This is a genomic window from Micromonospora yongxingensis, from assembly GCF_052601155.1.
In genome coordinates, this window is record NZ_JBQXEO010000002.1 from 336,203 (window position 1) to 449,498 (window position 113,296).

The window sequence follows — 113,296 nt, forward strand, 5'->3', positions numbered from 1 at the left end:
CGACGCCGGCACGATGACCGCGGTGATCTACCGTCCGGCGGACGGGAGCGCGCCGGTGGTCTCGCCGGCCGACCGGGCCACCCCGTTGCAGACGTACCAGCTGCCGGTGCCCGGCCAGCCGCTGGTGGTGCTCAGTTGGCGGGCCACCCGGGACAGCTCGCTCTCCGTCCCGCCGGGCACCCCGCTGCTGGTCGAACGCCCCGGCCTGGTGGTCGTCCCCGAACCATCCCGCACCCAGACCTTCAGCCTCGCCGCCACCGACAAGACCCACTACCGCTCGGTGACCCCCCGCTGACCTCTCCCCCGACACGACAGCGGGCGGCCCCCGCAGGAGCCGCCCGCCGTGTGCGGTGCGTGGCGTTCTAGTTCTGGGCTGGGGTTCTGGTGGGGGTCAGGCGGTCCGGGGTGGCGTCCAGGCCGGAGATCCAGCCGGTGACGTTGCGGGCCACGTCCTGGGCGGTCAGGCCCAGGTCGGCGAGGATCTGCGCGCGGGTGCCGTGCGGGTGCCAGTCGGCCGGCACGCCCAGGTCCTTGAGTGGCACCCGGACGTCGGCGTCGCGCATCGCCTGGCCCAGCGCGTCGCCCACGCCACCGACCCGGACGCCGTCCTCGACGCTGACCACGAGCCGGTGGCCGGCGGCCAGCTCGACCAGCTCCGCCGGGACCGGGCGGACCCAACGAGGGTCGACCACGGTGACGCCGTAACCCTGCTCGGCGACCCGGGCGGCCACCTCCATGCCCAGTTGGCCGAAGGAGCCGACGGCGACCAGCAGCACGTCGGTACGGGCCGACTCGGCCAGCACGTCGACCGGGCCGACGCGGCGCAGCGCCGGCAGGTCGGCGGCGACCGCGCCGGTCGGGAAGCGCACCACGGTCGGGCCGTCGTCGACGGCCAGCGCCTCGCGCAGCTCCTCCCGCAGCGTGGCGGCGTCGCGGGGAGCGGCGATCCGCAGCCCGGGCACCACCCCGAAGACCGACATGTCCCAGATGCCGTAGTGGCTGGGGCCGTCCGGGCCGGTGATGCCGGCCCGGTCCAGCACGAAGGTCACCGGCAGCTTGTGCATCGCCACGTCCAGCAGGACCTGGTCGAAGGCGCGGTTGAGGAAGGTGGCGTAGACGGCGACCACCGGGTGCAGGCCACCCAGCGCCAGGCCGGCCGCCGAGGTGGCGGCGTGCTGCTCGGCGATGCCGACGTCGTACACCCGCTCGGGGTACTTGCGGGCCAGCTTGGCGATGCCGGTCGGCTCGGCCATGGCGGCGGTGATGCCGACCACGTCCGGGCGCTCGTCGGCGACGGCCAGCAGCTCGTCGGCGAAGACGTGGGTCCACTTCACCGAGGGCGCGGCCAGCAGGGCGCCGGTCTCCACGTCGAAGGCGCTGCCGGGGCCGTGCAGGCAGTCCGCCTCGTCCTCCTCGGCCGGGCGGTAGCCGTAGCCCTTGCGGGTGACCGCGTGCACGATCACCGGGCCGCCGAAGTTCTTGGCCGCCCGCAACGCCGACTCGACCGCCGCCACGTCGTGCCCGTCGACCGGGCCGACGTACTTGATGCCGAGGTCCTCGAACATGGCCTGCGGGGCGACCGCGTCCTTGATGCCCTTCTTGACCGCGTGCAGCACCTCGTACATCGGTCGGCCGACCAGCGGCGTGGAGCCGAGGGCGTCCTTGACCGTGTCGAGGACCTTCTCGTAGCCCGGGTTGAGCCGCAGCGACGAGAGGTGGTCGGCCAGGCCGCCGATGGTCGGGGCGTACGAGCGGCCGTTGTCGTTGACCACGATGACGAGGGGGTTGCCGGCGGTGGCGATGTTGTTCAGCGCCTCCCAGCACATGCCGCCGGTGAGCGCGCCGTCGCCGACCACGGCCACGACGCTGCGCGCCTCGCCCCGCAGGGCGTACGCCTTGGCCAGGCCGTCGGCGTAGGAGAGCGCGGTGGAGGCGTGCGAGTTCTCGATGAGGTCGTGCTCGCTCTCGGCCTGACTGGGGTAGCCGGAGAGGCCACCGCGCTGGCGGAGCTTGTCGAAGCCGGCCTGGCGCCCGGTGACGATCTTGTGCACGTACGCCTGGTGGCCCGTGTCGAACAGGAGCCGGTCGCGGGGGGAGTCGAAGACGCGGTGCATGGCCAGCGTCAGCTCGACCACACCGAGGTTGGGCCCGACGTGCCCGCCGGTGCGGGAGACCTTGGCGATCAGGAAGTCCCGGATCTCGGCGGCGAGGACGTCCAGTTCCTCGCCGGACATCCGCTTGACGTCCTGCGGACCGCGGACCGTCCCCAGCAGCCGGCCGTGGTTGGCCGTGTCCTCTTCAACGCTCATGACCGCAGAGTCTATCGGCCCTCCGGTACTCCGCAGCCCGGCACCGAACCAGGCGCACCCGCGCCCGCCCGCTGAGCGCCCGCTCAGACCCCGGTCGGCCCGTCTCCGGGCGACGCGGCCGAGCGCCTGCTCAGGGCCGGATCCGCAGCCGGCGCGGCGGGTGGGCCGGTCTGCCGGGGTGCGCCGGACCCGCCGGCGTCCAGGAGCCGAGCACCGCGCCCCGGGTGGCGCCGGTCACCGACGGGATCGACCCGGGCAGCCCGTGCCAGGACAGCCAGCCGAGCAACGCGAAGGCGTACGCCTCCTTGGCCTGAGCGGGCACACCCAGCTCGTCGGTGCCGCGCAGCCGCCACCGGCCGGCGCCCAGCGCGGCGAGCCGGCCCAGCAGGGTGGGGTTCCGCACACCGCCGCCCGCGGCGACCACCTCGGTGACGTGGTGCCGGTCGCACTCGGCGGCCACCACCCGCGCCGTCAGCTCGGTCAGCGTGGCCAACAGGTCGTCCACCGGCACCGGCTCACCGAGCGCGGCCAGCCGCCGGTCCAGGTAGCCGGCGTGGAACAACTCCTTGCCGGTGGACTTCGGCGGCGACGCCGCGTAGTAGGGCTCCGCCAGCAGTTCGGCGAGCAGGCCCGGGTGCACCCGGCCGGCCGCCGCCCGGGCACCGTCGAGGTCACACGGCAGGTCCAGGAAGCGCCGGGCCGCCGCGTCGAGCAGGGCGTTGGCCGGGCCCACGTCGTACCCGAGCACCGGCGCCCCGGGCGCGACCACGGTGAGGTTGGCGATGCCGCCGAGGTTCAGCGCCGCGCGCGGCGCGGCGGCGCCGTCGGCCGGCTCCAGCAGCAACGCGTCGAAGGCCGGCACCAGCGGCGCGCCCTGCCCGCCGGCGGCGATGTCCGCCGAGCGCAGGTCGCTGAGCACCGGTACGCCGACCCGGGCGGCGACCCGGGCGACCGCGCCCAGTTGCAGGGTGCCCCGGGCCACCCCGTCGGCGACCCAGTGGAAGACCGTCTGCCCGGGCGAGACCACCACGTCGGCCCGCCCACCGGCGAGTTCCAGGCCGACCGCCGCCGCGTCGGCGAAGACCTCGCCGAGGCGGTTGTCGAGCCGGCAGACCGCTTCGATGGTGGTGGCCGCCGGTGGCAGCAGCGCGGCGATCTCGGCGCGCAGGCGCTCGTCGTAGTCCAGGCCGCGGTGCCCCAGCGGACGCAGCCACAGGGTGTCCCCCTCGGCGGTGAACTCCGCCGCCACCACGTCGACCCCGTCGTACGACGTGCCCGACATCAGCCCGACGACCGTCATCGGGTCGAGGTGGCCGGGCCCCCGCGTCGGGTCGCTCATGCCGGCGGAAGCAGCAGGCCGACCAGCTCGACGTGCTGGGTCATCGGGAACAGGTCGAATCCGCGCAGCGCGGTCAACCGCCAACCGAGCCCCGTGAAGGTGCGCACGTCGCGGGCGAAGGCGGCCGGGTCGCAGGCCACGTACGCGATCGCCCGGGGGCCGGCGGCGGCCAGTGCCCGGACCACCGGCGCGCCCGCCCCGGCGCGCGGCGGGTCGAGCACCACCACGTCGACCGGGCCGGTGATCCGTCGGCGGGCCAGCGCGGTCTCCACGCGGGCCGACACGACCTCGACCCGGGGCAGGTCGGCGAGGTTCTCCCGGGCGGCGGCGACGCCCTGCGGCGCGGCCTCCACCAGGGTCACCCGGCCGGTCTCGCCGACCCGGGCGGCCAGCCCGGCGGCGAACAGCCCGGCACCGCCGTAGAGGTCCCACGCCACCTCACCCGGTCGCGGGTCGAGCAGCTCCAGCACGGCCGCGGACAGGGTGTCCGCCGCCGCCGGATGCACCTGCCAGAAGGCGGACGCGGGCAGCGTCCAGTCCCGTCCGGCGGCCACCTCGCGGACCACGGCCGGTCCGCTCACCGGGGTGGTCGCCCCGTCGCGGACCTCCGCGACGGTCACGTCCCCGCCGGTGCTGGCGACGGTCTCCACCGCCTCGGCCGCCGGCCAGCGCGCGCCGCTGGGCGTGAGCACCGGCAGTTGCTGGATGGCGGGGTGGGCGATGCGGCAGTGGTCGATCGGCACCACCTCGTGCGAGCGGTGCTTGAGCAGGCCCGCCCGGTCCGCGGCGTCCACCGCGTAACGGACCCGGGAACGCCAGCCCAGCGGCCCGCCGGGCAGCGCCTCGACCCCGACACCGAGCCGGTCCAGCTCGTCGTCGGTCAGCCCGCCGAGGCGGACCAGTTGCTCGCGCACCACGGCGGTCTTCCAGGCGAGCTGCGCGTCGGAAGCGACGTGTTGCAGGTCGCAGCCGCCGCAGGCGCCCGGCTTCGCGAACGGGCAGGGTGGCTCGACCCGGTCCGGGGAGGCTTCCAGGACGGTCACCGCGTCGGCCCGGACGAACCCCCGGTGCACCTCGGTGACCTCGGCGATCACCCGTTCACCGGGCAGCGCGTGCCGGACGAAGACCACCTGCCCGTCGACCCGCGCCACGCAGTGCCCGCCGGGGGCGACCGCGTCGACGGTCAACTCGACCTGCTCCGCCTCGGCCAGCCCCCGCTCCGGCAGGGGTGTCACGGCCCGTGCGCCCGGCTCAGTCACGGCCGGTCCCCACCGGGCCGCCGTCGACCGGCCCACCGTCGCCCGGTGGCGTGGAGACCACCGGTGGCAGGGTGCCGCGCGGGGCCACCCGTGGTCCGCGCGCCGGGGTACGGGACAGCGTGGCGTCCAACCGGTCCAGGTTCTTGCTCGCGGTCGAGGCGAGCTGCCACGGAACGCTGACCACCATCACCCCCGGCTCGAAGAGCAGGCGACCCTTGAGGCGCAGGGCGCTCTGGTTGTGCAGCAGGTTCTCCCACCAGCGCCCGACCACGTACTCGGGGATGAAGACGGTGACCACGTCCCGGGGGGACTTGCGGCGGGTGGAGGCGACGAAGTCCAGGATCGGCCGGGTGATCTCCCGGTACGGCGAGTCGATCACGGTGAGCGGGATGGCCATCTCCCGCCGCTCCCACTCGACCTGCAAATCCCGGGTGTCCTTGTCGTCGACGTTGACGGTCACCGCGGTCAGCGTGTCCGGGCGGGTGGCCCGGGCGTACGCGATGGCCCGCAGGGTCGGCTGGTGCAGCTTGCTGACCAGCACGATCGCGTGGTTACGGGCGGGCAGCACGGCGCGGCCCTCGTCCGGCGGGGTCAACTCCCGCGCGACCCGGTCGTAGTGCCCACGGATGGCCAGCATCAACAGGTAGATCACCGCCATCGCGGCGATCGCGATCCAGGCGCCGAGCAGGAACTTGGTGACCAGCACGATCACCAGCACCGTGCCGGTCAGGCCCATGCCGAAGGTGTTGATGGCCCGGGAACGGTGCATCCGGCGGCGCGCCTCCGGGTCCCGCTCGGTCCGCAGGTGCCGGTTCCAGTGCCGGATCATGCCGGCCTGGGACACGGTGAACGAGACGAAGACCCCGACGATGTAGAGCTGGATGAGCCGGGTCACCTCCGCCTGGAAGCCGACGATCAGCACGATCGCGAAGAGCGCCAGGAAGACGATGCCGTTGGAGAACGCCAGCCGGTCGCCCCGGGTGTGGAACTGCCGGGGCAGGTAACGGTCCTGCGCGAGGATCGAGCCGAGCACCGGGAAGCCGTTGAACGCGGTGTTCGCGGCCAGGAACAGGATCAGGGCGGTCACCCCGGCCACCACGTAGAGCAGGATCGACCCGGAGCCGAAGACCGTCTCGCCGAGCTGCGTGGTGACGGTCTTCTGCACGTACCCCTCGGGGCCCGAGACGATCTGGAGGGCCGGGTCCTCGACGAACTGCAGGTGGGTCAGCCGGGCCAGCCAGATGATCCCGACCAGCATGCTCACCGAGATCGCACCCAGGAGCAGCAGCGTGGTGGCGGCGTTGCGGCTCTTCGGCGCCTTGAACGCCGGCACCCCGTTGGAGATCGCCTCGACGCCGGTGAGCGCGGCGGCGCCCGAGCTGAACGTCCGCAGCAGCAGGAAGACCAGCGCGAAGCCGGTCACGCTGTGCTCGGCCTGGATCACCAGATCGGCGCTCGGCGCGCGGAGGTCGTCGCCCAGCACGAAGACCCGGACCAGCCCGGTGAGCAGCATCCCGCCCATCACGATCACGAAGCCGTAGGTCGGGATGGCGAACGCGGTGCCCGACTCGCGCAGCCCGCGCAGGTTGACCGCGGTCAGCAGAACCACCGCGATCACCGCGATCATGACCTTGTGGGTGGCCACGAACGGCACCACGGAGCCGAGGTTGGCCACCCCGGAGGACACCGACACCGCCACCGTGAGCACGTAGTCGACCAGCAGGGCGCTGGCCACGCCGACGCCGAACTTCGGGCCCAGGTTGACCGTGGCCACCTCGTAGTCGCCACCACCGGACGGGTAGGCGTGCACGTTCTGCCGGTAGCTGGCGACCACGGTCAGCATGACCACGACCACCGCCAGCGCGATCCACGGCGAGAAGACGTACGCCGAGGCGCCCGCGATGGAGAGGGTCAGCAGGATCTCGTCGGGCGCGTACGCGACGCTGGACAGCGCGTCGGAGGCGAACACGGGCAGCGCGATGCGCTTCGGGAGGAGGGTGTGCTGCAGCCGGTCGGACCGGAACGGTCGACCGAGGAGCAACCGCTTCAACAGCGAGGTGGAACTGGCCACGAACGCCAAGAGTACGACCACCACGGCGGGAACGCGGGGGTGGGCGATCATCGGTCGCCAGCGCGACGGGGTACGGTCGGTCCCCGCTCCCGTCCCGGACGTGGCAGGCTCGCACTCGGAGGGCCACCGGCAGCGGGAGCGGTACGCACCTTGGGAGGGACAGCGTGCACGTCGTGATCATGGGATGTGGCCGGGTCGGGTCGACTCTCGCCCACAGCCTGGAGTCCCGGGGGCACTCGGTGGCGGTGATCGACCAGGACGCCGACGCCTTCCGGCGGCTCGGCCCCGACTTCGCCGGCATCACGGTGACCGGGGCGGGCTTCGACGGCGACGTGCTGCGGCAGGCCGGCATCGAGCGGGCGGACGCCTTCGCGGCCGTCTCCAGCGGCGACAACTCCAACATCATTTCCGCCCGGCTGGCCCGGGAGACGTTCGGTGTGTCCCGGGTCGCGGCCCGCATCTACGACCAGCGCCGGGCGCAGGTCTACGAGCGGCTGGGCATCCCCACCGTGGCCACCGTGCGCTGGACGGCCGACCGGATGCTGCGGCACCTGGTGCCCGAGGGCAACGTGGAGATCTTCCGCGACCCCACGAGCACGGTGTCGATCGTCGAGGTCCCCGTGCACAAGGACTGGATCGGCCGGTCGGTGCGGGCGCTGGAGGACAGGACCGGAGCGCGGGTGGCCTACCTCATCCGCTTCGGCATCGGCACGCTGCCCACCGCCTCGACCGTCGTGCAGGAGGGTGACCAGGTCTTCATGCTGGTCAGCGACGACATCGTGGCGGCGGTCACGTCGGTGGCGGCGACGCCGCCGGAAGGGGGGCACTGAGCCATGCGGATCGCCATCGCGGGCGCCGGCAACGTGGGTCGCTCGATCGCGCAGGAGCTGATCGAGAACGGCCACCAGGTGATGCTGATCGAGCGCCAGCCCAAGATGCTGCGCCCGGAGCGGGTGCCGTCCGCCGAGTGGGTGCTGGCCGACGCCTGCGAGCTGACCAGCCTGGAGGAGGCCAACGTCGCGGGCTGCGACGTCGTGGTCGCGGCGACCGGCGACGACAAGGTCAACCTGGTGGTGTCGCTGCTGGCCAAGACCGAGTTCGCGGTGCCCCGCGTGGTCGCCCGGGTCAACCGGGCCGAGAACGAGTGGCTGTTCACCGAGCAGTGGGGCGTGGACGTCGCGGTGAGCAAGCCGCGGGTGATGGCCGCTCTGGTCGAGGAGGCGGTCACCGTCGGCGACCTGGTCCGGCTGATGACCTTCCGGCAGGGCGAGGCGAACCTGGTCGAGATCACTCTGCCGCCGACCGCGCCGTACGTCGGCCAACCGATCCACGCCGTGCCGCTGCCCCGGGACTCCGCGCTGGTGGCGATCCTGCGCGGCAAGCGGGTCCTGGTGCCCAGCCCGGACGACCCGATCGAGGCCGGCGACGAGCTGGTCTTCGTCTGCACCGCCGAGGTGGAGGACCAGGTCCGCGCGGTGATCCTCGGCGCGGACAGCGTGGAGCGGACCCGCGGCTCACGGTGAGCCGCGCGGGGCGCTCAGGCGCCGGGCAGCGGGGTGGGTTGCGGCTCCCGGGTGACCCGGCGCACCGTCCAGACCGTGATCAACAGCAGCAGCGCGTACGGCGGGTAGCCCAGCGCCAGCCGGGCAACGCCCAGCGCGGTGTCCTGGTGTGCCAGGTAGAGCCCGGCCTGCACGCCCACCTTGGCCAGCCAGACGACGCCCCAGAGCACGGTCAGCTGGGTGAAGGTACGCACCAGCTTCGGGTCGTCACGCCACTCCGAGCGGCCCTTGGCCACCAGCACCGACCAGATCCAGCCGACCAGCGGCTGCCGGATGGCCGCCGAGATCAGCAGGGCGATGCCGTAGCCGATGCCGTAGAGGATGCCGGGGAGATAGAAATCCCGCTCGTCACCGGTACGCCAGGCGATGGCGGCACCGATGCCGACGCCGAAGAGCCCGTTGACGGCGTGCCGGATGGGCCGGCGCTGGGCCAGCCGCAGCCCGGCGATCACCAGCGCCACGGCCACCGAGGCGATCACCGCGGGCCGCAACTCACCGATGATGTTGGCGATCACGAAGACCACGACCGGGATGCTGGACTCGACGAGCCCTCGCCACCCGCCGAGCTGGTCGGCCATCTGCTCGGCGATCGACGGTAGCTGCTCGTCGTCCTGGGAGCCGGTCTCCGGCTGTGCCGCCCGGTCCTGTCCCGTCGTCATCGCCGGCCTTCCGTCCGCAGCGCCGTCACTTCGGCGAGTCCAGCTCGTAGTACGGGTTGTAGATGACCTTGCGGTCGTCGCGCACCGCCACCCGGCCGCGCGCGGTCAGGTGGCGGCCCGGCTCGATGCCGGCGATGTGCCGCCGGCCCAGCCAGACCAGGGTGACCACGTCGCTGCCGTCGTACAGGTCGGCCTCGAGGGTCGGCAGGTTGGTACGGGGCGTGTAGACAACCGTCCGCAACCGGCCCGCCACCGAGACCAGTTGGCCCCGGGAGCACTGCTGGGCCGGGACACCGCCGCACTCGGCGCTCTCCCTCCGCAGCTCCCGCGCGTCGATTTCGGCCTCGCTGGCGGTGAACCGCTCCAGGATCCGCCGCAGCGACACCCGGCTCTCGTCGGTCATCATGACCTCCGCGTCACCCTCTCCACGCTCACCGGCCTCGGCCAGCATCGGCCGGCCCCGGCGACGCCGGAACCGTGCCGCCAGCGTACGCCGACAGGGCCGGTCCCGGCGGGCCGGTGCGTGCGGGTCAGACCTGGCGCGGCTCGGCGGGGGCGGACGCGTCCCCCGCCTCGGCACCGGCCTGGTCGGCGATCTCCTTGGGCAGCCGCAGCGGCAGCGGCTCACGGACCGGCTTCGCCTCCTGGCCCCGGTCGACCACCAGGCCGTCCAGGCACTCGGCGAGCGGCCCGGCGGTGGCCGGGTCGGTGGCGACCGGGCCCTGGAACACGCCACGGACCATCCAGCGCGGCCCGTCGACGCCCACGAACCGCAGGTTGGTCGGGCCGTCCTGGGTGTTCACCTGGGCGTGCAGCTCGGGGCCGTACTCCCCGTCGACCTCCTGCGCGGTGGCGCCGTCGCGCAACAGCGACTGGCGGATCTCCTCGCGCACCTCGTCCCAGATCCCCTCGGAGCGGGGGGCGGCGAAGACGCCGAGCTGCAGGGCGTTCTCCCCGTGCACCAGCACCACCTGCTGGACCACGCCCTGCGGGTCGGCCTGCACCCGCACCTCGACCTCGGGGACCGCCGGGATGTGCAGGCTGCCCAGGTCGAGCCGTTGCACCTCGTCGTCGACCTCGGAGATGTCGTACGGGCCGCGTTCCAACGCCGGCGTCGACTCCTCGGCGCTGTGGTTGCCGACCTCGGTGGTCCGCTCGTCACGGGCCTGCCGCCCGGCACCGGCCCGCTTTCGGGAGAAGATCACTGCGCCCACCCTCCGCTGTTCACACTCACCCTGCCACCTCTTCCGTCCGGCCTCGGCCCGACTCGTCCCGCCGCTGCTCGACCCGGTCCTGACCCGCCGGCGACGGCACCAGCCCTGCGTGCCCGCCGGTGGAGCCGTGCCCGCCGGTCCCGCGTCGGGACCCGGGCAGCTCGGCCACCGGCTCGAACCGCGCCCGCGCGACCCGCTGGACCACGAGCTGCGCGATCCGGTCGCCGCGGGAGATCTTCGCCGGAGTATCCCGATCATGGTTGATCAGGTTGACCAGGATCTCACCCCGGTAGCCGGCGTCGACCGTACCGGGCGCGTTGAGCACCGTCACGCCGAGCCTGGCCGCCAGGCCGGAGCGGGGATGGACCAGGCCCACGTACCCCTCCGGCAGCGCGATGGCCACGCCGGTGGGCACCAGCGCCCGGCCCCCGGGCGGCAGCTCCACGTCCGCGGCCGCCACCAGGTCGGCCCCGGCGTCGCCGGGATGGGAGTACGCGGGCAGCGGCAGCTCGGCATCGAGCTGGCGTACGGGCACGGGTACGACGTCCGTCACAGGTCTCCTCTTCCGTCCGGTTTCATCGGGGTGACCCTGCCATCCTGCCGGTTACCCGGGCCGCCGTGCGCCGTACCCTCGCAGGAGTGAGCATGTCGCCTTCTCCGTCCGCCGGTCAGCCGCCGGTCGCGGCCCGCGCGGCGTACGCCGAACGGCTGGATCTGCCCTGGTGGCTGTGGCTGGCCGGGTTGGTGGCGGCCGCGCTGCTGGCCGTCGAGATCTGGATGGGCGCCGCCGGCGTCCGCGCCTGGCTGCCGTTCGCGGTGCTGCTGCCGGCCACCGCGGCCGGGCTGTGGTGGCTGGGCCGGATCCGGGTCGCCGTCGTCGACTCCGAGCTGCGGGTGGACGACGCCCGGCTGCCGGTGCGCTTCGTGGCCGACGTGGTGCCGCTGGACACGGCCGGCCGGCGTGAGGTGCTCGGGGTGGGCGCGGACCCGCTCGCCTTCGTGGTGCAGCGGCCGTGGATCGGCGGCGCCGTGCAGGTGGTGCTCGACGACCCGGCCGACCCGACCCCGTTCTGGGTGGTGAGCACCCGGCGTCCGGTCGAGCTGGCCGAGGCGCTGCTGAGCGCCCGGGATGCCCGGCCGCGCGTCGACCACCCGGCCGGCGAGGCCGGCTGACCGCACCGGCCTCAGGTGCCGGTGGGCGGGCCGGGCAGGGCCTGCGGTGGTGCCGGACGGGCGATGCCCCGGCGGTGCAGGTCGACCCGGAGCTGGTCGGCCATCTGGCGGGTGGCCCGGCGGTTGAGGAAGCTGGCCACCGCCGCGCCGGTGAGGAACGGCCCGAGCGTGGTGAGGTTGCGCCCGAAGCGCCGGAGCAGCGTGTCCCGCAGCTCCTTGCGTGCGGCGGTGCCGAGCACGGCGCCGACCCCCACGCCGGGCACCATCGGGTTGACCCCGCGCTGGGTGGCCCAGGAGTGAATGAGGGCGACCGCCCGTTGGCTGCCACTGCTCGGCAGTGTCACGCGGTGCACCTCGTGCAGCTCACCGACCAGCTTCAGCTCCACCGCCACCACGGCGACCGTCTCGGCGGCGAGCAGCACCGGCGCGGAGAGCAGGGTCGGGGCGACCGTCCACTCGACCGCGGCGACTCCCCCACCGGCGGCGCCGATCCCGGCGGTGGTCCGGGCGGCGTTGCGGATCAGCCGCTCGGACAGGGCGTCGTCGTCCAGGCCGGGAAAGTGCTGACGCAGGGTCGCCAGGTCCCGCACCGGTAGGTGCGGGGCGATCTCGGCGACGGTGTCGACCATCCAGCGCACGGCGGCGCGCGGCTTGAACAGGTCGGAGATCCCGCGGGCGCGGGCCTGCCCGACCATCCGGGTCAGCAGTTGACGGCGCCGGGCCGGTTCGATGTCGTCGGCGGTCAACGCCGCGACGGTGGCGCCGAGATCCTCCGCGCCGCCGCCGGTGGTGTCGCCTCGATCGCTCATGGCTCGAACCTCCCGGTGCTCTGAACTACCCGCTACGAGTCAAGCAGGTACCCAGCGGTGCCGCACGGCTACACCGGCTGCCGCACGGCTACACCGGCAGCGGCGGCCCCGTTCAGGAGGCCGCCGCTGGTGTCGTGAGTGTCAGACGCACTCGCGGCAGATCAACTCGCCGTTACGCTCGACGGCCAGCTGGCTGCGGTGGTGTACCAGGAAGCAGCGGGCACACCGGAACTCGTCCTGCTGCATCGGTAGAACCTTGACCGTGAGCTCCTCGTCGGCCAGATCGGCACCGGGCAGCTCGAAGCTCTCGGCTACCTCGGCCTCGTCGACGTCCACCGCGCCGGACTGTGAGTCGACGCGCCGGGCCTTGAGCTCTTCCAGGCTGTCCTCGCCGAGGTCGACCTCGTCGCGACGCGGGGCGTCGTAGTCGGTGGCCATCGGTTTCACTCTCCCATATCGATGTTGTCGCTTCCGGTTGTAACGCCGGACGACGCTGTTTCGGTTCCGCTGGCCGGCCACCAGTTGTGTCGGGCACCCGACCCGGGGACCGAACGGGTCGGGGACCGCTGGGGCGACTCCCCTGCGAGCGCGGAACCTTACCCCCCCTTTGGGCGAGGCATGTATACCGCCCTTGCGGCTGAGATGTACGCCCCCGCACGCGAAGTTGTTCCCAATGTGATTCAGGCGACACGAAGATAGGGGTAGTAGTACCCGGTTCGCGGTCGGCGCGCCGGCATGTCGGACTGTTTCCACGCGACGGCCGGACAACCGTTAACCTCAGCGGCGTATTCGACGGCCCTCGGTCAGTGCGATCGTTGGCGGCCGCCGCCACCCACCTGAGGTCCCGGGAGCGCCCAGATGAGTTTTGCGCGAGTGCGAGCACTCGTCGTCGTCGGTCTGCTCGGGGTGCTGGCCCTGGCCTTCGTGGTCACGGCGATCGTCCGCGACAGTCAGGGCAACGCGGGCACGGCCCAGGGTTGCCCGGACGGCTGGCCACTGGCCGACCTCGCCCTGCGCGAAACCAAGGACGTCAAGATCAACGTGTTCAACGCCACGGACGAGCCGGGCCGGGCCGGCGCCGTCGCGGACGACTTCCGCAACCGCAAGTTCCAGGTGCAGAAGGTCGGCAACGCGCCCAAGGGGATCGACGACGTGGCCGTGCTGCGGTACGGCCCCAAGGGCGTCGGCTCGGCCCACCTGCTGCAGGCGTACTTCCTCAACAACGCCGAGCCGGACTACGACGAGAAGCGCACCGACGACACCGTGGACGTGGTGCTGGGCAACAGCTTCCAGCAGCTCGCCACCACCACCGAGGTCAACCAGTCCCTCGGCGACCTGGGCGCCCCGGAGGCGCCCAAGGGCTCCTGCCCGTCTCCCCCCGCCGACAAGTGACCCCGTAGCCGGGCCGATCACCGCACGGGGTGCGGTCAGGGCCCGCCGGTGGCGTCGAGGGCGGCCAGCCGGTCGTGCAGCGGCGTGAAGAGCGCCGGCGGGGCCGCGATCACCAGGTCCGGGCCGGGCGCGCCACCGTCCAGGCCGGCGACCCGCACGCCCGCCTCGGCGGCCACCAGGCCGCCGGCCGCGAGGTCCCAGGCGGCCAGACCCTTCTCGAAGTACGCGTCGAGCCGCCCCTCCGCGACCAGGCAGAGATCCAGCGCGGCGGCACCGAGCCGGCGGATGTCCCGCACGTGCGCGATCAGCCCTGCCACCACCCGTGCCTGGTGCGCCCGGCGGCCGGCGTCGTAGCCGAAGCCGGTGCCCACCAGCGCCTGCCCCAGGTCGGCCTCACCGGAACAGCGCAACCGGACGCCGTCGCGCCAGGCGCCCCCGCCGGCCGTGGCGGTCCACTCCTCGCCGGTGCTCACGTTGCGCACCACGCCGGCGACCACCACCCCGTCCACCTCGGCGGCGAGCGACACCGCGCTGTACGGCAGCCCGTAGAGGTAGTTGACCGTGCCGTCGATCGGGTCGATGATCCATCGCACGCCGCCCGGCCCCACCGGCCCGGTGTCCCCCGTGCCGTACTCCTCCCCGAGCACGGCGTCGCCCGGCCGCAACCGGTGCAACGCGTCGAGCACCTGCCGCTCGACCGCCCGGTCCGCCGCGGTGACGACGTCGGTTACCGTGCTCTTGGTCGCCGCGACCGAGACACCCTCGACCCGCATCCGGTACGCGGTGGCCGCGGCGTCCCGCGCCACGTCCAGCGCGATCGCCAACAGTTCGTGCGGTGACGGCACCGAACGGTCCATCCCAGGTCCCCTTCCCGCACGACCGGGGCTTTCCGGCTCACGCGCGAGTATCATCCTTACAAAGTCCACATCTGCGCCGATTTGGCGGTCCCCAACCGTCGTTACGCCGTGCGGCGCAGGATGATCGCCGCAGACGGCGTTACAATTCACCCCTGCGCCCACGCGCCCCGGACCGCCGACCACCGGCCGGCCCGGGACACGGGGGTCCCTCAACCACATCGCCCGGCCTGTTGCCCCACGCTGCGCCGGACGACCCGGCCGTACCCGCTCTTCGCCTCCGGAAGGTCATTCGTGACAGAACCCCGCCAGACCGGCGCCGACGTTCGCTCGCTCACCGACACCCTGATCGCCCACGCGCAGAGCGCCGGTGGTCAGCTCACGTCGGCCCAGCTCGCGCGCACCGTCGAGTCCGCCGAGGTGACTCCGGCCCAGGCCAAGAAGATTCTGCGGGCGCTCTCCGAGGCGGGAGTGACCGTGGTGGTGGACGGCTCGGCGAGCACCCGCCGCCGCGTCGCCGCGGCCCGCTCGACCACGCCGGCGTCCCGGGCCACCACCGCAAAGACCACCAAGAAGGCCGCCGCGCCGGCGCCGAAGCAGGCGCCCGCCTCCGACGAGGCGCCGTCGACGCCCGCTCCGCGGAAGGTGGCCGCGGCCAAGGCCGCCGGCAGCACCGCCGCGGCGGCGACGCCCGCGAAGGCGACCCGGTCGACCCGGGCCACCAAGGCGACGGTCGCCGCGGCTGCCGGCGCCAAGCCGGTCAAGGCCGGCGGCAAGGCCAAGGGCGAGGGCGCCGAGGGTGAGATCGACCCGGAGGAGCTCGCCGCCACGATCGAGGACGTGGTTGTCGAGGAGCCGGCCGAGCTGGCCCAGGCCGCCGAGACCGACGCCGCCGCCTCGGCCACCGACAACGACTTCGAGTGGGACGACGAGGAGTCCGAGGCGCTCAAGCAGGCCCGGCGCGACGCCGAGCTGACCGCCTCCGCCGACTCGGTCCGGGCATACCTGAAGCAGATCGGCAAGGTCCCGCTGCTCAACGCCGAGCAGGAGGTGGAGCTGGCCAAGCGGATCGAGGCCGGGCTCTACGCCGCCGAGCGGCTGCGCGCGGCCGACGAGGGCGAGGAGAAGCTCACCCGGGAGATGGTCCGCGACCTGGGCTGGATCTCCCGCGACGGCGAACGCGCCAAGAACCACCTGCTGGAGGCCAACCTCCGCCTGGTGGTGTCGCTGGCCAAGCGGTACACGGGACGCGGCATGGCCTTCCTGGACCTGATCCAGGAGGGCAACCTCGGCCTGATCCGCGCGGTGGAGAAGTTCGACTACACCAAGGGCTACAAGTTCTCCACGTACGCCACCTGGTGGATCCGGCAGGCGATCACCCGCGCGATGGCCGACCAGGCCCGCACCATCCGCATCCCGGTGCACATGGTCGAGGTCATCAACAAGCTCGGTCGCATACAGCGCGAGCTGCTCCAGGACCTGGGCCGTGAGCCCACGCCGGAGGAGCTGGCCAAGGAGATGGACATCACACCCGAGAAGGTGCTGGAGATCCAGCAGTACGCCCGGGAGCCCATCTCACTGGACCAGACCATCGGCGACGAGGGCGACAGCCAGCTCGGTGACTTCATCGAGGATTCCGAGGCCGTGGTCGCGGTCGACGCCGTTTCGTTCTCGCTCCTGCAGGACCAGCTCCAGCAGGTGCTGCAGACGCTCTCCGAGCGTGAGGCGGGTGTGGTACGCCTGCGCTTCGGCCTGACCGACGGCCAGCCCAGGACGCTCGACGAGATCGGTCAGGTCTACGGGGTGACCCGGGAGCGGATCCGGCAGATCGAGTCCAAGACGATGTCCAAGCTGCGACACCCGTCCCGGTCGCAGGTCCTCCGGGATTACCTGGACTGAGCGGGTTTCGTCAACCGAACGTGTCGTTTTGACCACCTGGTGTGCAACGCCAGATGGTGATCGTCCGGATGCACGAATGTGATCGTTGACGTGGCACCCTGGGTGCACGGCACACTGTCCCTGCCATGTGTGACCTCGGTCCCCCGCGGGCACACAGGGAAGGCAGCGCCTGGCAAGGGTGTTGCACGATAGGTGAGCAACGACCGAAGAGATTGTTCATCGGTGACGACCAGAGGAGGAAGGCGATGACCCCGACCCTCACGCCGCCGCCCGAGACGGTGGCGCCCCCAGCCGCCGATGAACGGTGCGACCGCTGCAATGCTGCCGGCAAGCTCCGGATCACTCTGGCGGGTGGGAGCGAGTTGGTGTTCTGTGGGCACCACGCGAACAAGTACGCGGAGGATCTCGTGAAGATCACCGTCCGGTTCGCGACGGACCCCGAGTTCAGCTGGCGTGGCGCCGATCTGATGGCGAACTAAATCCGCAACCCGACATAGCCGACCGGAGACACCAGACGGTGTCTCCGGTCGGCTTTTCTCTGTGCCCCGCGCCCGCGCCCCGCGCCCCGCGCCCCGCGCCCCGCGCCCCGCGCCCCGCGCCCGGCGCCCGGCGCCCGGCGCCAAGATCGTGCTCGATCCTGGTTGTAGTGGTGTCCGCACACGGGGCAGGCCACTACAACCAGGATGTTGCACGACCTTGGCGAGCTGATCCCGGCGGGCGCGGGAGATCCACACAACTTCCGGGGAAGTGCTGCCTCGACGCGCCGGGAGGCAGCAGCTTCCCCGAAGCTGCGCGGATCGTGCGCTGCGGGGTGGTGCCGGTGGGGTCAGAGGGTCTGCACGGTGGCGATGCGTTCTTCGAGTTGCTCGATGGTGGCCTGGGCGCTCGGCGGACCGCCGCAGAGCCGACGCAACTCGGCGTGGATCTTGCCGTGCGGCTGGCCGGTGCGGTGGTGCCGGGCGGCCACCAGAGCGTTCAGCTGGCGCCGTAGCGCCACCCGGCGCTGGGCGGCGCTCATGGGTGCCGGCGGCGCGGCGGCGGGCGCAGCGGCCGGCTGAGCGGCCCCCTCGGCGGTACGACGGCGTTGGGCGGCGAGTTGTGCGGCCTGCCGCTTGGTCAGCAGCAGGGAGACCTGGTCGGCGGTGAGGAGGCCGGGCAGGCCGAGGTACTCCTCCTCCTCGGGCGTGCCGGCCTGGGCCGCGGTGCCGAACGACGCCCCGTCGAAGATCACCTGGTCCAGCTCGGCGGTGGCCGAGAGCGCGGCGAACCGCTTCTCCAGCTCCCCACTGGCCTGGTCGTCGCGCTGCGCCCGTTCCAGCAGGTCGTCGTCGAAACCGTCGGATTCCTTCGGCTTGCCGAGCACGTGGTCCCGCTCGGTCTCCATCTCGCTGGCCAGCCCGAGCAGGTGCGGCACGCTGGGCAGGAAGACCGACGCGGTCTCCCCCGGCCGGCGTGCCCGGACGAACCGGCCGATCGCCTGGGCGAAATAGAGCGGGGTGCTGGCACTGGTGGCGTAGACGCCGACGGCGAGCCGCGGGATGTCCACCCCCTCGGAGACCATCCGCACCGCCACCAGCCAGCGCTGCTGGGACGCCGCGAACGTCGCGATCCGGGCGGACGCGCCCAGGTCGTCGGAGAGCACCACGGTGGCCTTCTCGCCGGTCACCTGCTCGATGAGCTTCGCGTACGAGCGGGCGGACTGCTGGTCGGTGGCGATGATCAGCCCACCGGCGTCGGCCATCCCGGCGTTGCGCAGCACGGTGAGCCGGGCGTCGGCGGCCCGCAGCACCTGCGGCATCCAGTCCCCGGCCGGGTCCAGCGCGGTACGCCACGCCTGCGCCACCAGGTCCTGGGTCATCGGCTCGCCGAGCCGGGCCGCCAGCTCCTCGCCCGCGTTGGTCCGCCAGCGGGTCTCCCCGGAGTAGGCCAGGAAGAGCACCGGCCGGACCACCCCGTCGCGCAGCGCGTCGGAGTAGCCGTACACGGAGTCGGCGCGGGAGCGCAGCAGCCCGTCACCGCCCCGCTCGTAGCTGACGAACGGGATCGGGTTGTCGTCGGAGCGGAACGGCGTCCCGGTGAGCATCAGCCGGCGTACGGCGGGCTCGAAGGCGGCCTTCACGCCGTCGCCCCAGGTGCGGGAGTCGCCGGCGTGGTGGATCTCGTCGAGGATGACCAGGGTGCGCCGGGTCATGGTGCGCCGCCGGTGCACCTGCGGGGCCATACCCACCTGGGCATAGGTGATCACGGCGCCGTGGAAGTCCGCCGCGGAGTGCACGTCGGCGTTGCGGAACGCGGCGTCGAGTTGGATGCCCACCCGTGCGGCGGCCTCGGCCCACTGGTTCTTCAGGTGCTCGGTCGGCGCGACCACGGTGACCGCCTCCACCGTGCCGTCGCCGAGCAGCTCGGCGGCGATCCGCAGGGCGAAGGTGGTCTTGCCGGCGCCGGGCGTGGCGACCGCGGTGAAGTCCTCGGTGCGCCGGCGCAGGTACTCCACCAGGGCTTTGCGCTGCCAGGCGCGTAGTGCCGGGAACGTCTCGAGCACCGGCGTCCGGGCTGCCACGCGAAGCTCCTCTCCGACCGCACGATGGCGGACCCCGGGCGAGGGCCACGTGTGCCGCCGCCCATGAAAACGCCTCCGCGCAGAAGCTGCCGCGAAGGCCGACTCAGCATAACCAGCGCGAGCGCCGCGGCCCAGGCGACGCCACGCTGGTCACATCCGCCACCCCCGCCCGTCGGAGGGCCGAGCGCCTCACCACTCCCGGTCGGTACGCGGATCCGCCGCGTCGGAACGCGGCGGCCGCAGGGCCGCCACCGGGGCGGACCAGCGCCGGCGCAGCGCGACCAGACGCAGCCCGAAGACCAGCACCGCGGCGGCGGTGAGCGGCACCGGCCCGGTCTGCCCGGTCACGTACAGGAGCACCACCGCGACCGAGCCGACGAGCGCGGCCACCGCGTAGATCTCCCGGCGCAGCACGACCGGAATCTCGGCGGTGAGGAGATCCCGGCCGAGGCCGCCGCCGATCGCGGTGAGCATGCCGATCAGGCAGGCACCGACCGCCGGCACCCGGGCGTCGAGCGCCTTGAGCGTGCCGGTCACGGTGAACAGCCCGAGGCCCGCCGCGTCCAGCACCAGCACGGTGGTGCGCAGCCGGGCCAGCTGCGGATGCAGCCAGAAGACAGCGAGGGCGGTGATCGCGGCGGTGGCCGCGTACCGCCAGTCGGCGAAGGCCAGCGGTGGCACCTCGTCGATGACCAGGTCCCGGAAGATCCCGCCACCGAGGGCGGCCACGAAGCCGACGAACGCGACCCCGAACAGGTCGAGTCGTTTGGCCACCGCCGCCGACGCCCCGGAGGCGGCGAACACCGCCACCCCGGTCAGGTCGGCGAGGAGCAGGGCGGTGGAGGTGGTCACCGCCGCAGGCTACGTCGCCGGCCGGGACGCCGGCCGATGTTCACTCGCGGTACGAGTCGTAGATCTCCTTGCACTTGGGGCAGACCGGAGAACCCGGCTTGGCCGCCTTGGTGACCGGGAAGGTCTCCCCGCAGAGCGCCACGACGTAGGTGCCCATGACGGCACTCTCGGCGATCTTCTCCTTGCGGACGTAATGGAACATCTCGGGACCGGTGTCGGCGTCCTTCAGCTCCGGACGCTCGAGAACCTCTGTGCTCACGTCTGCACCTCCAACCGTCAAGTTTGGCAGGTCATCACGGCCGGGTCCACTTGAGGCCGGCCGGAGCGGGACCCCGTACCGTGCCCCCCGTGACTGACTTTCGCATCAGCTACGGCACCGAGGTGGCCGACGCCCTGCACGACGGCCGGCCCGTCGTCGCCCTGGAGAGCACCATCGTCTCGCACGGCCTGCCCCGGCCGGAGAACCTGCGCGTGGCCCGGGAGATCGAGCAGGCGGTCCGGGACGCCGGGGCGGTGCCCGCGACGATCGGCATGATCGGTGGCGAGCTGGTCGTCGGCCTCAACGACGCCCAGCTGACCCGGCTGGCCACCGTCGACGGTGTGAGCAAGCTCTCCGTCCGCGACCTGGCCGTCGCGGCGGCGACCGGCGCGGACGGCGCCACCACCGTGGCGGCGACCAGCGCGGTGGCCGCCGCGGCGGGGATCGGGGTGTTCGCCACCGGCGGTCTGGGCGGGGTGCACCGGGAGGCCGCGCACACCTTCGACGAGTCGGCGGACCTGATCACCCTGGCCCGGACCCCGATCGCGGTGGTCTGCGCCGGGGTCAAGTCGATCCTCGACGTGGGTGCGACCCTGGAGCGGCTGGAGACCCTGGGGGTCGCCGTGGTGGGTTACCGCACCCGCCGGTTCCCCGGCTTCTACCTCACCGACGGCGGCTTCGACCTGGACTGGTCGGTGGACTCCCCGGAGCAGATCGCCGCCGTGCTCGCCGCCCGTGACGGACAGGCCGTGCACGCCGGCGGCCTGATCGTCGCCAACCCGCTGCCGGTCGACGAGCAGCTCGACCCGGAGTTGCACGACCGGACCCTCACCGAGGGCCTGGCCCGGCTGGAGCGGGACGGGGTGACCGGCAAGGCCGTGACCCCGTACCTGCTGTCGCACTTCCACTCGGCCACCGAGGGCGCGAGCCTGGCGGTGAACGTCCGGATCATCCTGCGCAACGCCGACCTGGCCGCGCGGATCGCGGTGGCCTCGGCCGCCCGCACCACCGCCGTCCCGGCATGACCCGACCGGCCCGGGTGGTCGTCGTCGGCGACGTGATCACCGATGTGGTCGCCGTGCTGTCCGGGCCGCTCGCGGCCGGCTCGGACACGACGGCCGGGATCAGCCTCGGTGGCGGCGGGCAGGCGGCCAACACCGCCGCCTGGGTCGCCGCCCAGGGGGTGGACGTCACGCTCGTCGCCGCGGTCGGCGACGACGACGCGGGGCGCGACCGGATCGGCGAGTTGGAGGGGGCCGGCGTCGACTGCGCGGTCGACCGGATCGAGGGCGTCCCGACCGGCACGGTGATCGTGCTGGCCACCGACGGCGAGCGCACCATGGTCAGCCAGCGGGGCGCGAACCTGCGGCTCAGCGCCGAGCACGTCGAGCGGGCCCTCGCGGCCGTGCCCGACGCGGGGCATCTGCACCTGTCCGCGTACACCCTGTTGGACGCCGGGTCGCGCGGCGCCGGGCTGCGGGCGCTGGCCGTGGCGCGCGAGCGCGGGCTCACCACCAGCGTCGACGCGGCCTCCGCGGCGCCGCTGCGGCGGGTCGGCGCGGCAGCCTTCCTGGGTTGGGTACGCGACGTCGACCTCCTGCTGCTCAACGCGGACGAGGCGACGGCGCTGGCCGGCGGCCTGGACCCGGCGGCGCAGGCGCGTGCGCTGTCGGCGACCGCCCGGCGGGTGGTGGTCAAGCGCGGGGCGGCCGGCGCGGTCTGGGTGGACCGCACGGCCGCGCTCAGCGTGGCCCCGGCCCGGCGGGTGGCGGTGGTGGACGTCACCGGGGCGGGCGACGCCTTCGCGGCCGGTCTGCTCACCGCCTGGCTGGCGGGTGCCACCCCGACGGCGGCGTTGAACCGGGCGACGGATCTGGGCGCGCTGGCCGTCTCCACGGTCGGCGCCCGACCACGATCGTGACTTGTCGGACCCTGGCCCGTACGCGGGTCAGGGTTCGACGTCGATGACCTTGTGGGGACGTTCCTCGGCGGTGAGGCTCATCGGCGGGGTGTCGTCCTTCTGGCGCGGGTGGAACCGGTTGGCCAGCCGGTGCTCGTCCTTCGGCGGCCGGTCGTTGGCGAGCAGCACGGCGAGCCACGGGATGAGCACCATGCCGAGGGCGCACAGGGGCAGCCAGAGCCAGAGCAGGGGTGCGTTCACGCCGACCAGGATCGCGCCGGCGACGATGCAGGCCACCCGGATGCCCATCATCAGGACGTAGCGCCGCTGACGGCTGGTGAGCTGGTCACTCTGGCTGCGCGAGGCGTCGGTGATCAGAATCGGCTGGTACGCCTGACGCTTCACCATGAACCTCCTCGAGGGGATTACGACTCATCCTGTCACCGCGAGGCCGTGATCAGCGAACTTCGAGTCATCCCGTAGCGTGTTACGTGCGTGGTACGCTCCGGAATGTGGGCAGCAGGTTCAGCTTCACCGACGAGGCGTTGGCCAACCTGAGGGTCTACGACGTCACGCCCGGGGAAGTCTGGGAGGCGCTGCACAGCGCCCGACGGGTGATCCGCCACCTGGGCGACGACGTGATGGTGGTCTACGCCGCCGCCCGGCGGGGCCGCCGACTGGCGGTGCTGCTCGCCGAGGCCGACGGCACCGACAACGACTGGGACATCCTCTCCGCCCGTGAGCTGAGCGACGTGGAGTCCAAGCGCTACGACGAGGCCGTGCGGAGATCTCGCCGATGAGGAGGCCGTGACGATGCACCGTAACGACGCGACCAAGCAGTTCCACAGCGGCGACGACCGGATCGCCGAGCTGATCGACGAGAGCCCGGCGGTGGATCTGCCCACCCCCGACACCGACGTGCCGATGGTGAGCCGATCGATCCGGCTGCCGCTGGAGACGTACGACCGGGTCCGGGCCGCCGCCGACGCCAGGGGCATCGGGGTCACCACGCTGATGCGGCAGTGGATCGAGGCCGGCCTCGCCGACCTGGACGACTCGGCCACCGTGTCGCTCGCCGACGTCCGGCGCGCGCTGGCCTCGCTGGCCCACCCCACGGCCGCCTGAGCGACCACCGGGTCAGGCGCCGGCGGTCTTCGCCTTCGCGGCCGCCTTCATCTGCTGCTTGTAGTCCCGCACCCGGCGCAGCGAGTCGGCGTCGGTGACGTCGGCCACCGACCGGTACGCGCCCGGGTCGCCGTAGCCGCCGGCCGCCTCCCGCCAGTCCTGCGGGGTCACCCCGAACCGCTTGCCGAGCAGTGCCACGAAGATCTGCGCCTTCTGCCTGCCGAAGCCGGGCAGCTCGGCGACCCGGCGGAACAGCTCCGGGCCGTCGGCGACGTCCGACCACAGCCGGGCGGCGTCGCCGTCGTAGCGGTCCACCAGGACCTGGCACACCTCCTGAACCCGGGCCGCCATCGCCTTCGGGAACCGGTGCAGCGCGGGCGGGGTGGCGAAGAGCGCGACCAGGGCCTCCGGGTCGTACGCGGCCAGCTCCGCCGCGTCCAGTTCGTGGCCGAGCCGCTGCTCCAGCACGTACGGCGAGGAGAACGCCTTCTCCATCGGCACCTGTTGGTCGAGGACCATGCCGACGAGTCGGGCCAGCGGGCTGCGCTCCAGCAACCGGTTGGCCTCGGGGTCGATGGGCAGCACGAGCGTCATGGCACCATCCTGCCCCGGCCGCCGACCGTGGTGAACACCGACGCTCCGGGTCCGATCCGGCGGGTGGCGCGGACCGGGGGCGCGGCGGAGGGCAGGATGGCGGCGTGGACGAACACGACATGCTGCTCTCCCCCGCCGGCGTCGACGCGCTGCGCACCGCGCTGACCCGGGCCGGGTTCACCAGCAACGGCATCGCCGGCCGGCTCGGCTCCCAGGCCACCGGGGCGGTCGCGCGCAACGACTACCGGGCCGCGCTGCGGGCCACCGAGGACCGGGACCCGCTGGGCACCCTGATCCGGGTGTTCATCTGCGACCAGACCGAGTCGGAGGCGACGGTGGCCGCCGCGCTGGCGCCGCTGAGCGTCGCGGAGGCGGTGGCCGGCGGACTGGTCGAGCGGCACGGCGACGGCCTGCGCGCCGGTGTCGACCTGGAGCCGTACGGCGACGACTGGTGGGTGCTCGCGGACGTGCCGGCCAGCGCCCGGCCGGGCCGCCCCCTGCACGCCGAGCACGTGCTCGGCATCGGCGGCGCCACCCAGACCCTGATCGGCGCGACGGTCCGCCGGCCGGTCGACACCGCGCTGGACCTGGGCACCGGCTCCGGCATCCAGGCCCTGCACCTGTCCACCCACGCCCGCTCGGTGACCGCCACGGACCTCTCGGAGCGGGCCCTGCGCTTCGCCGCGACCACCGCCGCCCTCAACGGGCAGGACTGGGAGCTGCTACGCGGCGACATGGTCGCGCCGGTGGCCGGCCGGCGCTTCGACCTGGTGGTGAGCAACCCGCCGTTCGTGGTCGGCCCGGGCACCACCACGCACGTCTACCGGGACTCCGGTCGGGTGGGTGACGCGATCGGCGCCGAGCTGGCCGCCGCCGCGCCGGGCCTGCTGACCGAGGGCGGCACCATGCAGTACCTGGCGAACTGGGTGCACGTCGCCGGCGAGGAGTGGGACGAGCGGGTGGCCGGCTGGTTCGCCGGGACCGGCCTGGACGCCTGGGTGATCCAGCGCGAGGTCGCCGACCCGATGGCGTACGTCAACCTGTGGCTCACCGACGTCGGCGAGAGCGCCGACCCGCAGCGCATGGCCGCCTGGCTGGACTGGTTCGACGCGCACAAGGTGGAGGCGATCGGCTTCGGCATCGTGTCGCTGCGCCGCGGTGGGCACGCCGACCCGGTGGTCCGCGTGGAGGACCTGCGCCAGCGGGTGCAGCCGCCGCTGGGCGACCAGGTCGCCGGCTGGTTCGACCGCCAGGACTTCCTCCGGGTACGCGACACCGAGGCGCTGCTCGCCGAGCGCTACCGGGCCGCCGACGGCCTCCAGCTGCGGCAGGAGGCCACCATGGGCGACGAGGGCTGGGCGGTGGACCGGCAGGTCCTCGCGATGCCGCACGGGCTGCGCTGGACCGAGGAGGTCGACCCGCTGGTGCTGGCGCTGGTCGGCGGCGCCGATGGCCGGCTACCGCTGCGCGACCAGCTCTCGCTGCTGGCCGCGGCGCACGACGTCGAACCCGCCGAGCTGGCCGAGGCGGCCGGCCCCATCGTGGCGCACCTCGTGGAGCGGGGCATCATCGAGCCGGTGACCGCCTGATGCGCGCGGTCGTGCAGACGGTCGGCCGGGCCAGCGTGACGGTGGACGGGGAGGTGGTCGGCGAGATCGCCGACGGCCTGCTGGTGCTGCTCGGGGTGACCCACACCGACACCGCCGAGACCGCCGCGACGATGGCCCGCAAGGTGCACGAGCTGCGGATTCTCGACGACGAGCGCAGCGCGGCCGACGTCGGTGCCCCGGTCCTCGTGGTCAGCCAGTTCACCCTCTACGGCGACGCCCGCAGGGGCCGCCGCCCGAGCTGGACGGCGGCCGCCCCGGCAGAGGCGGCCGAGCCGCTGGTCACGGCGGTCGTCGAGGCGTTGCGCGAGCGCGGCGCCAAGGTGGAGACCGGCCGCTTCCGGGCCCACATGCTCGTCGAGAGCCTCAACATCGGCCCCCGCACGATCCTGCTCGACCTGTGACCGACCGACCTCGCCAACGTCCGGTCGATCATGAAGTTATCTTCCCCTAGGAGGCCGGGTATCCAGGTGCCCGGCAAATGGACGCGAATCGCCCTCGCGATGTTCCGGACGCGACTACGGTCAGACCAGTGGTCGATGACCTCAGCGCGGTGGAGGCACTCAAGGCGGACCCGACCCTGTCCGGGTTGCGCCGCTCCCTGGAGGCGTACTACGGCGACCCGGCCCGCGAGGCGGCGATGGACGCGTTCTACGCGCCCCTGGTCCGCCCAGGGGACCTGGTCTTCGACGTCGGCGCGCACGTGGGCGACCGCCTCGGCAGCTTCCGGCGGCTGGGCGCCCGCGTGGTGGCCGTCGAGCCGCAACCGCTCTGCACCCGGGCCCTGCGCGCGCTCTACGCGGACGACGACCGGGTGACCGTGGTGGAGGCGGCGTGCGGGGCGTGTACCGGGCCGGTGCGGCTGCACGTCAACTCGGCGAACCCGACGATCTCCACCGCGTCGGCGGGTTTCCTGCGGGCCGCCGAGGGGGCCGGCGGCTGGGAGGACGAGACCTGGGACGTCGAGATCGAGGTGGCCGGAACCACACTCGACGCCCTGGTCGCGGCGTACGGCGTGCCGGGCTTCGTGAAGATCGACGTGGAGGGGTTCGAGGACGCCGTGCTGGCCGGGTTGAGCCGCCCCCTGCCCGCGCTGTCCTTCGAGTTCACCACCATCGAACGGGACCTGGCCGCGCACTGCCTGGACCGGCTCACCCGGCTGGGCTTCACGACGTTCACCGTGGCGCTCGGCGACGAGATGGCGTTCGCCCTCGATGGCTGGCGGCCGGCGGGCGAGGTGGCGGCGTACCTGCGTGCGCTGCCCCACGAGGCCAACTCGGGCGACGTCTACGCCCGCGCCCGGCCCGCCTGAGCACCGGAGGCCGGGCGGAGGGGTGGGTCAGGAGAAGAGGCCTCGGCGGGTGAGGGACTGGCGGAGCCAGTTGTCCAGTTCGGCGGTCCAGTCGGTGCGGTCGGCGGTGGCGTGGTCGACCGTGAACCGGCCGAAGGCGTCCCGACCCTCGGTGAAGACGCCGCCGCGCTTGTCGACCTCCAGCACCACCTGCATCCGCTGCGCGTCGGCGATGAAGGTGACCTCCAACTGGTTGATCGAGCGGGCGTACTGCGGCGCCGGGCTGAACTCGATCTCCTGGTAGAACGGCAGCGTCTGCCGTACGCCGTAGATGTGGCCACGCTCCACATCGGCGCGGGCGAACCGGAAGCCCAGCCGCAGCAATGCGTCCAGCAGGCGCTCCTGCGCCGGCAGCGGGTGCACCGACACCGCGTCCAGGTCGCCCTTGTCGACGGCGCGGGCCACCTCCAGCTCGGTACGCAGACCCATCGTCATGCCGTGCAGGTGCTGCCCGTACAGCTCGGTGACCGGCGTCTCCCACGGCACGTCGAAGCGGAACGGGATGTCGTGGCGCTGCCCCGGCTCCAACCGGAACGCGCCGGTGACCTGCTGGCGGTGGAACTCCTGGGTGGTGTCGTAGTCGTTGTCACCGCTCTCCACCTCGACCCGGGTGACCAGGCCGAGAGTCACGTGGTCGATGTCGACCTGGTGGTCACCACCGATCACCTGGATGCGGCCCTCCAACTGGCCGCCGGGGCGGCAGTTCGGGTTGGCGAGCACCGTCTCCACGGATGGGCCGCCGACCCCCATCGCCTTCATGAGCCGCTTGAAGACCACACCGTCCTCCATCCGCCGTCACGCCGACCCCGGGTGGCCGACCGTCGGCACGGTAGCCGGGGTGGGCAAGGCACACCCGGATGACACACCGCTCCGCCGATCCGACCGGATTCCTGTCGGGTGCCCGATCGCCTCACTCCCGTTTCACGCCCCGCCCGCCAAGCTGTGTCTCACACCGGCACCACTGGGCCGGAGGCACGGCACAGACGTGGACACGGGGAGACAGAGATGGTCCTGCAGATGACGGAACACCGGACGCGCCCGGCCGCCAGCACCGACACCGACGGGGCCAGCGAGGTCCTCGTCGACCTGGACGCCACCGACGAGCGCGGCATCTCCACCGACCTGGTTCGGGCGTACCTCAACGGGATCGGCCGGACGAAGCTGCTGACCGCGGCGCAGGAGGTCGACCTGGCCCGGCGCATCGAGGCCGGCCTGTTCGCCGACGAGAAGCTGGCCACCTGCACCCCGGTGTCGCCGGAGCTGCGGGCCGATCTGGAGCTGATCGTCGCGGAGGGCCGCGCTGCCAAGGACCATCTGCTGGAGGCGAACCTGCGGCTGGTGGTCAGCATCGCCAAGCGCTACACCGGGCGCGGGATGGCCTTCCTCGACCTGATCCAGGAGGGCAACCTCGGCCTGATCCGCGCGGTGGAGAAGTTCGACTACGCCAAGGGCTACAAGTTCTCCACGTACGCCACCTGGTGGATCCGGCAGGCGATCACCCGCGCGATGGCCGACCAGGCCCGCACCATCCGCATCCCGGTGCACATGGTCGAGCAGGTCAACCGGATGGTCCGGGCGCGCCGCGAGCTGGCCGTGTCGCTGGGCCGCGAACCCACGGTCGCCGAGGTGGCCCGGGCGCTGGAGATCCCCGAGTTCCAGGTCATCGAGCTGATCTCCTACGACCGGGAGCCGGTCAGCCTGGACCAGGCCGTCGGCGACGACGGCGAGAGCGCGCTCGGCGACTTCGTGGCGGCGGTGGACCCGCGCGGCGACCTGGGCGACGCGGCCGCGCAGGGCGAGTTGCGCAACGAGGTGAGCATCGTGCTGGCCACCCTGTCGCAGCGGGAGCAGGCGGTCATCCGGCTCCGGTTCGGGCTCGACGACGGCCGGCAGCGCACCCTCGACGAGGTGGGTCGCGAGTTCGGCCTCTCCCGGGAGCGGATCCGGCAGATCGAGAAGGTGACGCTGCTGAAGTTGCGCGCCCCGGAGCGGGCCCAGCGCCTGGAGGCGTACGCCTGCTGACGCACCGGTTCCCACGGAAGGCCCCGGCGGTTCGCCGGGGCCTTCCGTGCGTCCGGGACAGGCCAGGTCAGGTCAGGTCAGAGGCGGCGGGGGCCGGTGTCGGGTCGGGCGGCCGCGCCGCCGACGCGTACCTGGGCGTGCAGGACCGAGATGCCGTCCGGGCGGGCGAGCACCGGGTTGAGGGTCAGCGAGCGTACCCGGGGCTGCTCGTCGGCGAGCTGACCCACCCGCAGCAGCAGGTCGGCCAGGGCCGCCCGGTCGACCGGTGCGGCGCCCCGGTGCCCGCGCAGCAGTGGCGCCGCGCGCGGCTCGTCGACCAGCTCCGCGGCGTCCCGGTCGGTCAGCGGCACCGCCCGCCAGGCCCGGTCGCCGAGCAGCTCGGTGGCGACCCCGCCGAGGCCGAAGCCGACAACCGGCCCGAACGCCGGATCCTCCACCAGCTCCACGACGCAGGCGACCCCGGGCGCGACCATCGGCTGGACCAGCACGCCCGCGCCGAAGGCCGCCGCCAGCTCCGCGTACGCCCGGCGGACCGTCGGCTCGTCGGGCAGGTCGAGCCGGACCGCACCGAGGTCGAGCCGGTGTCGCAGCCCCGGGGCCTCGGCCTTGAGCGCGACCGGGAAACCCAGCCGCGCCGCCGCGTCGGCCGCCGCGTCGGCCGAGTCGGCGGGCACCGAGGCCACCACGTCGATGCCGTACGCGGCCAGCAGCGCGGTCGGGTCGGGAGGGTCGGCGCGCAGCGCGGTCTGCGCGGCGGTCCGGTCGACGCGGGGCAGCTCGGGTGCCACCCCGGGCGGGCGGCGCAGCCAATCGGCGTACCGGTGCACGCGGGCGAGGGCACGGACCGCCTCCTCCACACCTCCGTACGCCGGCACGCCGGCCGGCAGCCGGCCGACCAGGAACGTCGCCACGGTGGGCTTGCCCAGCGCGAGCACGGCGGGCAGCGCGGCGGTGACGTCGGCGTCCACATCGGTGAGCTGGCCGGGCAGTGGTGGGGCGATGACCACCACCAGCGCGTCCACCCGGTCGTCGCCGGCCGTCTCGGCCAGCGCCGCGGCGAACTCGGCGGCGCCGGCACGGGGACCGACGTCGCGGGGGTAGCCGTCGACGACGGTGAGACCCTGCCCGACGCAGGCGGTGGCGGCCAGGCCGGTGAGCGCCGAGGAGTTGCCGACCACGCCGACGCGACCGCCAGCCGGCAGCGGCTGGTTGGCCAGCAGGACGCCCACGTCGAGCAACTCCGGCACGGTGTCCACGCGGATCACGCCGGACTGGGCGAAGAGCGCGGCCACGGCTGCCTCGTCCGGCCCGACGGTGTCGCCCACCCCGACCGGACGGGCCGGCGAGGCGAGCGCGACGACCGGCTTGGCCCGGCCGATCCGCCGGGCCAGCCGGGCGAACTTGCGCGGGTTGCCGAAGGTCTCCAGGTACAACATGATCACGTCGGTGCCGGGGTCGTCCTGCCAGTACTGCAGCAGGTCGTTGCCGGAGACGTCGGCCCGGTTGCCGGCCGAGACGAAGCTGGACAACCCGAGGCCACGCCGGTCGGCCTCGGCGAGCAACGCCACCCCGAACGCACCGGACTGGCTGAAGATGCCCACCCGGCCGGCCGGCGGCAGCGCCGGGGCGAGGGTGGCGTTGAGGCGTACCGCCGGGTCGGTGTTGGCCACACCGAGACAGTTCGGGCCGACCACCCGCATGCCGGCGGCGTGCGCCGCGCGGACGAGGGCCCGCTGCGTGGCCGCGCCCTCGGCGCCGGCCTCGGCGAAGCCGGCCGAGATCACCACCAGACCGTGCACACCGGCGGCGGCCGCGTCGGCCACCACCGCGGTCGCCGCCTCCGGCGGGACGGCCACCACCGCCAGGTCCACCGGTGACCCGGCGGCGACCGCCGACGGGTACGCGGGCAGCCCCGCCACGGTCGACGCGCTCGGATGCACCGGCACCACCGCGCCGGTGAAGCCGCCGTCGCGCAGGTGCCCGAGCACCGCCGCGCCGACGCCCTGGCCGGTGGCGCTGGCACCGTAGACGGCGATGCCGCGCGGGACGAGCAGCCGGGCGATCGAGCGGGCCTCGGTGCGGTGCTCCCGGCCGCGCTGCACCTCCAGCGTGGCCTCCGTGGGCGCGATCGGGAAGCTCAGATGCACCACGCCGTCGGCGTACTCGCGCTGGACCTGGTAGCCGAAGTCGGCGAAGACCCGCAGCATCGTGCCGTTGGCCGGTAGCACCTCGGCGACGAAGCTCATGATGCCGTTGCGCCGGGCGGCGTCGGCCAGGTGCTCCATCAGCACCGACCCGATGCCCCGGCCCTGGTAGGCGTCCTCCACCACGAAGGCCACCTCCGCCTCCGGGGCCTGCGGGCCGAGCCGTTCGTAGCGGCCCACCGCCACGATCTGGTCAGCGGCCAGCACCACGAACGCCTCCCGGTCGCGGTGGTCCACCGTGACGAAGCGGACCAGATCGCGCTCGGGGATACGCGGGTACGGCGAGAAGTAGCGCAGGTAGCGGGTGCGCTCGGAGAACCGGCCGTGCATCGCCACGATGCCCGGCGCGTCGGCCGGGTTGATCGGTCGCAGTTGGACGGTGCTGCCGTCGCTGAGCAGCACGTCCACCGGCTGGTCCACGGTCGTCACCGGCGCGCTCCTGCGGCCCGGCTCAGTCGCGCGGATCGTACGGGTCGAGCCCGAGCAGCGGGAAGACCGTCTTGCGGGTGGCCGCGATCGCCCGGTCCACCGCGTTCGGCTCGCCGGTCGGCTGCCACGGCTCGAACGACGGGTCCGCGTCGTCGGTCATCCGCAGCGGCACCTCCCGGCCCGGGCCACGGGCGGCGGCCAGTGCCCGCCACGCCGGCGGGGTGAGCGTCGCCGGGTCGACCGGAGCACCGGTGGCCACGGCCAGCAGGTGCGTCCAGGCCCGGGGCACCACCTCGACCAGCGCGTACCCGCCGCCGCCGGTGGCCACCCAGCGGCCGTCGCACAGCTCGTCGGCGAGCGCCCGCAACGCCAGGTAGGTGGCCCGCTGCCCGTCCACCGTCAGGTTCAGGTCGGCGAGCGGGTCCAGCCGGTGCCCGTCGGCGCCGCACTGGCTCACCAGCACCTGCGGTCGGAACGCCCGCAGCACCGACGGCACGATCGCGTGGAACGCCCGCTGCCAGCCGGTGTCGTCGACGCCCGGCGGCAGCGGCATGTTCACGGCGGTGCCCTCTGCGCCCGGCCCACCGGTCTCGTCCGGGAAGCCGGTGCCCGGGAAGAGCGCGAGCGGGGTCTCGTGCAGGCTGACCGTGAGCACCCGGGGGTCGTCCCAGAAGATCTCCTGCACCCCGTCGCCGTGGTGCACGTCGACGTCCACGTACGCGATCCGCTCGGCACCGAGGTCGAGCAGGCGCGCGATGGCGACCGCGGGGTCGTTGTAGACACAGAAGCCGGAGGCCCGGGCCGGCATCGCGTGGTGCAGGCCACCGGCCACGTTCACGGCCCGGCGCGCGTCACCCCGCCAGACCGCCTCGGCGGCGGCGACGGTGGCGCCGGCGATCAACGCGCTGGACTCGTGCATCCCGTCGAAGATCGGGTTGTCGGAGGTGCCCAGCCCGTAGCCGGCGAACAGCGGGTCGTGCGGCGCCGCACGCACCGCGGCCAGGTAGGCCGGTTGGTGCACCCGGGCCAGCAGGGCGTCGTCGGCGGGCTCCGGCTTGACCAGGCGTACGCCTGGGCGGTCCAGGATGCCCAGCTCGCGGGCGAGCGCGACGGTCAGCTCCACCCGGACCGGGTCGAGTGGATGCTCACCCATGTCATAGGCGAGCAGCGACTCGTCCCACACCACCACCGTGTCGTCGGACATGAGCCCATCGTCGCACGGGGACCGTCCGCACGCGCTGGTCAGCGGCCGGGTGTCGGCCCCGAGGCGACCGGCCGGGTCGGGTCGGCCACCCAGTTGCTCCACGATCCGACGTAGAGCGCCGCGTCCGGTCGGCCGGCCAGGTGCAGCGCGAGAACCGCCTGCGCGGCGGTCACCCCGGACCCGCAGTACGCCCCGACGGACCGTGCACCGGTCACGCCTGCGGCGGCGAAACGCTCGCGCAGCACGTCGGCGGCGAGGAAACGCCCGTCCGGGCCGACGTACTCCCCGGCGGGCAGGTTCGCGGCGCCCGGCACGTGCCCGGCGACCGGGTCGATCGGCTCGACCTCGCCGCGGTAGCGGGGTGCGGCCCGTACGTCGAGCAGAACGGCGTCGTCGTCGGCCGCCAGGGCGGCGGCCTGCCCGGCGTCGAGCACCGGGAGGTCGCCCGGGCGCACCTCGACGTCACCGGCGGCCGGGGCGGGTGCCGTGGTGGAGACGGGCCGGCCGGCGGCGACCCAGGCCGGGTAGCCGCCGTGCAGCAGTCGGACCGGGCGGTGCCCGGCCCAGCGCAGCGTCCACCAGGCCCGGGCGGCGGCCAGACCGTCGCCGCCGTCGTACACGACCACGGGGTGACCGGCGCGGACGCCGGCGGCCCGCAGAGCGGCCTGCAACGCGGCCGGGTCGGGCAGTGGGTGCCGGCCGCCCGCGCCGGGCGGCCCGCACAGCGCGGTGTCCAGGTCGACGAAGACCGCGCCGGGCAGGTGACCGGCCAGGTAGTCGTCGTGGCCGGGCGGGCCGGTGAGCCGCCAGCGGACGTCGAGCAGGGTGGGCGGCTCGGCGCGGTCGAGCTCCGCGGCGAGGCCGTCGACCTCGACCAGCGGCTCCTGGGTAACGGACATGGCGACCATCCAACACCATCCGGGCCGTCGGCTCGCGGCTCGGCGGCGGTCGATCGCCGTTCTCCGAGGTAGCATCGTGCACCGGAGGGCCGCTGACGTCATGAAGTCTCACGACCTGGTCGACACGACCGAAATGTACCTGCGCACCATCCTCGAGTTGGAGGAGGAAGGTGTGCCGCCGCTGCGTGCCCGCATCGCCGAGCGGCTGAAGCAGAGCGGTCCGACGGTGAGCCAGACCGTCGCCCGCATGGAGCGCGACGGCCTGCTCACGGTCGAGGGCGACCGGCACCTGATGCTCACCGCCCAGGGCCGTGGCAGCGCCGTGTCCGTGATGCGCAAGCACCGCCTCGCCGAGCTGCTGCTGGTCAACGTCATCGGGATGCCCTACGAGGAGGCCCACGAGGAGGCCTGCCGCTGGGAGCACGTGATGAGCGACGCCGTGGAGAAGCGGGTGTACGACCTGCTCAACCGGCCGACCCGCTCCCCGTACGGCAACCCGATCCCGGGGCTGGAGGAGCTGGGCTCGCCGGAGCCGGAGTCCGCCGCGGCGGGCGAGGGAGAGCGCAACCTGGCCTTCCCCGGCCTGTCCGGGCCGGTCGTGGTGCGCCGGATCTGCGAGAGCGTGCAGACCAACGCCGACGTGCTGCGCCAACTGCACGCCGCCGGCGTCGACCCGGGCGCGACGGTGATGGTGGCCCAGGAGCGCGACGGGGTGTCGATCGACCGCTCCGGCGACCGGGTCCGGTTGCCCCGCGAGGTCGCCTCCCGGGTCTTCGTCGCCGCCAACTGACCGAGCACGCCGGCCCGGGCGTCACAGCGCCCGGGTGTCCACCTTCTTGGCCAGTGCGATCAGGTCGGCGGTCCGCTTCTCGGCCGCCGACCTTTCGGTGCCGCGCCCGCCGGTCCAGGTCAGCTCCGCCATCCGGCCGTCGCCGGCCAGCCAGCCCACCTCGGCGACCGGTCCGTCTCCGCCCGCCGCCGCCAGGGTCCGCCGGTACGCCTGCTGCCCCAGCCCGGTGACCTTCGCCGCCTTGTCCGGCACCATGTCGGCGCCGAAGGTGGCCTTGTCGATCTTCGTTTCGGTCACCGCCAACGTCAGCTCCGGCAGCGCCGCGCGCTCGGCCCGGAGCACGCAGGTGTAGGTGTCGTCGCGCTCGCTGGCCGCCGCCACGTCGAAGCGCACCTTGACCACCTGCTCGATCACCGTGAAGTCCAGCAGCCGGCAGGCGCCACCCGAGGAGGCCGCCGCCACGTCCACCGCGATCGGCGCCGGCGGCGGCACCGCCACCGGCTCCGCCTCGGCGCCGCAGCCGCTCACCAGCAGCCCTGCCAGCCCGGCGACCACGATCCGCCCGCGCACGCTCCACCCTCTCGCCCGGTCGACGGCGGAAGGTGCCCGCCGGAGGTCCGTCGGACACCGTACGGGGTGTCCGGGTCGGGCGGAAGCCCTCGTTCGGCAGGTCCGCCCGGACCCGGCCGGCGCTCATTGCGCCGGCGGGTCATCCACGTACGGACAGTGCCGGCAGCCGCGTCCACAGCAGGTGCCGCGCCGGGCCAGGAAACCGGCACTGAGCACGAACAACCCGGTCTCCGGATCGAGGTAGCCGGCCTCCCCGGCGGCCAGCGCGGCGGCGTGCGCGGCGAGGACCCGAGCCCGGTCGGGGTGCTCGGGCGGCAGCCGGGACGGGTGCGGCTCGCTCAGCGGCCGGTCCGCCAACGGTCGTCGCTCTCCGGTCACCGCAGCAGTCTAGGGACGCCGTCCGGGGCCCGGCTCAGCCGTGTGTGGCCAGCGCGGCGGCCACCCCGTCGCGGCCGGCACCGCCAGCCAGCAGCAGCCGCAGCAGCACCCGCGCCTTGTACGGGTCGAGCAGCCCTCCGTTGAGCAGCCCGCGGCGTTGCAGGTCGGTCTCCGAGCCGACCGCCCCGTAGGTGTGTCGCAGCACCGATCCGGCGCCGGAACGGGAGGTGAGCACGACCGGCATCCGGGCGGCGAGGTCCCCGAGCACCGGGGCCAGCACGGCGGGCACGTGCCCCACCCCGAAGCCGGCCACCACCAGGCCCTGGTGGGTTTCCGCCAGGCCGTCCAGCAGCAACCCGTCGTCGTCGAGCGTCACCACGTACAGGGCGACCCGGGTCGCGTCGAGCCGGTCCGGGTCGACCGGCGGCAGCGGCTCGTGCCGCCGCGGCCGGGTCAGCATCCGTACCTCTCCCTCGATCACCTGCCCGACCGGGCCGGCGTTGGGCGCGGCGAAGGTGGCGGTGCTGGTGCTGTGCGTCTTGCGCAGCCAGCGGGCGGCGTGCACCTCGTCGTTGACGGCGACCAGCACACCCAGGTCACGGGCGTCCGGCGCGGCGGCCACCCGCAGAGCCGCCAGCAGGTTCGCCGGCCCGTCGGCGCCGGCCAGGGTGGGGTTGCGCATCGCGCCGGTGAACACCAGCGGGGCGGCGTGCGGCCAGACCAGGTCGGCCAGGAACGCCGTCTCCTCCAGCGTGTCGGTGCCCTGGGTGACCACCACGCCGGTCGCGCCGGCGGTCACCGCCCGGGACGCCTCCCCGACCACGTCGAGCAGCTGCCGGCCGGTCAGGTGCGCGCTGGGCACCGCGTGCGTGTCCCGCACGTCCACGGGCACGCCCAGCTCGGCGAGCCCGGGCACGGCGGCGGTGAGATCCGCGCCGGTCAGCCGGGTCACCACGCCCGGGCGGCCGGCATCGACGCCGCCCATCGCGATCGTGCCACCGAGGGTGATCAGAGCGATGGACACGGGTGGACCCTCCGTTCCGCCGTCGGGTGCCGGCGGCCCTGGGACCGTACCCGCCCGACCTGGCCGGGCCGGCACCCGCCAGGCGGCGGCGAAATGCGGTGTCGCGGAGGATCGCGGCCTCGATACAGTCCCCCGGCCGCCGGCCGGCGCGCGTGGACCGCACAGACAGGCAGTGCCCGTGACCCAGCAGCTGACCCAGGCCCCGGCTGGCACGACGGGAAACGGCCCGTCGCTGTGGCGCAGCAGGAAATTCCTGCTGCTCTGGGGTGGGCAGACGGTCAGCGAGCTGGGCACCCGGATCGCGAACGTGGCGGTGCCGCTGCTGGCCGCCGACACCCTGAACGCCAGCGTGTTCCAGGTCTCCCTGCTGACCGTCCTGGCCTGGCTGCCGTACCTGCTCTTCTCGCTGCCGGCGGGCATCGTGGTCGACCGGCTCGACCAGCGGCGGCTGATGATCGCGTGCGACCTGGGCCGGGCCGCGCTCATGCTGTCGCTGCCGGTGGCCGCCCTGGTCGGTCAGCTCACCCTTGTCTTCCTGTACGTGGTGGTCGGGCTCGGCGGGGTGCTCACCGTGCTGGTCACCGTGGCGTACAAGAGCATGCTGCCCCGGCTGGTGCCGGCGGACCTGCTGGTGGACGGCAACGCCAAGCTCACCATCAGCCAGGACGCCGCCGAACTCGTCGGCCCGACGGTCAGCGGCGCGCTGATCGGCCTGGTCGGCGCCGCGCGGACGTTCCTGGCGAACGGGTTCGCCTTCCTGGTCAGCGCCCTGACGCTGATCCTGATCCGGCAGGCGCCGGTACGCCGCGAGCCCGCCCCACGGGTGCCGCTGCGGGTGGAGCTGACCGACGGGCTCGGCTTCATCCGGCGACAACCGATCCTCGTGAGCATCCTGGCCTGCACCACCTGGTCGAACTTCTGGGTCATGGCGTCCAGCTCCATCGAGGTGACCTTCCTGGTGCGCGAGCTGCACGCCAGCCCGGTGCAGGTGGGGCTCGTCTTCTCGGTCAGCGCCGTCGGCGGGCTGATGGTGGGGGTGCTGGCCGCCCGGCTGTCGGCCTGGCTCGGTTCGGCCCGGGTGATCTGGGTGGCGATGACCGCGCCGGGGCCGTTCTACCTGCTCATGCCGCTCGCCCAGCCCGGTTGGGGCGTCCTGCTCTACGGGGCGGGGTTGGCCGCTTTCTCGGCGAACGCGGTGCTGTACAACGTGGCGGCGATGACCTACCGGCAGCGGATCACCCCACCGGCGATCCTCGGCCGGGTCAACGCGGCGTTCCTGTGGATCTGTTTCGGGGTGATCCCGCTCGGCGCGCTGACCGGCGGCGCGCTCGGCACCGCGCTGGGACTGCGCGGCGCGCTCTGGGTGTGCGTGCTGGGCACCTGGGCCGCCTGCCTGTTCGTGGTCTGCTCCCCGCTGCGCCGGATGCGGGACATGCCACCGGTGTCGCCGTGACGTCGGCGATTTCGTCGTAGGGTCCGACGATGCTCGACCCGACATCCATCGACGAACGCGAAGGGACACGATGCGGAAGATCGTTGTGCACATGAGTCTGTCGCTGGACGGGTTCTTCGAGGGCCCGGGCGGCGACCTCGGCTGGCACCAGGTCGACGACGAGCTGCACCAGCACTTCAACGACGTCATCGCCCCGATGGGTGGGTTCCTCAACGGGCGGGTCAGCTACGAGCTGATGGCCGCGTTCTGGCCGACCGCCGACCAGGACCCGACCGCCAGTGGCCCGATGCGCGAGTACGCCCGCATCTGGCGGGACATGCCCAAGATCGTCTACTCCCGCACGCTCGACCACGCCGACTGGAACGCCACCGTGGTGCGTGAGGTCGACGTCGAGCAGGTCCGCAAGCTCACCGCCGAACCCGGCGGCGACCTGGCGCTCGGCGGAGCCGATCTGGCTGCCACCTTCGCCCGGCACGACCTCATCGACGAGTACCGGACCTACGTCCACCCGGTGCTGCTCGGCCGGGGCCGCCGGCTCTTTCCCGACACCGACGCGCCGACCGGCTTGCGGCTGGTCGAGAGCCGGACGTTCGGCAACGGCGTCGTGCTGCTCCACCATGAGCGGACACGCTGACCCCCGGGTGGCCAGCCGTTCTGGCAGGCTCTGGGCATGACCACCTTCGTCGCGCCGGACGGGACCACGCTCGCGTACCGGACCGTCGGCGGCGGCGCCCCGCTGCTCTGCCTGCCCGGCGGCCCGGCGCGCGACTCGGCGTACCTCGGTGACCTCGGCGGTCTGGGCGCGTACCGGACGCTGGTCATCCCCGACAGTCGGGGCACCGGCCGGTCGGCCGTGCCGGCGGACGTCTCCAGCTACCGCTGTGACCGTCTGGTCGGTGACGTGGAGGCGCTGCGCCGGCACCTGGGCCTCGACCGACTGGACCTGCTCGGGCACTCCGCCGGCGCCAACGTGGCGGTGCAGTACGCCACCCGGCACCCCGGGCGGGTGGGCCGGCTCGCGCTGGTGACCCCGAGCACCCGGGCGGTGGGGCTCACGGCGACCGCCGCGCTCCGCGCGGAGGTCACCCGGGTCCGGGCCGGCGAGCCCTGGTACCCGGAGGCGATCGCGGCACTGGACTCCATGGTGTCCGGTCGGGCCACCGCCGACGCCTGGCAGGCGATAGCGCCGTTCTTCTACGGCCGGTGGGACTCGGCCGCCGAGGCGCACCAGGCGGCCGAGCCGGGCCAGCGCAACCAGGAGGCGGCCCGGGTCTTCGGCGCCGACGGCGCCTTCGACCCGCCGGCCGCCCGGGCCGCGCTCGCCGCGCATCGCGGCCCGGTGCTGCTGCTCGCCGGCGAGGTGGACCTCGGCGCGCCGCCGGGCCTGGTGGCCCAGCTCGGCGCACTGATGCCGGGCGCCGACCTGGTCGTCCAGCCCGGCGCGGGACACTACCCGTGGCTCGACGACGCCGACCGGTTCACCGCGACACTCACCGCGTTCCTGGAAGGGGCGTCGGCACCGGCCGCTTGAGTCTCCACCGGGGGGAGACAGCAGGGTGAGGGGCATGAACGGCGAGACGCGCTACACGATCGGCGCACTGGCCCGGCGGACCGGCCTGAGTGTCAAGACCATCCGCTACTACGCCGACCGCGGGATCGTGCCACCCACCGACCGGAGCCCTGCCGGCTACCGCCGCTACGGCCCGGAGGCCGTGGCCCGGCTGGAACTCGTCCGGACCCTCCGTGACCTGGGCGTCGACCTGGCCGCGATCCGCCGGGTGGTGGACCGGGAGGTGCCGCTGCACGAGGTGGCCGCGGCGCACGCCGAGGCGTTGGCCGTGCAGATCCGCGTGCTGCGGCTACGCCAGGCGGTGCTCGGCGCGGTGGCACGGCGAGCCGGAAGCGTCGAGGAGATGGAGCTGCTGCACACCCTCGCCCGGCTCTCCGGCCAGGAACGTCGCCGGCTGGTCGCCGACTTCCTCGACGCGGTCTTCGACGGCCTGGCCACCACACCGGCGTACCCGGGGGTCATGCGGTCGCTGACCCCGGAGCTGCCCGACGATCCTCGCATCGAGCAGGTGCAGGCGTGGGTGGAGCTGGCCGAGCTGGCCCAGGACCCGGACTTCCGGGCCAGCATGCGACGGCTGGTCCGCCAGTACGCGGCCGACCACGACGTTCCGGGGCTGCCCCGGCCGGACGCGGTCGCGGTCGTCCGGGACGCGGTGGCCCCCGCCCTGGCCGCCGGTCTCGATCCGACCGGGCCCGAAGCCGACGCCGTGGTGGCGGCGGTCATCGACCGGTACGCGCGCCTCACCGGCCGGCCCGACGACGCCGACCTGCGCCAACGGCTGCTGGACCGGCTGGACACGGCGAACGACCCCCGCCGGGACCGGTACCTCGACCTGCTCGCGGTGGTCAACGGTTGGCCGACCGGCGGCGGGGTGGCGCCGGCGCTGGAGTGGTTCGGCCGGGCACTGCGCGCCCGGCTGCCTTCGTCGAACGGCGTCAGCCGAACCAGGTGATCGCCTGGCCGTGGCCTCGGGTCCAGGCCAGCGGCCTGCCGTCCAGCGCCAGGACGTTGTGCAGCGCCTCGTCGGGTGGGTCCGGCAGCCCGGCGTGGGGCAACACCTCCGGGGCCTCGTTGGCGACCCAGTGCCCGGGCAGCCCCCGGACCAGCCGCACGAACGCCTCCCGGCGCGGCGCGGGCACCTGGTAGAGCACGGAGGTGTGGAAGACCACCAGCGTCGCGCCGGCCGGTGCCCGCGCGGCCAGCGCCGGCAGGTCGTCCACCAGATCGCCGCGAACCAGCAGTGGCGGCTCGGCCGCGGCGACCGCCGCAGCTGCCCGCAGCCGCTCCCGCCGGTGCGCGTGCTCCGGCCAGATCAGCGCGTCCAACCAGGACACGTCCGCCGGATCGGTCACGTCGAGCGGGTTGAGGTCCAGACCGGCCCGCCACACCACCTCTGGTACGCGCACCGGTGGCACCAACCCGCTGGCCGCGCACTCCAGCACCGGCTCCCCCGCGCCGACCCGGTGCTCGCCGTAGCGGTAGCCGTACCGGTCGGGATAGAGGCAGAGCCCGGCGGACGCCCCGACCTCCAGCAGGGCCAGCGGCTGCGGCAACGCGGCGAGCACCGGCAGCAGAACCGCGCACCGGCCGGCCTCGTTCGTCTGCGTGGCCCGGGTGCTCATCTGCGCCTCGACTGCCGGCCAGTTCGCGACCGTGTAGTCGTGGAACGCCGCCGGGTCCTCGACCGGGCCGCCGAGCCACCGGACGACCCCGAACAGCAGGTTCGGCTGCCGCTTGGCCGGCGGGAGCCCATCGAGCAGGGCGAGCAACTCGTCGTCGCGGGACACCGCCCGGGACAGTCGCTCGTACGCGGGTGAGACCCCGCGCACCTCACGGCTGGCGAACCGGGTATATGCCTCAGCGGTCGTCATGCCCTGATCGTCCCAGCCAGCCCCCGACAATTCACACCCCGTTGCCCCGGCCGTGTCCCCGATGCCGTGTGCCGCCTTTGCCGCCTCGTAGAGTTCGGCGGCGGTCGGGACGGTGAGCGGCAGCTCAGCCGGCCGCAACGGGCAACGGGGAGGTACGGGTCGTGCGGGGTGACGGTGTCCGGGTACTGATCGTCGGCGGTGGTGTCGCCGGACTGGCGACGGTCGTCGCGCTGCGCGACTGGGGCGCCACGGTCGACGTGGTCGAGCGGGCGCCCGGTCCGTCCGACTCCGGCACCGGCATCTACCTCACCGGCAACGCGACGCGGATGCTCGACGTACTCGGCCTGTGGGAGCCGGTCGCCGACACCGCCGTGCAGATCGGGCGGCAGCGCAGCGCCAACCAGCGCGGCCGACGCCTCTTCGACATCGACGTCGCCGCCCTGTGGCACGGCGTCGGACCCTGCGTCTCGTTGCCCCGGGCGCAGTTGCACCGGGCGTTGCTCGCCGGTGTCGGTGACGTACCGGTCCGCTGGGGTCGCCAACCCGTCGCACTCGTCTGGGAGGGACACCGCGTCGCCGTCGAGTTCGACGACGGCAGCACCGGACGGTACGACCTGGTGATCGGCGCCGACGGGGTGCACTCGACCGTCCGGCGGCTCGCCTTCGACGGCCGGGCGGCCCGATCCCTCGGCCAGTACGCGTACCGCTGGCTCGCTCCCCGCATCGACGCCGAACCGGTGTGGTCGGTGCAGTTGGGGCGCGGTCGGCAGTTCCTCACGATCCCGATCAGCGCCGAGCAGACGTACTGCTACTACAACGACGGCCCGGTGGCGGACCGGCCCGGCTGGCGCGACGAGCTGGCCGCCACGTTCACCGAACCGGCCGCCATGATGCTCAAGGCCCTCGACGCCGACGACAGCACCCTGCACGCCGGGCCGAACCAGGAGGTCGTGCTCGACTTCTGGTCCCGAGGGCCGGTGGTGCTGATCGGCGACGCCGCCCACGCCACCTCACCGAACATGGCCCAGGGTGCGGCGATGGCCCTGGAGGACGCCGTCGTGCTCGCCACGTCGCTCGCCGCCAGCGGGAGCGTCACCGAGGCGCTGCGCGGGTACGAGGCGCGCCGCCGGCCGCGTACCAACTGGGTGCTCAGCCAGACCCACCGTCGGGACAAGGCCACCGGGCTCCCGCCGGTGCTGCGCGACACGGTGCTGCGCCGCCTCGGCGAGCAGATGTTCCGGTCGAACTACGGCCCCCTGTTCGCCCAGCCCTGACCTGCCCCGGTCAGGAACCGGGGTACCAACCACGGCGAGCGGTATACCTCAGAGTCATAAATATGCCGCTCAGGTATACCGGCTTCAGGCGAGATCCCATCGGTGGGGACCTGCGAAGGGCCCAGAGCGAACTGCCCCGACCTCCGATGACGGAGGCCGGGGCAGCGCGATTTCGCGTACGTCAGCTGCAGCCGCTGGTGGAGCCGCAGCCCTCGCAGACGTAGCAGCTACCGGCCGGGCGCATCTTCGTACCGCAGGTGAAGCAGAGCGGCGCGTCGGCGGCCTTGCCGATCACGGCCTCCAGCAGTTCGGTGCTGGAACCCACGTTCGGAGCCGGCTTGGCGACAGCAGCGTCGGCCATCTCCTGGGCCGGCTGGGCGACGGCCTCCGGCTTGGCCGGGGCCTCCACCGGCGCCGAGGACGCCATCGCGGTCAGCTCCGCGCCGGTGACGCCGGCTGCTTCCGCGTCGGCCTCGGCCCGCAGCTGGGCGGCCCGCTCGCTGGCGGTGAAGATGCCCAGCTCGGCGCGGCGCTCGTACGGCAGGAAGTCCAGCGCCAGGCGACGGAAGATGTAGTCCATCACCGACGCCGCCATGCGCACGTCCGGGTCGTCGGTCATACCGGCCGGCTCGAAGCGCATGTTGGTGAACTTGCTGACGAACGTCTCCAGCGGCACGCCGTACTGCAGACCGATGCTGATGGCCACCGAGAAGGCGTCCATCACACCGGCCAGGGTGGAGCCCTGCTTGGACATCTTGAGGAAGACCTCGCCGAGACCGTCGTCCGGGTAGGACGACGCGGTGAGGTAGCCCTCGGCGCCGCCGACGGAGAAGGAGACCGTCTCGGAGGGGCGCTTCTTCGGCAGGCGCTTGCGCACCGGCCGGTACTCGACGACCTTCTCGACGACCGGCGCGGCCTCGACGGCGGCCGGGGCGGCCGTCTTGTTGGACTTGGCCACCGACAGCGGCTGGCCGACCTTGCAGTTGTCCCGGTAGATCGCCAGCGCCTTGAGGCCGAGCTTCCAGCCCTCGAAGTAGATCTTCTCGACGTCCTCGACGGTGGCCGCCTCCGGCATGTTGACCGTCTTGGAGATGGCGCCGGAGACGAACGGCTGGATCGCCGCCATCATCCGCACGTGGCCCATCGGGGCGATGGAGCGCTCGCCCATCGCGCAGTCGAAGACCGCGTAGTGCTCCGGCTTGAGGCCCGGGGCGTCCACCACGTGGCCGTGGTCGGCGATGTGCTCGATGATCGCCTCGACCTGCTCCTCGGGGTAGCCGAGGCTGCGCAGCGCGCGCGGAACGGTCTGGTTGACGATCTGCATCGAGCCACCGCCGACCAGCTTCTTGAACTTGACCAGCGCCAGGTCCGGCTCCACGCCGGTCGTGTCGCAGTCCATCATGAAGCCGATGGTGCCGGTCGGCGCGAGGACGCTGGCCTGCGAGTTACGCCAGCCGAACTTGTCGCCGATCTTGTTGCCCTGGGTCCACTGCCTGGTCGCCTCGCGGACGATTGCGGTGGCCACCGTTCCGGCCGGCTTGATCTCGTCGTTGGCGGCAGCGTGCTTGCGCATGACCCGCTTGTGCGGCTCGGCGTTGCGGGCGTAGCCGTCGTACGGGCCGACGACCCCGGCCAGCTCGGCGGAGCGGCGGTAGGCGGTGCCGGTCATCAGCGAGGTGATCGCCGCGGCGACCGAGCGGCCCTGCTCCGAGTCGTACGGCATCCCGGAGGCCATCAGCAGCGCGCCGAGGTTGGCGTAGCCGATGCCGAGCTGCCGGTAGGCGCGGCTGGTCTCACCGATCTTCTCCGTCGGGAAGTCGGCGAAGCAGATCGAGATGTCCATGGCGGTGATGACGAACTCGACCGACTTGACGAACTTCTCCACGTCGAAGCTGCCGTCGGCCTTGAGGAACTTCATCAGGTTCAGCGAGGCCAGGTTGCACGAGGAGTTGTCCAGGTGCAGGTACTCCGAGCACGGGTTCGACGCGGTGATCCGGCCGGTCTCCGGGCAGGTGTGCCAGTCGTTGATGGTGTCGTCGTACTGCAGGCCGGGGTCGGCGCACTCCCAGGCGGCCTGGGAGATGGTGCGGAACAACTTCTTGGCGTCGACCGTGTCGATCACCGCGCCGTCCAGCCGGCCGCGCAGGTCGAAGCCGCCGCCGTTCTCGACCGCCGACATGAACTCGTCGGAGACCCGCACCGAGTTGTTGGCGTTCTGGTACTGCACGCTGACGATGTCGGCGCCGCCCAGGTCCATGTCGAACCCGGCGTCACGCAGGGCGCGGATCTTGTTCTCCTCGCGCGCCTTGGTGACCACGAACTCCTCGATGTCCGGGTGGTCGACGTCGAGGATGACCATCTTGGCCGCCCGGCGGGTCGCGCCGCCGGACTTGATGGTGCCGGCGGAGGCGTCCGCGCCACGCATGAAGCTGACCGGGCCGGAGGCGGTGCCACCGGAGGAGAGCAGCTCGCGGGACGAGCGGATCCGCGACAGGTTGACCCCGGAGCCGGAGCCGCCCTTGAAGATCAGCCCCTCCTCCTTGTACCAGTCGAGGATCGAGTCCATCGAGTCGTCGACGGCCAGGATGAAGCAGGCGCTGACCTGCTGCGGCGACGGCGTGCCGACGTTGAACCAGACCGGCGAGTTGAAGCTGAACACCTGGTGCAGCAGCATCCAGGTCAGCTCGTGCCCGAAGATCTCGGCGTCGGCGGGGCTGGCGAAGTAGCCGTACTCCTCACCGGCTGTGCGGTAGGTGCCGACCACCCGGTCGATCAGCTGCTTGAGCGACCACTCCCGCTCCGGGGTGCCCACCGCGCCCCGGAAGTACTTGGTGGTCACGATGTTGGCCGCGTTGACGCTCCACGACTCCGGGAACTCCACCCCGCGCTGCTCGAAGTTGATCGAGCCGTCCCGCCAGTTCGTCATCACGACGTCGCGGCGCTCCCAGCTGACCTCGTCGTACGGGTGGACCCCCTCCGTCGTCCACACGCGCTCGATCTTCAGCCCGGCGCTCGCGCTGGCCTTGTTCCGTGACCTGCTTGTCGTCACACCATCCCCCGACATCTCATCCGCCCCCTCGTCCACGCGGTCACCCGCCGCGCGTCCACCTGTCAGCAACACAAACCTCAATTGGTACGGCCGGCGGTCCCCGCCGCCCCGGCCTCCGCCACGCCCTCCCGGGCGCGGGCGGCGGCCCGCAATGTCTCGATCTCCTGCTCGAAGTCGGCGAGCGAGTCGAAGGACCGGTAGACGCTGGCGAACCGCAGGTACGCCACCTCGTCCAGGTCCCGCAGGGGGCCCAGGATCGCCAGGCCCACGTCGTGGCTGGGAATCTCGGCCGCGCCCTTGGCCCGTACGGTCTCCTCGACCTTCTGGGCCAGCAGGGCGATCGAGTCCTCGTCGACCGGCCGACCCTGGCACGCCTTGCGCACCCCGCCGATGATCTTCGTTCGGCTGAACGGCTCGGTCACCCCGCTGCGCTTGACGACCGCGAGGACCGCCTCCTCGACGGTGGTGAACCGCTTGCCGCACTCCGGGCAGGACCGTCGCCGTCGGATGAGCTGGCCGTCGTCGGCCTCCCGCGAGTCGACCACCCGGGAGTCAGCGTGCCGGCAGTACGGACACCGCATCGCCCACCTCCAAATAAATGATCAACTCGTGGTGCAACCGAGCACTTCCGGACACGACCCACCACGGCGGTGCACCGTCGAATGGTGCCCTCCGTGATCGACGTTACGGGAGTGCGGTCGGTAGTCGGACCCAACCTGTAGGCAACTTACGCCCGTGTCACTACTACATCTAGGGGTCGACCGTATGTCGCTGGCGAACCGGGGTCAAGTTGGCCGGCGTGTCCGGCGCGTCACGGACCATCCGGTCATCCGGACCCGTCCGCTCCGCCGGAAGACCCAACGCCGGGACCCCGCCCGAGTTACCGGCCGACAGGCCGGAGTAGCCCGGAAACCAGCCGACGATCGAACACCCGTGCTATCCGACGTACCATTTATCAGAACATCCGTACGACCGGAGCGGTTTTTCACCCCGACACGCCGGTGAGAGGTCGTACAGATGTTTGAAAATGACCGATCTCACCTATACGGTCAGGAACAACCGGGCGCGATGGATCTTCAGGACACCCGGCGACGCACCACCCTCAGCACCTGCCGTGGCACCACCGCACGCACCACGAGCCGACGAGGCACCCAGCGCCGACCAGGGAGGACGGACGTGACCGAGGACCGGGCCAGCCGGCCGAAGAGCCCGCAGCAGATCACCGAGGCGGGCCCCCCGGCCACCCGACGCCGCACCGCCGCGCGCAGCCGGACGGGTCAGCCCGCCGTGCGCCCGGTCACACCGGTGGTCAGCGCCTTCCCCGACCCGGCGACGGTCGACCTGACCGCCCGCCAGCGCCGCATCCTGGAGTTCATCCGCACCTGGGTGGAGCGGCACGGCTACCCGCCGAGCGTTCGCGAGATCGGCGAGGCGGTCGGCCTGGTGTCGCCGTCCAGCGTCGCCTACCAGCTCAAGGAGCTGGAGAAGAAGGGCTTCCTGCGCCGCGACCCCAACCGGCCGCGCGCGGTGGACGTCCGCGCCCCCAGCGAGGCCATCGACGACGAGCTGAGCCGCGCGCAGCGGCCGACCCCGGCGTACGTGCCGATGCTCGGCCGGATCGCCGCCGGTGGCCCCATCCTCGCCGAGCAGGCCGTGGAGGACATCTTCCCGCTGCCCCGCGAGCTGGTGGGCGAGGGTGAGGTCTTCATGCTCCAGGTCAAGGGCGACTCGATGCTCGACGCCGCGATCTGCGACGGCGACTGGGTGGTCGTCCGGCAGCAGCCGACCGCCGACTCGGGTGAGATCGTGGCCGCCATGCTCGACGGCGAGGCGACCGTGAAGACCTACCGGCGGCGCGACGGGCACGTCTGGCTCATGCCACAGAACCCGGCCTTCGACCCGATCCCCGGCGACGACGCCACCATCATGGGTCGGGTCGTGGCGGTGCTGCGCCGCATCTGACCGGTCCGCGGGTGGGTGTCGCCGACGCTCACCCGCGCTGGCGTCAGTAGCGGTCGCCCCGGTGGCCGCGACCGCCCCCGGGATACTGCCCGTACGGGTCACCGGGCACGTCCTCGTCCCGCCTGCGGCCAGGTCGCTGACCACGGTAGTCGGGCTCCGGCCCGCCACGCCGGGGCGGCTCGGCACGACCGGTGCCGGGCTGGCCACCACCGCCGCCGTACACCCCACCGCCGGGACGACCACCGCCGCCCGGGGGACGCCCCCCGCCGCCACCCGCCGGCCGGCCACCGCCACCCGCCGGGGGACGACCGCCGCCGTAGACACCACCACCGGCCCCGCCGCCGCCCGGCCGGGCCGGACCGTAGCCACCATCGGCAGCCGCCGGGCGGCCACCGCCGTACACCGCGCCACCGGCCGGGGCCGGACCGCCACGGCCCCCGCCGTAGACCCCACCACCGGCGGGCGGGCCACCGCCGTAGACGCCGCCCGGGCGGTCGCCGGCCGCCGGGAAACCATCGTCGCCACGGCCGCCCCGCGGGTTGACGGGCCGCTCGTCCGGATCGGACGTGTCGGCGGCCGGTGGCCGTCGGCGGGCCCGGAGGATGCCGATGATGCCGGCACCGACCAGCAGCAGACCGACCAACCCGACCGCACCGACCAGGTACGTGATGTCGTTGAAGCTCAACCCGTCGATCCAGGACTTCGAGGCGGCCGGCTTGGCACCACCGGCGGCCGCCAGCGGCGCCGCCGTGGAGGTGGACGGCGTGTAGCTGAGAATGTCGACCGTCTCTTCCTCGGTGAACCGCTGACCGTCGGAGACGGTGAGGAAGGTCTTGCCGTCCGAGGTGTAGCTGATGGCCTCACCGAACGGGTCGGCGAGCGGCGTCACCCGGGGCTTCACGGTGGTGAGCGCAGCGACGATGTCACCGCCGGCCACGTCGTACTCGAAGGCGTCCGCGTAGGTGCGCAGGACCACCCGCGTGCCGTCCGGCGAGCGTGCGGCGCCGGTGATCGCGACCCGACCGAACGTGTTGAGCGGGTTCTCGGTCTGCGTCTGGGGCAGCGAGATGTCGCCGACCTTGCGCATCGGCACCGGGTCGGTGTCGCCGGTCTTCAACGCCGCCGCCGGCGTGTAGATCTCGGCCTTGCCGCTGGTCACCTTCGTGATGATCAGCGGTTTGCCGTCGTCGCCGATGAGCAGCGCCTCGGCGTCGTGGGGCTTGCCCTCGGGGTAGGAGAGACGGTGCAGCACCGGCTGCTTGGCGCCGGTGACCGGCATCGACCAGAGTGCGACCCGGGTCCGGCGCTCCTTCGAGGTGGTGTTGTCGCCGGTGTCGGCGATCCAGAGGGTGCCGCCGTCCTTGGACAGGGCCAGGTCCTCGGTGTCGAACGGGCCCTGCCCGGAGTACCGGACCGGCTCCTTCGAGATCTTGCACTTGCTGTCCAGGAAGAAGACCCGCTTGCGTGCCGCGTTGTCGGTGCTGTCGTTGACGACGATGTAGCCACTCTTGGTGACCACCAGCCCGGACAGCTCCCGCAGCCGCTCATCGACGATCGTGCAGCGCTTCTTACCGGGCGTGGCTGCCGGCGGCTCGGACGATCCGGGAGCGGGGGCCGCAACGGCGACTCCGGCGAGCGCCACGGTTGCCCCGAGCAGGCCGAGGGCAACCGTGACCGAGGAAACAACGCGGCGCATTCGGCCAGTGTCGCATGCCACGCGTTTCCGTTGGATGACGCCGTGGGCGCTCAGGACGCCACGACGGCCGCCTGCCCCTGCCGCTCGACGTCGAACGGCGCCAGCTCGGCCGCGACCGCCGCACCGACCCGGACGTGCACCAGGGTGCCCTCCGGCAGGTGCGACGTGCTGAGCACCTCGCCGGTGCGGTGCACCCGCGCCACCAGGTCGCCCCGGTCGTACGGCAGCACCGCGCGGACCTCCACGGCCGGGCGCGGCAAACGCTCCTCGATCGCCTCGCGCAGCCCGTCGACGCCCCGCCCGGAGTGCGCGGAGACGAAGATCGCGTCCGGCCAGAGACGCTTCAGCCGGAGCAGCGTGTCCTCGTCGGCCGCGTCGGTCTTGTTGACCACCAGCAGCTCGGGGAGCCGGTCCGCGCCCACCTCGGCGAGCACCTCGTGGACCGCCCGGACCTGCTCCTCCGGGTCCGGGTGGGTGCCGTCGACGACATGCACCACCAGATCCGCCTCGGCGACCTCCTCCAGCGTCGAGCGGAACGCCTCGACGATCTGGTGCGGCAGGTGCCGGACGAAGCCGACCGTGTCGGAGAGGGTGTAGAGCCGCCCGTCGGAGGCCGTGGCCCTACGGGTGGTCGGGTCCAGGGTGGCGAACAGCGCGTTCTCCACCAGGACGCCCGCACCGGTCAGCCGGTTGAGCAGGCTGGACTTGCCGGCGTTGGTGTAGCCGGCGATGGCCACCGCGGGAACGGCGTTGCGGGAACGGCGAGCGCGCTTGGTCTGGCGTACCGTCTTCATGCCCTTGATCTCGCGGCGCAGCCGGGAGATGCGGGTACGGATCCGGCGCCGGTCGGTCTCCAGCTTGGTCTCACCGGGACCACGCAGACCCACGCCGCCGCCAGCGCCACCGCCGCGACCGCTACCACCGGTCTGCCGGGACAGCGTCTCACCCCAACCGCGCAGTCGGGGCAGCAGGTATTCGAGCTGGGCCAGCTCGACCTGCGCCTTGCCTTCCTTGCTCTTGGCGTGCTGGGCGAAGATGTCGAGGATCAGCGCCGTGCGGTCGACCACCTTGACCTTGGTGCGCTGTTCCAGGTTGCGCAGCTGGGACGGGGACAGCTCCCCGTCACAGATGACGGTGTCGGCGCCGGTGGAGAGCACCACCGCACCGAGGTCGTCGACCTTGCCACGGCCGATGTAGGTGGCCGGGTCGGGTCGGGTGCGGCGCTGGATCAGCCCTTCGAGCACCTGGGAACCGGCGGTCTCGGCCAGCGCGGCCAGCTCGGTGAGGGAATTTTCCGCGTCGGTCGCGGTGCCCTCGGTCCAGACACCCACCAGGACGACCCGCTCCAGCCGCAGCTGGCGGTATTCCACCTCGGTGATGTCGGTGAGCTCGGTGGAGAGGCCCGGTACGCGTCGTAGCGACTGCCGCTCCGACAGCTCCATCTCGCCGGTGGTGACGTCGTCGAGCTCGTCCTCGACGGGGACAAAGCTCTCCTGGTCTCGCAAGCGGTTCTCCTGTCCGTTTTGATAAGTAGAAAGTAATCCTGACATGACCCAACGCTCAGCGCACCCGCTATATGCCCGTGCCGAGGGTCGCCAAAAGTGGGGGCGAATGCCGGCCGACCTCGACAACCCGGTAGAAATGCGGGGCGGCGGCCGATCGGCCGCTCAGCCGTGACGGAGGGATCCCGTGGCCATCACCCGACTGCCGAGCGCCGGATTTTCGATCACCATCCGGATCGCCGTGACCGCGGACGCCTCCTCGATCGGCCGGCTGACCACCTCGGTCGGCGAGGCCGGGGCGATCGTCACAGCGCTGGACGTGGTGGACTCGGACCCGACCCACGTGATCGTCGACCTCACCTGCGACACCGCCGACGCGAGCCACGCCGACCAGGTGGTCGACGCGCTGACCGCGCTGGACGGCGTGGACGTGCGCAAGGTGTCGGACCGGACGTTCCTGCTGCACCTGGGCGGCAAGATCGAGGTGACCTCGAAGGTCGCGCTGCGCAACCGCGACGAGTTGTCCCGGGCGTACACCCCCGGGGTCGCCCGGGTCTGCATGGCGATCGCCGAGAACCCGGCCGACGCCCGCCGGCTGACGATCAAGCGCAACACCGTCGCGGTGGTCAGCGACGGCTCGGCGGTGCTCGGGCTGGGCAACCTCGGGCCGGCCGCGTCGCTGCCGGTGATGGAGGGCAAGGCCGCGCTGTTCAAGCGCTTCGGCGGGGTGGACGCCTGGCCGGTGGTCCTCGACACCCAGGACACCGACGAGATCGTGCAGATCGTCAAGGCGATCGCGCCGGCCTACGGCGGCATCAACCTGGAGGACATCGCCGCGCCGCGCTGCTTCGAGATCGAGGCCCGGCTGCGCGAGGCGCTGGACATCCCGGTCTTCCACGATGACCAGCACGGCACCGCGATCTGCGTGCTGGCCGCGCTGACCAACGCGCTGCGGGTGGTGGGCAAGCGGCTTGAGGACGTCCGGGTGGTCGTCTCCGGGGCCGGCGCGGCCGGCACCGCGATCATGAAGCTGCTGCTGCGCCAGGGCGTCGGCGACATCATCGCGTACGACCGGGAGGGTGCCCTGCACCGCGGGCAGGCCGGGCTCAACTCGGCCTGGCAGTGGCTGGCGGACAACACCAACAAGGAGAACTACTCCGGTGACCTGCCGGGCGCGATCCGGGGCGCCGACGTGTTCATCGGTGTGAGCGCGCCGAACCTGCTGACCGGCGACGACATCGCCGCGATGGCCAAGGACTCGATCGTCTTCGCGCTGGCCAACCCGGACCCGGAGGTCGACCCGCGGGAGGCGCGCAAGTACGCCGCGGTTGTCGCCACCGGTCGCTCCGACCAGCCGAACCAGATCAACAACGTGCTCGCCTTCCCGGGTGTCTTCCGCGGCATGCTCGACGCGCACGCGGAGGAGTTCACCGAGGAGATGGCGATCGCGGCCGCGCGGGCCATCGCCGACGTGGTCGGCGAGGAGAAGATCAACCCGACGGTGATCGTGCCGAGTGTCTTCGACTCCCGGGTCGCCCCGGCCGTCGCCGCCGCCGTCCGTGCCGCCGCCCACAACCCGAGCCCGCTGCCGGCCGCCGACCCCGGCCCCGCCGACCTCCCGGAGATCGCCGCCAACGCCAGCGCAACCCCCTGACGAGCAGTCCGGCCCGCGTGTGACGCCGGGAGCGAGGGAGCCGGCCCGGAAGGGGTCGTCTCCCTCGCTTTGCTCTGCTTCAACCACCGCAACACCCGGTGTCCGGTAATCGGACATCGGGTGTTGCGCGGGGTGAAGCAGAGCAAAGGGCGACTGACGACCGACGGCAGCCGGAGATGCGGACCGCTCAGCGTCAGACGGCGGCGGGCAGGGTGGAGAGGTCGACCTCGCCCGTGGTTACCAGGACGGCCGGGCCGGACAGCCAACAGGAGTCGGCCGTGACGGTGACCGTCAGACGGCCGCCGGGGACGTCCACGGCGACCACCCCGGTGTCCCGGCCGGCGTCGCGCAGGGCCACAGCGCCCACTGCGCAGGCACCGGTGCCGCAGGACAACGTCTCGGCGCTGCCGCGCTCGTAGACCCGCATGAGGGTGTGGGTGTCGGTGGCGTCGACCGGGTCGCCCGCCACGATGAACTCCACGTTCACCCCGCTCGGGAAGACCTCCGGGTCGAACCCGGGCGCGGTGGTCAGGTCCAGCGCCGACAGCTCCACACCCAGGGGCAGGACGCAGACGAGGTGCGGGTTGCCGACGTCCACGGCGGTGCCGGGCAGGGTCAGCCCGCCCAGGGTGGCGGTGGCCTCGTCGTACAGCCGGGGGCGGCGCATCTCGACGGAGACGGTGCCGCCCTCGACCAGCGCACGCACGACGCCGGCCCGGGTGGCCACCGGCAGCGCCGCGCCCGTGGGCGTGGCCAGCCCGGTGTCGAGCAGGTAGCGGACGAAGACCCGGGCGCCGTTGCCGCACATCTCGGCGAACGAGCCGTCGGCGTTCCAGTAGTCCATGAACCACTCGGCCTCACCGGCCAGCCCGGCGCCGTCGGGATGCTTGGCCGCGCGGACCACCCGCAGCACACCGTCCGCGCCGATGCCGCGCCGCCGGTCGCAGAGCGCCGCGACCAGCTCCGGGGTCAGGTCGAGCTGACCGTCCGGGTCGGGAAGGAGGACGAAATCGTTGCCGGTGCCGTGGCCCTTGGTGAACTCCACGCCCCCATCATCGCGCAGCGGCCGGCACCAGACGCAGGGCGGCCTCGATCAGGCCCGGCATCGCCGAATCCAGCCAGTGGACCCGAGGGTCGCGCCGGAACCAGGACCGCTGCCGGCGGACGAACCTCCGCGTCGCGCGGACCGTCTCCTCGTGCGCCTGCGCCTCGGTCAGCTCACCCGCGAGCATGCGCAACACCTGCTGGTAGCCGAGCGCCCGGCTGGCCGTCCGCCCCTCGGGCAGACCCCGCCCGACCAGCCCACGGGTCTCGTCCACCAGGCCGTCGGCCCACATCCGGTCGACCCGCAGTGCGATCCGCTCGTCGAGCAGCGCGGTGTCCAGGTCGACCCCGAGCTGCACGGACGGGTAGTACGGCGTCGGCTCCGGCAGCGACGCCGCAAACGGCGCACCGGTGAGCTGGATCACCTCCAGGGCGCGGACGATCCGGCGGCCGTTGCCGGGCAGGATGCTCTCGGCGGCGACCGGGTCGGCGGCGCGCAGCCGCGCGTACAGCGGCGCCGGCCCAACGTCGGCCAGCTCACGTTCCAGCCGCTCGCGCAGCGCCGGGTCGGTGCCGGGGAAGTCGAAGTGCTCCAGCACCGCCCGCACGTACAGCCCCGAGCCGCCCACCAGCAGCGGCACCCGGCCCCGCGACAGGATGTCGTCCACCGCCGCACGGGCCAGCCGCTGGTACTCCGCGACGCTCGCCGGCTCGGTGACCTCCCAGATGTCCAGCAGGTGGTGGGGCACCCCGTCCCGCTCGGCGGGGGTCAGCTTGGCGGTGCCGATGTCCATTCCCCGGTAGAGCTGCATCGAGTCGGCGTTGACCACCTCCCCGTCGAGGGCGTGCGCCAGCGCGATGCTCAGTGCCGACTTGCCCGCGGCCGTCGGGCCGACCACCGCCACGACCGTGCCGACCGGGCGGGGCCCGTCGCCGCTCACGCGCGCTCCCAGGACGCCACGAAGTACGCGACACCGTAGGGAGCGGCGTCGTAGCGCAGCTCGCCGCGCCACGCGCCGGCCGACCGGGCCGCCCCCGCGAGCACCTGCCAGGGCGCCCGACCGGCGGCCTTCAGCTCCGCGGACAGACCCGGGTCGAGCTCCAGCAGGACGTCCACGTCCGCCCCGGCCAGGGCCGCGGCGACCCGCTGGTCGTACGGGTGGGCGCGCGGGTCGTCGTACCCGGGGGACTTCTCGCCCCGGCAGGCCGAGCCGTCCCCGAGCGCCAGCAGTGCCACCCGGGTGCCGGCGGCGTTGACCTCCTCGGCGAGGGTGGCCAGCTCGGCCGGGCCGGCATCGGCGGCCACCTGCACGGCCGTCACCGGCGCCCGCACGCCCTGCCGGGCCAGCAGCCACGCGCCGATGGTCAGGCTCAACGGCAGCACCGCGCCACGATCGGGCTGCCCGGGGGTCAGCGGCACGTCCAGGTCGACGCCCCAGGGCTGGAGGGAGCCGGTGGCCGGGGACGCGATCGGGCCGGTCGCCGGGCCGGCGCCGAGCAGCACCACGGCGTCCGGATCGGCGGCCAACAGCCCTCCGACGGCACTGTCACAGGCCGCCCGCAGGTCGTCCAACTCGGGCGCGGCGGCACCCGCCACCTGGGGCACGAGCAGGGGCGGATGGGGGCAGACGGCGGCGGCGACCAGTGGCACCCGTTCACCGTAGCGGGAATGCCCGGTGCGTCTCCGCGCCGATACGGTCATTCGCGCCCTAGGACACCGTATGGTCACGGTCGGCGATAGGCGCTCGACGCGGACCGGGTCGGACCTGTGACAATGCCGGAAGCAACTTGACTGCGCCGTGGCGGCGGCGGGGGCCAGTTCCCTCGACGCCGGGAGAACGAGGATGGGCACATGAGCGACTGGACTGCCTTCGGACGGGTGGACGCGGACGGCACCGTGTACGTCAAGACCACCGAGGGCGAGCGGGTGGTCGGATCCTGGCAGGCGGGAGCACCGGAGGAGGGCCTGGCGCACTTCGCACGCCGCTTCGCCGACCTGGTGACCGAAGTGGACCTGACCGAGGCGCGGCTCAACTCGGGAGCGGCGGACGCCGGGCATTCGCTGAGCACGATCAAGCGGATCCGCGCCACGCTGCCCGAAGCCCACGTGGTCGGCGACATCGACGCCCTGGCCGCGCGGCTGGACAAGCTGGCCACCCTCGCCGAGGAGAAGGCCGGTGAGGCTCGCGCCGCCCGGGACGCCGCTCGCGGCGAGGCCCTGGCGCGCAAGACCGCGCTGGTCGAGGAGGCCGAGAAGCTCGCCGCCGAGTCGACCGGCTGGAAGACCGCCGGGGACCGGCTCAAGGAGATCCTCGACGAGTGGAAGACCATCCGCGGGGTCGACAAGAAGACCGACGGCGAGCTGTGGAAGCGGTTCGCCGCCGCCCGGGACGGCTTCACCCGGCGCCGCGGCGCCCACTTCGCCTCCCTGGACGCGCAGCGCAAGCAGGCGCAGACGGCCAAGGAGGAGCTGGTCGCCGAGGCGGAGAAGCTCAGCGACTCCACCGAGTGGGCGGCCACCGCCAACCAGCTCAAGGAACTCATGACCCAGTGGAAGGCCGCGCCGCGCGCCTCCAAGGAGGCCGAGCAGAAGCTCTGGGAACGGTTCCGGGCCGCGCAGGACGCCTTCTTCACCCGGCGCAGCGAGGTCTTCTCCGCCCGGGACAACGAGCAGCGCGGCAACCTGGAGCGCAAGCAGGCGCTGCTGGCCGAGGCCGAGGCGCTGGACATCGACGGTGACCCCAAGGGCGCCCAGGCCAAGCTGCGGGACATCCAGGCCCAGTGGCACGAGGCCGGCCGGGTTCCCCGGGAGGCCGCCGCCGGGCTGGAGCGCCGGCTGCGCGCCATCGACGACAAGGTCCGCGAGGTGATGGACTCGGCGTGGCGCCGCACCACCAAGGAGGACAACCCGCTGCTCGCCCAGATGCGGGCGCAGGTGGCGGAGGCGGAGGACCGGCTGGCCCGGGCGCAGAGCGCCGGGGACGCGCGCCGGATCAAGGAGGCCGAGCAGGCCCTCGCCGCCAAGCGGCAGTTCCTCCAGCTCGCCGAGCAGGCCGGCTGAGCTGACGCGTTCCGGAAGCCCTCGGTCCCACCCGGGACCGAGGGCTTCCGCGTGTCCGCTCCCCGCCCCGCCCCGCGCCGCCCCGCGCCGCGCCGCGCCGCGCCCCGCGCAAGATCCGCACAACATCCCCGAAGTTGCTGCCTCAGACGCGCCGGAGGCAGCAACTTCCCTGACGTTGCGTGGATCTTGCGAGCTTGCTGGAACGCGGCCCGCCTTGGAGGCAGGCGCCGTCGCCGGTCATGGTCGTGCTCAATCCCGGATGTAGTGGCCTCGAGACGCCTGGATACCACTACATCCAGGATCGAGCGCGATCTTGCGGGGCAGGGGCAGGGGCCGAGAGCCGGCGACCGGAGGTGCTGGAACGCCACCGTCACCCAGTCCGGCACGACGGTCACGGCCGCCGCCCCGTCCCTGCCGGCGGGCGCGTCGGTCACGGTCGGCTTCACGGCCAACGGCACCGCCACCCCACCCACCGAAGCTCAACGCGACAGCCTGCTGAGCCGGCTCGCCTCGCTCCCCTCGCCCGCCGTCGGTGGCGACGGGCGACGGGGAGGCGCGCCGCGTCAGAGGACGGCGCAGCCGCCGGTGGTGGGTGCGGGCGCGACCGCCGGTGCGCCGATCGTGGGCAGCCCGAGCAACACCCCGGGGGTACGCGGGGAGCGCCCCGCCTCGGCGGCGTCGCCGGCCCGGGTCCGCCGGTGCGACAGCGGCGCACCGTCGGCGTTGAGGTGGTGCGGCGCGGCGTACGTGACGGCGGTGTGCACGATGTCCCCCGGGCGAATCTGGCCGGCCATCGACCCGCCGTCGGCCGCCCCCGTCGCGAAGTGCACGAGCCGACCGTCGCGGGCGCGCCCGGACATCCGGCCGGTCCGCTCGTCCTTGCGGCCCTCACCGACCGCGACCAGCACCTCGACCGTCTCCCCCACCAGGCGCTTGTTCTCCGCCCAGGTGATCTCCTCCACCGTGGCGATCAACCGCTCGTAACGCTCCTGCACGACCTGCTTGGGCAGTTGGCCGTCCATGGTCGCGGCGGGGGTGCCGGGGCGCTTGGAGTACTGGAAGGTGAAGGCCGAGGAGAACCGGGCCTCGCGCACCACGTCCAGGGTGCGCTGGAAGTCGGCCTCGGTCTCGCCGGGGAAACCGACGATGATGTCGGTGGTGATCGCCGCGTCCGGCATCGCCGTGCGGACCTTCTCGATGATCCCCAGGTACCGGTCGGAGCGGTAGGACCGGCGCATCGCCCGGAGCACGTCGTCGGAGCCCGACTGCAACGGCATGTGCAGCGAGTGGCAGACGTTCGGCGTCTCGGCCATCGCGGCGATCACGTCGTCGGTGAAGTCCTTCGGGTGCGGGCTGGTGAACCGGACCCGCTCCAGCCCGTCGATGTCGCCGCAGGCGCGCAGCAGCTTGCCGAAGGCGTACCGGTCGCCGAACTCGACGCCGTACGAGTTGACGTTCTGCCCGAGCAGGGTCACCTCCAGCACACCCTCGTCGACCAGGGCGCGCACCTCCGAGAGGATGTCGCCGGGGCGACGGTCCTTCTCCTTGCCCCGCAGAGAGGGCACGATGCAGAACGTGCAGGTGTTGTTGCAGCCCACCGAGATCGAGACCCAGCCGGCGTACGTGGACTCACGGCGGGTCGGCAGCGTGGACGGGAAGACGTCCAGCGACTCCAGGATCTCCACCTCGGCGGCGGCGTTGTGCCGGGCCCGCTCCAGCAGCACCGGCAGCGCACCGATGTTGTGCGTGCCGAAGACCACGTCGACCCAGGGCGCCTTGCGGACGATCTCGCCGCGGTCCTTCTGGGCCAGGCAGCCACCGACGGCGATCTGCATCCCCGGGTGCTTGTCCTTCACGGGGCGCAGATGACCGAGGTTGCCGTAGAGCCGGTTGTCCGCGTTCTCCCGCACCGCGCAGGTGTTGAAGACCACGACGTCCGCGCTGTCGTCGGCCTGGGGCGCACGCACGTAGCCGGCCTGTTCGAGCAGGCCGGAGATGCGCTCGGAGTCGTGCACGTTCATCTGGCAGCCGTAGGTGCGCACCTGGTAGGTGCGCGCGCTGCCCGCCGCTGCGGTAGTCATGACCAGGACAGCGTATCCGGGTGGGCCGGATCGCCCCGAACCGAGGAGCACACGACATGTGCCGGAGCATCAAGACCCTGCGCGAGCCGTTCACCCCGCAGGTGACCGACGCCGACATGGAGGCGGCGGCGTTGCAGTACGTCCGGAAGATCTCTGGCTTCCGGGCGCCCGCCGCGCACAACGCCGCCGCGTTCGACGCCGCCGTGGCCGCCGTCACCGAGGCGACCCGCACCCTGCTCGACCAGCTCGTGGTGCGGGGTGCCGGGCCGGCCAGCGCGGACCGGCCGGCCACCGCCTCCGGCCGCGCCTGATCGAAGGTCGGCGGGCCGGCCGGACCGGGGGGTCAGGCCGCGGCGAGCGCCGGGGCGACGGTGTCCGGTGCCCAGCGCGAGCGGTGGCACTGCGACCAGCCCCGGCAGCCCGGGTCGGCCAGCGTGCAGAGCCGCTGCCTGCTCAGCACCTCGCCGTCGTCGGTGTCGCGGACGTCGAAGTGCACCGGGCGGACCGTGCCGTCCGGGGTCACGAGCAGGTGCCGGCCGGCGTCGAGTGTGTCGTCGCGCAGCAGGCAGTTGCGGTCCAGCAGCCGCGCCAGCGCGGCGATGCTGGCGTGCTCGGGGAGCCGCTCGGGCACCCCGTAGCAGTCCACCATCGTCGCGAACTCGCCCGGCGCCTGCCAGACGTCGCAGACCACCGCGTACGCCGGCAGCCGCGCCGGGTCGGCCACCGCCAGCGGCATCACCACCCGACCGAGCGCCTCGGCCAGCGCCGGGTAGACCTCCACGGGTCGTACCCGGTCGATTCTCCAGTTCCACAGCTCGGTCATTCCGCCTCCTCGCTGCGTTCGTCCCACCGGCCTCCGGATCGGGCCTTACTGACGATGGTGGGGGGCATTTGACCTCAGCCGGGGGCAAGTTACCGGTCTGTGACCATTCCGGGCAAAATTTCCCTGAGCAGCGTTGCTCGGAGTAGCGGGAAGATGACAGTTTATCGGGTATGGTGCCGCGTCGGCACCACCGGCGCCGCGTGTTCCGGTTCCGGATCGGCGAGGCCACCGTGCGGTCAGCGCAGGACGACCAGGTGCTCGCCGCGGGGCAGCAACTCGCCCACCACGGGCGCTCCCGGCAGCTCACCGGCGACCAACAACCCGCCCGAGGTCTGCGCGTCGGCCAGCAGCAGCCGCTCGCCCTCGTCCGTCGCGCCGAAGTCGGTCCACGGGGTGACCCAGTCCAGGTTGCGCCGGGTGCCGCCGCTGACGTACCCGTCGCGCAGGGCCTCCCGGGCACCGGGCAGGTAGGGCACCCGGGCGGTGTCGATCGCCACCGTGAGCCTGCTGGCCCGAGCCAGCTTCGAGGCGTGCCCGAGCAGGCCGAACCCGGTCACGTCGGTGCCACAGCGGATGCCGGCGGCGACCGCCGCCCGGGCGGCGTCGCGGTTGAGCGCGCTCATCGTGGCCACCGCCTCGGGGAAGCTCTCGCCGGTGGTCTTGTGCCGGGTGTTCAGCACGCCCACCCCGAGCGGCTTGGTCAGCGACAGCGGCACCCCGGCCCGGCCCGCGTCGAGGGTGATCAGCTCCTCCGGCCGGACCGTGCCGGTGACCGCGAGGCCGTACTTCGGGCCGTCGTCGTCCACGCTGTGGCCGCCGGCCAGGTGGCAACCGGCCTCCCGGGCCACGTCCTGGCCGCCGCGCAGCACCTCACGGGCCAACTCCAGCGGCAGCACGTCGCGCGGCCAGCAGAGCAGGTTGAGCGCGACCAGCGGGACGCCGCCCATGGCGTACACGTCGGAGAGTGCGTTGGCGGCGGCGATCCGCCCCCAGTCGTACGCGTCGTCGACCACGGGGGTGAAGAAGTCGGCGGTGCTCACCAGGCCCGTCCGCTCGTCCAGGCGGACCACCGCCGCGTCGTCGCCGTGGTCCAGACCGACCAGCAGCTCGGCGGTGCCGGTGGCCGGGCCGAGACCGGCCACCATGATTTCCAACTCCCCCGGCGGGATCTTGCAGGCGCACCCTCCGCCACGGGCGTAACGGGTCAGCCGAACCGGTTCCGTCATCCGTCCATGATCTCGGCAACAGGGCGCCGACGCCACCGATGCGGCCCGTCGAGTGGCCGGAATCGGACACGCTGCGACGATCGTGACCGGTGTTACCGCTCCGTGACCCGCCGGGTTGCGTTCTGCCACATCACGCCGCCTACAGTGGCCGCACCGGGGGTCAACCGACCCCGATCCGGGAGACGACAGGGACGGTGGACGACGTGACGACGGGCGAACCGCTCATCGTGCTGGACGCGGTCAACAAATGGTTCGGACCGCTGCACGTGCTGGACGACGTCTCGCTGTCGGTGGGTCGGGGCGAGGTGGTCGTGGTGATCGGCCCGTCCGGCTCCGGCAAGTCGACGCTGTGCCGCGCCATCAACCGACTGGAACCGATCAACTCGGGCACCATCACCTTCGACGGCCAGCCGCTGCCGGCCGAGGGCAAGGCCCTCGCCAAGCTGCGCAGCGAGGTGGGCATGGTCTTCCAGTCGTTCAACCTCTTCGCCCATAAGACCATCCTGGAGAACGTCACCCTCGGCCCGATCAAGGTCCGCAAGGAGAAGCCGGCCGCCGCCCGCGAGCGCGGCCTGGCCCTGCTCGACCGGGTCGGCATCGCCAACCAGGCGGACAAGTTCCCGGCCCAGCTCTCCGGCGGTCAGCAGCAGCGGGCGGCCATCGCCCGGGCACTGGCCATGCAGCCCAAGGCGATGCTCTTCGACGAGCCGACCAGCGCGCTGGACCCGGAGATGGTTGGCGAGGTGCTGGACGTGATGACGTCGCTGGCCCGCGAGGGCATGACGATGGTCGTGGTCACCCACGAGATGGGCTTCGCGCGGCACGCCGCGAACCGGGTCATCTTCATGGCCGACGGCCAACTGGTCGAGGACGCCCCGCCGAACGAGTTCTTCGAGAACCCTCGCAGCGAGCGGGCCCGGGACTTCCTCTCCAAGATCCTTACGCACTAGGCGTCCGTAGTGGAGCACGCCGGCCACCGGCGGGCCCCGTTGAAGAAGGAGAAGAGTATGCGTATCAAGCGCGTTGCCGCGGTCGCCGCGGTCGCCGCTCTGGCGCTCGGCCTCACCGCCTGTGGTGGCGACGACGGCGGAGAGGGCACCGGCTCCGGTAGCAAGTCCTTCGCCGCCGGCAGCACCATGGAGAAGCTGAACAAGGCCCAGAAGATCAAGGTCGGCACCAAGTTCGACCAGCCCGGCTTCGGCCAGAAGGGGCTGTCGGGCAAGCCCGAGGGCTTCGACGTCGAGGTCGCGAAGATCATCGTCAAGGAGCTCGGCATCCCCGAGGACAAGATCGAGTGGGTCGAGGCCCCCTCGAAGGTCCGCGAGGACGTGATCGTCAACGGCACGGTGGACTTCGTCGCCGCGACCTACACGATCAACGACAAGCGCAAGGAGCGGATCGCCTTCGCCGGGCCGTACTACGAGGCCGGCCAGAACATCATGGTCAAGAAGGACGAGGCGACCATCACCGGTCCGGACTCCTTCAAGGACGGCACCAAGAAGGTCTGCTCGGTGACCGGCTCGACCCCCGCCGAGACGATCAAGCAGTACGTCAAGGACGTCGGCACCCAGCTGGTGCTCTTCGACACCTACGACAAGTGCCGCGACGCCCTCAAGGGCGGCCAGGTCGACGCCGTCACCACGGACAACGTGATCCTGCTCGGCTACATCGCCAAGGACGAGGCGTCCTTCAAGCTGGCCGGCGCCAACTTCACCAAGGAGCCGTACGGCATCGGTGTGAAGAAGGAGGACGCGGACTTCCGCAGCTTCATCAACGACACGCTGGACAAGGCCGTCGCCGACGGTAGCTGGAAGAAGGCCTGGGACGACACCGCCGGCAAGTTCGGCGCGGAACTGGGCGCGGCTCCGACCATCAACCGCTACTGATCTGACCCCTTCGATCTGGAGGGTGGGGAGGAAAACCGACCCGTGAACGTGCTCATCGACAAGTTCGACGTCTTTGCGGGTGGTTTCTGGCTCACCCTCCAGATCTGCGTACTCGCCGCGATCGGCGCCCTCATCCTGGGCGCCGTCGTGGCGGTGCTCCGGATCTCGCCGGTCCCGCCGCTGCGGGCGGTCGGCACCGGCTACGTGAACGTCTTCCGCAACATGCCGCTGACCGTGGTGATGTTCTTCGCCGCGTTCGGTCTGCCGGCGCTCGGCTCGAACGCGGACTTCCTCCGCGTCCCCGGCCTTGAGGCCATCTTCAGTCGGCTCGACACCGACCTGCCGTACTTCCGCTTCGCGCTGATCGCCCTGGTGCTCTACACCGCGGCGTTCGTCTGCGAGGCGCTGCGCTCGGGCGTCAACGCGGTACCGGCCGGGCAGGCCGAGGCCGCCCGCTCGCTGGGGCTCACCTTCGGCCAGAACCTGCGGTACGTGGTGCTGCCCCAGTCCTGGAAGGCCTCGATCGTGCCGCTCGGTTCGGTGATCATCGCGATGATCAAGAACTCGGCCCTGATCGGCTTCTTCGGTGTCGTCGGCGACCTGTCGGCCACCGCCGACCAGCTCACCGGAGCCGAGGGCTACGCCTTCATCCCGGTCGCCATCGGCATCTCGATCGGCTACCTGATCATGACCGTGCCGCTCGGCGCCCTGCTGGACCGGATCGAGAAGCGACAGGCGGTGGCCCGATGAGTCAGCAGACCGTGCTCTACGACGTACCCGGGCCCCGGCAACGCCGGATCACCCTCGTCAGCAGCCTCGTGGCCACCGTGCTGCTGCTGGTCGGCGCGTACTTCCTGATCTACCGGCCGCTGGACGCCAAGGACCAGTTCTCGATGGAGCTGTGGGGGCCGCTGGTCGACCCCTCCAACGAGAACTTCTCGCTGGTCTGGGACCGGATCGGGCTCGGCCTGAAGAACACCCTCACCGCGGCCGTGCTGGCGATCATCTCCTCGCTGGTGATCGGCACCGCTCTGGCGGTGCTGCGGATCCAGCTCAAGAGCCTGAGCCGGCGCCGGTTCACCGGGCTCGCCACCCCCGTGTCGTACCTGCTGCGCGGGCTGAGCGTCCTGCTGTCGGCGGTCACCCGGGTGTGCGTCGAGGTGTTCCGCGGCCTGCCCGTGGTCATCACCATCTTCTTCGTGGCCCGCGGCTTTCCCGAGTTCGGCATCACCTTCGACACGCTCTGGTACCTGGTCATCGGTCTCACCATCTACAACTCCGTGGTGATCGCCGAGATCCTCCGCTCCGGCATGGAGGGCCTGCCCGGCGGCCAGGGCGAGGCGGCGGCCGCGATCGGCCTCTCCCCGGCGCAGACCACCCGGATGATCCTGCTGCCGCAGGCGTTCCGGATCATGCTGCCGGCGCTGATCAGCCAGCTCGTGGTGGTGCTCAAGGACACCTCGCTCGGCTTCATCATCAGCTACGAGGAGACCCTGAACATCGGCAAGCAGATCATCGGCGCGCTGGGCAACCCGATCCAGGTGTACGTGGTGATCGCCGTGCTGTTCATCGCGGTGAACTACTCGCTGTCGAAGCTGGCCCAGTACGTCCAGCGCCGGCTGTCCCGGGGCCGCAAGACGGCGGCCACCGCGGGACAGACCGCGCCCCCGGCCGCGCTCATGTCGCAGTCCGAGGCCAGCGGAACCGGCATCTGAGCCACGTACGACGAAAGGGCCGACCCGCGTGGGTCGGCCCTTTCCGTCTGCGTACCGTCAGCGGGCGATCTCGGTGACCCGGGACTCGCGGACCACGGTGACCCGGATCTGACCCGGGTAGGTCAGCTCCTCCTCGATCTGCTTGGCCACGTCGCGGGCCAGCACGGCCGCCCCGATGTCGTCCACGTCGTCCGGCTTGACCATCACCCGGATCTCCCGGCCGGCCTGCATGGCGAAGACCTTGTCCACGCCGAGCTTGCCGGCCGCGATCTCCTCGATGCGCTCCAGCCGCTTGACGTACGCCTCCAGGCTCTCCCGGCGCGCCCCCGGCCGGCCGCCCGAGCAGGCGTCGGAGGCCTGGGTGAGCACGGCCTCGATGGTCTGCGGCGGCACCTCGTTGTGGTGCGCCTCGATGGCGTGCACCACGTCCTCGTGTTCGCCGTACTTGCGGGCCAGGTCGGCGCCGATGATGGCGTGGCTGCCCTCCACCTCGTGGGTGAGCGCCTTGCCGATGTCGTGCAGGAACGCCGACCGCTTGATGGTGGGCACGTCCAGGCGCAGCTCGGCGGCCATGATGCCGGCGATGTGCGCGGTCTCGACCAGGTGCTTGAGCACGTTCTGCCCGTAGGAGGTGCGGTAGCGCAGTCGCCCGAGCAGGGTGACCAGCTCCGGGTGGATCTCGGTGATGCCGACCTCGACGAGGGCGTCCTCGGCGGCCCGTTGGCAGAGCTCCTCCACCTCGTGCCGGGCCAGGTCGTAGACCTCCTCGATCCGGTGCGGGTGGATCCGCCCGTCGAGCACCAGCTTCTCCAGCGTGAGCCGGCCGACCTCCCGGCGCACCGGGTCGAAGCAGGACAGCAGCACCGCCTCCGGGGTGTCATCGATGATCAGGTTGACCCCGGTCACCGACTCGAAGGCGCGGATGTTGCGCCCCTCCCGGCCGATGATCCGGCCCTTCATCTCGTCGCCGGGCAGGTGCAGCACGCTGACCACGCTCTCCGCGGTCTGCTCGCTGGCCACCCGTTGGATCGCGTCCACCACGATGTGCCGGGCTCGCTGCTCCGCGGTGCTGCGCGCGTCGGACTCGATGTCCCGCACCAGCAGCGCGGCCTCCCGCTTGGCCTGCGTCTCGATGGCCTCGATCAGCTCCAGCCGGGCCGCCTCGGCGGTCAGCCCGGCCACCCGCTCCAGCTCCCGACGGCGCAGCTCCTCCGCCTCGGCCAGCTCGGTCTCCCGTTGGCTGAGCGCCGACTCCCGGGCCGCGAGCGCGGCTCTCGCCTCGGTGAGCTGCCGCTCCCGCTCGGCGAACCGCTCCACCTCCTCGGTGTGCAGCCGCTCCCGTTCGTCCATCCGGGCCGCTCGGCGCTCCACCTCCGCGGCCTGCTCCCGGGTGGTGGCGGCGAGCACCGCGACCTCCCGCTCGCCGCTGCGCCGGGCGGCGGTGCGCAACTGCTCGGCGTCCGCCTCTGCCTGCTTGTGTGCGCGTTCCAGCACGGTGTCGGCCTCGGCGCGGGCGCCGTCGAGCACGCGGCGGGCCTCCGCTCGGGCGGCCTTCGCCTCGGCGGTGGCCGCAGCCGCCTCGGCGCGCGCCGCCGCAGCCGCGGACTTCGCCACGTCGATCGTGCTGTTCGCCTTGTCGGCCGCGGTGCGCAGGGCGGCCAGGGACTGCTCCTGACGGTCCTTCTCGGCGATGAAGGCGGGATCCTCCGGGGCCGGTGCCGCACCCATCCGGCGCAGAGTCCGGACGCCGACCAGCACGGCCCCGATCACCACCACGGCGAGGATGAGGACGGCCGCGAGGAGCACGACGTCGAAGGCGTTCATGCCGGAACCCCGTAGGGCCTACCGGTGAACCTGTGCCGCCGCCCCGCCATGGCCGCCTCCCCTGAACGTCGAGACCGCAGCGACTGTGCCGGGGCACACTCCTGCGGCTGTGGACGCCCGACCGGAGCGGCTGGCCGTGGGTAGCTCTCTCCGCCGGCGGTGCCCTCGGGCAACGTCGGCGACCGGGTGCAGTTGTCGCGGCGTTCCGGACCGGCCTGTCCGGAACTGCCGCCAAAGGCCGTGGAGTCGGCCGAAGTGATGCTGTTCTGTTACGCGATCTATGTTGTGCGCTTAGCCTGCGCTGGTCGGGCAATGTGAGCCTGTATGGCGAGGCTAGGTCGCCAAGGGCGGTCTGGTCAAGGACTCATGATCAAACCCCCCGAACGGAGAGAAGTTGCGGCGTCACCGACCGCTGATCTCGTGTCGGACACGAGTGGACAAATTCCACGAGGCGTACGGCCGTCGGCGGCGTCGGGCCTGCTCAGCGCCGGCTCAACCGGTCACTGGGTGACACCGACGACCGGGCGGGGGTCGCCGAGCGGTGTGACCCATCCGTCTACCTCCGGACACCCGGCCGACCGCCGGGCCACTCACTCGCCCGAGCGGTTGTCGCGGTCCAGCTCGCCCTCGGCGTCGGCGAGCGCGTCGGCGTCGATCTGCTCGGCGAACTCGGCCGCCTCGGCGCTCTGCGCCGCGATCGCGTCCTTCACCGCCCGGATGGCCACACCCGGCGGGTAGCCCTTGCGGGCCAGCATGCCCACCAGCCGGCGGAAGACGGCGTCGGGCTCACCCCGGGCGGTACGCAGCTTGCGCTCCACCAGGGCACGGGCGGTGTCGGCCTCGGTCTCCTCGTCCAGCTCGCCCAGCGCCTCGGTGGCCACCTCACCGTCCACGCCCTTCTGGCGCAGCTCGTTGGCGAGCGCCCGGCGGGCCAGGCCACGCCCGGCGTGCCGGCTGGACACCCAGGCCCGGGCGAACGCGGCGTCGTCGATGATGCCGACCTCGTCGTACCGGTCGAGCACCTCGGCTGAGACCTGCTCGGAGATGCCGCGCTTGGCCAGCGCCCCGGCCAGCTCGGCGCGGGTGCGCGGCCGGACGGCGAGCTGGCGCAGGCAGATCTCGCGGGCCACCTCCGACTCGTCGCGGGGCGGCGCCGGAGACTCGACCGCGTCGGCTTCCTCGGACCGGCCACGACGGCCCCGCCGAGGGCGGGGCGGGTCACCGGCATCGCCCGCACGGGGCGGACTGGCATCCCAGCCCCGCCCCGTACGGGCGCGTCGTCCTGCCACAGGTCAGCGACCGGTCAGAAGTCGACCGGCGGCAGCTCCGGGCCGCCGGCGGCGTCGCCCGCGCCGACCCCGACGCCGAGCTTCTCCAGGATCTTCTTCTCGATCTCGGCGGCCACGTCCGGGTTCTCCTTCAGGAACTCCCGGGCCTTCTCCTTGCCCTGGCCGAGCTGGTCGCCGTCGTAGGTGTACCAGGCGCCGGACTTGCGGATGATCGCCTGCTCCACGCCGACGTCGATCAGCGAGCCCTCGCGCGAGATGCCCTTGCCGTACATGATGTCGAACTCGGCCTGCTTGAACGGCGCCGCGACCTTGTTCTTCACGACCTTGACCCGGGTGCGGTTACCGACCACGTCGGTGCCGTCCTTGAGGCTCTCGATGCGTCGCACGTCGAGCCGGACCGAGGCGTAGAACTTCAGCGCCCGACCACCGGTGGTGGTCTCCGGGCTGCCGAACATCACACCGATCTTTTCCCGGAGCTGGTTGATGAAGATCGCCGTGGTGCCGGTGTTGCTGAGCACACCGGTGATCTTCCGCAGCGCCTGGCTCATCAGCCGGGCCTGGAGACCCACGTGGCTGTCGCCCATCTCGCCCTCGATCTCGGCACGCGGCACCAGGGCCGCCACCGAGTCGATCACGATGATGTCGATCGCGCCGGAGCGGATCAGCATGTCGGCGATCTCCAGCGCCTGCTCGCCGGTGTCTGGCTGGGAGACCAGCATCGCGTCGGTGTCGACCCCGAGGGCCTTCGCGTAATCCGGGTCGAGCGCGTGCTCAGCGTCGATGAAGGCCGCGATGCCGCCGGCCCGCTGGGCACTGGCCACCGCGTGCAGCGCCACCGTGGTCTTACCGCTGGACTCGGGGCCGTAGATCTCGACCACCCGGCCGCGGGGCAGGCCACCCACGCCGAGCGCCACGTCGAGCGCGATGGAACCGGTCGGGATCACGGCGGTCTGGATGACGGGCCGCTCCCCCAGCCGCATCACCGAGCCCTTGCCGAACTGCTTGTCAATCTGAGCGAGAGCAAGGTCGAGTGCCTTCTCCCGGTCAGGCCCTGCTGCCATGGTTGCCACCCCTGCCTTCGCCGGCGTCTTTGCTGAGCTTCGCGTCACGCGGACACGCTAGGCGCTGGGTCCGACAGAAAACCAGCCGACGGGCCGCGAGCTGTGGACGAGCACCCCGCTGTGGACAATAGCCGAACAGGTGTACGACTCATCAAGCGACACGCGGAAGTGGCGAAAAGGCTGCTCAGCGTAGTCGTGCGGGCACGCGGTCGGGATACGCGGCGCAGACCGCCCGCCACACCACGTGTGTCTGCTCCCCCGACGCCAACGCCTGCTCGATGGTTCGTCCGCCGAGCTGGGACAGCACCTGGTCGCGGGCGATGCTGGCCGCGTAGCCAGGCCCGAACGCCTCGTCCAGTCGCGCCCAGAAGTCGGTCAGCCGCACGTGATCAGCCCTCCTCGTCCGGTGCCCCGGTCGGCACCGGCCGCAACGCTAGCGCCACCAGGGGCACCGTCGCGACCGCCGCGAGCAGGGCGAGCACCGGATAACCGGCGACCTGCATGACAAACCCGCTGGCCATGGCGGCGCCGGCACCGGCCAGCCCCATGATCAGGTCGGACAGCCCCTGGACGCTCGGCCGCGATCCGGCCGGCACGGACTCGGAGAGCAACGTCGAGCCGGCCACCATGGTCCCCGACCAGCCCAGCCCGAGCAGCACCAGACCAACCGAGAGTCGGGGCGTGTGGTGCCCGGCGGTGCCGGCGACCGCGCAGGCGGCCAACAGCAGCCCGACCCCGCCGAGGATCACCATCCGCCGGCCGAGCCGGTCGGTGAGCCAACCGACCAGCGGGGAGAACGCGTACATGCCGGCGATGTGCAGGCTCAGCACGATGCCGACCAGCCGCAGCACGTCGGCGTCGGCGTGCGACTCACCGAGCCGTACCGGGGTCATCGACATCACCGCCACCATCACCAGGTGACCGACGGCCACCGCCGCGATGCCGAGCCGGGCGGCGGGCCGCTCGCGTACCACCGACCAGGCCACCCGCATCCCGGCGCCGCGCGGTGCGCGCACCTTTGCCGGCGCGGTGGCCCGCGCCGCACCGCCGTCCGCCGGCGCCTCGGCCGCCAGGGCCGTCGCCGGCACGTCGGCCGCCGGCGTGTCGGCCGCCGCGAGACGGCGCGCGGTGAGCAGCGGGTCGGGCCGGAGCAACCCGAGGATCACGCCGCCGGCCAGCACGAACGCGACCGCGCTGAACGCGAACGGGCCGGCCAGCGGCGGCACGCCCCAGCCGTTGGTGACCCGGTCGGCCAGGGCGGCGAAGTTCGGCGCGGCCACCGCGCCGATGGTGGTGGCCCAGACGATCAGGGAGAGCTGCCGACCCCGGCGGGCCGGTTCGGCGAGGTCCACCGCCGTGTAGCGGGCCTGGAGGTTGGCGGCGGTGCCTCCGCCGAAGAACAGCATGCCGAGGAAGAGCAGCGGCACCGAGCGGGTGGCCGCGGCCAGGACCACCAGCACGCCGCCGACGGCACCCACCGCGTACGCCACCACCAGTCCCGGCCGGCGGCCGTGCCGCGCCATGATCCGGGTGACCGGGACGGCGAGCAGCGCCGCGCCGACGACCCCGGCGCTCTGCGCCAGACCGGCCACCGCGGTGCCGGCGATCCGGGCGGCGAGCAGCGCGCCGACGGCGATGCCGATGGTCACGCCGATGCCGCCGATGATCTGGGTGGTGAAGAGCAGCCGCAGGGTACGGCGCTGGATCGACGCGACGTCGGGCCGGACGGTACGCGGCGCGGTCAGCTCGGTGGCCATCGGCGCTCCTCAGGATGGGGGTGCCCATCCTCGCGCACCCGCCCTGGCCGGCGGCAGGGGGTTTCGCTACGTGGTGTCAGCCCACCAGGGCGCGGGCGCCGACGGTCAGGTCGGCGACCAGCCCCTCGTACGCCTTGTCCTGGTCGTCGGCGCGCAGCACCGCGGACGGGTGGATGGTGGCCAGCAGCCGGGCCGGCGGAGCGTCGGCCACCTTGCCCGCGCTGTCCACCGGGACCTGGGTGAAGTCCTCCGGATGCTGGGCCGACGCGGGCCAGGGCAGCAGCTCCCCGCGCTGCCTCGTCACCCGGAACGACGGCCCGAGCAGCGCCTTCGCGGCGGTGGCACCGAGCACCACGACGATCTCCGGGTCGAGCCGGGCGAACTCGGCGACCAGCCAGGGCCGGCAGGCGGTGATGTGCACCCGGTCCGGGGTCTGGTGGATGCGTCGCTTACCGCGCAGCTCGAAACGGAAGTGCTTCACGGCGTTGGTCAGGTAGATCTGCCCGGGGTCGAGCCCCGCGTCGTCGACCGCCTTCCGCAGCAGGCGTCCCGCCGGACCGACGAAGGGCAGCCCCTTCTGGTCTTCCATGTCGCCGGGTTGTTCGCCGACCAGGACCACCCGGGCGCTCTCGTCACCACGGCCGAAGACCGTCTGTGTGGCGTCCCGGTACAGCTCGCACCCCTGGCAGCCACCCGAGGCGGCGCGCAGCTCGTCGATGGTGTCGGCGTCGGGCGGGATGAACCGCTGGGCGCCCGGGGCGCTCCCGGTCTGCTCGGCCATGCCGACTGTTATATACCCGTTCGCCACTCGGTGCCGGGTAGGCACCGGTGGTGTCGGGCACCCGCGACCGTGCCGCGGTCAGTACCCGTTGCCTCCACCGTCACCACCGGACGCGATCGCGATCAGCACGATGATGATCACGATGATCGCCACCGCCACCGCGATGTAGAGCCCCTTGCGCGACCCACCTGAAGCCATGATCCCCACCTCCGGCGCCCCGCATACCCATCCCATCCACCGCGAATCGCCCCGATCCTGCATTTCCTGCCGGGAACGGCGACCACGCCCGGCTGCGGGCGACACGAACCGCGCGATCGCGGGCGGGTGGGTCAGGTGGCGTAGCCGGGCGACGGGGTCGGGTGGGTGGCCCGGGTCAGGGCGGCGGCCAGGGGGACCAGGTCGTCGACGGCGAGAGGGCTGACCGTGATGCGGAGGGCGGGTGGGGCGGCGATCCGGTAGAGGGCACCGGGGGCCACCGCCCAGCCGGCGTCGCGCAGCGCGGTGACCGCGCTGGTCTCGTCGGCCACCGGCAGCCAGAGGTTGATGCCGCTGCGGCCGTGCGCGGTCAGGCCGTGCTCCGCCAGCGCGGCCAGCAGCCCCTCGCGCCGCCGCTCGTAGCTCTCCGCCGCCCGCTCCACCAGCTCGGCGACCGCCGGGTCGCGCCACAGCGCGAGGACGAGTCGTTGCAGCACCGTGGAGACCCAGCCGGCGCCCACCCGCGTCCGGCCGGTCACCCGGGCCACCGTGGTCTCGTCGCCGGTCAGGACGGCCAGCCGCAGGTCCGGGCCGAAGGGCTTGCTCACCGAGCGGAGGAAGGCCCAGCTCGGCGTCGCGCCGGCCAGCGGGTTCAGGGGTACGCGGGCCAGCTCGGCGGCGTGGTCGTCCTCGATCAGCAGCAGGTCCCGCCGACCGGCGAGCAGCGCCCGCAGCGCCTCGGCCCGGGCGGCGGACACGGCCGCGCCGGTGGGGTTCTGCGCCCGGCTGGTGACCACCAGTGCCCGCGCGCCGGCGGCGAGCGCGGCGGCAACCCCGGCCACCAGTGGCCCCTCGTCGTCCAGCGGCACGCCGATCGGGCGCAGCCCCAGCGCGGCGACCAGGTCGAGCAGGTTGGCCCAGCCCGGGTCCTCGACCGCCACCGCGTCGCCGGGGCGCAGGTGGGCGCCGAGCAGCCGCTCGATGCCGTCCAGCGCGCCGCCGGTGAGGGTGAGCTCCCCGGCCGGCACCCCGTCGGCGCTCAGCCGGGCGCGGGCCGCCGTCGCCAGCTCGGGCAGCACCCCGGCGTCGGAGTAGCCGACCGACGGGCCGGCCTCGGTGGCGAGCGCCGCGAGGTGCGGGCCGAGCGGGGGCAGCAGGCGCGGGTCGGGCTCACCCCGGGAGAGGTCACGGGCGCCGGGCAACGGCGCCGGGCGGAGCGCGGAGCGTCGGGCGGCCACCGGCGGTCGGGGGCGCACCCGGGTGCCGTGCCGCCCGGCGGTGGCGAGCAGGCCGCGCTGGCGCAGCTCCTGGTAGGCGCGGGCGACGGTGGCCGGGCTGACGCCCAGCTCGGCGGCGAGCGCGCGGACCGGCGGCAGGGCGGTCCCGGGCGGCAGCGCGCCCGTACGGATGCCCGACTCGATGCTGGCCGAAATCGCGACGGCCGTGGAGCCGGTGAACTGATAGCGTGCTGACACAAACAAGAGATTGTACTAGAACAAAGGGGCGAGCATGTACCCACCCACCGCCCGGACCACGCCCAACCGTTCCCGCGACAAGATGAGCTACGACCGGGTCGCCGCCCACGCCGTGCTCGACGAGGCGTACCACTGTGCCCTCGGGTTCACCGTGGACGGCCAGCCGCGGGTGCTGCCCACCCTGCACGTACGGATCGGCGACACGCTCTACCTGCACGGCTCCACCGGCAGCCGGCCACTGCTCGCCGCGCGGGGCGACGGGCTGCCGGTCTGCGTCACGGTGACCCTGCTCGACGGGTTGGTCTACGCCCGCTCCCAGTTCCACCACAGCGCCAACTACCGCTCGGTGGTCGCACTCGGCACCGCCCACCTGGTCACCGACGAGCGGGAGAAGAGCGCCATGCTCACCGCGCTGGTCGAGAAGGTGGGTGCCGGACGCAGCGCCGACAGCCGCCCGCCCAACCGGCGCGAGCTGGCCGAGACCGCCGTGCTGGCACTGCCGCTGCGCGAGGTGTCGGTCCGGACCCGCACCGGTGGGGTCCGCGAGGACGACGCCGACCTGCACCTGCCGCACTGGGCCGGGGTGCTGCCGCTGCGGCTGACCGCCGGGCCGCCGGAGCCGGCCGCCGGGGTCACCGCCCCGCTGCCGGCGTATCTCCGCCAACCGCGCACGCCCTGGCACGACCCGGTCACGATGGCCGGCGAACACGTCCGGCTGGAGCCGCTGGACCTGGCGCACGCCGACGAGCTGCACACCGCCACCGCCGACGAGGAGGTCTGGCGGCACCTCGGCGTCGCGCTGCCCGGCACGCCGGCCGGAACCGCCGAGGTGGTCGCCGCCGCGCTGGCCGCCCAGCACCGCGGCGAGCGGGTGCCCTGGGTGCAGCGCTGCGCCGTGACGGGGGCGGTCGTCGGCACCACCTCCTACTACGAGATCGACCCCGAACGGCGGTCGGTGGCGATCGGGCACACCTTCCTCGGCCGGCCCTGGTGGCGTACCGGGATCAACACCGAAGCCAAGCTGCTGCTGCTCACCCGGGCCTTCGACGAGCTGGGTGCGGTGCGGGTGGCCTGGCACACCGACATCCGCAACCAACGGTCGCAGGCCGCCATCGAGCGGCTCGGCGCGACCCGGGAGGGGGTGCTGCGGATGCACCGGCAACGCTCGGACGGCTCCTGGCGGGACACCGTGCAGTACGCGATGACCGTCGACGAGTGGCCGACGGCACAGCTCAGGCTGCGGGAAAGGCTTCGCCGGACGGCACCCGTGGCGTGATGATGGCGGGCGTGCTGGGGATCACCGACATCTGGACGTACGTACTGGGCACCGTGGCCATCATCCTGCTGCCCGGGCCGAATTCACTCTTCGTGCTCTCCACCGCCGCCAAGCGGGGCGTGGGGGCCGGCTACCGGGCCGCGGGCGGGGTGTTCGTCGGCGACGGGGTGCTGATGTTCCTCTCCGCCGCCGGGGTCGCGTCGCTGCTCAAGGCGTACCCGCCGGTGTTCCTGGTGATCAAGTACGCCGGTGCCGCGTACCTCGGCTATGTGGGGCTGACCATGCTGCGCGGCGCCTGGCGGCGCTGGCGCGACCGCAACGACCCGACCACGCCGCGGCTCATCGACGCCGCGGAGCCGGCGGCGATGCGCAGCCCGTTCCGCAAGGCGCTGGTGATCAGCCTGCTGAACCCGAAGGCGATCCTGTTCTTCATCTCGTTCTTCATCCAGTTCGTCGACCCCGGCTACGCCTGGCCGGCGCTGTCGTTCCTGCTGCTGGGGCTGATCGCCCAGGTGACGAGCGCGCTCTACCTGACCGCGTTGATCTTCGCGGGCACGTTCCTGGCCGCGCAGTTCCGGCAGCGCCGCCGGCTCGCCGCCGGTGGCACCACCGCCGTGGCCGCGCTCTTCCTGGCCTTCAGCCTCAAGCTGGCCACCGCCAGCGCCGGCTGACCCGGCTCAGGTGCCGTCACCGCCACCGCCGCCACCACCGACGCCGGCACCGCCGGCGGTGCCGCCCAGCCCGAAGCCGGGCCGGACCGGCTCGTCGGGATGGCGGCTGACATGGGCGGACTCGCTGACCTGCGCGGACCAGTCGGCGTGCGCGGCCGCGGCGGCGTGCCGGTTGATGGCGTGGCGCAGCCAGCCGTCCACGGTCGCGACCCAGTCCCGCCTGTCGGCGTCGGCGTGCCAGACCCGGAACCGGCTGATGCTCTGGTGGGTGATCCCGGCCAGCGCCAGTCGACGGTCCATCCAGAGGATCACCTCCAGACCGGCCGAGGTGGTCACGAAGATCACCTCCAGCTCGGTGATCGGGCCCGCGTAGAGCGGCCCCACCCAGTAGCCCCACCGCTGGTGCAGCGGCAGGGTGAACTCCACCCCCGGCAGCCCGCCCTCCTGCAGGCCGGCCTGGCGGATCTCGAAACCCAGCGTGTCCAGCGCCGCCAGCACGTACTGCTGGGTGGGGACGGGGTGCACGAAGACCGGCACCATGGCGCCCTGATCCAGCTCGGGGTCGACGGACACCTCGGTCCGCAGCCCCATCCGCAGGCTCAGCAGCGGCACCCCACCGAAGGTCGTCACCGGGGTCTCCCACGGCAGGGGCATCGCGAAGTCGACCGCCCGCCGCCGACCGGCCGGTACGACGAACCGGCCGGCGATCGACACCTGACAGAACTGCACGAGGCGTCGGGCGGCGGACGGGTCATCCGGCTCGACCGTGGTGACCAGGCCGAGCCGGATGTGCCGTACCAGCACGTCGTCCGGCCCGGCCGCCAGCGTCACTCTCCCCGGCAGGCGCAGGCCCGGGCGGGTGCTCGGGTTGGCCAGGGTGGTCTGCACGGACAGCCCGGTCCAGCCGGACTCCCTCGACACCCCCGTCAGCCGCACCGCGCCCCCTCCGCCCGGCCCCGCGAGCGGCCACCCCAACCGCGACGAGACCACCTCAACTCTCGCGGACCCGGCGCGCGGTCACCTCAACTTCCGCGAAGAAGGACCACCCCTCCGATTCATCTCATGCGGCGGCCGCGCGGCACCGTGTCGGTCTCGTCGTCGAACTCGCCGATGACCTCCTCCAACAGGTCCTCCAGCGCCACGAAACCGATCGGCCGGGCTGGGCCGCCCCCGTTGCGCACCAGCGCGAGCTGGGACTGTCGGGCCCGCATCGCGGCCACCGCCTCGGTGACCGAGGACGTCGCGGGCAGCGTGAACGCGGGCGTCATCAGGTCGCCGGCGGTGGCGGTGCGGCCCGTGGTGACCACCCGCACGGCCTCCCGGACGTGCACCAGGCCGCAGACGTCGCCCGCCGCGTCCAGCACCGCCAGCCGGGATCGGCCGCTGTCCCGGCTGACGTGCTCGATCCGCTCCGCCGGGTCGTCCCGGCGAACGGTGACCATGGTGGAGAACGGCTCCATCACCTGCGCCACCGACGTGCCCTGCAACTCCAGCATGCTGGTGAGCAGCTGGTGCTGCTCGGCACCGAGCAGCCCGTGCTCGCGGGACTGCTCCAGCAGGATCCGCAGCTCGTCCGGGCCGTGCACCTGGGCCAGCTGATCCTGCTGGTTCACGCCGAACAGCCGCAGGATCGCGTTGGCCAGCGCGTTCAGCGCCGACAGCACCGGCCGGGCCACCCGGGCGAAGGCGCGGAACGGCAGCGCGAGCAGCGTCGCCGAGCGCTCCGCGTCGGTGATCGCCCACGACTTCGGCGCCATCTCCCCCACCACCAGGTGCAGGAAGGTGACCACACCGAGGGCGAGGATCAGCGCGACCGCGTGGCTGGCGGCGTCCGGCAGCCCCACCGCGTGCAGCAGCGGGCTGAGCAGGTGCTCGATCGCCGGCTCGGCCAGCGCGCCGAGCCCCAGGGTGCACAGCGTGATGCCGAGCTGCGCGCCGGCCAGCATCAGGGACAGCTCGCGGACGCCGTCCAGCGCGGCCCGCGCCGCCCGACCGCCGGCGGCTGCCGCCTGCTCCAGGCGGTAGCGCTTGCTGGCCACCAGAGCGAACTCGGCGGCCACGAAGAACCCGTTCAGCGCCAGCAGGACCGCCGAGCTGAACAGCGCGATGCCGGGGCTCATGCGGACACCTCGCTGCGCGCACCCGGCTCGGTCAGCTGCAACCGGACGGAGTCGGCCACGTGCCGGTCCACGGCGAGCACCTCGACCAGTGCCCGGGGCTCCGCCTCGCCGTCCTCGGCGTCGGCGCCCTCGCGCAGCAGGCTGATCTCCAGCCGGTCGCCGACCTCCGGCACCCGGCCCAGCTCCCGCATGACCAACCCGGAGAGGGTGTCGTACTCGGGTGCCTCGGGCAGGGCGATGCCGGTGCTGTCGGCGACCTCGTCGATCCGCCAGCGGGCCGGCACCACCCAGGACCCGTCGTCCTGCCGTGCGGGCGCCCGCTCCGGCGGGTCGTCCTCGTCCCGGATCGGGCCGACCAGTTCCTCGGCGATGTCCTCCAGCGTGATCACGCCGGCGAAGCCGCCGTACTCGTCGACCACGCAGGCCATCTGCCGGTGCCCGGAGCGCAGCCGGTCCAGCACCGTGGGCAGGGGCAACGTCTCCGGCACGAGCAGCGGCGGCCCGGCCACCGCGCTCACCGGGGTGGTGGCGCGCTTCTCCGGCGGTACGCCGAGCACGTCGGCGATGCCGACGATGCCGATGAGGTCGTCGACCCCCTCCGCACCGCGCACGGGAAAGCGGGAGTGGCCGGTGTCCAGCAGCTCGACGACCCGGCTCACCGGCTCGTGTGCCCGTACGGTGTGCACGTCGACCCGGGGCACCATGGCCTCGCCCGCGGTCAGCTCACGGAAATCCAGACCCCGGTCGAGCAGCGTGGACATCTCGGCGTCCAGGCTGCCCTCCTCGCGGGACTCGGCGATGATCTGTTCCAGGTCGGCAGGGGTGGCGCCGCTGGGCAGTTCCTCGATCGGCTCGATGCCGATCCGGCGGAGCAGCCGCACCGACGCCCGGTCGAAGAGCCGGATCACCGGCCCTGCGACGGTCAGGTAGATCAGCGTGGACCGGCTCAGCGCCCGGGCCAGCGGCTCGGCGCGCGCGATGGCCAGGTTCTTCGGGGCCAGCTCACCGAGGACCATCTGCACGACGGTCGCGATGACCAGGGCCAGCCCCACCGACAGCGGCAGGCTGACCGACTCGCCGACCCCGGCCACGCCGAGCAGGTCGGCGAGGCCGCCACCGAGGTACGGCTCGGCGACGTACCCGACGAGCAGCGCGGTGACGGTGATGCCGAGTTGCGCACCGGAGAGCACGAAGGAGAGCCGGCTGGTGACGGTCAGGGCCCGTGCGGCGGCCTGGTCGCCGTCATCGGCGAGCTGGCGTAGCCTGCCCCGGTCCACGGCGACGTAGCCGAACTCCTGTGCCACGAAGTAACCGGTGGCAGCGGTGAGCACGATAATCAGAAGGAGGCCAACGACGATCAACACGGGTCGCTCAGGGCTCCCGGGGTCGTCGGGGCGGGAAGATGCCGGGCACGACCCGGCTGGCTACTGCTGCCCTCCTGGGCAGACGAGTCGATCATGCCGCTATTTTATCGGCGCTGGCTGGGACTCCGCTGGGGGTGGGCCGAAGGCACCTGATCGTCCGGTTGACCCGCCACCACCCGATCTTCACGCCGGCCCGCCACCCGGTTCGCGTTCGGCCAGCTCGTCCGCGTCGAGCAGACTCCGGTCCATCCGGCCGGAGCGGTAGGCGGCGCGACCGATCATCTGTGCGGCAACCGGTGCGGTGGCCAACTGGAAGACCGCCACCAGCAGGATCATGCCGATGTCCGTCGGGGAACGCAGCCGCAGCGCGATGCCGAGCAGCAGCAGGAGCACCCCGAGGACCTGCGGCTTGGTGGCCGCGTGCATCCGGGACAGCACGTCGGGAAAGCGCAGCACGCCGATCGCGGCGGCCAGGCCGAGCAGCGCGCCGGCCACCAGGCAAACGGCGCCGAGCCAGTCTGCGACGGTCCCGATCACGACGGCTCCCGGACGGCGAAACGGACCAGCGACACCGTGCCGACGAAGCCGAGCAGGGAGAGCACCACCAGCACGGGCAGCGTGGTGGCGTGCCGGTTGACCGCCGCCTCGGCGCCCACCGCGGCGACCATCGTGGCGAGCAGCATGTCCGCGGCGATCACCCGGTCCAGCAGTGACGGCCCCCGGTAGAGCCGGGTCAGCGCGAGCAGCGCGGTCACCGACAGCAGGGCGGTGAGGACAGCGGCCAGGAACGTGGTCACGGTGGTGTTCCCCTCTCGGCGGGATCGGGCTGGACACGGCGCAGCTCGGCGGCGGAGCCCACCGCGCGGACGACCCGCCGTTCGACGTCGAGGGTGCGGACGCGGGCGAGGGTCAGATCCGCCGGCCCGCGGGTGTCCAGCACATGCAGGTAGAGCGTCCCGGACTCCCGGTCGATCTCCAGGATCAGCGTGCCGGGCACCAGCGAGACCGCCTCGGCGGTGAGTGCCAGGTTCAGGTCGGTGGGCACCCGTAGCCGCACCGCGATGATCGCCCCGCGTGGCCGGCAGCCGGGCTGTACGGCGATCCGGGCGACGTGCAGGCTCGCGGTGACCAACTCGACGGCGAAACTGCCGGCGAACACCAGCAGCGCCCAGGGGCGCAGCCGGCCGCCGAAGGTGACCGCCGGCAACGGGAAGAACACCAGCACCGCACCGCCCACCAGCAGGCCGCCGACCAGGTTCGCCCAGTTGATCTCGCCCCAGAGCAGGTTCCAGACCACCACCAGCCAGCCGAGTGCCAGCGCCTGGTCCCGCCAGCGCCCGAACCGGCGGCGCGGGGGCGGCTCGGCGACCGCCGGAGCCGTGCCGCGCGACCCGGTCACGGCGGGCCACCCGGCAGCACGGCCCGCACGTACGGCGTACGCGAGAGCAGGTCGGCGGCCGCGTCGGCGGTGACGGTGAAGATCGGGCCGGCCAGCACGGTCAGCGCCACCCCGAACGCGACCAGGCCCATGGTGGCACCGACCATCAGCGCGGGCAGCCGGACGGCCGGCTCGGTGGTGGCCAGCCGGGGCGACCGCCAGAAGGCGATGTTCCACACCCGGGACGCCACGTAGAGGGTGAGCAGGCTGGTCAGCGTGCCGGCCGCGACGAGCGCCCAGGGCAGCGGACCGCCGGCCGCCGCGCCGGCCTGGAGCAGGCCGAGCTTGCCGAGGAACCCGGAGAACGGCGGCACCCCGGCGAGGTTCATCGCCGGGACGAAGAACAGCACGCCGAGCAGCGGCGCCACCCGGGCCAGCCCGCCGAGGCGCCGCAGGTCGGTGCTGCCGGCCCGCTCCTCGACCAGCCCGGCGACCAGGAACAGCGTGGTCTGGATGGTGATGTGGTGCACCACGTAGAAGATCGCGCCGGAGAGCCCGGCGGCGGTGCTCAGCGCCACCCCGAAGATCATGTAGCCGATGTGGCTGACCAGGGTGAACGAGAAGAGCCGCTTCATGTCCGACTGGGCCACCGCACCGAGGATGCCGACGATCATGGTCAGCCCGGCGACGACCATGAGCAGCCCGTCCACCCGCCCGCCCGGGAAGAGCAGCGTCTCCGTACGGATGATCGCGTAGACGCCCACCTTCGTGAGCAACCCCGCGAACACCGCCGTGACCGGGGCCGGCGCGGTCGGGTAGCTGTCCGGCAGCCAGGCCGACAGCGGGAAGACCGCCGCCTTGATCGCGAAGGCGAGCAGCAGCATCAGCTCCAGGGTCAGCCGTACGCCGTCCGGCAGGTCGTCGAGGCGCTGGGCGAGCTGGGCCAGGTTGAGCGTGCCGGTGGCCGCGTACACCAGACCCACCGCGGCCAGGAAGATCATCGAGGACAGGATGCTGACCACCACGTACGTCGAGCCGGTCCGGATCCGGGTCTCGGTGCCGCCCAGGGTGATCAGCACGAAGCTGGCCGCCAGCAGGATCTCGAAGCCGACGAAGAGGTTGAACAGGTCACCGGCGAGGAACGCGTTGGTGACGCCGGCGGTGAGCACCAGGTACGTCGGGTGGAAGATGACCACCGGCGTCGTCTCACCGGTCTCGCCGCGGCCCTGACCGATCGAGTACAGCAGCACGCAGAGGGTGACCGCCGAGGACACCACCAGCATCAGCGCGGCGAGCTGGTCGGCGATCAGGACGATGCCGACCGGCGCCGGCCAGGCACCGACCGCCAGCACTACCGGCCCGTGCCGGTACGCCTGCACCAGCAGCAGCACCGCCACGGCGAGGGTGCCGCCGAGGCAGAGCACGCTGACCGCACGCTGGAGCCGGGGCCGGGTGGCCAGCAGCAGGGTCAGCGCCGCGCCGAGCAGCGGCACCACCACCGGCAGCGGCAGCAGCCGGCTCATCGCGTCGCCCGCGACGACCCGCTCATCACGCCTCCTCCCCGCGCCGCAACCGACGCCGGGCGGGCTCGGGGTCGACCTGCTCCGGATCGCCGTTCGGGCCCTCCCCGCCGACGTCGACGGCGTCCACCTCGTTGCGCACCGCCTGGCGGACGATCTGCCGGTCCTCCGGGTCGTCGGGCACCTCGTCGTCGCCGGTGAGATACCAGCTGCGGTACGCCACGGCCAGCAGGAACGCGGTGAACCCGAAGGTGATGACGATGGCGGTCAGCACCATGGCCTGCGACAGCGGATCACTCATCCGGTCCACCGGGCCGGTGCCGACGATCGGCGCCCCACCCGACCGGCCGCCCAGCAGGATCAGCAGGTTGACCCCGTTGCCGAGCAGGATCACGCCGAGCAGGATCCGGGTCAGGCTGCGTTCCAGCAGCAGGACCACCCCACAGCCGGCCAGCACCGCGACGGCGAACACCAGCACCAGCGTCGGCCCCGCGCCGCCGCTGGTCACGGTTCCACCTCTGTTCGCGACTGCGGGGCTCGCAGAACCGGCTCACTCCTCGCGCTCACGGCGCCACCTCTGTTCGCGACTGCGGGGCTCGCAGAACCGGCTCACTCCTCGCGCTCACGGCCTGTCCCCCTTGTCGACGGCGAGCCCGCCGATGGCGGTGCCGCTCGCCTCGATGTGCCGGTCCACCTCGGCGCCCAGACTGCGCAGGATGTCCAGCACCAGCCCGATCACGACCAGGTAGACGCCGATGTCGAAGAAGAGGGAGGTGACGAGGTGGGCGTCGCCGACCAGGGGTAGGGACCGGTCGACCTTGGCGCTCTCCAGCACCGAGCCGCCGAGCAGCAGCGCCACCACGCCGGTGCCCACCGACACGGCCAGCCCGGCGCCGAGGATCGGACCGGCGCCGACCGGAGCCGCCTCGGTCAGCTCGTACCGGCCGCCGGCCAGGTAGCGGACCACCAGGGCGAGACCCGCGACCAGCCCGCCGGCGAAGCCGCCGCCCGGCGCGTTGTGCCCGGCGAAGAGCAGGAACAGCGAGAACAGCACCACGGTGTGGAAGATGAGCCGGATGACCACCTCCAGCACGATCGAGCGGCGTTCCTCGTAGAGGGTCGGCCCGCCGCGCAGCCACACCGGCCGGTCCGTGCGGTTGACCCGGCTGTCCGACTCCGGTCGGCGCGGCCGCGGGCCGGTCCGGGAGCGCTCGAAGATCAGGCTGGCCACCCCGGTCGCGGCCACCACCAGCACCGACAGCTCCCCCATGGTGTCCCACGCCCGGATGTCGACCAGGGTCACGTTGACCACGTTGCGGCCGTACCCCTGGGCCACCGACAGGTCCGGAAAGGCCGTGGAGATGTCCGGTGCCCGGCGGGCGCCGGCCGCCACGAGGGCGAGCCCGGCGGCCACCACGCCCACCGCCACCCCGATCGCCCGGCGGGCCCACCGGCTGCGCCGCAGCGGGCGGGCCGAGAACCGGTCCGGCAGGCGGCGCAGCACCAGCACGAAGACGGCGATGGTCGCGGTCTCCACGAGGAACTGCGTGAGCGCGAGGTCGGGCGCTCCGTGCAGCACGAACAGCATGGCGGTGCCGTAGCCGGTCATCCCCACCAGCAGCATCGCCGTCAACCGGCGGCGGGCGCCGACCGCCAGCACCGCCGCCACCGCGATCACCACCACGACCACCGGTTGCAGCGGGGTGTCCCACAGCGGAATCCGGGCCCGCCACGGGCCGGCGGCGAGCATCGCCCCACCGGGCAGCAGCACCAGGGTGACCAGGATGATGCCCAGATACTGCGGCAGTGCGCCGCGCTGGGTCGCACCGGTCACCTCGATGGCCAGCCGGTCGAACCGGCCCACGATCCACTCGTACCCCTGGTTGCCGGTGACCGGCGAGCGGAGCCGGGCCAGCGCCGGGGCGAGCGGCCCGCGCAGGGCGAAGAGCAGGCCGCCGCCGGCGAGCGCCAGCACGGACAGGCCGAGCGCCGGGGTCGGCCCGGACCAGAGCGCCAGGTGCGCGTGGACCCCGCCGAGCAGTTCGGCGTACGGGCGCAGCAGGCCCTCCAGCTCGCCGGCGGCCGGGCCGGCGAGCAACCCGACACCGGCCAGCACGGCCGGGGGGACCAGCAGCGACCGGGCGATCCGACCCGCCTGGACCGGCTCCACGCCCGGCCGGTCGGCGAACGCGCCCCAGAGGAAGCGGAGGCTGTACGCGACGGTGAGCACCGTCCCGGCAACCAGACCGGCGAGGACCACCGGCCGATCGGTGAACGCGGCGAACACGGCCTCCTTGGCCACGAACCCGACCAGCGGCGGCACGCCGGCCATCGACGCCGCGGCCAGCACCGCGACCACGAACAGCGGCCGGGACCAGTGCCGCAGCCCGGACAGCTCACGCAGGTCGCGGGTGCCGGCGCCGTGGTCGATGACGCCGACGACCAGGAACAGCGCCGCCTTGAACAGCGCGTGCGCCAGCAGCATCGCGGTGCCGGCCAGGGCCGCGTCCGGGGTGCCCGAGCCGGTCACCGTGACCAGCAGACCGAGCTGGCTGACCGTTCCGTACGCCAGCAGCATCTTCAGGTCGGTCTGCCGCAGCGCGGCCCAGCCGCCGAGCAGCATGGTGGCCACGCCGGCGACCTGCACCACGGGCCGCCACGGGCCGACCGTGGCGAGCGCCGGCGCGAGCAGCCCGACCAGGTAGACGCCGGCCTTGACCATGGCGGCGGCGTGCAGGTACGCGCTGACCGGGGTGGGTGCGGCCATCGCGACCGGCAGCCAGGAGCTGAACGGCAGCACCGCCGACTTGGACAGGGCGCCGGCCAGGATGAGCAGCACCGCGGTGATCAGGTACCCGCCGCCGGGCAGCGGCTGCGCCGAGATCTCCGACCAGCGGTAGCTGCCGGCGTGCTCGCCCAGCATGATGAACCCGACCAGCATGGCCAGCCCGCCCAGCGTGGTGACGGTCAGCGCCTGCGCGGCCGCCCACCGGCTGGAGCGCCTCTCGGTGCTGTGCCCGATCAGCAGGTAGGAGAAGATCGTGGTCAGCTCCCAGCCGACGTAGAGCAGCAGCAGGTCGTCGGCGAGGACCAGCACGAGCATCGCACCGGCGAACGCGACCAGGACCGCGGCCAGCCGTGCCAGCCCGGTCGAGTCGTGGGCGAAGTAGCGGGCGCTGTAGACCAGCACGAGTGCGCCGACGCCGCCGATCAGCAGGGTCATCAGCCAGGACAGCGTGGTGAGCCGCAGGGCGATGTCGAGGCCCAGCTGCCCGATCCACGGGTACGTCTCGACCACCGCCCCGCCGTGGCCGACGGCCGGGGTGCGGACGACCGCCCAGCAGAACGCGGCGGCCGGGGCCAGCGCCAGCGGGTAGCACGCGCGGGACCCCCACCGCCGGACGAGCAGCGGCGCGGAGAGTGCCGCCACGACGTGGAGGATGAGCAGTACCAGCACCCGCGCTCCCGATCGAGGTGGCCGACGCCCGTACAGCGGTGGCGCCTAGCAGCGATCAGACGCCAGTTCGTCGCGCGCCGGGCCGTTTTGCCGGAATTCGGCCACCGGCGGGCTTCGGTCGGTCGAGACGCCGGCGGCGGGCCGGGTGCGGGCCGTCAGCGCAGCAGGGCGTCCCCGACGGGCACCGCGTCGTCGCCGGCGGGGCGGCCCCGGGCCAGCTCGGCGAGCAGGTCGACGCGACCGAGCTGACGCGCGACCTTGTCGACCACCCGTTCCGCGGCGGCCAGCGACCGCACCGAGAGCAGCCGCCCACGGCTCTCGCGACGCAGCACGAAGTAGTGGACGGCGACGCGGACCTGGCCCCGGTCGGCGGCACTGGCCTGGGCGGTCGAGACGACCAGTTCGCGGAGGCAGCGGGCGAGGCGTTCGGCGAGCTCCAGCTCGGGGCCGTGCAGGCCGCCGCGGAGTGTGGCGAGATGACTGTCGACCTTGCGGATGAGCACATCGGTGCCGGGTTCGACGTTGCGCTGCTCGCCGGTCATCCGACCCCTCCACCCCGGTTCGCGTTGCGAGTGAAGTTACTTTATGTTGCTCCTCACAAGCAAGCAGTTAAGTGAGACTTAACGCATTAAGCGCACATCCAGTGCTTTTACCTTTCACTCCGACACATTCCGTCGTGGGTCGTTCGTGGTTGTCGTACCAGCGGGGCACGATGGACCGGTGACCGGCGCGGACGCAGACACCGGCGCGGTGCTCGCCGGGTTCGGCCCGGCCACCCGCGCCTGGTTCGACGCGGCCTTCGCCGCTCCCACGGCCGCCCAGGTCGGCGCGTGGCGATCGGTCGCCGCCGGCCGCAACGCCCTCGTGGTCGCGCCCACCGGCTCCGGCAAGACGCTCGCCGCCTTCCTCTGGTCGCTGGACCGGCTGGCCCGTGAGCCGGCCCCGGCCGAGGCCCGACAGCGGTGCCGGGTGCTCTACGTCAGCCCACTCAAGGCGCTCGCCGTCGACGTGGAGCGCAACCTGCGTGCCCCGTTGGCCGGCATCCGGCAGGCCGCGACGCGGCTCGGCGTCGCCCCGCCCGACATCACCGTCGGGATGCGCACCGGCGACACCCCGGCCGACGAGCGACGGGCCTTCGCCCGCACCCCACCCGACATCCTCATCACCACGCCCGAGTCGCTGTTCCTGCTGCTCACCTCCGCCGCCCGGGATTCCCTGCGCGGCGTCGAGACGGTGATCGTCGACGAGGTGCACGCGGTGGCCGGCAGCAAGCGCGGCGCCCACCTCGCCCTCTCGCTGGAACGTCTCGACGAGCTGCTACCCGCCCCGGCGCAGCGGATCGGCCTCTCCGCCACCGTCCGGCCGATCGACGCCTGCGCCCGCTTCCTCGGCGGCGCCCGGCCGGTCGACGTCGTGCAGCCGGCCACGCCCAAGACCATCGAGGTCAGCGTGCAGGTCCCCGTGGAGGACATGACGCGCCTGGACGAGCAGGAGCAGCCGCCGGAGGACGACCTCGGGGGCCCCGGGCCGCGCCGCGCCTCGATCTGGCCGGCCGTGGAGGAGCGGGTCTTCTCGCTGATCGGGGCGCACCGCTCCACCATCGTCTTCACCAACTCCCGGCGCAGCGCCGAACGGCTCTGCGCCCGGCTCAACGAGCTGGCCGCCGAGGAGGTGGCCGCCGCCCAGGCCACGGCGTCGGACGGCCGGGCGGTGGGCGTACCGGACGATGGGTGGTCGCCGGCCGACGACCCGGCGGCCGACGCGCAGCGGTGGGGTGGCCCGGCCGGGCCGGTCCGCAACCGGCCACCGGCCGAGGTGATGGCGCAGTCCGGTGCGGCCGCCGGCGCGACGCCGGTCATCGCCCGCGCGCACCACGGCAGCGTCTCCCGTGAGGAGCGCAAGCACATCGAAGAGGCGCTCAAGTCCGGCCAGCTCCCGGCGGTGGTGGCGACCTCCAGCCTGGAGCTGGGCATCGACATGGGCGCCGTCGACCTGGTCGTGCAGATCGAGGCCCCGCCGAGCGTGGCCGCCGGCCTGCAACGGGTCGGCCGGGCCGGGCACCAGGTGGGCGCCGTCTCCCGTGGGGTGGTCTTCCCCAAGCACCGCGGCGACCTGCTCTCCTGCGCGGTCGTCGCCGAGCGGATGACCGACGGCGCGATCGAGGAGCTGCACTACCCGCGCAATCCGCTGGACGTGCTGGCCCAGCAGATCGTGGCGATGGTGGCGCTGGAGCCGTGGCGCGTCGGCGACCTGGCCGTGCTCGTCCGCCGGGCCGCACCCTTCGCCGAGTTGCCCGACTCCGCGCTGCACGCCGTCCTCGACATGCTCTCCGGCCGCTACCCCTCCACCGCCTTCGCCGAGCTGCGCCCCCGGCTGGTCTGGGACCGGGCGACCGACGTCCTCACCGGCCGCCCCGGCGCGCAGCGGCTCGCGGTCACCAGCGGCGGCACCATCCCCGACCGGGGCCTGTTCGGCGTCTTCCTGGCCGGCGCCGAACGCGCCGCCCGCGTCGGCGAGCTGGACGAGGAGATGGTCTACGAGTCGCGGGTCGGCGACGTCTTCCTCCTCGGCTCGTCCTCCTGGCGGATCGAGGAGATCACCCCCGACCGGGTGCTGGTCTCGCCGGCCCCCGGGCAGGCGGCCCGCATGCCGTTCTGGAAGGGCGACCAGCTGGGCCGGCCCGTCGAGCTGGGCCGCGCCATCGGCGCCCGGGTGCGCACCCTGCTGCGCCAGACCGACGAGGCGGCGCTGGCCGCGCTGCGCGCCGGCGGTCTGGACGACTGGGCCGCCGCCAACCTGATGGCGTACCTGCGCGAGCAGCGGGAGGCCACCCGCTCGCTGCCCGACGACCGGACGATCGTGGTCGAGCGGTTCCGTGACGAGCTGGGCGACTGGCGGCTGGCCGTGCACAGCGTCCTCGGCGCGCGGGTCAACGGGCCGTGGGCCCTCGCCGTGGGCCGCCGGCTGGCCGAGCGCTACGGGGTGGACGCCCAGGTGATGCCCTCCGACGACGGCATCGTGATCCGGCTGCCCGACACCGCCGACGAGCCACCCGGCGCCGACGTGGTGGTCTTCGAGCCCGACGAGATCGCCCAGCTCGTGGAGGAGTCGGTCGGCACCTCCGCGCTCTTCGCCGCCCGATTCCGCGAGTGCGCCGCCCGGTCGCTGCTGCTGCCCCGCCGCGACCCGCGCCGCCGCCAACCACTCTGGCAGCAGCGGCAACGCGCCGCGCAGCTGCTCGACGTCGCCCGTGAGTACGCCGACTTCCCGGTCACCCTGGAGGCCGCCCGGGAGTGCCTCCAGGACGTCTTCGACCAACCGGCGCTGGCCGGGCTGATGCGCGACCTGGCCGCCCGCAAGGTCCGCCTGGTCGAGGTGGAGACCAGTGCCCCGTCCCCGTTCGCCCGGTCGCTGCTCTTCGGCTACGTCGGGGCGTTCCTCTACGAGGGCGACGCGCCGCTGGCCGAGCGGCGCGCCGCGGCGCTCGCCCTGGACTCGACCCTGCTCGGCGAGCTGCTCGGCCGGGTCGACCTGCGCGAGTTGCTCGACCCGACGGTGCTCGCCGAGACCGAACGGCAACTGCGCTGGCTGACCGAGCAGCGCCGCCCGCGCGACGCCGAGGACGTGGTCGAGCTGCTGCGGGTGCTCGGCGACCTGAGCGTCGCCGAGCTGGCCGAGCGTGGCGTGCCGGAGACCTGGCTGACCGAGCTGGAGGCCGCCCGCCGGGTGCTGCGGGTCCGGATCGCCGGCGAGCAGCGCTGGGTGGGCGTCGAGGACGCGGCCCGGCTGCGCGACGCGCTCGGCGTGGCACTGCCGGTCGGGGTGGCCGAGGCGTACCTCGCCCCGGTGGCGGACCCGCTCGGCGACCTGGTGGCCCGCTACGCCCGCACCCACGGGCCGTTTGCGGCGGCGAGTTGCGCGGCCCGCTTCGGGCTCGGTGTGTTCGTGGTGGAGCAGGCGCTGCGCCGCCTCGGCGCCACGGGTCGGGTCGTCTCCGGGGAGTTCACCCCGGATTCGGCCGGCGCCCAGTGGTGCGACGCGGAGGTGCTGCGGCTGCTGCGTCGCCGCTCGCTCGCGGCGCTGCGCCGGGAGATCGAGCCGGTGCCACCCCGGGCGCTGGCCACGTTCCTGCCCCGCTGGCAGCAGGTGGGCTCGTCCGCCCGGGGCGTGGAGGCGCTGGCCGCGACGGTGGAGCAGTTGCAGGGCGCGGCGGTGCCGGCGTCCGCCCTGGAACGGTTGGTGCTGCCCGGCCGGGTCGCCGACTACTCCCCCGCCCAGCTCGACGAGCTGTGCGCCAGCGGGGAGGTGGTCTGGGCCGGGTCGGGGGCGATCTCCGGCGGCGACGGCTGGGTCACCCTGGCGTACGCGGACTCCGCCCCGCTGCTGCTTCCGCCACCCGACGAGGCGCTGACCCGGACCCCGCTGCACGAGGCGGTCCTCGACGCGCTCGGCGACGGGCAGGCGCTCTTCTTCCGTCCGCTGGCCGACCGGGTCGGCGCGACCGACGACGCCGCGCTGACCGCCGTGATCTGGGACCTGGTCTGGGCCGGTCACCTCACCAACGACACCCTCGCCCCACTGCGCGCGGTGCTCGGCGCCGGTGGTGCGCACCGCTCCCGGCCGTCCGCGCCGCGAACCCGCTACCGGCGGCCCGGCCGGGTGGCGCTGCCCACCCGGGGCGGTCCGCCGACGGTCGCCGGTCGCTGGTCGCGGCTGCCGGAGCGGGACCTCGACCCGACCCGACGAGCCGCCGCCCTCGCCGACGTGCTCCTGGAGCGGCACGGGGTGGTCACCCGCGGCGCGGTCATGGCCGAGCAGGTGGTCGGCGGGTTCGCGGCGGTCTACCCGGTGCTGTCGGCGCTGGAGGAGCGCGGCGCGGCCCGCCGGGGCTACTTCGTGGAAGGGCTGGGCGCGGCGCAGTTCGCGGTGCCCGGCGCGGTCGACCGGCTGCGCGCGCTGGCCGAGCCGGCCGACGGCGGCCGGGGTCGCGGCGGGCCGGCCACGGTGCTCGCGGCCACCGACCCGGCCAACCCGTACGGCGCGGCGCTGCCGTGGCCGGAACGGGTGGTCGACTCCGGCGACGGGGCCGTCCCGGCGACCGGGCACCGGGCCGGCCGCAAGGCGGGCGCCCTGGTGGTGCAGGTCGGCGGCGATCTGGTGCTCTACGTGGAGCGCGGCGGCCGGACGCTGCTCTCGTTCACCGACGACGCCGACACCCTCGCCGCGGCCGGTAAGGCGCTCGCCGACGCCGTCCACTCCGGAGCGTTGGGCGCGATGTCGGTCGAGCGCGCCGACGGCGAGGCGGTGCACTCCTCGACGTTGCGCGACGCGTTGACCGCCGCCGGCTTCCGGGCCACGCCCCGCGGCCTGCGCCTGCGCGGCTGATCCGCCCGGGTCGGGTCAGCGGAGGTTGGCGAGAACCTTCTCGTAGCGGGGACGGTCGGCGGCCGGCGTCCTCGCCTCCAGGTAGTTGAGCACCACCGCGCCGTGCTGGTAGGACTGGCCGCTCCACGTCTGGGCGATGTCAGCGGCGCTGGTCTCGTCGGGAAACACGTACACCGTGACGGCGTCGGTGGCGATCAGCTCGGAGCAGCCCAGGCCGAGCCCGTCCGGTCCACAGTCGATCGAGCGGTCCTTCGGGTGGGTGGCCTTCAGGCCGGCGGCGACGAACGCGTCGACCACCTGCCTGGCACCGGGCGCACCGGCTGGGCGCCGGGGCAGCACCACCGGCGGCGGGCTGACCTGCCGGCGCTCGGTCGACCCCTGCGGGGCGGGGGGCGGCGGGGCCGGCGGAGCCGACGAGGGCGCGACACCGCCGGCGCTGGGCGCGGCCGGCGAGGGCATCGGCGGGGTCGGCAGACCGCTGGCCGCCGTAGCGGAGAGGGACGATGCCGACGAGGCGTCCGGCCGGTCGGCGTCGTCACCGCCGCAGCCGGCGGTGAGAGCGACGGCGACCAGAAGTACCCCGACGGCCGGCAGGCTCCGATGTGTCACCAGGGCAGTCTGCCCAACGGTGCCCGGAGGCGGGAGTGGCCGGTCGGCCACTGCGCCTGTCCCATATCCGCCAGCAACCTGGCCACCCGGTGAGGCCGGTACGCTCCGGGCCGGCGGAGCAGGGTTCGGCATCTCGCTGCACGACGAGCTGGTCCTGGAGCTGCGCACGGAAGGCTGCGCGTTAGCCTGCGGACATGTCCGTGACGCCCTGGATCTCGCTGACCACCGACTACGGCCTTGTCGACGGATTCGTGGCCGCCTGTCATGGCGTGATCGCCCGGATCGCGCCGGCCGCCCGGGTCATCGACGTGACCCACCAGGTGCCACCGGCGGACGTTCGGCGGGGCGCCGCGGTGCTGGCGCAGACGGTGCCGTACCTGCCGGTGGGGGTGCACGTGGCGGTGGTGGACCCGGGTGTGGGCACCGCCCGGCGGGGTGTCGCGCTGGCCACCCCGGGCGGGCTGCTGGTCGGCCCGGACAACGGGCTGCTGCCGGACGCCGCCGACGCGCTGGGCGGGGTGACCGCCGCGGTCGAGCTGACCGAGCCCCGCTGGCTGGCCACGCGGGTGTCCGCGACCTTCCACGGCCGGGATGTCTTCGCCCCGGTGGCGGCCCGGCTGGCGCTCGGGGCGCCGCTGACCGAGGCGGGCCCGCCGGTCGACCCGGCCGGGTTGGTCCGGCTGCCACCGCCGGTGGTGGCCCGGGACGCCGAGGGATTCACCGCCGAGGTGCTGACCGTGGACGGTTTCGGCAACGTCCAACTGGCCGCTCCGGCCGAGCTGCTCGACCCGCTTCCGGCGGCGGTCCGGGTGTCCCCGCCGGCACCGGCGCCGGCTCGCTCGGCGATGCGGGGACGCATCTTCGGCGACGCCCCGGCCGGCTCCCTGGTGGTGTACGTCGACTCGGCCGCTCTGGTCGCGGTGGCGGTCAACGGTGGGCGGGCGGCGGACCTCCTCGGGGTGGCCGCGGGCGACCTCCTGCGGGTCGCCGGCTGATATTCGACTGTGGAATGCTTCCCCGGTGGGTGAACACGTGGTTCCCGTGGGTTGTCCCTGCTGCGCCTCCCGGACCGGCGGCGGGACGTGCCCAGTCTGCTTCTGGACCGACGACGGTCAGACCGACGCCGACGCCGACGCCGTCCGGGGTGGCCCCAACGGCGACCTGAGCCTGTCGCACGCGCGGCTCAACTACGCCGTCTACGGCGCCAGCCACCCGCGTTACCAGGACATGGTGCGCCCCGCCCGCCCCGACGAACGCCCCTGAAGGCGCCCGTCGGGGGCCGGGGTCAGCAGACCGGCACCGCGCCTCCGTAGACGGCGGAGATGTACGCGTGGCTGACGTACTGCCCGCTGGCCAGGCGGTTCCACCGGGTGGTGGTGCGGTAGGGGCCGGCGACCGACTGGCCGGTGACGTAGCACTGGATCGGCACGTTGGCGAACCGGGCGGCCAGGCCACGGATCGGGGACGACGTGCTGGCGCCGCTGCGGATGTTGAGCGGCCCGTCGCCGACCACACCGCGCGGCCCGCCGCCGGTCCACAGGTAGGCCACGTCCACCCAGGCGTTGGTGGTCAGCTGCAGTCCGTCCCAGAAGGTGCCGTCGGCCAGGTCGATGCCGGCGGGGTTGAGCACGATCCGGCCGAACTGGTCGCGCCCGCCGTTGTAGCCGGACTGGTACGCGGCCTGCGCCTCGGGCCGGCCCTGCGGCAGGTTCTTCCAGTTCTCCCGCACGGCTGACGGGTTCCAGTAGTCGTCCCGGGTGTTCCACGGGCCGACGTCCCAGACGGGGGCGTACTCGCAGCGGGAGCCGGTGGTGGTGCAGACCCGCACGCTGTAGTCGCCGCTGTTGAGCGGCGCGAGGCCGCGGCGCGACGGCAGCGCCACGAAGTGGTCGCGCGGCTGTACGGTGCGGCCGTTGGCGGTCACCTCGCCGACCAGGCCGATCCTGGTGGCGTACACCCGGTAGGTGCGGCCCGGTGTGGCGGCGGAGACGGCGGCGGTCGCGTCCGCGGTGAGCTGGACGCCCCGTACCGTCGCGGTGGCGCCACCGGCGGGTGCGGTCAGCACCACCCGGGTCTGGACGCGGCTGACCGGCCGGTCGAAGACGGCACCGGCGGTGGCTGCGCGCCACTCGGTCCAGCCGTTGACCCGCCAGCCGCGGACCTGCGCCTCGACGGTGGCACCGGCGGGGACCTGGGCGGTGATCTCGGCACGGACCCGGGTGGCCGGTCGGGTGAGGGTGCGCGGGGCGGTCAGCAGCATCCCCTCGGCGACCGCGCTGTGCGGGCTGCGAGCGCTGCGCACGGTGGGTCGGGCCTCGCGCAGCCGCAGCCCGGCGGCGGTGCGCCGGACGTTGACGTCGTCCCGGTCGACGATGGACAGGTCGGCGCTCCAGCGTTCTGCGGCTGGTGCGGCGGTGAGGGTGACAGGGTGGCCGGCGGTGGCCGGCGGAACGGCGGTGGTGGCGGGTACGAGCGCGACGGTGAGCCCGAGGGTGAGAGTGGCGACGAGGGCGAAGGATCGGGTACGACAACGCGGTCGCGTCATGGGCATTCTCCTCAGAACCCCCTGACCCTCGCATGTCGGGAGATCATGAGGAACTGGTGTACAAATAGCGACACATGCGAATCCTGCTCTGAAGAGGGAGAATGGCCGGGTGCCCGAAGGCGACACTGTCTGGAACACCGCGCGCGTGCTGCACCGTGCGCTGGCCGGCACGCGCCTCACCGCCAGCGACTTCCGGGTGCCGCAACTGGCGACCACCGACCTCGCGGGATGGACCGTGCGCGAGTCCGCCAGCCGGGGCAAGCACCTGCTGCTCCGCCTCACCGCCCCCGGTGCGGGTTCGGCACCGCGCGGAGCCGCCGGGGCGGACGGCGTCCACTGGACGTTGCACTCGCACCTGCGGATGGACGGCGCCTGGCGGGCGTACGCACCGGGGGAACGCTGGGGTGGCCGGCCGGCGCACCTGATCCGGGTGGTGCTGCGCAGCCCCGGCGCGGTCGCGGTCGGCTACCACCTGCACGATCTGGCCCTGGTGCCGACCGCCGAGGAGGACGGCCTGGTCGGCCACCTCGGCCCCGATCTGCTCGGCCCGGACTGGGACCCGGCCGAGGCGGTCCGCCGGCTCGGCACCCACCCGGACCAGACCATCGGCGAGGCGCTGCTCGACCAGCGCAACCTGGCCGGGGTGGGCAACCTCTACAAGTGCGAGGTGCTCTTCCTGCGGGGCGTGTCGCCGTGGGCGCCGGTGGGCGCGGTGGCCGACCTGCCCGGCATGGTGAGCCTCGCGCAGCGGTTGCTCGCCGCCAACCGCGGTCGCTGGACGCAGAGCACCACCGGTTCCCTGCACCGCGGGCAGACCAGCTACGTGTACGGCCGCCGCGCCCAGCCCTGCCGCCGCTGCGGCACCGCCATCCGGAAGCAGGAGCTGGGCGAACGGGTCACCTACTGGTGCCCGGTGTGCCAGCCGGAGCGTCCGGACGCCCCGGCACCCACCTGACCACCCTCTCGTCGATCGAGGTCATCCCAGATACGGACGATTGGGTAATTCCTAACCGGCCGTCGGAGTCGCATGCTGCGGTTGAGTGCTCACCGATCGTCAGCAGAGTGCGGGCCCGGTCGGTCGCCACGTCGGGGTGGCGACCCTCGTGCCCCGACCCCGGGGAGAGCCATGGCGATGTTCCGCAGACTCCGCTCCACCTTCTTCGAGCGGACCACCCGCGACAGCACCAGCCGTGCCAACGGACGGGCGGCGTCCGTGCCGGCCGCGCGGGCCGCCGAGGAGGTCGCCCCGACGGCCAGCCTGGACCCGGCCGTCCTGCCCCGCGGCTTCGGCCCGGTGCCGAACTTCGCGTACAGCCCCCGCCCGGCCCGAGACCCGGACGGAAGCGTGGTGCCCGGCACCGGGCTGCGGAAGTTCGTCGACGCGCTGCCGATCCCCGGCCAGCCGGGCCGCACTGACCTCGGCGGGTACCTGCCCGTGGCGGTGCCGGACACGATCAGCTACCCGGGCTGCGACTACTACGAGATCGTTCTGCAGGAGTACGCCCAGCGACTGCACCGGGACCTGCCGGCGACCCGGCTGCGCGGCTACCGCCAGCTCAACCTGGGCACCGACGCGTCGGGCCACAACACGGTGGCGCCTCCGGAGCGGCCCTGGCACCTCGGTCCGATGATCCTCGCCCGCCGCGGCAGACCGGTCCGGGTGAAGTTCATCAACCAGCTCCCCACGGGTCGGGCCGGCGAGCTGTTCCTGCCGGTCGACGACACCGTCCCGGGGGCCGGCACCGGCCCGCTGGACGGTCCCGCTCCGTACCCGCAGAACCGGGCGGTGCTGCACCTGGTCGGGGCGCAGACCGGATGGACCAGCGCCGGCAACCCGGGGCAGTGGATCACCCCGGCCGGGGAGATCACCCCGTACCCGACCGGGCCGGGCCTGACCCACGTGCCGGACATGCCGCCACCCGGGGCCGGCGCCACCACGCTCTACTACCCCAACGACCAGAGCGGGCGGCTGCTGTGGTTCCACGACAACACCCTCGGGCTGGCCCGGCTCACGGTCTACGGCGGGCAGCTCGCGCTCTACCTGCTCACCGACCCGGCGGAGGACCAACTCGTCGCGGACGGGGTGCTGCCGGCCGACCAACTGCCGCTGGTGATCGAGGACAAGACGTTCGTGCCGGACGACACCCAGCTCGCCGCCGAGGACCCGACCTGGGACCGGGAACGCTGGGGGGCACGGGGCAGCCTCTGGCACCCGCACGTCTACCAGCCCCGGCAGAACCCGTACCGGTCCGGCGGGCGTAGTCCCACCGGCCGGTGGGACTACGGCCCCTGGTCGCGCCACCCCGCGCCGGACGGCACCCGTACCGACGGCTGGCCCGCGGTGGACGGCTGGCCGACGGCGGACGGCGTCACCGGCGGACCGCCGTCGAGCGGACCCGGCCCGGTGCCGAACCCGCACCACGACCCGGTCGGCGCGCCGGACGAACCGCCGCTCGGCCCGGGGGTGCCGCACCCGTCCGCGGTGCCCGAGGCGTACGGCGACACTCCGCTGGTCAACGGTGCCGCCTACCCGTACCTGGAGGTGCGGCCGCGCGCGTACCGGTTCCGGATCCTCAACGCCTGCCTGGACCGCAGCCTCAACCTCCAGCTCTACCGCGCCTGCTCCGACGCCCCGATGTGGACCGACGACGGCGCTCTGGCCGACGCCGACGCCGGGGAGGTGCCGATGGTGCCTGCCGTCCGGGCGGCGGACCGGCCCGCGGGCTGGCCGACCGACGGGCGGGACGGCGGCGTGCCCGACCCACGCGCCGCCGGACCGGACCTCATCCAGATCGGCAACGAGGCCGGGTTGCTGCCCGCCCCGGTGGTGCTGCCGAACCAGCCGATCGGCTACCGCTACGACCGCCTCGACCCCACCGTGCTGAACGTCGACGGGCACACCCTGCTGCTGGCCCCGGGTGAACGGGCCGACGTGCTGGTGGACTTCTCCGCCGTGCCGCCGGGCAGCACGCTGATCCTGTACAACGACGCCCCGGCCCCGCTGCCCGGCTTCGACCCGCGCTACGACCAGCACACCGACGCTCCGGACCGGACCGCCGAGGGCGGCCCGCCCCCCACCGAGCCGGGGTACGGCCCGAACACCCGCACCCTGCTCCAGTTCCGGGTGACCGGGACGCCCGCACCGCCGTACGACCTGGTCCGGCTGCGCGACCGGCTGCCCCTGGCGTACGCGGCCAGCCAGCGCCCGCCGATCGTGCCGCAGCCGGCGTACGACCCGGCGTTCGGCACCCGGACGGCGCGGGAGACGGCCGTGCCGGTGCACGCCGGCACGGTCACCTTCACCCCGGCGGGCGGCGCCGGCCCGGTCACCCTGCCGATCGCGGTCAAGGCGGCGCAGCAGGTCTTCGAACCCGACCACGGCCGGCTGGCAGGCCGGCTCGGCGTCGGGCATCCGCACGCCGGGCCGCTCGGGCCGGCGACTCTGCCGCTCGGGCCGACCGACCCGGTCACCGAGGTTCTCTTCGCCGCCGACCCGGCCGTGCCGGTCGGTGCGCCGGCCGACGGGACCCAACTGTGGCGGATCATCGGCAACGTCCGGCAGACCGAGCCGCTGCGCTTCGGCGGCTGCGACGTTCAGCTGGTCAACCGGGTCGGCTGGGACGGCACGCTGCGGCCACCGCACGGCGCGGAGCTGGGCTGGAAGGAGATCGTCCGGGTCAACCCCCGGGAGGACGTGGTGGTGGCGCTGCGCCCGGTCGCGCCGACGCTGCCGTTCAAGCTGGGCGACAGCGTCCGGCTGCTCGACCCGGGTCGCCCTGCCGGGGCACGAACCGGGTCGACGCCGATCAGCCCGGCCGACGGACGACCCGCGGTGGTGGTGAACCAGCTGGTCAACCTGGGCTGGGAGTACCGCCTGCACAGCCAGCTCGCCGGTCACCGCGACCTGGGGATGAACCGGCCGTTGGTGCTGCGGGTGGCGCCGAAGGCACCGACCGGGCTGACCGCCACGTCCGCGCCCGGCTCGGCCACCGCGCTGCCCGCGATCGCGCTGGCCTGGACCGGCAACGGCGGCCGACCGCCGGCGACCAGTCACCTGTTGCAGCGGGCCACCGACGCGACCTTCGGCGGTGAGATCACCACCATCACCGTCGCGGCTGCCGCCACCCGGTACACCGATGCGACCGTCACCCCCGGGGTCACCTACCACTACCGGATCCGGGCGGAGAACGCCGTGAGCTACTCCTCCTGGTCCAACAGTGTGCCCGCCTCCGTGCACCTGGCCGCCCCGGGCGGGCTGATCGCGGCGATTCCGCCGGCCGCGCCGCTACGGGTGGCCCTGCGCTGGACGAACCGTTCCTTCGCCACCGGCATCGACGTGCAGCGGGCCACCAACCCGACGTTCACCAGCGGCCCGGGCACCACCGCCATCGGGGTCGGCGACAACCACCTGGACGTCGCGGTCGCCCCGGACACCACGTACTACTACCGGGTCCGGACCACCTACCTGGGTGCCGCCTCGGCCTGGTCGACGGTCGCCGCGGTGAGCACGCCACCCGCGCCGGCCACCCCGAGCGGGGTGAGCGCCACCGCCACCGCACCGGCACCGGACACCGCGACGGTGATCCTGGGCTGGACGGCGAGCACGCCCGCCGGCCCGGGGTCGGGATTCATCGTGCAGCGGGCGCTGGACCCGGCGTTCGGCAGGGAGGTGGCGACCTTCACGGTGACCGGGCGCGGCTTCACCAACACCGGGCTGGCCCGAGGCGTGACCTACCACTACCGGATCCGGTCGTTCAACGTCGTGGGCAGCTCGCCGTACACCGGCCCCATCCCGGTCACCACCCCGCCGTGACCGGCCGGGGTGCGCGGCGCCGGTGGGTTGCGCTCAGCGGGTGGGTGCGCGCAGCGGGGTGCCGACGGCGCGCAGCTCGGCCAGCGCCGAGGCCACCCCGTGCAGGAGGTCGGTGGCCTCGGTGAGCCGGGCGGCGCCCGGGTCGGCGGTGTCCGGTCGGGCGTCCTCGGCCAGGTAACCGGCCGCGGCGACCACGAGCCGTTCGTAGGCCGCGACCCCGCTCTCCAGTTGGGCATTCAGCGTGCCGTGCGCCTCGGCCAGTGGCGCCCGGGCGTCGGTCGGGGCCAGCCGCAGTGCCCGTTCGACGCTGGCCACCCGGGCGGCCAGGTCGCGCAGCGACCGGTCGGCGGCAGCCGCCTCCAGCACCGCCGGTTCGGCCAGCCCGGTGAGCCGGGGTGCCATCCCGGCCAGGGTGAGCGCGGCCCGGTCCAGGCGGGCCCACTGCTGCCCGGCGCTGGTGCCGCGCAGCGCGATCCGGCTGCGGACCCGGCGCACCTCCGCCAGCACTCCCGGGCCGACCGGCAGGCGCTCGACGGCGGCGACCAGGCGTGCCCGCGACCGGGCCGCCGCCTCGGCCGGGTCCAGCGCCGGGGGCGCCGGGCGGGCGGCCAGCGCGCGCAGGTCGATCCAACGCCAGGCGGCCAGCGCCACCGCGCTGCCCGCGGCGCCGGCCCAGGCCGCGTCCGGCAGACCGAGGCCGGCGTACGGGGTCAGCACCGCCGCCGCCCCGCCGAGCCCACCGGCCAGCACGCTCCACCGCCGGGCGGACCGGCGCAGCCGACCCAGCTGGCGGAAGTATCGCGTCCGCTCGTCTGCCATCCTGACCTCCTCGGACCGGTCGTTCAGCTGGCGGCGGTCGGGTCGCCGGTGCCCCGTTCGCGGGCCATGCTGGCCCGGAGTTCGTCCAGGCGGGCGGCGGCGGCCGGGTCGCTGGCCGGGCTGGCCGAGCCGGTGGAGCCCGCCGTACCCGCCTGCGGCACGGCCGGTCGCTGCGCCGCACCGCCGAGCTGCTCCCCGGCCATGCTCGACCGGATCTGCTCCAGGCGGGCGGACCCGGCCGAGTCGATGGTCGCCTTCTGGATCTCCATCATCCGGCCCTCGACCGAGTTGCCGGCCAGCTCCGCACGGCCCATGGCGTTGGCGTACCGCCGCTCGATGCGGTCGCGCACCTCGTCCAGGGAGGGGGTGGTGCCCGGCGCGGTCAGCGACGACATCGACTCCAGCGAGCGGGCCACCGTCTCCTGCATCTTGGCCTGCTCCAGCTGGCTGAGCAGCTTGGTGCGCTCGGCGAGCTTCTGCTGGAGGATCATCGAGTTGTTCTCGACCGCACGGCGGGCCTGCGCGGCGGCGCCCAGCGCCTGGTCGTGCAGGGTCTTCAGGTCCTCGGTGGCCTGCTCGGCGGAGACCAACTGGGTCGCCAGGGTCTGCGCGGACTGCTCGAACCGCGTGGCCTCGGCCTCGTCACCCTTCGCCCGGGCCTGGTCGGCCAGGACGAGGGCCTGCCGGGCGTTGCCCTGCAGCCGCTCGACCTCGGTCATCTGCCGGGACAGCTTCATCTCCAGCTGACGCTGGTTGCCGATCACCGCGGCAGCCTGCTGGACCAACGCCTGGTGCTGGCGCTGGGCATCCTCGATGGCCTGCTGGATCTGCACCTTCGGGTCGGCGTGCTCGTCGATCTTGGCACCGAAGAGCGCCATCAGGTAGTTCCAGCCCTTGACGAACGGGTTCGCCATCTCCGCGGTATCCCCTCAGTAGCGTCGCTCCGCCGCGGTCGGGTCGAACGGACCGACCGCGACCCGGCCGGTTTCCATCGTCCCAGCCGAACGCCAACGCGGCATCCGTACCGGGCGGTCGACAGCACCGGCAGCTCCTGCGGGCAACCCTACGCGGCTCGGGCCACCTCGCCCATGCTCCGCACGAAGGCCGGCCTCAGGCCGCGCAGACCACGTCCCGGTCGCGCTCGGTGGGGCGGACCCGCGTGCTGCGCAGCGTGGCCTTGAGTGGCGACTCCTGACGGACCGAGACCGCGACCTTGCCGTCGGAGGTGACCTGGCGTACGCCCCGGTTGGTGCTCCTGCGCACCGCGGTCGCCGCGCCGACAGGGGCCTTCTCGGCCTGCTCGTCCTGCATGGGGACGAGCACCTCGGGCATCTGCTCGGCCAGCGCGACGGTGTCGCTCACCTCGCGCAGCAGCTCGGACAGACGGGCGCCGAGCGCGTCGCAGATCGCGGCGAGCAGCTCGCTGGACGGCTCCTTGTGCCCCCGCTCGATCTCGGAGAGGTAGCCGAGGCTGACGTTGGCGGCGGTGGACACCTCGCGCAGCGTGCGCTGCTGCCCCTGCCGGCGCGCCCGCAGTGCGTCACCGATCACCCGGCGTAGCAGGACCATCGCACCTCCCCCTGAGGGATACCTCTCACCCGGTGGCCGGGGAACCGGTCGCGGCGGACCGCGTCGGCCCCGGGCGCCGGAGTCTTCCCGCAACCGTACCCGGTGCGGGCCGCGCCGACATCCCGCCCCGCCCGTCGGTTCGCCCGCATCGGCTCACCGCCGCCCGGCGGCGGTCGTCCCCGCCCCGTCCCGGGCGGCTTCGTCGGTGGCGCCGGCCTCGGCATCGGCGGCGGCATCGGCGTCGTGGATCCGCTCGGCGAGCAGCCGCAGCGCCTCGACCACCGCGGCGGAGCGGATGTTGTCCCGCCCACCGTCCAGGTCGAGCTGGCGGACCTCACCGCCGTTCGGCCCGGCGACCGCGACGTAGACCAGGCCGACCGGCTTCCCGTCCTGCGGTTCGGGGCCTGCGACCCCGGTGGTGGCCAGCCCCCAGTCCGCGTTGCAGCGCCGCCGGCCCCCTTCGGCGAGCGCCGCCGCGACGTCCGGATCGACCGGTCCCCGCTCGTCCAGCAGCTCGGCCGGCACTCCGGCCAGTTCGGCCTTCAACTCGGTGGCGTAGACCACCAGCCCACCCTGGTAGACCCCGCTGACCCCGGCGATCTCGACGATCGACGCGGCCAGCAGTCCACCGGTGAGCGACTCGACCGTGGCCAGGGTCTCGTGCCTCTGCGCCAGGCTGTGCACCACACCGGCGGCCGGGCTGCCCACCGGCCGCTCGCTACCCGATTCCCGCTGCATGAACCCGTCCTTCCCCGCACATCCGCACCCAACCCTCCCGGCCGGTCACGTCGATCATGCGGTTGTCGACCCGCTTCCTGAGCACGGGAGCGCGGCCAGTGGTTTTCCGGTCAGCGGGGGCGCCGCAGTCGCAGGGCCTGGGCGATGTAGTCGAAGCCGGTGGCGACCGTCACCACGACGGCAGCGCCCATGATCCAGGGGCCGACGGCGGCGAGGGCGTCCGGCATCGGCCAGAGATACCAGGCGATGGCCAGGATCTGGAGCGCGGTCTTGATCTTTCCGCCCCGGCTGGCCGCGATCACCCCGTGCCGGATCACCCAGAACCGGAGCCCGGTGATGCCCAGCTCACGGACGAGGATCAGCGCGGTCACCCACCAGGGCAGCCGGTCGTACCAGGAGAGCAGCACCAGGGCTGCGCCGGTGAGCGCCTTGTCGGCGATCGGGTCGGCCACCTTGCCGACCGAGGTGACCAGCCCGAACCGGCGGGCGATCCAGCCGTCCACCAGATCGGTCGCGGAGGCCACCGCGAAGATCAGGCAGGCCGCCATCCGCCAACCGGCGTGGCTCATCCCCGACACGATCACCGAGGCGCCGAAGACCGGCACCAGCACCAGCCGCAGCGCGGTCAGCGCGTTGGCCGCGTTGAGCACGGGCACCCCGGGGACCACCCGGGCGGGCGTCGTCGACTCCGTCGCCCCCGTCACCGCCTCACCCCGCCGTGGCGTTCCCGGCACCGCACCACCTGGCTCCCCCGCTCCGCTCGGGCCCGTCGTCACCGTGCCGCGCCGGGCGCCGCCGAGATCATCTCATCCGGCACGGCGAGCAGGTCCACCCCTTCGGTGCCGGTCACCGTGGCGCGCACCAGGTCACCCGGACGCAGCGCGGACAGGTCGACTCCGCCCTCGACCGGGGCGACGAGCGTCGTGGAACCGTCCACCTCCGGCGCCTGGTGGGCCGCCCGACCCTCCACCACACCGTCGGCGATCGAGTCGACCAGCACCTCGACCGTCGAGCCGAGCCGGTCCTCGGCCCGCTGCGAGCAGAGCTCGTCGGCGAGCGCGCTGAGCCGGTCGTACCGCCGCTTGATGGTGGCGGCCGAGACCTTGCCGGGCAGCCCGGCGGCCTCGGTGCCGTCCTCGTCGCTGTAGTCGAACATGCCGATCGCGTCGAGCCGGGCCTCGGTCAGGAACCGCACCAGCTCGTCGATGTCCGCGCGGGTCTCGCCGGGGAACCCGACGATGAAGTTGCTCCGGGCCCCCGCGTCCGGGGCCAGCGCGCGGGCGCTGGCCAGCAGCTCCAGGAACCGGTCGGTCGAGCCGAAACGTCGCATCCGGCGCAGCACGGGCTCGCTGGAGTGCTGGAACGACAAATCGAAGTAGGGCGCCACCCCGGGCGTGCCGGCGATCGCCTCGACCAGCCCGGGCCGGGTCTCGGCCGGCTGGAGGTAGCTCACCCGGACCCGGACGATGCCGGTCACCGCGGCGAGCTGCGGAAGCAGCTTCTCCAGCGCCCGGGGGTCACCCAGGTCCTTGCCGTACGAGGTCGAGTTCTCGCTGACCAGCACCAGCTCCCGGACGCCGCTCTTGGCCAGCCACTCGGCCTCGGCGAGCAGCTCGTCGGGCGTACGCGAGACGAACGCCCCACGGAAGGCGGGGATCGCGCAGAACGCGCAGCGGCGGTCACAGCCGCTGGCCAGCTTCAGCGAGGCGACGGGGCCGGTGTCCAGTCGGCGGCGCAGCACCTGACGCAGGTGCGCGGGGGTGTGCTCGTCGGTGTCGACGGCCGTACGGGTCGGGGTGCCGTGCCCGGGCAGCGACACCGTGGCCTCGCGGCGCTGCACCGGGGTGAGCGGCAGCAGCTCCCGCCGGTCGCGGGGGGTGTGCGCGGTGATCTGCTCACCGGCGACGACCGCGTTCAGGCGGGCGGCGATGTCCGGGTAGTCGTCGAAGCTGAGCACGGCCTGCGCCTCGGGCAGGCTGTCGGCCAGCTCCCGGCCGTACCGCTCGGCCATGCAGCCGGCGGCGACCACCTTGGCGCCGGTGCCGGCGGCGGCGAGCAGGGTCTGGATGGAGTCCTGCTTGGCCTTCTCCACGAAGCCGCAGGTGTTCACGACCACCACGTCGGCGCCCTCGCCGTCGGTGGTCACCTGCCAGCCGTCGGCGTGCAGCCGGGCGGCCAACTCCTCGGAGTCGACCTCGTTGCGGGCACAGCCCAGGGTGAGCAGGGCGACGCGACGGCCCTCGGCAGCGGTCGACAGCTCCAGGTCGCCGGGCGTCAGACGCGCCGGGCTGGAGTTGTCGGTAGGGGAGGTGGCAGACACCATCCGAGGGTACCGGGCCGGTCGGGGAAGCCCACGTACGCGGGCCGGCCGGACAGTCGTGGGTCACTCCCGCGACCCGCGCACGGGTCCGGTCGCCGGCACCGCTCCGTCGCTCGCCGGTGGTCGGCGAAACGGTCAGCGGGTTGCGGCGGCCACCCGGGTCAGCCGGTCGAGCAGGAAGACCTCGGTGCCGCCCAGGCCCGTGGAGCAGAAGACGGAGACCTGGTCCGCGGTGGTCCGGCCGGGGACCGCGCCGGCGAGGATGCCGCCCAGGTCGCGCAGCCGCCCGGCGTACGGGGGTGTGGCGGCGAGCATCGGCGGTTGGTAGTCGGCCGCCTGGGCCGGTGAGTCGGTGACCAGCAGGTCGGCGGCGTCGAGCAGGTCGCTGCCGAACTCGCTGCGGTCGCGCTGCTTGAAGCCGACCGCGTTGACGTGGGTGCCGGGGCTCAGGTCGGCGGCACGGAGCACCGGGGTCGGGCTGCTGGTGGCGAGCACCACCACGTCCCGTCCGGTGACCGCCGCGCCGGCGTCGGCCACCGCGCGGGCCGGCACGCCCAGCTCGGCGCGGACCCGGGTGGCGAAGGCGTCCCGGCGGGCGGCGGAGCGGCTGTGCACCACCACCTCGCGCAGCGGGCGGACCGCGGCGGCGGCCCAGACCTGCGTCCAGGCCTGCCGGCCGGAGCCGATCACGCCGAGGGTGACGGCGTCCGGTCGGGCCAGCGCGTCGACCGCGACGCCACCCAGCCCGCCGGTACGCCGGGAGCCCAGCTCCTCCCCGACCGCGACCGCCCGGATCGCCCCGGTCCGGGCGTCGTGCAACACCACCAACTGCTCGCCCTGGGGGTGACCGAAGGTGTCGTACGAGCGGAACCCGTACCACTCGTCGACCAGGTGACCGGCGGTCAGCACCATCCGCCCACCGCCCAGCGGGGCGGCTGCCCGTGGCGGGGCGACCAGCCGCCCGTCGTACGCGGCCAGCAGGGCGGCACGCATGGCGTCGACCGTGGTGGCGGCGTCCAGCGCGGCGGCGACCTCGGGGTCGGCGTACAGCAGGGTCATGACGGTCATACTGCAAGTTGAAGTGAGGTGCAGGTCAACGTGAGGTGGCGGGGGTCACCGAGCCGTCGGCAGCCGCCTCCCGCCGACCGCACCGCAGCCGGCCAGGGCCGGTGCTAGCGTCGATGCCGGTGGCCCGGTCGCCCGTGGCCGCCCCGGACGAGTGGTGGGCGTACCCGGTCAGGCCAAGACGCCCCGCGTGATGTGCAGAGTCCACTCGTCCCGGCGCGACGGCCCCGGGCGCTCCCCGTGAGGTGAATGATGGCCTGGCTGGTACTGGTGATCTCGGGACTGCTGGAGACGGCCTGGGCGATCGCCCTGGACCGCAGCGCCGGCCTCAGCCGGCTGGCCCCTTCGCTGGTCTTCGTGGTGACCCTGTTGTTGAGCATGGGCGGGTTGTCGTACGCGCTGCGGGAGATCCCGGTCGGCACCGGGTACGCGGTCTGGGTCGGGATCGGCGCGGTCGGCACCGCCCTGGTCGGGATGCTGGCGCTGGGCGAGTCGGCGAGCCTGCCCCGGATCCTGTGCCTGCTGCTGGTGGTGGCCGGCGTGGTCGGCCTGAAGATCTTCCACTGACCTGCTGCGCCGCGCGTGGCCAGCACCCACAGTGGGTAGTGATCGATTCGTCACGACAGGCTCTCAACCGGAGGCAGACATGGCCGACATGCACAGCACCGCCCGCCCGCGCAGCAACGCCGCCCGGATCCTCACCATCGTGGGCTTCGTCTTCGCGGTGCTCGCCCTCTTGCTCAACCCCATCATCTTCGGCGTGCTCGGGGTGATCGCGGGCATCGTCGGCGCCGTGCTCGGCGACAAGCCGCTCGGCTGGTACGCCGCCGCCGCCAGCGTCGTCGCGGCGGTGATCAGCCTGGTGATCATTTCCGCGCTGATCAACAACTGACCACAGCTCCGCACAGGCCCGCCGGTCACCGGCGGGCCTGTCGCGTTCCCACCGGCCGATCGTGCCCGCCGGTCAGTCCCCGTCGCCACGCAGGCCGACCAGGACCTCCTCCAGCTCGTCCGGCTTGACCAGCACGTCGCGGGCCTTGGAACCCTCCGACGGCCCGACCACGCCGCGGGTCTCCATCAGGTCCATCAGCCGGCCAGCCTTGGCGAAGCCCACGCGCAGCTTGCGCTGAAGCATCGAGGTGGAACCGAACTGCGAGGTGACGACCAGCTCCACCGCCTGCACCAGCAGGTCGAGGTCGTCGCCGATGTCCTCGTCGATCTTCTTCTTGCTCTCCTGCGCGGGGGCCAGCACGTCCGGCCGGAACTCCGGCTCCCGCTGGTCCTTGCAGAACTTCACCACGTCGGCGATCTCGCGCTCGGTCACCCAGGCGCCCTGGATCCGCACCGGCTTCGAGGCGCCCATCGGCAGGAAGAGGCCGTCGCCTCGGCCGAGCAGCTTCTCCGCGCCCGGCTGGTCGAGGATGACCCGCGAGTCCGCGAGGGACGAGGTCGCGAACGCGAGCCGGGACGGCACGTTGGCCTTGATCAGACCCGTCACCACGTCGACCGAGGGGCGCTGGGTGGCCAGCACCAGGTGGATGCCGGCGGCACGGGCCAGCTGGGTGATCCGGACGACCGAGTCCTCCACGTCGCGCGGCGCGACCATCATCAGGTCGGCCAGCTCGTCCACGATCACCAGCAGGTACGGGTACGGGCGCATCTCCCGCTCGCTGCCCGGCGGGGCCTTGATCTCGCCGTTGCGCACCTTGCGGTTGAAGTCGTCGATGTGTCGGACCCCGTTGGCGGCGAGGTCGTCGTAGCGCATGTCCATCTCGCGGACGACCCAGTCCAGCGAGTCGGCCGCCTTCTTGGCGTTGGTCACGATCGGGGTGACCAGGTGCGGAATGCCCTCGTAGCCGGTCATCTCGACCCGCTTCGGGTCGATCAGCAGCAGCCGCACCTCGTCCGGGGTGGCCCGGGTGAGGATGGACACCAGCAGCGTGTTGAGGCAGGACGACTTGCCCGCGCCCGTCGCGCCGGCGATCAGGATGTGCGGCATCTTGGCGAGGTTGGCCACCACGTAGCCGCCCTCGATGTCCTTGCCGAGCGCCACCACCATCGGGTGGTGGTCGCTCGTCGCCGCCCGCGAGCGCAGCACGTCGCCGAGCGCCACATTCTCCGGGTCGGCGTTCGGGATCTCCACGCCGACGGCGCTCTTGCCGGGGATCGGACTGAGGATCCGCACGTCCGGTGACTTCACCGCGTACGCGATGTTGCGGGAGAGCTGGGTGATCCGTTCGACCTTGACCCCGTGCCCCAGCTCCACCTCGTACCGGGTGACCGTCGGACCGCGGGTGAAGCCGGTGACCGCGGCGTCCACGTCGAACTGGTCGAACACGCCGGTCAGCGCGGCGATCACCTCGTCGTTGGCCTTGCTGCGGGTCTTCGCGGCGGCGCCGGCGCTGAGCATGTTGGCCGGCGGCAGGGTGTAGTCGCCGGCCAGCCCGGTCAGCGCGAGCTGCTCGGCGCGGGTCGGCGCGGGCGAGTGCTCCGGCGGCTCGGCCGGCTTGCGGCTCGCCGGCACCTTCGCCGGGGACTTGCGCGGCAGCACCATCGTCTCCTGGAGGTCTACGCCGTCCAGGTCGTCGAAGTCGTCCGGGTCCACCGGCGGCGGCATCCGCTTCGCCGGTCGCTTGCGCGCCGGGCGGGCGGCCGCCTCGTCCGCCTCCTCGTCGGTGGCCTCCGGCTGGGCGACCAACCCACCGGCGAGCAGCCCCAGCCGCTCGGGGATCTTGTTGATCGGCGTCGCGGTCACCACGAGCAGGCCGAAGAGCAGCAGCAGGATCAGCAGCGGCACCGCGACCCAGGCGGTGACGGCGCGCTCCAGCAGCCCGCCGACACCGGCGCCGACCAGGCCACCGGCGAAGTCACGTTGCACCGGGTCGACCGGGTCCTGCCCGATCTGGAGCAGCGCGGCGGTGGACACCAGCAGCGAACCCCAGCCGATCAGCCCGCGCCCCCGGTGCGCGGGGTCGGCCGGCTGGCGCATCAGCCGCCAGGCGCCGATCATCAGCAGCACCGGCACCACCACCGAGATCGCGCCCAGGAACAGCCGCACCGAGTCCGCCAGCCTCGCGCCCACCGGGCCCGCACCGGAGAACCAGAGCGCGACCGCGCTGAGCAGGGCGAGCCCGAACAGCAGCAACCCACCGCCGTCACGGCGGTGCTCCGGGTCGAGGTCACGGGCGGAGGCGGCCTGCCGGCCGGCGGCCCGCACCGCCCAGCCCATTCCGTGCGCCAGCCCCATCCACAGTGCACCGACCGCGCGGCCGACGTAGACAGCCGGCCCCGGCCGGGCGGGTGTGGTGCGGCGCCGAACCGGCGCCCGGGTCTTCTTCGCCGGTTGGCGGGCACGGCTGTTGGTGCCACCGCGCGGCGACGCGCCGCGCCGCCGGCTCGCCTGAGAGGTACGGCCCGCCATAGAGTCACGGTAACGGTGGGGACCCGCAGATCCCCGCTTTTCCGGGTCGTGTCCGCGCGTCGCAGCACGGGCACCGCCGCCGGTCGTGATATCCGCCTCAGAAGGGATGCCCGATGGCGTCGCCGGGATTCGAGGACGGTCCGGACAATCCCCTGGCCGGGCACCCGGGTGCGTTGCGCCCGCTGACCGGCGAGCTGGTCGCCGCGGTGCTCGCCGCCCGAGGCCGGTCGGTCGGCTGGTCGGCCGACGGCGACCTGGTGGGCCGCTTCGACGACAACCTGATCTGGTTCCTGCGCCTCGGCGGGGACGGCGAGCTGCTCCAGGTCCGCACCATGGTCGCGCCCACCTTCGGCATCGAGCAGGTGCCCGCCCTGTACGCCTTCTGCAACTCCTGGAACCACGACCGGCTGTGGCCGAAGGCGTTCGTGCACGTCGACGACGACGGTCGAGCCCGGGTCTACGGCGAGGTGATCACCGACCTGGAACGTGGGGTGACCCCGCACCAGCTCGACCAACTGCTCGACTGTGGGATCTCGTCCGGCTGCCAGCTCGCCGTGGCGGTCGGCCGGTTGCCGGGCGCGGTGCCGGCGTGACCGGCCGCGAGGAGTCCACGGGCAGCCGGACCGACCGGGCGACCGGCCCCGCCGCTCCCCGTGACCCGGGCGCCGACCGTCGCGTACCGGCACTGGTGACCGCGCTCGCCGACGCCCGCGACCTGCCCGACGGGCCGGGGCGGCTGGTGGCCCTGGAACGGCTCGCCGAGCGTGCCGACGCCGCCGGGGACGTCCGCTCCGGGTTGGACGCCCGGTTCGCGCTGATCGAGGCGTACCTGCTGCACGGGCAGCGGTGGCGGCTGCTGGAGCCGCTGCGGCGCTGCCGGGCGGCCACCGACCACCGCCCCGAGCTGCTCACCGACGCCGTCGCCGGCCTGCTGCTGCGCTACCAGCGGTACGCGGTGGAGGCGCTGCTCGGCACCCCCCGGGTCGGGCTGGACCAGACGCGATCCCTGCTGGACGACCTGGCGCACCGGATCGGCGTGGACGGGCCGGACGCGCCCACCGTCGCGGAACTGCGCAGCCGGATCGCCGACCACCTCGGCGACGAGCCCGCCGCCCGCCACTGGTACGAACACTGGGCCGGGACGCGCCCCGGGCCGTCGGGCGGCTGCCCGGGGTGCGCCCCGGCCCGAAGGGCGGAGCTGCTGGCCGGCTGGGGCGACTGGCGGGCCGCGCTCACCGAGCTGGGCGAATCCGTCGACGACCTGCGGTCCTGCACCGACCAACCCGAACGGGCGTTGGTCGCCGGGCTGCTGCCCTGGTTGCGGGCCGGCGAGCCGGAGCGGGCCGCGGCGGCGCACGTGCGGGCGTACCGGCGGCACCGGCGCGAGCGCGTCGCGTTCCCCCACCTCGCCGCGCACCTGCGGTTCTGCGCGCTGGGCGGGCACCTGGAACGTGGGCTCAGCATCCTGGCCGAGCAGCTGCCCCGGTTGGACCGGCCCACCGACGATCTCGCCGCCATGGAGTTCGCCGCCGCCGGTGCCCTGGTCTGCGGTCTGGCCGTGGAGGCCGGGCTGGGCGGCCGGCTGGTGCCACGCCCGGCGTACGGCGGGCGGCCGGCCACCGACCTGGACGTGGCCGCGCTCGGCGCGCTGCTGGTCGGGGTGGCCAGCGAGCTGGCCGGGAGCTTCGACGCCCGCAACGGCACCGGCCACCACTCGGGTCGGATGGCCGCCTGGCTGGCCGAGCGCCCCCTCGCGGCACCGGTGCCGCTGCCCGCCGACGACGACGCCGGCGACGACGATCCAACCGACGGGGAACTCCTCGGCGAGCCCGGCGCCGGAGCGGCTGGCGACACCCGGGCCGATGACGCACCGCCCGGTGACGCGCTGGGCGAACAGGAGCTGGTGACCCTCACCCAGGACCTGATCACCTCCGTGCTGGACCAGCGCGGCGACCAGTACCTGGTCGACGAGGGCGGGGCGGTGGTCGGCCGGTGGGGTGCGGCAGTGATCCAGTTCCGCCGGGCCGGGGAGCGCGGCGAGGTGCTGCACACCCGGGCGATGGCCGTCCGCCGCCTGCCGGCGACCCGCCGCTCCGAGGCGTACGCCTTCTGCAACGCGTGGAACCATGACCGGCTGCTGCCCAAGGCGTACGCGCACGACCTCGGCGAGGAGCTGGTGCTGGCCGGGGACGTGGCCACCGACCTGACGCACGGGGTCGCCCCGGCGCAGTTGCTGGTGCTGGTGGAGGCCGCGATAGCCACCGGCGTCGCGTACGCCGAGGCGGTCGCCGCGCTGCCCTGACCCGCGAGCCGGCCGAGCCGCCGGCCGGTCCGTGAACGGCGCCGCCCGCCCGCACAGGGTGTGCGGGCGGGCGGCGGAACGTGCGGTGTCAGACCTCGACGACGGTGGGCACGATCATGGGCCTGCGGCGGTACTTGTCGTTGACCCAGCGGCCGACCGTGCGCCGGACGATCTGCTGGAGCTGGTGCGGGTCGGTGATGCCGTCCGCGGCAGCCCGGTTGAGCGCCTCGGTGACCAGCGGGACCACCGGGTTGAACGCCTCCGGGTCCTCGGAGAAGCCCTTCGCGGACAGCGTCGGGCCGCCGACCACCTTGCCGGTGACGGAGTCGACGACCACGGTGGTGGCGATGAAGCCGCCGTCACCGAGGATCCGCCGCTCGGTGAGCAGCGACTCGCTCACGTCGCCGACCGCGAGGCCGTCGACGTAGACGTACCGGCTCTTCACGTGCCCCACCAGGCTGGCCCGACCCTCGACCAGGTCGACCACGTCGCCGTCCTCGCAGAGCACCACCCGGTCGGCGGACACCCCGGATTCGACGCCGAGGCGGGCGTGCGCGCGCAGGTGGCGCCACTCGCCGTGCACCGGCATGAGGTTGCTGGGCCGGACCACGTTGAGCAGGTAGAGCAGCTCACCGGCCGGGGCGTGCCCGGAGACGTGCACCTTCGCCACGTCCTTGTGCACGACCACCGCGCCGGCCCGGGCCAGCCGGTTGATCACCCGGTAGACCGAGGTCTCGTTGCCCGGCACCAGCGAGGAGGCCAGCACGACGGTGTCGCCGGGGGCGATGGTGATGTGCCGGTGGTCCCCGCTGGCCATCCGGCCCAGGGCGCTCATCGGTTCACCCTGCGAGCCGGTGGACATCAGCACGATCTGCTCGGGCGGCAGCGTGGTCGCCTCCTCGATCCCGATGACCAGGCCGGCCGGGATGTTGAGCAGGCCGAGGTCCCGGGCGATGCCCATGTTGCGGACCATGGACCGGCCGATCAGCGCGACCTTGCGGCCGTGCTCGGCGGCGGAGTCGAAGACCTGCTGCACCCGGTGCACGTGCGAGGCGAACGAGGCCACGATGATCCGGCCCTTGGCCTTCGCGAAGATCGAGTCGAGCACCGGCCCGATCTCCCGCTCGGGGGTGACGAAGCCGGGGATCTCCGCGTTGGTGGAGTCGGACAGCAGCAGGTCGACGCCCTCGGCGCCGAGCCGGGCGAAGCCGGCCAGGTCGGTGATCCGGCCGTCCAGCGGCAGCTGGTCCATCTTGAAGTCGCCGGTGTGCAGCACCAGGCCGGCCGGGGTGCGGATGGCCACGGCGAGGGCGTCCGGGATCGAGTGGTTGACCGCGAAGAACTCGCACTCGAACGGGCCGAGCCGCTCCCGGCCGCCCTCCCGCACGGTCAGCGTGTACGGCTGGATCCGCCGCTCGGCCAGCTTCGCCTCGACCAGGGCGAGGGTGAACTGTGAGCCGACCAGCGGGATGTCGGGCTTGTGGGCGAGCAGGTAGGGCACCGCCCCGATGTGGTCCTCGTGGCCGTGCGTCAGCACGATCGCCTGGACGTCGGCAAGCCGGTCCAGGATCGGGCCGAAGTCGGGCAGGATCAGATCCACGCCCGGCTGCTCGACGTCGGGGAAGAGCACCCCGCAGTCGACGATCAGCAACTTGCCGTCGTATTCGAAGACGGTCATGTTGCGACCGATGGCGCCGAGCCCGCCGAGCGGGATGATCCGCAGGCCACCTTCCGGTAGCGGCGGGGGCAGTTCCGCCTCGATGTGCGCCTCGGTCACGCGTCCACCTCATTCTGCGACGCCGTCACTCGGCGCCCATCGTGTCGTTCGATCATTCGGGCAGCTCCAGGCCCGCTGCCGCGAAGTCCGCGCGCAGCTGGGCGATCTCGTCGTCGGTGGCTTCCACCAGTGGGGGTCGCACCGGGCCCGCGGGCAGGCCCAGCGCCGCGAGGCCCGCCTTCACCAGGATGGTGCCCTGGGTGCGGAAGATGCCGGTGAACAGCGGCAGCAGCCGCCGGTGCAGCGCCAGCGCGGCCGGCATGTGCCCCGCGTCGTACGCATCGATCATCTGTGCGGTCAACAGCCCGGTGAAGTGCGTCGAGGTGCCGACCACACCCACGCTGCCGATGGCCAGCGCTGGCAGGGTGAGGGCGTCCTCGCCGCTGTAGAACGCGAGGCCCGTCCGGCTGGTCACCCAGCTGGTGGCGGTCAGGTCGCCCTTGGCGTCCTTGACCGCGACGATCCGGCCGTGCTCGGCGAGCCGGACCAACGTCTCGGTGTCGATCGGCACGCCGGAGCGGTGCGGGATGTCGTAGAGCATCACCGGCAGGCCGGTGGCGTCGGCCACCGCGGTGAAGTGTCGCAGCAGACCGCTCTGCGGCGGCTTGTTGTAGTACGGGGTGACGACCAGCAGGCCGTGCGCGCCCGCCTTCTCGGCGGCGGCGGCCAGCTCGATGGTGTGCCGGGTGTCGTTGGTGCCGACCCCGGCGACCACCTTGGCGCGGTCACCGACGGCTTCCACCACGGCCCGGATCAGGCGTTCCTTCTCCGCGTCGGTGGTGGTCGGCGACTCGCCGGTGGTGCCGTTGACCACCAACGCGTCGTTGCCCTGTTCGTCGACCAGGTGGTTGGCCAGCGCGACGGCGCCGTCGAGGTCGAGCGAGCCGTCGGGGGTGAACGGGCTCACCATGGCGGTGAGCAGGCGCCCGAAGGGGCGGGACACCGTCCGGGCGGCCGCGTCAGGGTCGTCGTGCGTCATACCCTCCAACCTAGCGGACGACCAGCCGGGGCCTGCCGGGGAAGGGCTCAGGACGCCTCGTGCGGGCTGGCCGCCACCTCGGTGCCGTCCGGCAGCGTGGAGATCACGAAGTCGGCGAAGACGTTCGGGGCCACCGCCATCAGCTGCCGCAGGCACTCCACGGCCAGCTCACGGATCTCCACGTCGGCGTGCTCGGTGGCCCGCATGGAGATGAAGTGCCGCCACGCCCGGTAGTTGCCGGTGACCACGATCCGGGTCTCGGTGGCGTTGGGCAGCACCGCGCGGGCCGCCTGCCGGGCCTGCTTGCGACGCAGCGTCGGGTTGGGCTCGTCGGAGAACCGCTGCTCCAGCCCCTCCAGCAACTCGTTGTACGCCCGCACGCTCGCCTCGGCGGCCTCGACGAAGCGCTTGTGCAGCTCCGGGTCATCGGCGATGACCGCCGGCTCGACCATGGCCGCGTCCCGCTCGGGGACGTACCGCTGGGAGAGCTGGGAGTACGAGAAGTGCCGGTGCCGGATCAGCTCATGGGTGAACGAGCGGGACACCCCGGTGAAGTAGAAGCTGACCGAGCCGTGCTCCAGCACCGAGAGGTGCCCGACCTCGAGGATGTG

At 73.3% G+C, this 113,296-nt stretch carries 104 protein-coding genes and 1 riboswitch (2 of these 105 cut by a window edge); of the genes, 40 read left to right on the plus strand and 64 right to left on the minus strand.

The window, feature by feature from the left end; genetic code table 11:
- A protein-coding gene (locus ACTWLT_RS04740; RefSeq protein ID WP_374558163.1) for a hypothetical protein crosses the window boundary here: on the plus strand, positions 1-295 show its final stretch. The gene continues 899 nt to the left of window position 1, outside the view; 295 of the gene's 1,194 nt are visible here — the last part of the coding sequence; its start codon lies off the left edge, out of view; the stop codon is at positions 293-295.
- Between the two features lie 67 nt (positions 296-362).
- On the opposite strand, the gene dxs is transcribed toward ACTWLT_RS04740, so the two are convergent.
- From dxs to ACTWLT_RS04760, 4 genes are all read right to left on the minus strand, one after another.
- On the minus strand, positions 363-2,309 hold the full coding sequence (gene dxs, locus ACTWLT_RS04745; protein ID WP_445317283.1) for a 1-deoxy-D-xylulose-5-phosphate synthase: 1,947 nt from the start codon (positions 2,307-2,309) through the stop codon (positions 363-365).
- Between the two features lie 130 nt (positions 2,310-2,439).
- Entirely contained in the window at positions 2,440-3,648 is a 1,209-nt protein-coding gene (locus tag ACTWLT_RS04750; protein ID WP_445317284.1) for an anhydro-N-acetylmuramic acid kinase, read from the minus strand.
- A complete protein-coding gene (locus ACTWLT_RS04755; RefSeq protein WP_445317403.1) occupies positions 3,645-4,874 on the minus strand; it encodes a class I SAM-dependent RNA methyltransferase in 1,230 nt (409 codons plus the stop codon). The genes ACTWLT_RS04750 and ACTWLT_RS04755 overlap by 4 nt, the downstream gene beginning before the upstream one ends.
- Positions 4,875-4,899: 25 nt before the next feature.
- On the minus strand, positions 4,900-6,978 hold the full coding sequence (locus ACTWLT_RS04760; protein WP_445317285.1) for an APC family permease: 2,079 nt from the start codon (positions 6,976-6,978) through the stop codon (positions 4,900-4,902).
- Positions 6,979-7,142: 164 nt separating this feature from the next.
- Here ACTWLT_RS04760 and ACTWLT_RS04765 point away from each other — a divergent pair, with 164 nt between their 5' ends.
- Both ACTWLT_RS04765 and ACTWLT_RS04770 read left to right on the plus strand, forming a co-directional pair.
- On the plus strand, positions 7,143-7,808 hold the full coding sequence (locus tag ACTWLT_RS04765; protein ID WP_445317286.1) for a potassium channel family protein: 666 nt from the start codon (positions 7,143-7,145) through the stop codon (positions 7,806-7,808).
- Positions 7,809-7,811: 3 nt separating this feature from the next.
- Positions 7,812-8,501, plus strand: a complete 690-nt coding sequence (locus ACTWLT_RS04770; protein WP_445317287.1) for a potassium channel family protein — start codon at positions 7,812-7,814, stop codon at positions 8,499-8,501.
- A 14-nt stretch (positions 8,502-8,515) separates the two neighbouring features.
- On the opposite strand, the gene ACTWLT_RS04775 is transcribed toward ACTWLT_RS04770, so the two are convergent.
- From ACTWLT_RS04775 to dut, 4 genes are all read right to left on the minus strand, one after another.
- Positions 8,516-9,199, minus strand: a complete 684-nt coding sequence (locus ACTWLT_RS04775; protein WP_445317288.1) for a DUF3159 domain-containing protein — start codon at positions 9,197-9,199, stop codon at positions 8,516-8,518.
- Positions 9,200-9,224: 25 nt separating this feature from the next.
- Entirely contained in the window at positions 9,225-9,605 is a 381-nt protein-coding gene (locus ACTWLT_RS04780; RefSeq protein WP_252416544.1) for an OB-fold nucleic acid binding domain-containing protein, read from the minus strand.
- A 124-nt stretch (positions 9,606-9,729) separates the two neighbouring features.
- Positions 9,730-10,404: a DUF3710 domain-containing protein gene (locus ACTWLT_RS04785; protein WP_252416545.1), complete on the minus strand. Its 675-nt coding sequence runs from the start codon at positions 10,402-10,404 to the stop codon at positions 9,730-9,732.
- A 25-nt stretch (positions 10,405-10,429) separates the two neighbouring features.
- Positions 10,430-10,966 carry a dUTP diphosphatase gene (dut, locus tag ACTWLT_RS04790; protein ID WP_445317289.1) on the minus strand — a complete coding sequence of 179 codons (537 nt, stop codon included), beginning with the start codon at positions 10,964-10,966 and terminating at the stop codon, positions 10,430-10,432.
- A gap of 86 nt (positions 10,967-11,052) precedes the next feature.
- Between dut and ACTWLT_RS04795 the strand changes: the two genes are divergently transcribed.
- On the plus strand, positions 11,053-11,586 hold the full coding sequence (locus ACTWLT_RS04795) for a DUF3093 domain-containing protein (protein WP_445317290.1): 534 nt from the start codon (positions 11,053-11,055) through the stop codon (positions 11,584-11,586).
- A gap of 11 nt (positions 11,587-11,597) precedes the next feature.
- Here the strand turns inward: ACTWLT_RS04795 and ACTWLT_RS04800 are convergent, their stop codons facing one another.
- Together ACTWLT_RS04800 and ACTWLT_RS04805 are read right to left on the minus strand one after the other, a co-directional pair.
- Entirely contained in the window at positions 11,598-12,395 is a 798-nt protein-coding gene (locus ACTWLT_RS04800; protein ID WP_445317291.1) for a hypothetical protein, read from the minus strand.
- 141 nt (positions 12,396-12,536) lie between these two features.
- The gene (locus tag ACTWLT_RS04805; RefSeq protein ID WP_007075406.1) at positions 12,537-12,833 is read right to left on the minus strand and encodes a DUF4193 domain-containing protein; all 297 of its coding nucleotides are present in this window, start codon (positions 12,831-12,833) and stop codon (positions 12,537-12,539) included.
- 435 nt (positions 12,834-13,268) lie between these two features.
- Here ACTWLT_RS04805 and ACTWLT_RS04810 point away from each other — a divergent pair, with 435 nt between their 5' ends.
- Complete coding sequence (locus tag ACTWLT_RS04810; protein ID WP_445317404.1) at positions 13,269-13,787, plus strand: LytR C-terminal domain-containing protein; 519 nt, start codon at positions 13,269-13,271, stop codon at positions 13,785-13,787.
- Between the two features lie 35 nt (positions 13,788-13,822).
- Here ACTWLT_RS04810 and ACTWLT_RS04815 read toward each other — a convergent pair whose 3' ends face one another.
- A complete protein-coding gene (locus ACTWLT_RS04815) occupies positions 13,823-14,644 on the minus strand; it encodes an inositol monophosphatase family protein (RefSeq protein ID WP_445317292.1) in 822 nt (273 codons plus the stop codon).
- Between the two features lie 291 nt (positions 14,645-14,935).
- Here ACTWLT_RS04815 and ACTWLT_RS04820 point away from each other — a divergent pair, with 291 nt between their 5' ends.
- Together ACTWLT_RS04820 and ACTWLT_RS04825 are read left to right on the plus strand one after the other, a co-directional pair.
- Complete coding sequence (locus ACTWLT_RS04820) at positions 14,936-16,540, plus strand: RNA polymerase sigma factor (RefSeq protein WP_445317293.1); 1,605 nt, start codon at positions 14,936-14,938, stop codon at positions 16,538-16,540.
- 245 nt (positions 16,541-16,785) lie between these two features.
- Positions 16,786-17,019, plus strand: a complete 234-nt coding sequence (locus tag ACTWLT_RS04825) for a DUF7455 domain-containing protein (protein WP_074474066.1) — start codon at positions 16,786-16,788, stop codon at positions 17,017-17,019.
- A gap of 347 nt (positions 17,020-17,366) precedes the next feature.
- On the opposite strand, the gene ACTWLT_RS04830 is transcribed toward ACTWLT_RS04825, so the two are convergent.
- From ACTWLT_RS04830 to ACTWLT_RS04840, 3 genes are all read right to left on the minus strand, one after another.
- Positions 17,367-19,100 (minus strand): DEAD/DEAH box helicase, encoded by a 1,734-nt coding sequence (locus tag ACTWLT_RS04830; protein ID WP_252416551.1) that lies wholly within the window; start codon positions 19,098-19,100, stop codon positions 17,367-17,369.
- A 189-nt stretch (positions 19,101-19,289) separates the two neighbouring features.
- The gene (locus ACTWLT_RS04835) at positions 19,290-19,952 is read right to left on the minus strand and encodes a trimeric intracellular cation channel family protein (RefSeq protein WP_252416552.1); all 663 of its coding nucleotides are present in this window, start codon (positions 19,950-19,952) and stop codon (positions 19,290-19,292) included.
- A 40-nt stretch (positions 19,953-19,992) separates the two neighbouring features.
- Positions 19,993-20,211 (minus strand): DUF3039 domain-containing protein, encoded by a 219-nt coding sequence (locus ACTWLT_RS04840; protein WP_088946800.1) that lies wholly within the window; start codon positions 20,209-20,211, stop codon positions 19,993-19,995.
- 89 nt (positions 20,212-20,300) lie between these two features.
- Here ACTWLT_RS04840 and ACTWLT_RS04845 point away from each other — a divergent pair, with 89 nt between their 5' ends.
- Complete coding sequence (locus ACTWLT_RS04845) at positions 20,301-21,236, plus strand: pseudouridine-5'-phosphate glycosidase (RefSeq protein ID WP_445317294.1); 936 nt, start codon at positions 20,301-20,303, stop codon at positions 21,234-21,236.
- Positions 21,233-22,132, plus strand: a complete 900-nt coding sequence (locus ACTWLT_RS04850) for a carbohydrate kinase family protein (RefSeq protein ID WP_445317295.1) — start codon at positions 21,233-21,235, stop codon at positions 22,130-22,132. The genes ACTWLT_RS04845 and ACTWLT_RS04850 overlap by 4 nt, the downstream gene beginning before the upstream one ends.
- 27 nt (positions 22,133-22,159) lie before the next feature.
- Here the strand turns inward: ACTWLT_RS04850 and ACTWLT_RS04855 are convergent, their stop codons facing one another.
- Positions 22,160-22,519, minus strand: coding sequence for a DUF3099 domain-containing protein (locus tag ACTWLT_RS04855; RefSeq protein WP_252416555.1), 360 nt, complete (start codon positions 22,517-22,519; stop codon positions 22,160-22,162).
- Between the two features lie 104 nt (positions 22,520-22,623).
- Between ACTWLT_RS04855 and ACTWLT_RS04860 the strand changes: the two genes are divergently transcribed.
- Together ACTWLT_RS04860 and ACTWLT_RS04865 are read left to right on the plus strand one after the other, a co-directional pair.
- A complete protein-coding gene (locus tag ACTWLT_RS04860; protein ID WP_074318059.1) occupies positions 22,624-22,911 on the plus strand; it encodes a hypothetical protein in 288 nt (95 codons plus the stop codon).
- Positions 22,912-22,924: 13 nt separating this feature from the next.
- Positions 22,925-23,236 (plus strand): YlcI/YnfO family protein, encoded by a 312-nt coding sequence (locus tag ACTWLT_RS04865; protein ID WP_252416780.1) that lies wholly within the window; start codon positions 22,925-22,927, stop codon positions 23,234-23,236.
- A gap of 12 nt (positions 23,237-23,248) precedes the next feature.
- Here ACTWLT_RS04865 and ACTWLT_RS04870 read toward each other — a convergent pair whose 3' ends face one another.
- A complete protein-coding gene (locus ACTWLT_RS04870) occupies positions 23,249-23,830 on the minus strand; it encodes an HhH-GPD-type base excision DNA repair protein (protein ID WP_252416556.1) in 582 nt (193 codons plus the stop codon).
- A gap of 104 nt (positions 23,831-23,934) precedes the next feature.
- Here ACTWLT_RS04870 and ACTWLT_RS04875 point away from each other — a divergent pair, with 104 nt between their 5' ends.
- The 3 genes from ACTWLT_RS04875 to ACTWLT_RS04885 all read left to right on the plus strand — a co-directional run bounded on the left by ACTWLT_RS04875 (position 23,935) and on the right by ACTWLT_RS04885 (position 26,749).
- The gene (locus ACTWLT_RS04875; protein ID WP_445317296.1) at positions 23,935-25,419 is read left to right on the plus strand and encodes a DUF7782 domain-containing protein; all 1,485 of its coding nucleotides are present in this window, start codon (positions 23,935-23,937) and stop codon (positions 25,417-25,419) included.
- A complete protein-coding gene (gene dtd / locus ACTWLT_RS04880) occupies positions 25,419-25,841 on the plus strand; it encodes a D-aminoacyl-tRNA deacylase (protein ID WP_445317297.1) in 423 nt (140 codons plus the stop codon). Before ACTWLT_RS04875 ends, dtd begins: the two co-directional genes overlap by 1 nt.
- Positions 25,842-25,918: 77 nt before the next feature.
- Positions 25,919-26,749: an FkbM family methyltransferase gene (locus tag ACTWLT_RS04885; protein WP_445317298.1), complete on the plus strand. Its 831-nt coding sequence runs from the start codon at positions 25,919-25,921 to the stop codon at positions 26,747-26,749.
- Positions 26,750-26,776: 27 nt separating this feature from the next.
- Here the strand turns inward: ACTWLT_RS04885 and ACTWLT_RS04890 are convergent, their stop codons facing one another.
- Positions 26,777-27,565 carry a sporulation protein gene (locus ACTWLT_RS04890; RefSeq protein WP_252416781.1) on the minus strand — a complete coding sequence of 263 codons (789 nt, stop codon included), beginning with the start codon at positions 27,563-27,565 and terminating at the stop codon, positions 26,777-26,779.
- 228 nt (positions 27,566-27,793) lie between these two features.
- Between ACTWLT_RS04890 and sigB the strand changes: the two genes are divergently transcribed.
- Positions 27,794-28,810: an RNA polymerase sigma factor SigB gene (gene sigB / locus ACTWLT_RS04895; protein WP_305884688.1), complete on the plus strand. Its 1,017-nt coding sequence runs from the start codon at positions 27,794-27,796 to the stop codon at positions 28,808-28,810.
- 77 nt (positions 28,811-28,887) lie between these two features.
- Here sigB and ACTWLT_RS04900 read toward each other — a convergent pair whose 3' ends face one another.
- The 3 genes from ACTWLT_RS04900 to ACTWLT_RS04910 are packed head-to-tail and all read right to left on the minus strand — an operon-like array spanning position 28,888 to position 33,546.
- Positions 28,888-31,443 carry a bifunctional acetate--CoA ligase family protein/GNAT family N-acetyltransferase gene (locus ACTWLT_RS04900; protein ID WP_445317299.1) on the minus strand — a complete coding sequence of 852 codons (2,556 nt, stop codon included), beginning with the start codon at positions 31,441-31,443 and terminating at the stop codon, positions 28,888-28,890.
- A gap of 22 nt (positions 31,444-31,465) precedes the next feature.
- Positions 31,466-32,647, minus strand: a complete 1,182-nt coding sequence (locus tag ACTWLT_RS04905) for an acetoin utilization protein AcuC (RefSeq protein ID WP_445317300.1) — start codon at positions 32,645-32,647, stop codon at positions 31,466-31,468.
- Between the two features lie 38 nt (positions 32,648-32,685).
- A complete protein-coding gene (locus tag ACTWLT_RS04910; protein WP_445317301.1) occupies positions 32,686-33,546 on the minus strand; it encodes a sulfurtransferase in 861 nt (286 codons plus the stop codon).
- Between the two features lie 100 nt (positions 33,547-33,646).
- Between ACTWLT_RS04910 and ACTWLT_RS04915 the strand changes: the two genes are divergently transcribed.
- A complete protein-coding gene (locus ACTWLT_RS04915; protein WP_252416563.1) occupies positions 33,647-34,336 on the plus strand; it encodes an iron-dependent transcriptional repressor DtxR in 690 nt (229 codons plus the stop codon).
- 21 nt (positions 34,337-34,357) lie between these two features.
- Here ACTWLT_RS04915 and ACTWLT_RS04920 read toward each other — a convergent pair whose 3' ends face one another.
- From ACTWLT_RS04920 to ACTWLT_RS04930, 3 genes are all read right to left on the minus strand, one after another.
- Positions 34,358-34,906, minus strand: coding sequence for a hypothetical protein (locus ACTWLT_RS04920; RefSeq protein ID WP_445317302.1), 549 nt, complete (start codon positions 34,904-34,906; stop codon positions 34,358-34,360).
- Between the two features lie 123 nt (positions 34,907-35,029).
- Positions 35,030-35,284 carry a DUF5522 domain-containing protein gene (locus ACTWLT_RS04925; protein WP_252416565.1) on the minus strand — a complete coding sequence of 85 codons (255 nt, stop codon included), beginning with the start codon at positions 35,282-35,284 and terminating at the stop codon, positions 35,030-35,032.
- Between the two features lie 34 nt (positions 35,285-35,318).
- Positions 35,319-36,308 carry an asparaginase gene (locus ACTWLT_RS04930; RefSeq protein WP_445317303.1) on the minus strand — a complete coding sequence of 330 codons (990 nt, stop codon included), beginning with the start codon at positions 36,306-36,308 and terminating at the stop codon, positions 35,319-35,321.
- A gap of 178 nt (positions 36,309-36,486) precedes the next feature.
- On the opposite strand from ACTWLT_RS04930, the gene ACTWLT_RS04935 reads away from it, so the two are divergent.
- The 4 genes from ACTWLT_RS04935 to ACTWLT_RS04950 all read left to right on the plus strand — a co-directional run bounded on the left by ACTWLT_RS04935 (position 36,487) and on the right by ACTWLT_RS04950 (position 40,283).
- On the plus strand, positions 36,487-37,761 hold the full coding sequence (locus tag ACTWLT_RS04935; RefSeq protein WP_445317304.1) for an MFS transporter: 1,275 nt from the start codon (positions 36,487-36,489) through the stop codon (positions 37,759-37,761).
- 70 nt (positions 37,762-37,831) lie between these two features.
- On the plus strand, positions 37,832-38,395 hold the full coding sequence (locus tag ACTWLT_RS04940) for a dihydrofolate reductase family protein (RefSeq protein WP_445317305.1): 564 nt from the start codon (positions 37,832-37,834) through the stop codon (positions 38,393-38,395).
- A 36-nt stretch (positions 38,396-38,431) separates the two neighbouring features.
- Positions 38,432-39,292, plus strand: a complete 861-nt coding sequence (locus tag ACTWLT_RS04945; protein ID WP_445317306.1) for an alpha/beta fold hydrolase — start codon at positions 38,432-38,434, stop codon at positions 39,290-39,292.
- 34 nt (positions 39,293-39,326) lie between these two features.
- A complete protein-coding gene (locus ACTWLT_RS04950; RefSeq protein ID WP_445317307.1) occupies positions 39,327-40,283 on the plus strand; it encodes a MerR family transcriptional regulator in 957 nt (318 codons plus the stop codon).
- On the opposite strand, the gene ACTWLT_RS04955 is transcribed toward ACTWLT_RS04950, so the two are convergent.
- Complete coding sequence (locus ACTWLT_RS04955; protein ID WP_445317308.1) at positions 40,267-41,202, minus strand: DUF2332 domain-containing protein; 936 nt, start codon at positions 41,200-41,202, stop codon at positions 40,267-40,269. The genes ACTWLT_RS04950 and ACTWLT_RS04955 overlap by 17 nt on opposite strands.
- Positions 41,203-41,363: 161 nt before the next feature.
- Between ACTWLT_RS04955 and ACTWLT_RS04960 the strand changes: the two genes are divergently transcribed.
- Positions 41,364-42,476, plus strand: coding sequence for an FAD-dependent monooxygenase (locus tag ACTWLT_RS04960; RefSeq protein ID WP_445317309.1), 1,113 nt, complete (start codon positions 41,364-41,366; stop codon positions 42,474-42,476).
- Positions 42,477-42,657: 181 nt separating this feature from the next.
- Here ACTWLT_RS04960 and ACTWLT_RS04965 read toward each other — a convergent pair whose 3' ends face one another.
- Both ACTWLT_RS04965 and nrdR read right to left on the minus strand, forming a co-directional pair.
- Positions 42,658-45,540 carry a vitamin B12-dependent ribonucleotide reductase gene (locus ACTWLT_RS04965; protein WP_252416573.1) on the minus strand — a complete coding sequence of 961 codons (2,883 nt, stop codon included), beginning with the start codon at positions 45,538-45,540 and terminating at the stop codon, positions 42,658-42,660.
- Between the two features lie 62 nt (positions 45,541-45,602).
- The gene (gene nrdR / locus ACTWLT_RS04970; RefSeq protein ID WP_363751613.1) at positions 45,603-46,106 is read right to left on the minus strand and encodes a transcriptional regulator NrdR; all 504 of its coding nucleotides are present in this window, start codon (positions 46,104-46,106) and stop codon (positions 45,603-45,605) included.
- A gap of 595 nt (positions 46,107-46,701) precedes the next feature.
- Between nrdR and lexA the strand changes: the two genes are divergently transcribed.
- Complete coding sequence (gene lexA / locus ACTWLT_RS04975) at positions 46,702-47,487, plus strand: transcriptional repressor LexA (protein ID WP_425746158.1); 786 nt, start codon at positions 46,702-46,704, stop codon at positions 47,485-47,487.
- Positions 47,488-47,530: 43 nt separating this feature from the next.
- Here the strand turns inward: lexA and ACTWLT_RS04980 are convergent, their stop codons facing one another.
- Both ACTWLT_RS04980 and hflX read right to left on the minus strand, forming a co-directional pair.
- Positions 47,531-49,183, minus strand: coding sequence for a hypothetical protein (locus ACTWLT_RS04980; RefSeq protein ID WP_445317310.1), 1,653 nt, complete (start codon positions 49,181-49,183; stop codon positions 47,531-47,533).
- A 50-nt stretch (positions 49,184-49,233) separates the two neighbouring features.
- Positions 49,234-50,688: a GTPase HflX gene (gene hflX / locus ACTWLT_RS04985; protein ID WP_445317311.1), complete on the minus strand. Its 1,455-nt coding sequence runs from the start codon at positions 50,686-50,688 to the stop codon at positions 49,234-49,236.
- Positions 50,689-50,872: 184 nt separating this feature from the next.
- Here hflX and ACTWLT_RS04990 point away from each other — a divergent pair, with 184 nt between their 5' ends.
- Entirely contained in the window at positions 50,873-52,339 is a 1,467-nt protein-coding gene (locus ACTWLT_RS04990) for an NAD-dependent malic enzyme (protein WP_445317312.1), read from the plus strand.
- A gap of 193 nt (positions 52,340-52,532) precedes the next feature.
- Here ACTWLT_RS04990 and dapF read toward each other — a convergent pair whose 3' ends face one another.
- From dapF to ACTWLT_RS05005, 3 genes are read right to left on the minus strand one after another with little or no spacing between them, the layout of a single operon-like run.
- Positions 52,533-53,384, minus strand: coding sequence for a diaminopimelate epimerase (gene dapF, locus ACTWLT_RS04995; protein WP_445317313.1), 852 nt, complete (start codon positions 53,382-53,384; stop codon positions 52,533-52,535).
- 7 nt (positions 53,385-53,391) lie between these two features.
- Positions 53,392-54,324, minus strand: coding sequence for a tRNA (adenosine(37)-N6)-dimethylallyltransferase MiaA (gene miaA / locus ACTWLT_RS05000; RefSeq protein WP_445317314.1), 933 nt, complete (start codon positions 54,322-54,324; stop codon positions 53,392-53,394).
- Positions 54,321-55,085: a class III extradiol dioxygenase subunit B-like domain-containing protein gene (locus ACTWLT_RS05005; protein ID WP_445317315.1), complete on the minus strand. Its 765-nt coding sequence runs from the start codon at positions 55,083-55,085 to the stop codon at positions 54,321-54,323. The genes miaA and ACTWLT_RS05005 overlap by 4 nt, the downstream gene beginning before the upstream one ends.
- A 150-nt stretch (positions 55,086-55,235) precedes the next feature.
- Here ACTWLT_RS05005 and ACTWLT_RS05010 point away from each other — a divergent pair, with 150 nt between their 5' ends.
- A complete protein-coding gene (locus ACTWLT_RS05010) occupies positions 55,236-56,444 on the plus strand; it encodes a DUF349 domain-containing protein (RefSeq protein WP_445317316.1) in 1,209 nt (402 codons plus the stop codon).
- A gap of 563 nt (positions 56,445-57,007) precedes the next feature.
- On the opposite strand, the gene miaB is transcribed toward ACTWLT_RS05010, so the two are convergent.
- Positions 57,008-58,525, minus strand: coding sequence for a tRNA (N6-isopentenyl adenosine(37)-C2)-methylthiotransferase MiaB (miaB, locus tag ACTWLT_RS05015; RefSeq protein WP_252416584.1), 1,518 nt, complete (start codon positions 58,523-58,525; stop codon positions 57,008-57,010).
- 56 nt (positions 58,526-58,581) lie between these two features.
- Between miaB and ACTWLT_RS05020 the strand changes: the two genes are divergently transcribed.
- Positions 58,582-58,836, plus strand: coding sequence for a DUF2277 family protein (locus ACTWLT_RS05020; protein WP_445317317.1), 255 nt, complete (start codon positions 58,582-58,584; stop codon positions 58,834-58,836).
- 32 nt (positions 58,837-58,868) lie between these two features.
- Here the strand turns inward: ACTWLT_RS05020 and ACTWLT_RS05025 are convergent, their stop codons facing one another.
- Complete coding sequence (locus ACTWLT_RS05025) at positions 58,869-59,348, minus strand: hypothetical protein (RefSeq protein WP_445317318.1); 480 nt, start codon at positions 59,346-59,348, stop codon at positions 58,869-58,871.
- A 236-nt stretch (positions 59,349-59,584) separates the two neighbouring features.
- Positions 59,585-60,574, minus strand: coding sequence for a selenide, water dikinase SelD (gene selD, locus ACTWLT_RS05030; protein WP_445317319.1), 990 nt, complete (start codon positions 60,572-60,574; stop codon positions 59,585-59,587).
- A 194-nt stretch (positions 60,575-60,768) separates the two neighbouring features.
- Here selD and ACTWLT_RS05035 point away from each other — a divergent pair, with 194 nt between their 5' ends.
- The 4 genes from ACTWLT_RS05035 to ACTWLT_RS05050 are packed head-to-tail and all read left to right on the plus strand — an operon-like array spanning position 60,769 to position 64,175.
- Positions 60,769-61,524 (plus strand): amino acid ABC transporter ATP-binding protein, encoded by a 756-nt coding sequence (locus tag ACTWLT_RS05035; protein ID WP_252416588.1) that lies wholly within the window; start codon positions 60,769-60,771, stop codon positions 61,522-61,524.
- 57 nt (positions 61,525-61,581) lie between these two features.
- The gene (locus ACTWLT_RS05040) at positions 61,582-62,460 is read left to right on the plus strand and encodes a glutamate ABC transporter substrate-binding protein (protein WP_252416589.1); all 879 of its coding nucleotides are present in this window, start codon (positions 61,582-61,584) and stop codon (positions 62,458-62,460) included.
- A gap of 42 nt (positions 62,461-62,502) precedes the next feature.
- Positions 62,503-63,210 (plus strand): amino acid ABC transporter permease, encoded by a 708-nt coding sequence (locus tag ACTWLT_RS05045; protein WP_252416590.1) that lies wholly within the window; start codon positions 62,503-62,505, stop codon positions 63,208-63,210.
- The gene (locus tag ACTWLT_RS05050) at positions 63,207-64,175 is read left to right on the plus strand and encodes an amino acid ABC transporter permease (RefSeq protein ID WP_445317320.1); all 969 of its coding nucleotides are present in this window, start codon (positions 63,207-63,209) and stop codon (positions 64,173-64,175) included. The genes ACTWLT_RS05045 and ACTWLT_RS05050 overlap by 4 nt, the downstream gene beginning before the upstream one ends.
- Positions 64,176-64,232: 57 nt before the next feature.
- Here the strand turns inward: ACTWLT_RS05050 and rny are convergent, their stop codons facing one another.
- The 7 genes from rny to ACTWLT_RS05085 form a co-directional block, all read right to left on the minus strand.
- Positions 64,233-65,999 carry a ribonuclease Y gene (gene rny / locus ACTWLT_RS05055; RefSeq protein WP_445317321.1) on the minus strand — a complete coding sequence of 589 codons (1,767 nt, stop codon included), beginning with the start codon at positions 65,997-65,999 and terminating at the stop codon, positions 64,233-64,235.
- Between the two features lie 590 nt (positions 66,000-66,589).
- The gene (locus ACTWLT_RS05060) at positions 66,590-67,288 is read right to left on the minus strand and encodes a regulatory protein RecX (protein ID WP_445317322.1); all 699 of its coding nucleotides are present in this window, start codon (positions 67,286-67,288) and stop codon (positions 66,590-66,592) included.
- A 14-nt stretch (positions 67,289-67,302) separates the two neighbouring features.
- A complete protein-coding gene (recA, locus tag ACTWLT_RS05065; RefSeq protein ID WP_109819824.1) occupies positions 67,303-68,349 on the minus strand; it encodes a recombinase RecA in 1,047 nt (348 codons plus the stop codon).
- Positions 68,350-68,533: 184 nt separating this feature from the next.
- Complete coding sequence (locus ACTWLT_RS05070) at positions 68,534-68,734, minus strand: DUF3046 domain-containing protein (RefSeq protein WP_252416594.1); 201 nt, start codon at positions 68,732-68,734, stop codon at positions 68,534-68,536.
- A gap of 4 nt (positions 68,735-68,738) precedes the next feature.
- The gene (locus ACTWLT_RS05075) at positions 68,739-70,106 is read right to left on the minus strand and encodes an MFS transporter (protein WP_445317323.1); all 1,368 of its coding nucleotides are present in this window, start codon (positions 70,104-70,106) and stop codon (positions 68,739-68,741) included.
- Positions 70,107-70,182: 76 nt separating this feature from the next.
- Complete coding sequence (locus ACTWLT_RS05080; RefSeq protein WP_445317324.1) at positions 70,183-70,887, minus strand: UdgX family uracil-DNA binding protein; 705 nt, start codon at positions 70,885-70,887, stop codon at positions 70,183-70,185.
- A gap of 329 nt (positions 70,888-71,216) precedes the next feature.
- Positions 71,217-72,557 carry an aminotransferase class I/II-fold pyridoxal phosphate-dependent enzyme gene (locus tag ACTWLT_RS05085; protein WP_445317325.1) on the minus strand — a complete coding sequence of 447 codons (1,341 nt, stop codon included), beginning with the start codon at positions 72,555-72,557 and terminating at the stop codon, positions 71,217-71,219.
- Positions 72,558-72,591: 34 nt separating this feature from the next.
- Between ACTWLT_RS05085 and ACTWLT_RS05090 the strand changes: the two genes are divergently transcribed.
- Together ACTWLT_RS05090 and leuE are read left to right on the plus strand one after the other, a co-directional pair.
- On the plus strand, positions 72,592-73,833 hold the full coding sequence (locus ACTWLT_RS05090; RefSeq protein ID WP_445317326.1) for a bifunctional pyridoxamine 5'-phosphate oxidase family protein/GNAT family N-acetyltransferase: 1,242 nt from the start codon (positions 72,592-72,594) through the stop codon (positions 73,831-73,833).
- Positions 73,833-74,504 carry a leucine efflux protein LeuE gene (gene leuE, locus ACTWLT_RS05095; RefSeq protein ID WP_445317327.1) on the plus strand — a complete coding sequence of 224 codons (672 nt, stop codon included), beginning with the start codon at positions 73,833-73,835 and terminating at the stop codon, positions 74,502-74,504. The genes ACTWLT_RS05090 and leuE overlap by 1 nt, the downstream gene beginning before the upstream one ends.
- Before the next feature lie 6 nt (positions 74,505-74,510).
- Here the strand turns inward: leuE and ACTWLT_RS05100 are convergent, their stop codons facing one another.
- From ACTWLT_RS05100 to ACTWLT_RS05145, 10 genes are all read right to left on the minus strand, one after another.
- Entirely contained in the window at positions 74,511-75,440 is a 930-nt protein-coding gene (locus tag ACTWLT_RS05100; protein ID WP_445317328.1) for a sporulation protein, read from the minus strand.
- Between the two features lie 119 nt (positions 75,441-75,559).
- A complete protein-coding gene (locus tag ACTWLT_RS05105) occupies positions 75,560-76,624 on the minus strand; it encodes a hemolysin family protein (protein WP_445317329.1) in 1,065 nt (354 codons plus the stop codon).
- On the minus strand, positions 76,621-77,988 hold the full coding sequence (locus ACTWLT_RS05110) for a hemolysin family protein (protein WP_252416602.1): 1,368 nt from the start codon (positions 77,986-77,988) through the stop codon (positions 76,621-76,623). Before ACTWLT_RS05110 ends, ACTWLT_RS05105 begins: the two co-directional genes overlap by 4 nt.
- Positions 77,989-78,171: 183 nt before the next feature.
- Positions 78,172-78,525 (minus strand): monovalent cation/H(+) antiporter subunit G, encoded by a 354-nt coding sequence (gene mnhG / locus ACTWLT_RS05115; RefSeq protein ID WP_445317330.1) that lies wholly within the window; start codon positions 78,523-78,525, stop codon positions 78,172-78,174.
- Positions 78,522-78,785 carry an MrpF/PhaF family protein gene (locus tag ACTWLT_RS05120; protein WP_252416603.1) on the minus strand — a complete coding sequence of 88 codons (264 nt, stop codon included), beginning with the start codon at positions 78,783-78,785 and terminating at the stop codon, positions 78,522-78,524. Before ACTWLT_RS05120 ends, mnhG begins: the two co-directional genes overlap by 4 nt.
- Positions 78,782-79,387, minus strand: coding sequence for a Na+/H+ antiporter subunit E (locus ACTWLT_RS05125; RefSeq protein WP_252416604.1), 606 nt, complete (start codon positions 79,385-79,387; stop codon positions 78,782-78,784). The genes ACTWLT_RS05120 and ACTWLT_RS05125 overlap by 4 nt, the downstream gene beginning before the upstream one ends.
- A complete protein-coding gene (locus ACTWLT_RS05130; protein WP_445317331.1) occupies positions 79,384-80,889 on the minus strand; it encodes a Na+/H+ antiporter subunit D in 1,506 nt (501 codons plus the stop codon). The genes ACTWLT_RS05125 and ACTWLT_RS05130 overlap by 4 nt, the downstream gene beginning before the upstream one ends.
- A gap of 25 nt (positions 80,890-80,914) precedes the next feature.
- Complete coding sequence (locus tag ACTWLT_RS05135) at positions 80,915-81,394, minus strand: Na(+)/H(+) antiporter subunit C (protein ID WP_445317332.1); 480 nt, start codon at positions 81,392-81,394, stop codon at positions 80,915-80,917.
- A 114-nt stretch (positions 81,395-81,508) separates the two neighbouring features.
- On the minus strand, positions 81,509-84,343 hold the full coding sequence (locus ACTWLT_RS05140; protein WP_445317333.1) for a Na+/H+ antiporter subunit A: 2,835 nt from the start codon (positions 84,341-84,343) through the stop codon (positions 81,509-81,511).
- A gap of 155 nt (positions 84,344-84,498) precedes the next feature.
- Positions 84,499-84,885, minus strand: a complete 387-nt coding sequence (locus ACTWLT_RS05145) for a hypothetical protein (protein ID WP_252416608.1) — start codon at positions 84,883-84,885, stop codon at positions 84,499-84,501.
- A 178-nt stretch (positions 84,886-85,063) separates the two neighbouring features.
- Between ACTWLT_RS05145 and ACTWLT_RS05150 the strand changes: the two genes are divergently transcribed.
- Positions 85,064-89,728, plus strand: a complete 4,665-nt coding sequence (locus ACTWLT_RS05150) for an ATP-dependent helicase (protein ID WP_445317334.1) — start codon at positions 85,064-85,066, stop codon at positions 89,726-89,728.
- Between the two features lie 15 nt (positions 89,729-89,743).
- Here the strand turns inward: ACTWLT_RS05150 and ACTWLT_RS05155 are convergent, their stop codons facing one another.
- Positions 89,744-90,337, minus strand: a complete 594-nt coding sequence (locus ACTWLT_RS05155) for a hypothetical protein (protein WP_445317335.1) — start codon at positions 90,335-90,337, stop codon at positions 89,744-89,746.
- 194 nt (positions 90,338-90,531) lie between these two features.
- On the opposite strand from ACTWLT_RS05155, the gene ACTWLT_RS05160 reads away from it, so the two are divergent.
- Together ACTWLT_RS05160 and ACTWLT_RS05165 are read left to right on the plus strand one after the other, a co-directional pair.
- Positions 90,532-91,332: an SAM hydrolase/SAM-dependent halogenase family protein gene (locus tag ACTWLT_RS05160; protein WP_445317336.1), complete on the plus strand. Its 801-nt coding sequence runs from the start codon at positions 90,532-90,534 to the stop codon at positions 91,330-91,332.
- Between the two features lie 25 nt (positions 91,333-91,357).
- A complete protein-coding gene (locus tag ACTWLT_RS05165; protein ID WP_225854764.1) occupies positions 91,358-91,600 on the plus strand; it encodes a CPCC family cysteine-rich protein in 243 nt (80 codons plus the stop codon).
- A 22-nt stretch (positions 91,601-91,622) separates the two neighbouring features.
- Here the strand turns inward: ACTWLT_RS05165 and ACTWLT_RS05170 are convergent, their stop codons facing one another.
- The gene (locus ACTWLT_RS05170) at positions 91,623-92,882 is read right to left on the minus strand and encodes a DUF8814 domain-containing protein (protein WP_445317337.1); all 1,260 of its coding nucleotides are present in this window, start codon (positions 92,880-92,882) and stop codon (positions 91,623-91,625) included.
- Between the two features lie 109 nt (positions 92,883-92,991).
- On the opposite strand from ACTWLT_RS05170, the gene ACTWLT_RS05175 reads away from it, so the two are divergent.
- Positions 92,992-93,837, plus strand: a complete 846-nt coding sequence (locus ACTWLT_RS05175) for a DNA-formamidopyrimidine glycosylase family protein (RefSeq protein ID WP_445317338.1) — start codon at positions 92,992-92,994, stop codon at positions 93,835-93,837.
- A 171-nt stretch (positions 93,838-94,008) separates the two neighbouring features.
- On the plus strand, positions 94,009-97,695 hold the full coding sequence (locus ACTWLT_RS05180) for a hypothetical protein (RefSeq protein ID WP_445317339.1): 3,687 nt from the start codon (positions 94,009-94,011) through the stop codon (positions 97,693-97,695).
- 33 nt (positions 97,696-97,728) lie between these two features.
- Here the strand turns inward: ACTWLT_RS05180 and pspM are convergent, their stop codons facing one another.
- From pspM to ACTWLT_RS05215, 7 genes are all read right to left on the minus strand, one after another.
- Positions 97,729-98,514, minus strand: a complete 786-nt coding sequence (pspM, locus tag ACTWLT_RS05185; RefSeq protein ID WP_445317340.1) for a phage shock envelope stress response protein PspM — start codon at positions 98,512-98,514, stop codon at positions 97,729-97,731.
- A gap of 23 nt (positions 98,515-98,537) precedes the next feature.
- On the minus strand, positions 98,538-99,428 hold the full coding sequence (locus tag ACTWLT_RS05190; protein WP_252416616.1) for a PspA/IM30 family protein: 891 nt from the start codon (positions 99,426-99,428) through the stop codon (positions 98,538-98,540).
- Positions 99,429-99,624: 196 nt separating this feature from the next.
- Positions 99,625-100,083: a helix-turn-helix domain-containing protein gene (locus tag ACTWLT_RS05195; protein WP_445317341.1), complete on the minus strand. Its 459-nt coding sequence runs from the start codon at positions 100,081-100,083 to the stop codon at positions 99,625-99,627.
- Positions 100,084-100,236: 153 nt separating this feature from the next.
- Positions 100,237-100,821, minus strand: a complete 585-nt coding sequence (locus ACTWLT_RS05200) for a CinA family protein (RefSeq protein ID WP_445317342.1) — start codon at positions 100,819-100,821, stop codon at positions 100,237-100,239.
- 110 nt (positions 100,822-100,931) lie between these two features.
- Positions 100,932-101,525 carry a CDP-diacylglycerol--glycerol-3-phosphate 3-phosphatidyltransferase gene (pgsA, locus tag ACTWLT_RS05205; protein WP_252416619.1) on the minus strand — a complete coding sequence of 198 codons (594 nt, stop codon included), beginning with the start codon at positions 101,523-101,525 and terminating at the stop codon, positions 100,932-100,934.
- Positions 101,526-101,593: 68 nt separating this feature from the next.
- On the minus strand, positions 101,594-103,144 hold the full coding sequence (rimO, locus tag ACTWLT_RS05210; RefSeq protein ID WP_445317343.1) for a 30S ribosomal protein S12 methylthiotransferase RimO: 1,551 nt from the start codon (positions 103,142-103,144) through the stop codon (positions 101,594-101,596).
- A 132-nt stretch (positions 103,145-103,276) separates the two neighbouring features.
- Positions 103,277-104,200, minus strand: a complete 924-nt coding sequence (locus ACTWLT_RS05215) for an ornithine cyclodeaminase family protein (protein WP_445317405.1) — start codon at positions 104,198-104,200, stop codon at positions 103,277-103,279.
- Between the two features lie 129 nt (positions 104,201-104,329).
- Positions 104,330-104,397, plus strand: a riboswitch (guanidine-III (ykkC-III) riboswitch).
- 61 nt (positions 104,398-104,458) lie between these two features.
- Between ACTWLT_RS05215 and ACTWLT_RS05220 the strand changes: the two genes are divergently transcribed.
- The gene (locus ACTWLT_RS05220; protein ID WP_445317344.1) at positions 104,459-104,773 is read left to right on the plus strand and encodes a DMT family transporter; all 315 of its coding nucleotides are present in this window, start codon (positions 104,459-104,461) and stop codon (positions 104,771-104,773) included.
- A gap of 79 nt (positions 104,774-104,852) precedes the next feature.
- Entirely contained in the window at positions 104,853-105,098 is a 246-nt protein-coding gene (locus tag ACTWLT_RS05225; RefSeq protein ID WP_445317345.1) for a hypothetical protein, read from the plus strand.
- Positions 105,099-105,170: 72 nt separating this feature from the next.
- Here ACTWLT_RS05225 and ACTWLT_RS05230 read toward each other — a convergent pair whose 3' ends face one another.
- On the minus strand, positions 105,171-107,627 hold the full coding sequence (locus ACTWLT_RS05230; protein WP_445317346.1) for an FtsK/SpoIIIE family DNA translocase: 2,457 nt from the start codon (positions 107,625-107,627) through the stop codon (positions 105,171-105,173).
- Positions 107,628-107,740: 113 nt separating this feature from the next.
- Here ACTWLT_RS05230 and ACTWLT_RS05235 point away from each other — a divergent pair, with 113 nt between their 5' ends.
- Both ACTWLT_RS05235 and ACTWLT_RS05240 read left to right on the plus strand, forming a co-directional pair.
- Entirely contained in the window at positions 107,741-108,220 is a 480-nt protein-coding gene (locus ACTWLT_RS05235) for a type III secretion system chaperone family protein (protein WP_252416625.1), read from the plus strand.
- A complete protein-coding gene (locus ACTWLT_RS05240; protein ID WP_445317347.1) occupies positions 108,217-109,929 on the plus strand; it encodes a YbjN domain-containing protein in 1,713 nt (570 codons plus the stop codon). The genes ACTWLT_RS05235 and ACTWLT_RS05240 overlap by 4 nt, the downstream gene beginning before the upstream one ends.
- 88 nt (positions 109,930-110,017) lie before the next feature.
- On the opposite strand, the gene ACTWLT_RS05245 is transcribed toward ACTWLT_RS05240, so the two are convergent.
- The 3 genes in view from ACTWLT_RS05245 to thyX are tightly spaced (at most 52 nt apart) and all read right to left on the minus strand, a layout consistent with a single transcriptional unit that may run on beyond the window.
- Complete coding sequence (locus ACTWLT_RS05245) at positions 110,018-111,706, minus strand: ribonuclease J (protein ID WP_252416626.1); 1,689 nt, start codon at positions 111,704-111,706, stop codon at positions 110,018-110,020.
- Positions 111,707-111,758: 52 nt separating this feature from the next.
- Positions 111,759-112,685: a 4-hydroxy-tetrahydrodipicolinate synthase gene (gene dapA, locus ACTWLT_RS05250; protein WP_445317348.1), complete on the minus strand. Its 927-nt coding sequence runs from the start codon at positions 112,683-112,685 to the stop codon at positions 111,759-111,761.
- Between the two features lie 47 nt (positions 112,686-112,732).
- Positions 112,733-113,296 carry the 3' portion of an FAD-dependent thymidylate synthase gene (thyX, locus tag ACTWLT_RS05255; RefSeq protein WP_445317406.1) on the minus strand. Its footprint extends 177 nt past the window's final position, so 564 of the gene's 741 nt are visible here — the last part of the coding sequence; the start codon falls outside the window, past its right edge — the gene reads right to left on this strand; the stop codon is at positions 112,733-112,735.

Excerpts from the sequence above, each read along its gene's own strand:
- dxs (WP_445317283.1), bottom strand. The coding sequence starts at position 2,309 with ATGAGCGTTGAAGAGGACACGGCCAACCACGGCCGGCTGCTGGGGACG.
- ACTWLT_RS04750 (WP_445317284.1), bottom strand. The coding sequence starts at position 3,648 with ATGAGCGACCCGACGCGGGGGCCCGGCCACCTCGACCCGATGACGGTC.
- ACTWLT_RS04770 (WP_445317287.1), top strand. The coding sequence starts at position 7,812 with ATGCGGATCGCCATCGCGGGCGCCGGCAACGTGGGTCGCTCGATCGCG.
- ACTWLT_RS04775 (WP_445317288.1), bottom strand. The coding sequence starts at position 9,199 with ATGACGACGGGACAGGACCGGGCGGCACAGCCGGAGACCGGCTCCCAG.
- ACTWLT_RS04780 (WP_252416544.1), bottom strand. The coding sequence starts at position 9,605 with ATGATGACCGACGAGAGCCGGGTGTCGCTGCGGCGGATCCTGGAGCGG.
- ACTWLT_RS04800 (WP_445317291.1), bottom strand. The coding sequence starts at position 12,395 with ATGAGCGATCGAGGCGACACCACCGGCGGCGGCGCGGAGGATCTCGGC.
- ACTWLT_RS04805 (WP_007075406.1), bottom strand. The coding sequence starts at position 12,833 with ATGGCCACCGACTACGACGCCCCGCGTCGCGACGAGGTCGACCTCGGC.
- ACTWLT_RS04815 (WP_445317292.1), bottom strand. The coding sequence starts at position 14,644 with ATGGACCGTTCGGTGCCGTCACCGCACGAACTGTTGGCGATCGCGCTG.
- ACTWLT_RS04825 (WP_074474066.1), top strand. The coding sequence starts at position 16,786 with ATGACCCCGACCCTCACGCCGCCGCCCGAGACGGTGGCGCCCCCAGCC.
- ACTWLT_RS04850 (WP_445317295.1), top strand. The coding sequence starts at position 21,233 with ATGACCCGACCGGCCCGGGTGGTCGTCGTCGGCGACGTGATCACCGAT.
- ACTWLT_RS04855 (WP_252416555.1), bottom strand. The coding sequence starts at position 22,519 with ATGGTGAAGCGTCAGGCGTACCAGCCGATTCTGATCACCGACGCCTCG.
- ACTWLT_RS04865 (WP_252416780.1), top strand. The coding sequence starts at position 22,925 with ATGCACCGTAACGACGCGACCAAGCAGTTCCACAGCGGCGACGACCGG.
- ACTWLT_RS04870 (WP_252416556.1), bottom strand. The coding sequence starts at position 23,830 with ATGACGCTCGTGCTGCCCATCGACCCCGAGGCCAACCGGTTGCTGGAG.
- dtd (WP_445317297.1), top strand. The coding sequence starts at position 25,419 with ATGCGCGCGGTCGTGCAGACGGTCGGCCGGGCCAGCGTGACGGTGGAC.
- ACTWLT_RS04885 (WP_445317298.1), top strand. The coding sequence starts at position 25,919 with ATGGACGCGAATCGCCCTCGCGATGTTCCGGACGCGACTACGGTCAGA.
- sigB (WP_305884688.1), top strand. The coding sequence starts at position 27,794 with ATGGTCCTGCAGATGACGGAACACCGGACGCGCCCGGCCGCCAGCACC.
- ACTWLT_RS04905 (WP_445317300.1), bottom strand. The coding sequence starts at position 32,647 with ATGTCCGACGACACGGTGGTGGTGTGGGACGAGTCGCTGCTCGCCTAT.
- ACTWLT_RS04910 (WP_445317301.1), bottom strand. The coding sequence starts at position 33,546 with ATGTCCGTTACCCAGGAGCCGCTGGTCGAGGTCGACGGCCTCGCCGCG.
- ACTWLT_RS04915 (WP_252416563.1), top strand. The coding sequence starts at position 33,647 with ATGAAGTCTCACGACCTGGTCGACACGACCGAAATGTACCTGCGCACC.
- ACTWLT_RS04940 (WP_445317305.1), top strand. The coding sequence starts at position 37,832 with ATGCGGAAGATCGTTGTGCACATGAGTCTGTCGCTGGACGGGTTCTTC.
- ACTWLT_RS04945 (WP_445317306.1), top strand. The coding sequence starts at position 38,432 with ATGACCACCTTCGTCGCGCCGGACGGGACCACGCTCGCGTACCGGACC.
- ACTWLT_RS04950 (WP_445317307.1), top strand. The coding sequence starts at position 39,327 with ATGAACGGCGAGACGCGCTACACGATCGGCGCACTGGCCCGGCGGACC.
- ACTWLT_RS04955 (WP_445317308.1), bottom strand. The coding sequence starts at position 41,202 with ATGACGACCGCTGAGGCATATACCCGGTTCGCCAGCCGTGAGGTGCGC.
- ACTWLT_RS04965 (WP_252416573.1), bottom strand. The coding sequence starts at position 45,540 with ATGTCGGGGGATGGTGTGACGACAAGCAGGTCACGGAACAAGGCCAGC.
- nrdR (WP_363751613.1), bottom strand. The coding sequence starts at position 46,106 with ATGCGGTGTCCGTACTGCCGGCACGCTGACTCCCGGGTGGTCGACTCG.
- ACTWLT_RS04980 (WP_445317310.1), bottom strand. The coding sequence starts at position 49,183 with ATGCGCCGCGTTGTTTCCTCGGTCACGGTTGCCCTCGGCCTGCTCGGG.
- ACTWLT_RS05005 (WP_445317315.1), bottom strand. The coding sequence starts at position 55,085 with ATGACCGTATCGGCGCGGAGACGCACCGGGCATTCCCGCTACGGTGAA.
- ACTWLT_RS05010 (WP_445317316.1), top strand. The coding sequence starts at position 55,236 with ATGAGCGACTGGACTGCCTTCGGACGGGTGGACGCGGACGGCACCGTG.
- miaB (WP_252416584.1), bottom strand. The coding sequence starts at position 58,525 with ATGACTACCGCAGCGGCGGGCAGCGCGCGCACCTACCAGGTGCGCACC.
- ACTWLT_RS05020 (WP_445317317.1), top strand. The coding sequence starts at position 58,582 with ATGTGCCGGAGCATCAAGACCCTGCGCGAGCCGTTCACCCCGCAGGTG.
- ACTWLT_RS05025 (WP_445317318.1), bottom strand. The coding sequence starts at position 59,348 with ATGACCGAGCTGTGGAACTGGAGAATCGACCGGGTACGACCCGTGGAG.
- selD (WP_445317319.1), bottom strand. The coding sequence starts at position 60,574 with ATGACGGAACCGGTTCGGCTGACCCGTTACGCCCGTGGCGGAGGGTGC.
- ACTWLT_RS05040 (WP_252416589.1), top strand. The coding sequence starts at position 61,582 with ATGCGTATCAAGCGCGTTGCCGCGGTCGCCGCGGTCGCCGCTCTGGCG.
- ACTWLT_RS05050 (WP_445317320.1), top strand. The coding sequence starts at position 63,207 with ATGAGTCAGCAGACCGTGCTCTACGACGTACCCGGGCCCCGGCAACGC.
- rny (WP_445317321.1), bottom strand. The coding sequence starts at position 65,999 with ATGAACGCCTTCGACGTCGTGCTCCTCGCGGCCGTCCTCATCCTCGCC.
- recA (WP_109819824.1), bottom strand. The coding sequence starts at position 68,349 with ATGGCAGCAGGGCCTGACCGGGAGAAGGCACTCGACCTTGCTCTCGCT.
- ACTWLT_RS05075 (WP_445317323.1), bottom strand. The coding sequence starts at position 70,106 with ATGGCCACCGAGCTGACCGCGCCGCGTACCGTCCGGCCCGACGTCGCG.
- ACTWLT_RS05080 (WP_445317324.1), bottom strand. The coding sequence starts at position 70,887 with ATGGCCGAGCAGACCGGGAGCGCCCCGGGCGCCCAGCGGTTCATCCCG.
- ACTWLT_RS05090 (WP_445317326.1), top strand. The coding sequence starts at position 72,592 with ATGTACCCACCCACCGCCCGGACCACGCCCAACCGTTCCCGCGACAAG.
- leuE (WP_445317327.1), top strand. The coding sequence starts at position 73,833 with ATGATGGCGGGCGTGCTGGGGATCACCGACATCTGGACGTACGTACTG.
- ACTWLT_RS05105 (WP_445317329.1), bottom strand. The coding sequence starts at position 76,624 with ATGAGCCCCGGCATCGCGCTGTTCAGCTCGGCGGTCCTGCTGGCGCTG.
- ACTWLT_RS05130 (WP_445317331.1), bottom strand. The coding sequence starts at position 80,889 with ATGAGCCGGCTGCTGCCGCTGCCGGTGGTGGTGCCGCTGCTCGGCGCG.
- ACTWLT_RS05145 (WP_252416608.1), bottom strand. The coding sequence starts at position 84,885 with ATGACCGGCGAGCAGCGCAACGTCGAACCCGGCACCGATGTGCTCATC.
- ACTWLT_RS05160 (WP_445317336.1), top strand. The coding sequence starts at position 90,532 with ATGTCCGTGACGCCCTGGATCTCGCTGACCACCGACTACGGCCTTGTC.
- ACTWLT_RS05170 (WP_445317337.1), bottom strand. The coding sequence starts at position 92,882 with ATGACGCGACCGCGTTGTCGTACCCGATCCTTCGCCCTCGTCGCCACT.
- ACTWLT_RS05180 (WP_445317339.1), top strand. The coding sequence starts at position 94,009 with ATGGCGATGTTCCGCAGACTCCGCTCCACCTTCTTCGAGCGGACCACC.
- pspM (WP_445317340.1), bottom strand. The coding sequence starts at position 98,514 with ATGGCAGACGAGCGGACGCGATACTTCCGCCAGCTGGGTCGGCTGCGC.
- ACTWLT_RS05190 (WP_252416616.1), bottom strand. The coding sequence starts at position 99,428 with ATGGCGAACCCGTTCGTCAAGGGCTGGAACTACCTGATGGCGCTCTTC.
- ACTWLT_RS05195 (WP_445317341.1), bottom strand. The coding sequence starts at position 100,083 with ATGGTCCTGCTACGCCGGGTGATCGGTGACGCACTGCGGGCGCGCCGG.
- ACTWLT_RS05200 (WP_445317342.1), bottom strand. The coding sequence starts at position 100,821 with ATGCAGCGGGAATCGGGTAGCGAGCGGCCGGTGGGCAGCCCGGCCGCC.
- rimO (WP_445317343.1), bottom strand. The coding sequence starts at position 103,144 with ATGGTGTCTGCCACCTCCCCTACCGACAACTCCAGCCCGGCGCGTCTG.
- ACTWLT_RS05215 (WP_445317405.1), bottom strand. The coding sequence starts at position 104,200 with ATGACCCTGCTGTACGCCGACCCCGAGGTCGCCGCCGCGCTGGACGCC.
- ACTWLT_RS05220 (WP_445317344.1), top strand. The coding sequence starts at position 104,459 with ATGGCCTGGCTGGTACTGGTGATCTCGGGACTGCTGGAGACGGCCTGG.
- ACTWLT_RS05225 (WP_445317345.1), top strand. The coding sequence starts at position 104,853 with ATGGCCGACATGCACAGCACCGCCCGCCCGCGCAGCAACGCCGCCCGG.
- ACTWLT_RS05230 (WP_445317346.1), bottom strand. The coding sequence starts at position 107,627 with ATGGCGGGCCGTACCTCTCAGGCGAGCCGGCGGCGCGGCGCGTCGCCG.
- ACTWLT_RS05235 (WP_252416625.1), top strand. The coding sequence starts at position 107,741 with ATGGCGTCGCCGGGATTCGAGGACGGTCCGGACAATCCCCTGGCCGGG.
- dapA (WP_445317348.1), bottom strand. The coding sequence starts at position 112,685 with ATGACGCACGACGACCCTGACGCGGCCGCCCGGACGGTGTCCCGCCCC.